This window comes from Sphingobacterium paludis (assembly GCF_004364125.1).
Classification (GTDB): Bacteria; Bacteroidota; Bacteroidia; order Sphingobacteriales; family Sphingobacteriaceae; genus Sphingobacterium; species Sphingobacterium paludis.
This window is the reverse complement of record NZ_SNZV01000004.1, coordinates 403,701-494,188: the sequence shown is the minus strand read 5'-3', so window position 1 is coordinate 494,188 and position 90,488 is coordinate 403,701. Positions and strand designations below refer to the sequence as shown.

General features: G+C 42.7%; 97 protein-coding genes (1 of these 97 only partly in view). 32 read left to right on the top strand and 65 right to left on the bottom strand.

Features of this window, described 5'->3' with window-relative positions; genetic code table 11:
* Positions 1-906: 906 nt before the first annotated feature.
* Complete coding sequence (gene amaB, locus B0I21_RS10285; RefSeq protein WP_133640367.1) at positions 907-2,436, top strand: L-piperidine-6-carboxylate dehydrogenase; 1,530 nt, start codon at positions 907-909, stop codon at positions 2,434-2,436.
* Between the two features lie 42 nt (positions 2,437-2,478).
* Positions 2,479-3,768: an L-lysine 6-transaminase gene (gene lat, locus B0I21_RS10280; RefSeq protein ID WP_243836024.1), complete on the top strand. Its 1,290-nt coding sequence runs from the start codon at positions 2,479-2,481 to the stop codon at positions 3,766-3,768.
* Positions 3,769-3,860: 92 nt separating this feature from the next.
* On the opposite strand, the gene B0I21_RS10275 is transcribed toward lat, so the two are convergent.
* From B0I21_RS10275 to B0I21_RS10260, 4 genes are all read right to left on the bottom strand, one after another.
* Positions 3,861-4,283, bottom strand: a complete 423-nt coding sequence (locus B0I21_RS10275; protein WP_133640365.1) for an energy transducer TonB — start codon at positions 4,281-4,283, stop codon at positions 3,861-3,863.
* A 32-nt stretch (positions 4,284-4,315) separates the two neighbouring features.
* The gene (locus tag B0I21_RS10270; RefSeq protein ID WP_133640364.1) at positions 4,316-5,299 is read right to left on the bottom strand and encodes a hypothetical protein; all 984 of its coding nucleotides are present in this window, start codon (positions 5,297-5,299) and stop codon (positions 4,316-4,318) included.
* Positions 5,300-5,384: 85 nt separating this feature from the next.
* A complete protein-coding gene (locus B0I21_RS10265; RefSeq protein ID WP_133640363.1) occupies positions 5,385-7,496 on the bottom strand; it encodes a type IA DNA topoisomerase in 2,112 nt (703 codons plus the stop codon).
* Positions 7,497-7,555: 59 nt separating this feature from the next.
* On the bottom strand, positions 7,556-8,902 hold the full coding sequence (locus B0I21_RS10260) for a deoxyguanosinetriphosphate triphosphohydrolase (protein WP_133640362.1): 1,347 nt from the start codon (positions 8,900-8,902) through the stop codon (positions 7,556-7,558).
* 247 nt (positions 8,903-9,149) lie between these two features.
* On the opposite strand from B0I21_RS10260, the gene B0I21_RS10255 reads away from it, so the two are divergent.
* Complete coding sequence (locus B0I21_RS10255) at positions 9,150-10,214, top strand: aldose epimerase family protein (protein ID WP_133640361.1); 1,065 nt, start codon at positions 9,150-9,152, stop codon at positions 10,212-10,214.
* A 57-nt stretch (positions 10,215-10,271) separates the two neighbouring features.
* On the opposite strand, the gene argH is transcribed toward B0I21_RS10255, so the two are convergent.
* Entirely contained in the window at positions 10,272-11,603 is a 1,332-nt protein-coding gene (gene argH / locus B0I21_RS10250) for an argininosuccinate lyase (RefSeq protein WP_133640360.1), read from the bottom strand.
* A gap of 566 nt (positions 11,604-12,169) precedes the next feature.
* Here argH and rbfA point away from each other — a divergent pair.
* Genes rbfA through B0I21_RS10230 form a run of 4 tightly spaced genes read left to right on the top strand, consistent with a single transcriptional unit; the run spans position 12,170 to position 14,965 of the window.
* Positions 12,170-12,541 (top strand): 30S ribosome-binding factor RbfA, encoded by a 372-nt coding sequence (gene rbfA / locus B0I21_RS10245; RefSeq protein WP_133640359.1) that lies wholly within the window; start codon positions 12,170-12,172, stop codon positions 12,539-12,541.
* Positions 12,542-12,570: 29 nt separating this feature from the next.
* A complete protein-coding gene (gene aat / locus B0I21_RS10240) occupies positions 12,571-13,227 on the top strand; it encodes a leucyl/phenylalanyl-tRNA--protein transferase (protein WP_133640358.1) in 657 nt (218 codons plus the stop codon).
* Positions 13,217-14,308 (top strand): aminotransferase class V-fold PLP-dependent enzyme, encoded by a 1,092-nt coding sequence (locus B0I21_RS10235; protein ID WP_133640357.1) that lies wholly within the window; start codon positions 13,217-13,219, stop codon positions 14,306-14,308. Before aat ends, B0I21_RS10235 begins: the two co-directional genes overlap by 11 nt.
* A 3-nt stretch (positions 14,309-14,311) precedes the next feature.
* The gene (locus B0I21_RS10230) at positions 14,312-14,965 is read left to right on the top strand and encodes a hypothetical protein (RefSeq protein WP_133640356.1); all 654 of its coding nucleotides are present in this window, start codon (positions 14,312-14,314) and stop codon (positions 14,963-14,965) included.
* A gap of 77 nt (positions 14,966-15,042) precedes the next feature.
* Here B0I21_RS10230 and B0I21_RS10225 read toward each other — a convergent pair whose 3' ends face one another.
* Complete coding sequence (locus B0I21_RS10225; RefSeq protein ID WP_133640355.1) at positions 15,043-15,465, bottom strand: hypothetical protein; 423 nt, start codon at positions 15,463-15,465, stop codon at positions 15,043-15,045.
* A gap of 287 nt (positions 15,466-15,752) precedes the next feature.
* Between B0I21_RS10225 and hemA the strand changes: the two genes are divergently transcribed.
* The 6 genes from hemA to B0I21_RS10195 all read left to right on the top strand — a co-directional run bounded on the left by hemA (position 15,753) and on the right by B0I21_RS10195 (position 23,906).
* Positions 15,753-16,994, top strand: a complete 1,242-nt coding sequence (gene hemA, locus B0I21_RS10220) for a glutamyl-tRNA reductase (protein WP_133640354.1) — start codon at positions 15,753-15,755, stop codon at positions 16,992-16,994.
* Between the two features lie 108 nt (positions 16,995-17,102).
* Positions 17,103-18,692 (top strand): hydroxymethylbilane synthase, encoded by a 1,590-nt coding sequence (gene hemC / locus B0I21_RS10215; RefSeq protein ID WP_133640353.1) that lies wholly within the window; start codon positions 17,103-17,105, stop codon positions 18,690-18,692.
* A 52-nt stretch (positions 18,693-18,744) separates the two neighbouring features.
* Complete coding sequence (gene hemB / locus B0I21_RS10210; RefSeq protein ID WP_133640352.1) at positions 18,745-19,722, top strand: porphobilinogen synthase; 978 nt, start codon at positions 18,745-18,747, stop codon at positions 19,720-19,722.
* A gap of 91 nt (positions 19,723-19,813) precedes the next feature.
* Entirely contained in the window at positions 19,814-21,127 is a 1,314-nt protein-coding gene (gene hemL / locus B0I21_RS10205; RefSeq protein ID WP_133640351.1) for a glutamate-1-semialdehyde 2,1-aminomutase, read from the top strand.
* Positions 21,128-21,199: 72 nt separating this feature from the next.
* Entirely contained in the window at positions 21,200-22,012 is an 813-nt protein-coding gene (locus B0I21_RS10200; RefSeq protein WP_243836022.1) for a hypothetical protein, read from the top strand.
* Positions 22,013-22,376: 364 nt separating this feature from the next.
* The gene (locus B0I21_RS10195; protein WP_133640349.1) at positions 22,377-23,906 is read left to right on the top strand and encodes a glycosyltransferase family 39 protein; all 1,530 of its coding nucleotides are present in this window, start codon (positions 22,377-22,379) and stop codon (positions 23,904-23,906) included.
* Between the two features lie 146 nt (positions 23,907-24,052).
* Here B0I21_RS10195 and argC read toward each other — a convergent pair whose 3' ends face one another.
* The 4 genes from argC to B0I21_RS10175 form a co-directional block, all read right to left on the bottom strand.
* Positions 24,053-25,072: an N-acetyl-gamma-glutamyl-phosphate reductase gene (gene argC, locus B0I21_RS10190; RefSeq protein WP_133640348.1), complete on the bottom strand. Its 1,020-nt coding sequence runs from the start codon at positions 25,070-25,072 to the stop codon at positions 24,053-24,055.
* A gap of 90 nt (positions 25,073-25,162) precedes the next feature.
* Positions 25,163-25,612: a GNAT family N-acetyltransferase gene (locus B0I21_RS10185; protein WP_243836020.1), complete on the bottom strand. Its 450-nt coding sequence runs from the start codon at positions 25,610-25,612 to the stop codon at positions 25,163-25,165.
* 1 nt (position 25,613) lies between these two features.
* On the bottom strand, positions 25,614-26,798 hold the full coding sequence (gene argG / locus B0I21_RS10180; protein ID WP_133640347.1) for an argininosuccinate synthase: 1,185 nt from the start codon (positions 26,796-26,798) through the stop codon (positions 25,614-25,616).
* Between the two features lie 124 nt (positions 26,799-26,922).
* Positions 26,923-27,639 (bottom strand): GNAT family N-acetyltransferase, encoded by a 717-nt coding sequence (locus tag B0I21_RS10175; protein WP_133640346.1) that lies wholly within the window; start codon positions 27,637-27,639, stop codon positions 26,923-26,925.
* Positions 27,640-28,131: 492 nt separating this feature from the next.
* On the opposite strand from B0I21_RS10175, the gene B0I21_RS10170 reads away from it, so the two are divergent.
* Positions 28,132-28,380 (top strand): hypothetical protein, encoded by a 249-nt coding sequence (locus B0I21_RS10170; RefSeq protein WP_133640345.1) that lies wholly within the window; start codon positions 28,132-28,134, stop codon positions 28,378-28,380.
* A 77-nt stretch (positions 28,381-28,457) separates the two neighbouring features.
* On the opposite strand, the gene B0I21_RS10165 is transcribed toward B0I21_RS10170, so the two are convergent.
* A complete protein-coding gene (locus B0I21_RS10165) occupies positions 28,458-30,548 on the bottom strand; it encodes a S9 family peptidase (RefSeq protein ID WP_243836019.1) in 2,091 nt (696 codons plus the stop codon).
* A 172-nt stretch (positions 30,549-30,720) separates the two neighbouring features.
* Here B0I21_RS10165 and B0I21_RS10160 point away from each other — a divergent pair, with 172 nt between their 5' ends.
* The 4 genes from B0I21_RS10160 (at position 30,721) to recA (ending at position 34,438) form a co-directional block, all read left to right on the top strand.
* On the top strand, positions 30,721-32,343 hold the full coding sequence (locus tag B0I21_RS10160) for a S8 family peptidase (RefSeq protein ID WP_133640343.1): 1,623 nt from the start codon (positions 30,721-30,723) through the stop codon (positions 32,341-32,343).
* Positions 32,344-32,415: 72 nt separating this feature from the next.
* On the top strand, positions 32,416-32,604 hold the full coding sequence (locus B0I21_RS10155) for a hypothetical protein (RefSeq protein WP_133640342.1): 189 nt from the start codon (positions 32,416-32,418) through the stop codon (positions 32,602-32,604).
* Between the two features lie 66 nt (positions 32,605-32,670).
* Complete coding sequence (gene nth / locus B0I21_RS10150; RefSeq protein ID WP_133640341.1) at positions 32,671-33,324, top strand: endonuclease III; 654 nt, start codon at positions 32,671-32,673, stop codon at positions 33,322-33,324.
* 91 nt (positions 33,325-33,415) lie between these two features.
* Positions 33,416-34,438, top strand: coding sequence for a recombinase RecA (gene recA / locus B0I21_RS10145; RefSeq protein WP_133640340.1), 1,023 nt, complete (start codon positions 33,416-33,418; stop codon positions 34,436-34,438).
* Positions 34,439-34,504: 66 nt separating this feature from the next.
* Here the strand turns inward: recA and msrA are convergent, their stop codons facing one another.
* The 5 genes from msrA to B0I21_RS10120 all read right to left on the bottom strand — a co-directional run bounded on the left by msrA (position 34,505) and on the right by B0I21_RS10120 (position 37,053).
* Positions 34,505-35,182, bottom strand: coding sequence for a peptide-methionine (S)-S-oxide reductase MsrA (gene msrA / locus B0I21_RS10140; protein ID WP_133640339.1), 678 nt, complete (start codon positions 35,180-35,182; stop codon positions 34,505-34,507).
* Positions 35,183-35,318: 136 nt separating this feature from the next.
* Positions 35,319-35,927 (bottom strand): superoxide dismutase, encoded by a 609-nt coding sequence (locus B0I21_RS10135; RefSeq protein WP_133640338.1) that lies wholly within the window; start codon positions 35,925-35,927, stop codon positions 35,319-35,321.
* A 94-nt stretch (positions 35,928-36,021) separates the two neighbouring features.
* Positions 36,022-36,492, bottom strand: a complete 471-nt coding sequence (locus tag B0I21_RS10130) for a nucleoside deaminase (RefSeq protein WP_133640337.1) — start codon at positions 36,490-36,492, stop codon at positions 36,022-36,024.
* A 1-nt stretch (position 36,493) separates the two neighbouring features.
* On the bottom strand, positions 36,494-36,835 hold the full coding sequence (locus B0I21_RS10125) for a tRNA-binding protein (RefSeq protein WP_133640336.1): 342 nt from the start codon (positions 36,833-36,835) through the stop codon (positions 36,494-36,496).
* A 2-nt stretch (positions 36,836-36,837) separates the two neighbouring features.
* Positions 36,838-37,053, bottom strand: coding sequence for a hypothetical protein (locus B0I21_RS10120; RefSeq protein WP_133640335.1), 216 nt, complete (start codon positions 37,051-37,053; stop codon positions 36,838-36,840).
* Positions 37,054-37,114: 61 nt separating this feature from the next.
* On the opposite strand from B0I21_RS10120, the gene B0I21_RS10115 reads away from it, so the two are divergent.
* The 5 genes from B0I21_RS10115 (at position 37,115) to B0I21_RS10095 (ending at position 45,284) form a co-directional block, all read left to right on the top strand.
* Positions 37,115-37,705: a porin family protein gene (locus B0I21_RS10115; protein ID WP_133640334.1), complete on the top strand. Its 591-nt coding sequence runs from the start codon at positions 37,115-37,117 to the stop codon at positions 37,703-37,705.
* A 161-nt stretch (positions 37,706-37,866) separates the two neighbouring features.
* Entirely contained in the window at positions 37,867-38,640 is a 774-nt protein-coding gene (locus tag B0I21_RS10110; RefSeq protein ID WP_133640333.1) for a succinate dehydrogenase cytochrome b subunit, read from the top strand.
* 47 nt (positions 38,641-38,687) lie between these two features.
* Positions 38,688-40,622 (top strand): fumarate reductase/succinate dehydrogenase flavoprotein subunit, encoded by a 1,935-nt coding sequence (locus B0I21_RS10105; RefSeq protein ID WP_133640332.1) that lies wholly within the window; start codon positions 38,688-38,690, stop codon positions 40,620-40,622.
* Between the two features lie 52 nt (positions 40,623-40,674).
* Complete coding sequence (locus B0I21_RS10100; RefSeq protein ID WP_243836018.1) at positions 40,675-41,454, top strand: succinate dehydrogenase/fumarate reductase iron-sulfur subunit; 780 nt, start codon at positions 40,675-40,677, stop codon at positions 41,452-41,454.
* A gap of 86 nt (positions 41,455-41,540) precedes the next feature.
* On the top strand, positions 41,541-45,284 hold the full coding sequence (locus tag B0I21_RS10095) for a sensor histidine kinase (protein ID WP_133640330.1): 3,744 nt from the start codon (positions 41,541-41,543) through the stop codon (positions 45,282-45,284).
* A gap of 412 nt (positions 45,285-45,696) precedes the next feature.
* Here the strand turns inward: B0I21_RS10095 and B0I21_RS10090 are convergent, their stop codons facing one another.
* The 3 genes from B0I21_RS10090 to B0I21_RS10080 form a co-directional block, all read right to left on the bottom strand.
* Positions 45,697-46,653 carry a hypothetical protein gene (locus B0I21_RS10090; RefSeq protein ID WP_243836016.1) on the bottom strand — a complete coding sequence of 319 codons (957 nt, stop codon included), beginning with the start codon at positions 46,651-46,653 and terminating at the stop codon, positions 45,697-45,699.
* 98 nt (positions 46,654-46,751) lie between these two features.
* Positions 46,752-47,903 (bottom strand): GDP-mannose 4,6-dehydratase, encoded by a 1,152-nt coding sequence (gmd, locus tag B0I21_RS10085; RefSeq protein WP_133640329.1) that lies wholly within the window; start codon positions 47,901-47,903, stop codon positions 46,752-46,754.
* A gap of 112 nt (positions 47,904-48,015) precedes the next feature.
* Positions 48,016-48,579, bottom strand: coding sequence for a hypothetical protein (locus tag B0I21_RS10080; protein WP_133640328.1), 564 nt, complete (start codon positions 48,577-48,579; stop codon positions 48,016-48,018).
* 58 nt (positions 48,580-48,637) lie between these two features.
* Here B0I21_RS10080 and B0I21_RS10075 point away from each other — a divergent pair, with 58 nt between their 5' ends.
* From B0I21_RS10075 to B0I21_RS10065, 3 genes are read left to right on the top strand one after another with little or no spacing between them, the layout of a single operon-like run.
* Positions 48,638-48,955, top strand: a complete 318-nt coding sequence (locus tag B0I21_RS10075) for a hypothetical protein (RefSeq protein WP_133640327.1) — start codon at positions 48,638-48,640, stop codon at positions 48,953-48,955.
* Between the two features lie 50 nt (positions 48,956-49,005).
* A complete protein-coding gene (locus tag B0I21_RS10070; RefSeq protein ID WP_133640326.1) occupies positions 49,006-49,920 on the top strand; it encodes a lysylphosphatidylglycerol synthase transmembrane domain-containing protein in 915 nt (304 codons plus the stop codon).
* A gap of 5 nt (positions 49,921-49,925) precedes the next feature.
* Positions 49,926-50,636, top strand: coding sequence for an SDR family NAD(P)-dependent oxidoreductase (locus tag B0I21_RS10065; protein ID WP_133640325.1), 711 nt, complete (start codon positions 49,926-49,928; stop codon positions 50,634-50,636).
* A gap of 28 nt (positions 50,637-50,664) precedes the next feature.
* Here the strand turns inward: B0I21_RS10065 and B0I21_RS10060 are convergent, their stop codons facing one another.
* Positions 50,665-52,017 (bottom strand): alpha/beta hydrolase family protein, encoded by a 1,353-nt coding sequence (locus tag B0I21_RS10060; RefSeq protein ID WP_133640324.1) that lies wholly within the window; start codon positions 52,015-52,017, stop codon positions 50,665-50,667.
* Positions 52,018-52,271: 254 nt separating this feature from the next.
* On the opposite strand from B0I21_RS10060, the gene B0I21_RS10055 reads away from it, so the two are divergent.
* The gene (locus B0I21_RS10055; RefSeq protein ID WP_133640323.1) at positions 52,272-53,009 is read left to right on the top strand and encodes a lysophospholipid acyltransferase family protein; all 738 of its coding nucleotides are present in this window, start codon (positions 52,272-52,274) and stop codon (positions 53,007-53,009) included.
* Here the strand turns inward: B0I21_RS10055 and B0I21_RS10050 are convergent, their stop codons facing one another.
* Together B0I21_RS10050 and B0I21_RS10045 are read right to left on the bottom strand one after the other, a co-directional pair.
* Positions 53,010-54,155: a glycosyltransferase gene (locus B0I21_RS10050; RefSeq protein WP_133640322.1), complete on the bottom strand. Its 1,146-nt coding sequence runs from the start codon at positions 54,153-54,155 to the stop codon at positions 53,010-53,012.
* Positions 54,133-55,107 carry a hypothetical protein gene (locus tag B0I21_RS10045; RefSeq protein WP_133640321.1) on the bottom strand — a complete coding sequence of 325 codons (975 nt, stop codon included), beginning with the start codon at positions 55,105-55,107 and terminating at the stop codon, positions 54,133-54,135. The genes B0I21_RS10050 and B0I21_RS10045 overlap by 23 nt, the downstream gene beginning before the upstream one ends.
* 148 nt (positions 55,108-55,255) lie before the next feature.
* On the opposite strand from B0I21_RS10045, the gene ruvC reads away from it, so the two are divergent.
* The gene (ruvC, locus tag B0I21_RS10040; protein WP_133640320.1) at positions 55,256-55,819 is read left to right on the top strand and encodes a crossover junction endodeoxyribonuclease RuvC; all 564 of its coding nucleotides are present in this window, start codon (positions 55,256-55,258) and stop codon (positions 55,817-55,819) included.
* On the opposite strand, the gene B0I21_RS10035 is transcribed toward ruvC, so the two are convergent.
* On the bottom strand, positions 55,816-56,859 hold the full coding sequence (locus B0I21_RS10035; RefSeq protein WP_133640319.1) for a hypothetical protein: 1,044 nt from the start codon (positions 56,857-56,859) through the stop codon (positions 55,816-55,818). The two genes, ruvC and B0I21_RS10035, sit on opposite strands and share 4 nt — an antisense overlap.
* A gap of 482 nt (positions 56,860-57,341) precedes the next feature.
* Here B0I21_RS10035 and B0I21_RS10030 point away from each other — a divergent pair, with 482 nt between their 5' ends.
* Positions 57,342-57,812, top strand: coding sequence for an Lrp/AsnC ligand binding domain-containing protein (locus tag B0I21_RS10030; RefSeq protein ID WP_133640318.1), 471 nt, complete (start codon positions 57,342-57,344; stop codon positions 57,810-57,812).
* 163 nt (positions 57,813-57,975) lie between these two features.
* Here B0I21_RS10030 and B0I21_RS10025 read toward each other — a convergent pair whose 3' ends face one another.
* From B0I21_RS10025 to B0I21_RS09820, 42 genes are all read right to left on the bottom strand, one after another.
* On the bottom strand, positions 57,976-59,043 hold the full coding sequence (locus B0I21_RS10025) for a M20 family metallo-hydrolase (RefSeq protein WP_133640317.1): 1,068 nt from the start codon (positions 59,041-59,043) through the stop codon (positions 57,976-57,978).
* The gene (gene proC, locus B0I21_RS10020; protein WP_133640316.1) at positions 59,036-59,836 is read right to left on the bottom strand and encodes a pyrroline-5-carboxylate reductase; all 801 of its coding nucleotides are present in this window, start codon (positions 59,834-59,836) and stop codon (positions 59,036-59,038) included. Before proC ends, B0I21_RS10025 begins: the two co-directional genes overlap by 8 nt.
* Before the next feature lie 4 nt (positions 59,837-59,840).
* Complete coding sequence (gene argB, locus B0I21_RS10015; protein ID WP_133640315.1) at positions 59,841-60,635, bottom strand: acetylglutamate kinase; 795 nt, start codon at positions 60,633-60,635, stop codon at positions 59,841-59,843.
* 21 nt (positions 60,636-60,656) lie between these two features.
* Entirely contained in the window at positions 60,657-61,619 is a 963-nt protein-coding gene (locus B0I21_RS10010) for a Rossmann-fold NAD(P)-binding domain-containing protein (protein WP_133640314.1), read from the bottom strand.
* A 142-nt stretch (positions 61,620-61,761) separates the two neighbouring features.
* Entirely contained in the window at positions 61,762-62,898 is a 1,137-nt protein-coding gene (locus B0I21_RS10005; RefSeq protein WP_133640313.1) for an aspartate aminotransferase family protein, read from the bottom strand.
* A gap of 164 nt (positions 62,899-63,062) precedes the next feature.
* A complete protein-coding gene (rplQ, locus tag B0I21_RS10000; protein WP_133640312.1) occupies positions 63,063-63,605 on the bottom strand; it encodes a 50S ribosomal protein L17 in 543 nt (180 codons plus the stop codon).
* Positions 63,606-63,741: 136 nt separating this feature from the next.
* Positions 63,742-64,734: a DNA-directed RNA polymerase subunit alpha gene (locus B0I21_RS09995; RefSeq protein WP_133640311.1), complete on the bottom strand. Its 993-nt coding sequence runs from the start codon at positions 64,732-64,734 to the stop codon at positions 63,742-63,744.
* A 91-nt stretch (positions 64,735-64,825) separates the two neighbouring features.
* Positions 64,826-65,434, bottom strand: a complete 609-nt coding sequence (gene rpsD, locus B0I21_RS09990) for a 30S ribosomal protein S4 (RefSeq protein WP_037498984.1) — start codon at positions 65,432-65,434, stop codon at positions 64,826-64,828.
* Positions 65,435-65,500: 66 nt separating this feature from the next.
* Positions 65,501-65,890 carry a 30S ribosomal protein S11 gene (rpsK, locus tag B0I21_RS09985; protein WP_037498983.1) on the bottom strand — a complete coding sequence of 130 codons (390 nt, stop codon included), beginning with the start codon at positions 65,888-65,890 and terminating at the stop codon, positions 65,501-65,503.
* Between the two features lie 10 nt (positions 65,891-65,900).
* Positions 65,901-66,278: a 30S ribosomal protein S13 gene (gene rpsM / locus B0I21_RS09980; protein ID WP_133640310.1), complete on the bottom strand. Its 378-nt coding sequence runs from the start codon at positions 66,276-66,278 to the stop codon at positions 65,901-65,903.
* A 31-nt stretch (positions 66,279-66,309) separates the two neighbouring features.
* Positions 66,310-66,426, bottom strand: coding sequence for a type B 50S ribosomal protein L36 (ykgO, locus tag B0I21_RS09975; protein ID WP_013665024.1), 117 nt, complete (start codon positions 66,424-66,426; stop codon positions 66,310-66,312).
* Between the two features lie 46 nt (positions 66,427-66,472).
* On the bottom strand, positions 66,473-66,691 hold the full coding sequence (infA, locus tag B0I21_RS09970) for a translation initiation factor IF-1 (RefSeq protein WP_002997456.1): 219 nt from the start codon (positions 66,689-66,691) through the stop codon (positions 66,473-66,475).
* Positions 66,692-66,764: 73 nt separating this feature from the next.
* Positions 66,765-67,547: a type I methionyl aminopeptidase gene (map, locus tag B0I21_RS09965; RefSeq protein ID WP_133640309.1), complete on the bottom strand. Its 783-nt coding sequence runs from the start codon at positions 67,545-67,547 to the stop codon at positions 66,765-66,767.
* A 3-nt stretch (positions 67,548-67,550) separates the two neighbouring features.
* On the bottom strand, positions 67,551-68,897 hold the full coding sequence (secY, locus tag B0I21_RS09960; RefSeq protein ID WP_037498976.1) for a preprotein translocase subunit SecY: 1,347 nt from the start codon (positions 68,895-68,897) through the stop codon (positions 67,551-67,553).
* A gap of 6 nt (positions 68,898-68,903) precedes the next feature.
* Positions 68,904-69,350, bottom strand: coding sequence for a 50S ribosomal protein L15 (rplO, locus tag B0I21_RS09955; RefSeq protein WP_133640308.1), 447 nt, complete (start codon positions 69,348-69,350; stop codon positions 68,904-68,906).
* 110 nt (positions 69,351-69,460) lie between these two features.
* Entirely contained in the window at positions 69,461-69,640 is a 180-nt protein-coding gene (gene rpmD, locus B0I21_RS09950; RefSeq protein WP_133640307.1) for a 50S ribosomal protein L30, read from the bottom strand.
* Positions 69,641-69,645: 5 nt separating this feature from the next.
* Positions 69,646-70,164 carry a 30S ribosomal protein S5 gene (rpsE, locus tag B0I21_RS09945; RefSeq protein WP_037498970.1) on the bottom strand — a complete coding sequence of 173 codons (519 nt, stop codon included), beginning with the start codon at positions 70,162-70,164 and terminating at the stop codon, positions 69,646-69,648.
* A gap of 12 nt (positions 70,165-70,176) precedes the next feature.
* Complete coding sequence (rplR, locus tag B0I21_RS09940) at positions 70,177-70,530, bottom strand: 50S ribosomal protein L18 (protein WP_133640306.1); 354 nt, start codon at positions 70,528-70,530, stop codon at positions 70,177-70,179.
* Positions 70,531-70,535: 5 nt separating this feature from the next.
* Positions 70,536-71,090, bottom strand: coding sequence for a 50S ribosomal protein L6 (rplF, locus tag B0I21_RS09935; protein WP_133640305.1), 555 nt, complete (start codon positions 71,088-71,090; stop codon positions 70,536-70,538).
* A 23-nt stretch (positions 71,091-71,113) separates the two neighbouring features.
* The gene (gene rpsH / locus B0I21_RS09930) at positions 71,114-71,512 is read right to left on the bottom strand and encodes a 30S ribosomal protein S8 (RefSeq protein WP_133640304.1); all 399 of its coding nucleotides are present in this window, start codon (positions 71,510-71,512) and stop codon (positions 71,114-71,116) included.
* Between the two features lie 142 nt (positions 71,513-71,654).
* Entirely contained in the window at positions 71,655-71,924 is a 270-nt protein-coding gene (gene rpsN, locus B0I21_RS09925; RefSeq protein WP_037498958.1) for a 30S ribosomal protein S14, read from the bottom strand.
* A complete protein-coding gene (gene rplE / locus B0I21_RS09920) occupies positions 71,917-72,486 on the bottom strand; it encodes a 50S ribosomal protein L5 (RefSeq protein WP_133640303.1) in 570 nt (189 codons plus the stop codon). The genes rpsN and rplE overlap by 8 nt, the downstream gene beginning before the upstream one ends.
* Entirely contained in the window at positions 72,486-72,827 is a 342-nt protein-coding gene (gene rplX / locus B0I21_RS09915; RefSeq protein WP_133640302.1) for a 50S ribosomal protein L24, read from the bottom strand. Before rplX ends, rplE begins: the two co-directional genes overlap by 1 nt.
* A gap of 2 nt (positions 72,828-72,829) precedes the next feature.
* A complete protein-coding gene (rplN, locus tag B0I21_RS09910; RefSeq protein ID WP_037498951.1) occupies positions 72,830-73,198 on the bottom strand; it encodes a 50S ribosomal protein L14 in 369 nt (122 codons plus the stop codon).
* Complete coding sequence (gene rpsQ, locus B0I21_RS09905) at positions 73,198-73,452, bottom strand: 30S ribosomal protein S17 (protein WP_037498947.1); 255 nt, start codon at positions 73,450-73,452, stop codon at positions 73,198-73,200. Before rpsQ ends, rplN begins: the two co-directional genes overlap by 1 nt.
* A gap of 14 nt (positions 73,453-73,466) precedes the next feature.
* Complete coding sequence (rpmC, locus tag B0I21_RS09900; RefSeq protein ID WP_133640301.1) at positions 73,467-73,688, bottom strand: 50S ribosomal protein L29; 222 nt, start codon at positions 73,686-73,688, stop codon at positions 73,467-73,469.
* A gap of 95 nt (positions 73,689-73,783) precedes the next feature.
* A complete protein-coding gene (rplP, locus tag B0I21_RS09895) occupies positions 73,784-74,206 on the bottom strand; it encodes a 50S ribosomal protein L16 (RefSeq protein ID WP_037498941.1) in 423 nt (140 codons plus the stop codon).
* 59 nt (positions 74,207-74,265) lie between these two features.
* Positions 74,266-75,066 carry a 30S ribosomal protein S3 gene (gene rpsC, locus B0I21_RS09890; protein ID WP_133640300.1) on the bottom strand — a complete coding sequence of 267 codons (801 nt, stop codon included), beginning with the start codon at positions 75,064-75,066 and terminating at the stop codon, positions 74,266-74,268.
* 12 nt (positions 75,067-75,078) lie between these two features.
* A complete protein-coding gene (gene rplV, locus B0I21_RS09885) occupies positions 75,079-75,510 on the bottom strand; it encodes a 50S ribosomal protein L22 (protein WP_037498935.1) in 432 nt (143 codons plus the stop codon).
* 7 nt (positions 75,511-75,517) lie between these two features.
* Entirely contained in the window at positions 75,518-75,784 is a 267-nt protein-coding gene (gene rpsS, locus B0I21_RS09880; protein ID WP_037498931.1) for a 30S ribosomal protein S19, read from the bottom strand.
* Positions 75,784-76,611: a 50S ribosomal protein L2 gene (gene rplB, locus B0I21_RS09875; RefSeq protein ID WP_133640299.1), complete on the bottom strand. Its 828-nt coding sequence runs from the start codon at positions 76,609-76,611 to the stop codon at positions 75,784-75,786. The genes rpsS and rplB overlap by 1 nt, the downstream gene beginning before the upstream one ends.
* Before the next feature lie 6 nt (positions 76,612-76,617).
* A complete protein-coding gene (rplW, locus tag B0I21_RS09870) occupies positions 76,618-76,908 on the bottom strand; it encodes a 50S ribosomal protein L23 (RefSeq protein WP_133640298.1) in 291 nt (96 codons plus the stop codon).
* Between the two features lies 1 nt (position 76,909).
* Positions 76,910-77,539 (bottom strand): 50S ribosomal protein L4, encoded by a 630-nt coding sequence (gene rplD, locus B0I21_RS09865; protein ID WP_133640297.1) that lies wholly within the window; start codon positions 77,537-77,539, stop codon positions 76,910-76,912.
* 5 nt (positions 77,540-77,544) lie between these two features.
* Positions 77,545-78,162 (bottom strand): 50S ribosomal protein L3, encoded by a 618-nt coding sequence (gene rplC, locus B0I21_RS09860; protein ID WP_037498919.1) that lies wholly within the window; start codon positions 78,160-78,162, stop codon positions 77,545-77,547.
* 369 nt (positions 78,163-78,531) lie between these two features.
* Positions 78,532-78,891, bottom strand: a complete 360-nt coding sequence (locus tag B0I21_RS09855) for a CoA-binding protein (RefSeq protein WP_133640296.1) — start codon at positions 78,889-78,891, stop codon at positions 78,532-78,534.
* Positions 78,892-78,905: 14 nt separating this feature from the next.
* Entirely contained in the window at positions 78,906-80,096 is a 1,191-nt protein-coding gene (locus B0I21_RS09850; RefSeq protein WP_133640295.1) for a serine hydrolase domain-containing protein, read from the bottom strand.
* A 208-nt stretch (positions 80,097-80,304) separates the two neighbouring features.
* Positions 80,305-81,966 (bottom strand): dihydrolipoamide acetyltransferase family protein, encoded by a 1,662-nt coding sequence (locus tag B0I21_RS09845; RefSeq protein WP_133640294.1) that lies wholly within the window; start codon positions 81,964-81,966, stop codon positions 80,305-80,307.
* A 45-nt stretch (positions 81,967-82,011) separates the two neighbouring features.
* On the bottom strand, positions 82,012-83,007 hold the full coding sequence (pdhA, locus tag B0I21_RS09840) for a pyruvate dehydrogenase (acetyl-transferring) E1 component subunit alpha (RefSeq protein ID WP_133640293.1): 996 nt from the start codon (positions 83,005-83,007) through the stop codon (positions 82,012-82,014).
* 154 nt (positions 83,008-83,161) lie between these two features.
* On the bottom strand, positions 83,162-84,544 hold the full coding sequence (gene hisS / locus B0I21_RS09835) for a histidine--tRNA ligase (RefSeq protein WP_133640292.1): 1,383 nt from the start codon (positions 84,542-84,544) through the stop codon (positions 83,162-83,164).
* A 42-nt stretch (positions 84,545-84,586) separates the two neighbouring features.
* The gene (gene rnc, locus B0I21_RS09830; protein WP_208292317.1) at positions 84,587-85,339 is read right to left on the bottom strand and encodes a ribonuclease III; all 753 of its coding nucleotides are present in this window, start codon (positions 85,337-85,339) and stop codon (positions 84,587-84,589) included.
* 81 nt (positions 85,340-85,420) lie between these two features.
* The gene (fabF, locus tag B0I21_RS09825) at positions 85,421-86,674 is read right to left on the bottom strand and encodes a beta-ketoacyl-ACP synthase II (protein WP_133640291.1); all 1,254 of its coding nucleotides are present in this window, start codon (positions 86,672-86,674) and stop codon (positions 85,421-85,423) included.
* Positions 86,675-86,696: 22 nt separating this feature from the next.
* Positions 86,697-86,936, bottom strand: coding sequence for an acyl carrier protein (locus B0I21_RS09820; RefSeq protein WP_037498900.1), 240 nt, complete (start codon positions 86,934-86,936; stop codon positions 86,697-86,699).
* A 261-nt stretch (positions 86,937-87,197) separates the two neighbouring features.
* Here B0I21_RS09820 and B0I21_RS09815 point away from each other — a divergent pair, with 261 nt between their 5' ends.
* The 3 genes from B0I21_RS09815 to B0I21_RS09805 form a co-directional block, all read left to right on the top strand.
* Complete coding sequence (locus tag B0I21_RS09815; protein WP_243836011.1) at positions 87,198-87,704, top strand: IPExxxVDY family protein; 507 nt, start codon at positions 87,198-87,200, stop codon at positions 87,702-87,704.
* 129 nt (positions 87,705-87,833) lie between these two features.
* The gene (pyk, locus tag B0I21_RS09810) at positions 87,834-89,264 is read left to right on the top strand and encodes a pyruvate kinase (RefSeq protein ID WP_133640290.1); all 1,431 of its coding nucleotides are present in this window, start codon (positions 87,834-87,836) and stop codon (positions 89,262-89,264) included.
* Positions 89,265-89,417: 153 nt separating this feature from the next.
* Positions 89,418-90,488: the 5' portion of a TonB-dependent receptor gene (locus B0I21_RS09805; protein ID WP_133640289.1), read on the top strand. It continues 1,608 nt past the right edge of the window; only the first 1,071 of its 2,679 coding nucleotides appear in the window; the start codon lies at positions 89,418-89,420; its stop codon lies beyond the right edge, outside the window.

The following is a 90,488-nucleotide window of genomic DNA, read 5'->3' as shown; positions in this document are numbered from 1 at the left end:
GCTAGCGTTCATCCTGAGCCAGGATCAAACTCTCCATTGTAAAAATGAATTGTTCGACTCCCGACTATTTATCAATAAATAATCAGAATCGTTTTTGTTGTATCTTACGTTCCGAACTGACAGGTTGATTTGTTTGTTAGTGTATAACTTTCATCTTCCGACTACTCGTTACGCTACATGATCATATCTCTTAAAGAACTGTTATCGCCGCCGCGTCGCGCTTTGGCATCCTATATATCGTGGCATCGCTGCCCGAACTATCTTTTTTTGTTTCCCTCCGTTTCGTTGGGACTGCAAAGGTAGAAGATTTTTCCGGATCCGCAAAATAAAGTTGAACTTTTTTTTCGCTGCCCCAAAGGGCAAAAACCGGCGGAACGCCCCTTGTATACAGGCTTTTCCATCTCCTCGTGTTCGCTTTTCAATCGTCCCTCCCTTGCGGAGTGGTGCAAAGATAGAACTTTGGCACAACCCCTGCAAACAATCCCCGCTTATTTCTTGCCAAAACACCGCAAGGCACTGGGGATCTGTGGGATATTTTTATCCGACGCTCCTGTTTACCCGCCATTTGGCGCCACCTGCTCGGAAAAACTGGACATACCTGACACTATTCTACATCGATCCTCATTCGTTATGAGGTCGGCGCGTAGACGGTCTATCTGGAAAAAAGAATGCAGATTAAGCGGTTTGTACAGTATGTCCTGGCAGTGTGGCACCGCGCACCAAGCCTGTTTCTGCATCTGCGAGCATCTAACCTTCCTCTTCCTACCGCATGCCTCCAGGACACGGCCTCTCCTATTCATTAGGCATCAAATAATGCTATGCAACGCATCAAATTCAACACACATACTATAATTTAAAATAAAATTCGATATATTTATAAATAGATAGAACAAAATTAACCACAATATGATAAACGAAGAATTAAAATCATTAGGCATAGAGAACCATCACAAAGGTACGTCCACCGGAACAGCATGGTTCGGCAGCGGAGACCGCATCGAATCCCGCTCGCCCGTGGACGGAAAAAGTATTGGCCATGTGTCGTGCACGGCTATGCCGGATTATGAGCGAGCCATTACCACCGCCTTATCAGCGAAAAGCGCTTGGTCTAATCTACCTGCCCCAAACCGGGGGGAAGTAGTCCGCCAGTTTGGAGAGAAATTGCGCTTGCACAAAAATGAGCTAGGAAGATTGGTGTCGTACGAGATGGGCAAATCCTACCAGGAGGGGCTTGGCGAAGTGCAGGAAATGATTGACATCTGCGATTTTGCTGTCGGACTCTCTAGGCAACTTTACGGATTTACGATGCATTCTGAAAGGCCGGCACATCGTATGTATGAACAATACCATCCGCTAGGCGTGGTTGGCATCATTTCCGCTTTCAACTTTCCCGTTGCTGTATGGGCATGGAACGCTGCACTTGCCCTGGTCTGTGGCAACGTCATTATCTGGAAAGGAAGTGAGAAAACACCACTGTGCAGCATTGCTTGCCAGAAACTTTTGACAGAAGTGCTTACTGCTAACCATTTGCCAGAAGGAATATCTTCAATCTGCACAGGATCCGCCGATGTAGGACGCTGGATGGCAGAAGATGCCCGAATCGATCTTATTTCGGCAACAGGTTCCACGCGCATGGGCAAACAGGTGGCCGCTACGGTTGCGACGCGTTTAGGCAAATCTCTTTTAGAACTGGGAGGAAACAATGCTATTATCGTTACTCCTCATGCCGACTTAAAAATGACGATAATGGCTGCTGTGTTTGGGGCGGTTGGCACTGCCGGACAACGTTGCACAAGTACAAGAAGGCTTATCATTCATGAAGATGTGTATGAACACGTTCGGGATGCATTAACAAGCGCATATCAACAGCTGAAAATCGGAACCCCACTAGACACGGAAAATCACGTTGGGCCGCTGATTGATACCGATGCTGTAAAACACTACTTGTCGGCATTGAGCGAAATAAAAAAAGAAGGCGGCACCCTGTTAGTTGAGGGCCAAGTGCTGCAGGGCGAGGGTTACGAAAGCAATTGCTACGTCAAGCCTGCAATAGCTGAAGTGGAGAATCACTATGCCATCGTTCAAAAAGAAACCTTCGCACCTATTCTCTACTTGATAAAATACCGCGGGGAAGTAAGCGAGGCTATCGCCTTACAAAATGCTGTGGCACAAGGATTGTCCTCATCGATAATGACCAACAATCTTCAAGAAGCCGAGCACTTTCTGAGCCACCGCGGATCCGATTGCGGCATCGCCAATGTGAATATCGGAACGTCTGGAGCAGAAATTGGAGGCGCATTCGGCGGCGAAAAAGAAACAGGTGGTGGTCGCGAATCAGGTTCTGACGCTTGGAAAGCTTACATGCGCAGACAAACGAACACCATAAATTACAGCAACACGCTACCACTCGCGCAAGGGATAAAATTCAACTTTTAAACTTTCTAACACGCATTTCAACTATTCTTAACTATTTCGCTGATGAGAGATCTACATAAACTACTATCCAAACACATCCTTGCTGATGGCCTACCGCTAGTTATGGATTTGGCCAATTCCCAAGGCTCCTACTTAAAAGACATAAACGGCGACGAATACCTTGACATGTTCTCTATGTTCGCTTCCTCAGCTGTCGGCTATAACCATCCATACATCCTGGCTAGACAAAAGGAGCTCGGTGAGTTAGCTATTAATAAGCCTGCAATGTCTGATATATACCCAGAGGCTTATGCCCAAGTGGTAGAAACCTTTTCCAGGGTAGCCATTCCCGAACAACTACCATACTGTTTCTTCATCGATGGCGGCGCACTAGCTGTCGAAAATGCCCTGAAGGCCGCTTTTGATTGGAAAACACGACTCAATATGGCTAATGGCGCGCATACACAAGCATCAAAAGTCATTCATTTTAAACAGGCCTTCCACGGTCGATCTGGCTACACACTATCCTTAACCAACACAAATGACCCGAGGAAGTACATGTATTTCCCGATGTTTGATTGGCCAAGGATATCAAATCCAAAACTAAACTTTCCATTAACGGAATCTTCCATCGCGTCGACCGTCAGGAAAGAGCAGGAAGCCATAGCACAGATTGAAGCGGCTATTGCAAAAGCGCCGAATGAAGTCGCGTGTATCATTATAGAACCGATCCAAGCAGAAGGCGGCGATAATCATTTCCGAAAAGATTTTTTTCAAGCATTGCGGGTGATATGCGATCATCACGACATATTATTGATTATGGACGAGGTACAGACTGGCTTAGGAATGACTGGAAAAATGTGGGCTTACCAACATGCTGACATTATACCGGATCTGATCGCATTTGGCAAAAAAACACAGGTGTGTGGCATATTAGCCAATAAGGAGAAATTTGATCGTGTGGACAAACATGTGTTTCGTGAATCCAGCCGGATCAATTCCACCTTCGGCGGAAATCTCATTGATATGGTTCGCTTTCAATATATACTCGAAATTATTGAAAATGAAAAGCTAGTACAACATGCGGAATCGACAGGAAATTACCTGTTGCAAAAGGTCTATGATCTAGAGAAGAAAAAGCACTATCTAAGCAATGCACGTGGATTGGGCCTTATGGTAGCAGTAGACTTTGCGACGGAAAGTCAGCGGAACGAGTTTATCACACGCTCCATGAGCAACAAATTATTGATCTTAGGCTGCGGGGAGCGCGGCATCCGGTTTAGACCGCATCTCAATGTGACCAAAGGCGTGATCGATGAAGCGATGATACGCTTCGAAAAATCGTTGCCTTGATAGCTTTTTGAATCCAGGAAAAATGATGCATTGCGGCGATAAAAGTATGTCCGCAAGTATGTTCAAAAAAGTGCTGCACCGCGTTGCTGCTTCTAGCGATCCAGCAACGCGGTAATGGATTGCTTGATGCGTGTTCGCACGCCCTTACCTTCCTTTTTGGCAGGTATCCACTTCGGTGACTTACGCATCACGCGCAATGCCTCTTCCGCAAATTCGGGACTGATCTTATTTTTGTTGATAATAGCTACATCACAAACTTCACCATCTTCACACACCGTAAATTCCAAGACGGCCGTTTGGCGTAAGCCGTAATCCACATACGATGTACTATCTATACTGTTTACAAGCTTACGAACATCGAGGTTAGCCTGCACAAATTTATTCCAACTGCCCGCGCCACTTCGAAACTGCGGGTAAGTATCCACAGACGTTACAATAAGGGAATCAACAGCCGATTGCGCCTGCACAGTTTGTACGAACAAGAAAAGAAAAAATAATAGTCTCCAGCTTCTCATAATCACCTCTTTCCGTTAAATTTACGGATTAATTAGGCTTTCGCCAAATCTAGGTCCTTCTTAAAAGATCCGTCTTCAGTCCGTAGAAAGGTCATCGGATGTTCCGGATCTTTGATAATTTCAAATAAGGTAAAGCCCCATGGCTTCCAAAAATTTTCCAATACCTGTCCGTATGTTTTAAACTGCCAATTGTCAAATATAGGCTTCATCGTCCAGTCATTTAGGGGCATCGGCTCCACATAAATTTTATCCGGCGTCTCCATGTATGTGTAATCCGGTAAGCGGTTAAACAAATAGGCAGAATAAAAATACCGGGCACAAACTTCTTCAAATTGAACGGGGTGCAGCCGTTGGCCTGCAATAGCCTGTAAGATGTCTTCATGATAGACGGCATGTGTTCCATTGTCTTGCAATGTCGCTATGATAGCGAAATCGTTCATTCTAAACGAAAAAATCAAGGTATTGATTTCATCGCGGTAATTGAAATGTGCTTCTGGATTGTCCACAGGCAACACGAGAACGGAAAACGGGTTCCGGTTTTCAAACTCCATAGCCACACGGAGGGACTGCAACATGGCGTGCAGGTTGCGAAACTTGTGCACCAAAGCTTGCGAAAAATTCATCGGTTCGCCGCTTAGCATGGCTTGCCGCACGCCAGACTGAATCTCGTTAAACACTACACCATATAAAATCTTGGCGACCCATTGGAAGAGCCTGATTTCCGGAACGTTTATCACCGCATCATAGCCCTGCTCCATGGCCTGTTCGATTTCCAACTCTAACTCCTCAAACAACCCTGCTGTAGCCACTGAACAAGGCAATTTCAGCGACTTATAATTGACGATGTTTTCATCCAACATACGGAAAGGCTTGTCTTCCAGATCGAATTTTCTCATCATCCATAGCGGAAAGACTTGTATTTGCTCGTCGCGTGAGCTCAACACCTCTCCCGATAGAAAACAGGTTTCGTTATTGAATTTGAAGTCTAAAAAGGGATTATAGAGTTTTGAAGCCATAGCGGACAAATATATCGGTTTTTGGAAGTGATTTTGTTTGTTGTGCGTCAATTTTAAAAGCGCACCGGCAGTTTCACACGACTGGCTACGCCACGATAACTTTCAGATCTTGTAATACTAGCGTGCCTTCACCTGCCTGCCCCCCCTTGTTTCGTACGCCTTTCAAAACGGTAGTCTTTCCTTTTTCCAATAAATTCTTCATCTCTTTCTCCTCTAAGAAAACCCCATGCAACGTACGCCATATTTTAAAATCACAACCGCGGGCATAATGATCGCATTGCGCAACCTTTTCGTATAGCTGGATGTTTCCCGCATCACATTTCGGACATTTTATTTTTCCCTTCTGCAGCGGTTTAATTTCTTCTTGCTGTATAGCAACGCGGAGCGTCAGCAATTCTTTCGTAATCTTTACGGTGTAGTCTTTGATATGCTTCATGAATACATCGTATGACACTTTATTTGCTCGCATCTCTTCCAGCTTTTGCTCCCACTTCCCGGTGAGGGTTACCTTCGCTATCGAGCGATCTTTTACGAGTTGATAGACGGCTAAACCTTTCTCCGTAGGGATAAGCTTCTTCCTATCACGTTTGATATAATCGCGTTGAAAAAGCGTTTCAATGGTTGCTGCACGTGTGGCTGGTGTTCCGAGTCCACAATCTTTCATGGCCTGCCGCATCTCCTCATCTTCAATTTCCTTGCCGGATGTTTCCATGGCTTTCAACAAGGAGGCCTCCGTATGGATAGGTCTCGCCTTGGTGTGGCGTTCTGCCAGCTCCAGCGAGAGAATTTCCAGTAATTCCTCGGCCAACAGCTTTGGCAATTGTGCATTTTCGTTATCCTGATCGTCGGCGTTTTTATCTTCATCGGGCGATTCAACCTGGTCGGGTGACAGGCGCCAGCCATATTGGCGAATAACGGTTCCTTTTGCAATAAGTTCGACCCCATGCGCGTCTATGATAACCGTTGTGATATCTTTCAAACAGACCTCGGAGAAACTTTCGACCATCCGCTTCGCAATCATGTTGTAGATATTTTGCTGATCCTTAGGCATTGGGCCCGGCTTTTCATCAGTCACCAATAGGGCATGGTGATCGGTGACTTTCTTATCATCTACGGAGCGCTTATTTAATTTGGCACCTATTAAATTTCTACTGATTGCGGCAATATTTTCATCGGCGGTGTCCGCTAAATGCTGAAAAAGGTCGCCAATGCCTTCGAAAACATCTTCACCGATATAACGCGAGCCGGTACGGGGATAGGTAATTACTTTCTTTTCGTAGAGTGTCTGTGCAATACCTAAGGTTTGGTCAGCGGAATAACCGTATTTCTTATTCGCATCTTGCTGCAACGATGTAAGATCAAACAAAAGCGGGGGTGGTTCTTTTGTTTCCTTGGCCTCTACTTTGACGACCCTAGCCTCAGATCCTACCGTGATCTTGGCGATGGCCTGTTCGGCATCTTCCTTTTTATCGATTTTGTTGGACGTGGCTTTAAACTTAATGTTGTCCTTTTCGAATCCCGCCTGTATCTTATAGAAGGCCTGCGGCTTGAAATCTTTATTTTCTAGATAACGCGAGCAGATCATGGCCAGCGTCGGTGTTTGCACGCGACCTAGGGATAGCAAACCCTTATTACCTGCTGCCAGCGTCAAAGCTTGTGTGGCGTTGATACCGATCAGCCAGTCGGATTCGGATCGAGATCGAGCAGACATATACAAGCTGTCATATTCGGTTCCTTCTTTTAGGTTGGCAAACCCTTCCTTGATGGCCTTATCCGTCTGCGAAGAAATCCACAATCGCTTAAAGGGCACCTTTGATTTTAAAAAGTAGTATATGTTTCGAAAGATCAGTTCGCCTTCGCGCCCAGCATCCGTCGCAACAATAATCTCCTCCGCCTGTGCCAACAGATGCTTTATCGTGTTGAGTTGTTTGACAGCACCTGCATCATCCATTTGCTTTCCATCACGCTTTACTTTTTTTGCTTCTAACTGGAAAGCTGCCGGAACAATAGGCAAATTAGCAACAGACCAGGTCGCATAGCCGTATGCCTGCGGCGTACAAAGTTGTACCAGATGCCCAAATGCATAGGTAAACGCGAAACCATTACCGGCAATATAGCCGTCTTTCACCTCCTTTGCGCCCATGACACGAGCCAAATCTCTTGCTACAGATGGTTTTTCAGCGATTACTACTTTCATTGGAAAAGTAAAAAGTCAAAATTAAAAAGTAAAAAGTTAGAAGTCAAAAGCTACCTTTATCAATCTAATGTAGGTATGGATATGCCTTTAATTTTACGATACAAATCAATAGCATACACGTCGGTCATACCGGATACAAAGTCGAGGACAGCCCGAATCTTCCCATAGGCATCTGCCCTATCGGTATGAAATTGTTCTGGAATCATAGCAACCAGCTTACGGTCGAACATGGTCTTATTGCTTTTCAAATAAGCCGGCACAAATTCTTCCAAGAGCGCATTCATTACCTTGTAACCTGCAATTTCTATTTGAACCACCGTTGGGGCATTGTATATATTTGCTACAGATATTTTTGATATCTTTTTCATCTGCGCCACGATAGGTTCGTCCAGCGCATCCATCAAGGCACTTGCAAAGGTACCTGCCAAAAATTTATCTTGATTTTTTACAAATACTTCTGCGCATGCATTGATCAGTGTGTTGATCGCTTTTGCTCGAAGCAACTCCACCTTACTACCCGTATCTTTCAAGCCTTCCAAGCGAACTTCAAGATTTTCACCTCCGCATAGAGGCAACAATAATTCTTCTACTTCTTTATACGAAAGTATCTTCAGGTGATGGGCGTCTTCGAGGTCGATAATATTATAGCAAATATCATCTGCCGCCTCGACGAGGTAGACTAAGGGGTGGCGCAGATACCCACGCGGATTGGTTGGATCTTTTTCAAGCCCTAACTCCGCAGCAATTTGTGCAAAGCTTTCTGCCTCACACTCGAAAAACCCATACTTTTTCCGGTGATGATTTCCACTCACGTGTCCGTCGACCGCAGCACAAGGATATTTTACAATAGAAGCTAAAGTCGCATACGTTAAGGCATAGCCCTTTTTATCTTTGCCATTGAAAGGATGCGTAAGAATCCGCAGCGCATTAGCGTTACCTTCAAAATGGATCAGATCTGCCCATTCTTTCGACGATACCTGCTCTTTATATTTGATGCCGGCGCCCTCCGTGAAGTAGGAAGATATAGCAGCCTCCCCGGAGTGCCCGAAAGCAGGGTTTCCTAAATCATGCGACAAACAAGCCGAAGAAATGATATTGCCCACTTCCTGCAGGAAGGGATACTCGGTATCGATATCTGGATTTTCCTTCTTCATCAGGTTGTAAAAAAGTCGTCCCAAAGACCGTCCAACGCTTGCAACTTCCAGGCTGTGCGTAAGCCGATTATGCACAAAGACAGCACCCGGAAGGGGAAAAACCTGTGTTTTGTTTTGTAATCTTCTAAACGGCGATGAAAAAATCAACCGATCATAATCGCGCTGAAATTCGGAGCGCGCATCGAGATGATCATTGATTGCACGATCTTCGTAACCCCATCGTTTTGCCGAAAGCAATTGTTTCCAATTCATGTAAAATGTAGTTTTTGCTTTGCGCAAATATAAGATTTCTCCTTTTGCGGTAAGGAAAATAAATACCAACGCTCCTTACAATTACCCCCTGCGAACTTTTACATACATAGAATAGGCTGCGTTAAAGACTTAATAAACAAGCTGCTGAACGCTATTACACAGCGATGAAGAAAAGATTGTTTTCGCTGTTTTGCTTCTTCGTATCAGCAGTATTCCGTATTTTTATAGAAATCTACGCAAAACACACATGGCATATAAACTTCCAGACCTAGCCGCATTCGAATACAAAATTGAGCAAAAAAATACGCACCTCGTTGTCTTGAAAAACCGTTCGGGCATGCAGGTAGCTTTTACAGATTACGGAGCACGTATAGTGAGTATATTGGTTCCGGATAAGTTCGGTGATTTACGAGACGTCGTACTGGGTTTTAATAGCATTCAAGAATATATCAACGCTGATGAGCAATATCATGGCGCCACGATAGGCCGTTATGCCAATCGTATCGCCAACGGCGAATTTTCTATCGGTGGCCAAAACTATATATTGGAGCAGAACAATGGGAGCAATTGCCTACATGGCGGACCGACCGGTTTCCACACTAAAGTATGGGATAGACAAGTGTCGTTCACTAACAAAATAGACTTCTACTATGTATCCGAAGACGGCGAAGAAGGTTTTCCCGGCAATCTGAAAGTTTGTGTCTCCTATGAACTTACCGAGGACAACGAAATCATGATCAGCTACAAAGCAGAAACAGATGAAGAAACGGTGATCAACCTTACCAACCACGCTTATTTTAACCTAGATGGGGAGGGCCATAGCGATATCTTGCAACATTGGGTGACGATACCTTCCGATCACTTTATCCCTATCGATGAAAATCAAATTCCGGAGGGTATCGAAGCTCCTGTGGATGATACGGCCTTTGACTTTCGCACCCCCAAGCAGGTGTTTGCAGATATAGACAGACAGGAAAAACAGCTTGTTCATGGCAGTGGCTATGACCACAGTTTTGTAAACACCCAGCCCTTTTCATTGCCCGCCGCATCGGCCCATGCAAGCTCATCAGGAATCAAACTTGATGTTTTCACGACCGAGCCTGCTGTACAGTTCTATACAGGTAATTTCCTTACCGGGAATGACACAGGGAAATCTGGAGGCACCTATTTCTCGCGTTCGGCGTTTTGTTTTGAAACCCAGCACTACCCCGACAGCCCTAACCAACCATCGTTTCCGAGTACGAGGTTAGCAGCGGGTGAGGTTTTCGAGTCAAAGACCATATATAGGTTTTCTATCCAAAAAGGTAGCTAATCGAAATGCCCCGACAACCTGTAATCATGTTGTCGGGGCATGTGATATAAACTGATATTATTGGAGCAACGAGGCTAGCGCCTGCCGCACCTTCTCGAAATGAAATGAATTTTTAACCTCTTCAAACATCCGTTTGATCTCTTCATTACAGAGGTTACCTATACTGCCCTCATGGCTGTGGTGAACCTCTTTTGATGGCTGAAATGTCCCCTCGTCAATAGCTATACCAATGTTTCGGTAAGCCTCCCGAAAGGGTACACCGCGCAATACTTCGTTGTTTACTACCTCCACGCTAAACAAATAATCGTATTTCGGATCTTCGAGGATATTATTCTTCACCGTGATATGCCCCAACATAAAGCTGGTGATCTTTAAGCAATCACTGAGCGATTGAAATGCCGGGAATAGATTCTCTTTCAGCAACTGCAGATCGCGGTGGTAGCCTGAGGGTAAATTGGTCGTCATGAGCGCAATTTCATTGGGTAGCGCTTGGATCTTGTTGCATCGCGAACGAATCAACTCGAAGACATCCGGATTTTTTTTATGCGGCATAATGCTGGACCCCGTTGTAAGATGCGCTGGAAACGATATAAACCCGAAGTTTTGGTTGATAAATAGGCAAACATCCATGGCAAACTTAGCCAATGTCGCCGCAATAGCGCTCATACCCTGTGCAATAATACGTTCGGTCTTGCCACGTCCCATTTGCGCATACACGACATTATAATTCAGATCGTCAAAGCCAAGTAGCTTCGTCGTCATGGTACGGTCCAATGGAAAGGAGGAGCCATATCCCGCAGCGGAACCTAGCGGATTTTTGTTACACACCTTCCAAGCGGCTTTCAGTAGCTCCAAATCATCAACCAAACTCTCAGCATAGGCGCCAAACCATAAGCCGAAAGAAGATGGCATAGCAATTTGTAAATGTGTGTATCCCGGAATCAAAACCGATTTATGTTTTTCACTTAAACCGATCAAGGTGCTGAATAGCGCATCCACATCCTGAACCAGACTTTCTATTTCAGAACGGAAATAGAGTTTCAAATCGACAAGTACCTGGTCGTTACGTGATCGACCCGAGTGAATTTTTTTTCCTGCCTCGCCAATGCGCTGGGTGAGCAGCATCTCCACTTGTGAATGTACATCCTCTACAGATTCTTCAATGTTAAATTCTTTATTGGCTATTTGTTTGTAGATCGTTTTGAGTTCTTGCTGTACCGCGTTTAGATCGTCCTCCGGTAATAGGCCGATGCTATTAAGCATGCGCGTATGGGCAAGCGACCCTAATACATCCGCTGCGGCCAAGTGCATGTCCATATCACGATCATTGCCTACCGTAAACGTCTCAACAAACGTATCTACATTTATATTTTTTTGCCAAATTTTCATTTGCTTGCTTTTTTAATATTATCGGAAATAGAAGCTTTCGCTATAAACCGTTCATCCACGGCGCTCCAAATTTACTATTCTTTGCGAACAATCGTAAAGCATTTCTGGTATAGTACTCACAAAAGTTTACTGACGCTTACAGCCGTTGGCATGGTCTACAGTAAAGTACAACGCAAACAAAGGAGGTTAATTTACATGCTTCAAAAAACCAAGAAATAGATACAAAAAAGTGATCACTCACTTTATTTTAAAAAAAGTCTTTGCACGAATAGTTTATATACCTATGTTTGTAGAAGTAAAGGGGAAATGGAAGAAATAGAAATAAAGATAGTGAGTTGATACTTACACTTTATTACCAGGAGTAAACGAACTAAATTTGATAGACGAAGGTCTGAAATCTTGAAAAAATACAGCTAACCATTTATAAACTAATTTTGTTCTGAAAGCGTATCTCGACCTGTGATACGCTTTTCTTTTAACACGATAATCAGCTTTAATTGTTACCTTTGTAAGAGGTAGCTGGTCTGCTTACTTACATTTTATGGTAATAGAGAAAATAACATGTTATGGGAACAGAAAGTAAACGACAACAACGATTTGCAGGGGTTATTCAACAAGATCTTGCTGAGCTTTTTCAGCGAGAAGGCAATAGCTGGGCTCCAGGCGCTTTTATAACCGTTACACGGGTTCGCGTTACGCCTGATTTAGCCATTGCGCGTGTGTATTTAAGCTTTTTAAATACGAAAACAGCGAAAGACGATCTATCCAGCATTCAAGCGAAGACTACCGAAATACGCTATAAACTAGGCACACGCATTAAGAACCAAGCCCGGATAGTACCACAATTGGAATTCTTCCTGGACGATACCAATGAGTATGTAGAGCACATGGACAAGCTTTTTGAAGAAATAAGTAAAGAACCTAGACAACCAGATTAGCCATCTGGTTTTTTTTGCTGTACAACCTTATGCCCTACCGGTTAGATAACGAACTGCTATTCCCACATCCTTCACTAGCTGATGAAGATGGGCTGCTGGCTGTGGGAGGCGATTTATCTGTAGAACGCCTTCTTTTAGCCTACCAGCATGGTATCTTTCCTTGGTATTCGGCCGATACGCCCATCTTGTGGTACGCACCACCCGAGCGCTTCGTGCTGCAGCCAAAGGACATAAAAATCAGTAAAAGCATGCGGCAATTTTTACGCAATAGCGATTTAGTTGTGAGGCACAACCGCTCCTTTGCGGAGGTCATCGCGCATTGTGCAGCCACACCGCGGGCAGAACAGGATGGCACCTGGATTACCCATGACATGCAAAAAGCCTATATCAAACTCCACGAGCTTGGCTATGCCCACAGCATGGAAGTTTACACGCCAGCAAACAAATTAGTCGGTGGGCTTTACGGTATTCAAATCGGTAGCGTTTTCTGTGGTGAAAGTATGTTTTCACATGTTTCCAACGCCTCGAAAATGGCACTGATCTACCTCTGCAAACATTTTGATTTTAAGCTTATCGACTGCCAAGTCTATTCGGAACATCTCTCGTCTTTAGGCGCGTCCTTTATGCCGGGAGAGTCCTATTATAGCTTGCTGCAGCAACAACATTTTACAGCACATGCACTTTAAGCAATATTTTGACATACCGCAAGGCATCAACTATTTAAACACGCCTGGAAATGGTTTGGTTCCCACGCAGGTGCACGCGTGGCGTGCACAGCGAGAGCAGGCTTTTTTTGAGCCAGATAGCTTACTGCGCAACCAGCAGGGCGAGCTCATCCAATCGGTTCGGGAAGCTATTGGCCAGGCCTTTGATGTAAATAGCCAACAGGTTTTTTGTACGCCCAATTTTTCTTTCGGCTACAGCACCCTGTTGGACAGGTTGCCGGCGGATACGAAGTTTCTTCTGCTGGATGAGGACTATCCATCGCTTAACTACCCTGTGATCAATAGGCGCTTCCCGCACCAACACGTTGTCGTTGATGCAGACTTGGAAACCCATATCTGGGAAGCTTTCAAACAATTTAAACCTGATGTATTTGCCTTGAGCATAGTGCAATACATCAGCGGCATGAAAATAGATCTGGACTTTATCAAAGAACTGAAGCAGGCCTACCCGAATGTGCTCATCATTGGAGATGGAACGCAATATTTGGGAACGGAGCCTTTTTCGTTTAATACGTCCGGATTTGATGCATTGGGTGGCAGCGGTTACAAATGGCTTATGTCGGGCTTTGGAAACGGATTTCTTTTGCTAAGTGAGCAGTTCATGCGTGCGCTAGAAAAGGGTCTGACACAGGTCCCCCGACCGCAAGAGGCCATGTGGGAGCAGAAATCGATCTTGCAAACGTTCTTTGAGCCCGGACATCAGGATACACTGAGCCATGGAACCTTGGGAGAGTCTTCAAAATTCTTGACACAACTTGGCTTCGAGCAAATCCGGAACCATATCCAGCATCTTTCCCAATTTGCGCATGAAGAACTGGCCGGTCGTCACTTATTGTTGCCCGAAATCGCGGCCCGGGAAAGCCGCTCGAGTTTAATCAATATACAGCTCCCCCAGGTACATTATCAGTCTTTGATGGATGCTGGTATCATGTGTTTCCCACGCGGTAGTGGCATTCGCATAGGTTTACATCTATATAATACAGAAGAGGATGTACAGCATTTACTGGAACATATCGATGGTTTTAAAAATAAGCACAACTAGAAAATGAAGTATAAAATAGGAGATTTAGTTCGTTTCGTAGACGAACCTATAGAAGGGCGTATCACTTCCTTTCAAAACAATGATATCGTCGGTGTTACGGATGAATCTGGATTTGAAATTCCGGTGTTGGTGAGTAAGATCACATTGGTACACGGCAATATGCGCCATGTGGATGATGAGGAGGTGAAAACAACATCCTCGTTAGCCTCAAACTTGCCCATAGTCGAGCGTGGTATCTATTTGGGAATTGAGGGGGAGCAACGTGATGGCCTAGCGAAGTTTTTCATAGTAAACCACGCCTCTTTCGAATTATTGGTTTCCATTAGCGAAACAAGCGGTAATAAGGTGACTGGTCTATTTGCGGAAAAGGTGCCTCGGCAGGATTTTGTACAGTTTTACACGGCAAATTTCAGCACTGTGGGCAAATGGCCTACTTTTCACATTCAAATCATTAGAGCCAGTATGCAAGCTCATACGGCGAAGGCTCCGATCGTGAAAGAGTTTCGCGTGAAACCACTCGACTTGATCCAGTCCAAAGATAATGACGAGATCATGGATACTAAAATTTGGCGCTTTGAATTAGACAAGCCCGAAGAAAACATCGGATTGGATAAATTAAAAGATCACTTTATCAGTCACCGCCCGAATAAACGCTGATACCTGTAGGTCGTTGTGAAGCGAGGTCTTCGGGGCAACATTTGTTTCCACAAAGACCTCGCCTAAGACCTTACTCACTAAGCTTCATTACCCAGTTCGGATACCGAAGTAAGCGTATTCTTTTGTACGCTAAATAAGAGAATGAGGCTTCCAGCAAATAAAACAATCCAGCCCCATTTCAGGTGCAGGCTCTGCGACAGCAAACCGTCTACAAATTTCATCCCGAAGTAGTTGTGGATTTTAAAATAAACGGCAAGGAAACCTACGACGCACCAACCCAAATACAATTTGCTACATAGCCGATAAAAAGTGACATTGCGCAAAAAGAATGCGAGTACGCAGAGTGCCAATAAACCGTAGGTAACAAAAAACAAACTGACGTCCGTTTGGTATAAATTCCAATTTCCTTTGACAGGCACTTTTAAAAAGGGAAGAAAGACAGGCGCAAGCGCCGAGATGAAAATGCCTGTTAACGCTACTGGTTTTCTAAGGATATACATATGCTCTAAATTTGTATACAAAGATTTATAATTATCGGCCGATTTTTACAGGCTTTTGTAGAAAAATGAAAAAAAATACGGTGCATAACGGATGTATTTCGCAAGAGATTGGCACCCAGGCGCACTACTATTGCCGATAACACACACAACAAACTGTTAGATAGATAATTATCAAAAACTCGATACTATTTAAAATCATTCTAAATTCTCCGTATTGACAGATTTTTGACAGAAAACCTTTTGCTTTCATCTACATTTGCAGGGAGAAAAATAGAGCAAGATAAGCTTTGAAGAATTTAAAAGTAATAGCATTTACCCACAAGCACGTCGAATTAAAAGACTTGGGCAATTTGGTAATCTGCAACGAGGAGTTGGAAGAACGCTTGATTAACCTAAAGAATACGCTCGACATTCCAGAGATTTTTTACATTGCAACGTGCAATCGTGTGGAGTTTGTTTTTTCTGGCGCGCATGAACTCAATGATGATTTTATTGCAAATTTCATGCACCGGATGAACTTTTGTGTTCCTAGTGAGCGCTTGCAGTGCTATCTTGGGCAAGTAACACGCTATTCGGGCATGGACGCTTTAACACATTTGTTTCGCATGTCTTGTTCGTTAGAAAGCTTAGTTGTCGGCGAGAAAGAAATTTTGGCCCAGGTGCGGCGCGCTTACGAAAGATGCCGCGAAGCTGGTTTTACGGGAGATTATTTACGCTTGGTCATGGACCGATTGGTAAAGACAGCGAAAGAAGTCTACACCTACACTAACATTTCTCGCAATCCTATCTCCGTGGTTTCACTTGCTTATCGCAAGCTCAAAGAAATCAAGCTCGCTCAAAATCCTCGTATATTGGTTATTGGCTCTGGGGAAACCAACCAAAACCTAGCAAAATATTTAAAGAAACATCAACATTCCAATTTTGTGGTCTTCAATCGTACATTGAAGAATGCGCAAAAGTTAGCGACAGAGCTAAATGCCGAAGCCTATCCCCTATCTGAGTTAGGCAAATATAAAAAGGGGTTTGATGTAATGATTGTTTGTACTGGATCTCCAGAAGCCATTATCGACAGTAATCTATACCATTCATTATTGAATGGCGAAACGGATAAAAAAGTGGTTGTTGACCTCGCCGTGCCTAACGATGTTGATGCAGAAGTTGTCGCATCGTTCCCTATGCATTACATCGAGGTAAGCAGCTTACAAGCTATCGCGGAAAAAAATAAGCAAGACCGTTATAATGAATTGGATAGCGCTGATGCTATCATTCAACAAAATATCCAAGAGTTCCTTCCGCTGGTCAAACAACGTAGAGTCGAAGTGGCTATGCGTGAGGTGCCTGAGAAAATAAAGGAAATTAAATCCTTTGCGCTGAATGAAGTTTTTGCGCAAGATGTACAGAAACTCGATCCACAAGCTCGTGAGGTTTTAGAGAAAGTCATTAACTATATGGAGAAAAAATACATCAAAGTTCCGATGTTAATGGCGAAAGAGATTCTGGTTAAAAACTCCCAATCTGAAATTAATTAACGCGTTTCAGCAGTTTTGAAATGTAGCCTAATTCTGACATTATAAGTCAGGATTGTATGACTATTTGGTTAACTTTGTACGCATTTTCAACATACAAAAGTATCAAGAGTGAATAGGAAACTTATTATTGGAACCCGGGGTAGTCAGCTCGCATTGTGGCAAGCCAATCACGTTAAAGCCCGTCTTTCCGAAATTGGCGTGGAGTCTGAACTAAAGATAATCAAAACACAAGGTGATATTATTCAACATTTGCGGTTAGACAAACTGGAAGGTAAGGGATTTTTCACCAAGGAGTTAGAGGAAGAATTGTTATCTAGCCAAATAGACCTTGCTGTTCACTCGCATAAAGATCTTCCTACAGTAAATCCTCCCGGACTAATCATCGCTTCCGTATCGGAACGTGAGGATCCCGCCGAGTTGATCATCATCCATAAAGATTGTGTTGACCTGAAGAAGAGACTTTCTTTAAAACACAACGCTACGGTAGGCACATCATCTAACCGAAGAAAAGCACAATTTCTGTCTTTACGACCTGATTTGGAATTTACGGACCTTCGCGGAAACTTACAAACTCGTATTCAAAAATTGCGGGATGAGCAGTATGATGCGATTGTTTTGGCCAAAGCTGGCGTGATGCGGATAGATATGGATCTTTCAGATTTTCATATTGAAGAGATTGCTCCTATAGAGGTGGTTCCTGCACCTGCACAAGGTGTTTTGGCCATACAGATCCGCGAATCGGATCAAGAGCTTTTCGAAACGCTGCAGCAAATCAATGACAGCGAAGTGGCGCGTACCATCGCTGTAGAACGCAAGGTACTCAACCTCTTTGACGGGGGATGTCATGCTCCCCTAGGCTGTTTTTGCCGGAAAACCGAAAGTGGAAAGTATGAAGCCTGGACCTCTATCGCGGAAGACAACGAGGATTTCCCGGATCGCCTATATTACCAGTCGGCGTCTACCGAAGGTATGGCGGAACACATTTTCTCGAAGTTTCAAAAAGGCAGAAAAATGCCTTCGAGTGTTTTTATCACGCGAGACCTGGATGAGAATTCTTACCTCGGCCGTTACCTAGCCAAGCATAAAATTCAGATCGATGCGCGGTCACTCATAAAAATATATCCCACTATAAACAAGTTGGATTCATTTATCCTGAAGCGTGCGGACTGGATTTTTTTCAATAGCAAAAATGCTATCGACCATTTTTTCAAACTCGATCCAGTCATCTTGAAACGCACAAAACTCGCGGTCTTGGGACGAGGATCGGAAGATGCGCTGCGGAAGTACGACCGCGTAGCAGATTTTTCTGGAGACAACTTAGGCATCAAGACCGAAGATATCGCTAAAGAATTTGCAAAACGTGTTGACGGTCAAACGGTATTTATTCCCCGTGCAAAAGATTCCCTCATGTCTATACAGCAAGCCTTAACGCCAGACACGAAAATCATCGATATGCCTATTTACGAAACGGTATTGGAAGAAAATGTCGATAAATCCAATGCGGATGTATTGATCTTTACAAGTCCGAGCAATGTAGAGGCTTATTTTCGAGAGAATTTAGTCGACCCAGGGCAGCAAATCATTTGTATTGGCTATTCGACCGCAAAAAGTATCGAGGCCATGGGCCTATCCTATACCCTACCTTTCACGCCTGATGAAATTGGCTTATCGGAAGCCATCTTTGGTTTAAACTATTAATATTATGGAAAAGCTGAACGATCAGCTTTTTTACTTTTAATGCAATCAACATATGTTACAACGCCCTCGAAGAAATAGAAAATCAGCGGTCATCCGCGATATGGTGCAGGAAAATCATATTTCTGCAGCGAATCTGATCTTCCCTTTATTCATCGTAGATGGACAGGGACAGAAAACAGAGGTCTCTTCTATGCCGGGAATATTCCGGTATTCGATTGATAACCTCCTGCGTGAAATAGAAAGTTGTTTGAAGCTGGGCTTAAAATCCTTTGACCTATTTCCTAATATTGAAGATTCGCTAAAAGATAAGCTGGCTACCGTGAGCTACAAGAAAGGTAGCCTTTATCTTCGCGCCATCGAAGAAGTAAAGAAAAATTTTCCGGAAGCTTGTGTCGTCACAGATGTTGCTATGGATCCCTATAGCTCAGACGGCCATGATGGCCTGGTGCATAATGGCGAAATCCTGAACGATGAGACCCTCGAAATTCTTGGAAAAATGGCCTTGGCACATGCGGAAGCCGGTGCCGATATTATCGCACCTTCCGACATGATGGATGGACGTATAGGCTACATCAGGGAGCTGCTTGATACGCACGGTTTCAAACAGGTGTCATTAATGTCTTACACGGCAAAATATGCATCTGCATTTTACGGACCTTTTCGTGATGCGTTAAACTCCGCGCCTAAAGCCGGCGATAAAAAGAGTTACCAGATGAACCCTGCCAACAGCAGAGAAGCGCTCATAGAAGCACAACTGGATATGCAGGAAGGTGCCGACTTTCTCATGGTCAAGCCTGGCCTGCCCTACTTAGACATTGTGAAACTACTGCACGACAATTTTGATCTTCCTATTGCTGTATATAACGTATCTGGAGAATATGCAATGTTGAAGGCTGCTGTACAAAACGGTTGGCTGGATGAACAACGTTCAATCATGGAAACTCTGCTTAGCTTTCGCCGAGCTGGAGCCACCTCTATCCTTACCTACCATGCGAAGGAAGTATTGGAAAAGGGTTGGCTAAAAGCGTAGTTTAGCCTGTAACAACGCCATAGAATACTGACCTAAAGATGAGGGTCTATTGCTATAAATTGGATAACTTAGCCATCAAATTGCATCAACAATGACAGAAGAATATCACGATATATCAAGAGAAAAATCGGCCGAGCTTTTCGAGAAAGCAAAGCACTTTTTTCCGGGGGGCGTAAACTCACCGGTGCGGGCTTTTAAATCGGTTTACGGAACCCCGCTTTTTATTGAACGCGGCGATAAAGCACATTTATGGGATGCTGATGGTAACGAATTTATCGATTATTGCTGCTCATGGGGTCCTCTTATTTTAGGCCACAACAATGCAGAAATTAGGAATGCTGTTGCCGGGCAGCTCGATAAAGGGCTGAGCTTTGGCGCACCCACCCAATTGGAAAATGAATTAGCCGAACTTATTTTAAGCAACAATACCTATATCGAAAAAATTCGCTTCGTGAGTTCCGGTACGGAGGCGGTAATGTCTGCGATACGTCTGGCGAGAGGGTACACGAAGAGAGATAAAATCGTGAAATTCGAGGGCTGCTACCATGGGCACTCGGACTCCCTGCTTGTCAAAGCCGGATCAGGCTTAGTCACATTTGGCGAAACCTCGTCCGCAGGCGTTCCCAAAGCCTTCGCTGATGAAACCATCGTTATCGCGTTGAACGACACGCAGGCATTAGAAGAAGTCTTTGTTACCTTCAAGGATCAAATTGCGGCTGTTATCATTGAGGGTGTTCCAGCAAATAATGGCTTGTTGATTCAAGATCACGCCTACATCGATTTCTTAAGAAAAATCACACAGGAACAGGGTACGCTATTGATTTTTGACGAAGTGATCACGGGGTTTCGCTTGGGGTTCCAAGGTGCTGCGCATTACTACGGCGTGCACCCAGACATCATCACATATGGTAAAATTATAGGCGGCGGTATGCCGGTAGGAGCTTATGGTGCATCGCACGAATTAATGGGACATATTTCTCCTGACGGAGGCGTATACCAAGCCGGAACGCTATCCGGAAATCCCGTAGCCATGGCAGCGGGGATCGCGACGTTGCGCCAACTTGCTTCGCCGGGGTTTTACGAAAAACAGGAACAGACAACCTTACAATTCGTCGACACACTGCGTGCTTACATCACCGAAAAAGACTACCAAGTAAAAATTTTCACGATAGGTTCCATATTTTGGTTTGCGTTTACCACGCAAGAATCGATCAAGCGTGCCGACGAGATTGATCCACAGTCCATGGAAAAGTATAAAATCATGCATCGATCTCTACTGAATCAGGGTATCTATTTTGGTCCATCGGGCTACGAAGTTGGGTTTATCTCGAGTGCACATACGGAAGATGATCTGGAACGAACGGTGTTAGCAATAAAACGTGCCTTGGACATTGTGTTTCAATAAAAAACCTTTTTGCTTTCGGTTTGTTAGATATCAGGTAAACAAATTCAATCATTTAAATCCAACGATATGAAAATGAGTACATTCACAGGTATGATGGCCGTATTGGCAGTTTCTGCATCGGTTGTAGCCTGTAATCCGACAACGAAAAACAGCAATGGTGAAACGCAGGATTCTACTGCGCTAAAAGATTCTGTAGGAGCTATTGCCGTCAATCCGCTGCAGCATTCTAAGGAATTTCCTGGAGCGAGCTTGAAAATAGCTTCTATTACCTCCGAAAAAGTAGGTGCAGATTCGGCAAAAATTACCGTGAAATATGATGTAAGCAACTTCAAGCTGACCGAGCAGACGGAGCATGATCACCATATGGCAAACTCGCACGAAGGGCAACATATCCATTTTATACTAGATAACAAGCCTTATGCGGCACTTTACAAACCGGAACATAGCGCGACTGTAGCTTTGAACTCCGAGCACTACTTGATGTCATTCCTTTCGCGTTCTTACCATGAGGCGATCAAGACCCCAGAGGCACATAAATTGATCAAGTTTAAGATTGATGCGACGGGCAAGTTGACCGAAGAGCCAGCTCCAAAAGATATTGCGCTTTTCTATAGTCGTCCGAAAGGCGAGTATAAAGGTGATGATACAAAAGCTTTATTGCTCGATTTCTTTGTTGCAAACGGCACATTAGGTGCAGACGGACATAAAGTCAAAGCAGATATCAATGGTCAAGAATTTACACTTGATCAGTGGGTACCTTACGAAATCTTAAACCTGCCGATGGGTGAGACAACGGTTAAACTATCTTTGGTCGACAAAGATGGCAATGCTGTCACCGGCGATAATGTGATGATTGAGCGCAAAATTAATCTTTCCGCACAATAACTAGATTAGGTTTATTTTCTAGTAAAACAGCCATTGTGGGACGCACAATGGCTGTTTTTATGATCAAGGCTTTTGTTAAAAACGACGAAAAATAACCGGTATAACTGAAGGTAGTATTTTGGCGCTATTTACCAACAACTACATTAGACAGCTCCACACTAGTGTGTATTATAGCGCAGAAGTCTTCATATCGAAAAAAATTCGTGAAGATTTTTCTTTAAGCATTTTTCATTATTTTAGCAAAATGTTTAGATAATTTCTCAACGCTATGTTAAACCTAATCTTGTATAATTTAACATCCGTAAAGCAAAGGTCTGAGTGTCCTGCCCTGTTCAAAAATCGCCCCATTGTTTAATTATACCAGATGGATAGAAACAGCAAAATAATTATATCTATATTTTGTCTAATAAAACTTACCATTCACTTGATAGCGGATCATAACTCCGGATTTCAAGGTGATGAGTTGATGCACATAGAAACAGGTAACCATCTTAACTTTGGCTATATGGAATTCCCGCCGCTCATAGCGGTTATCGCCTTTGTTCAGAATCTATTAGGTGCTGACTCTACATTTGTCCAACATGTGTTCCCACATATATGTTCAATACTGATTATCATTTTCGTAGCTAAAACAATCCTTCTGTTAGACGGAAAAGAAAAGGCGCTAATCTTGGCATTATTGGCTGTTATTATTGCTCCAGGATTTGAACGTTCGCAACAGTTACTTCAACCTGTGGTATTTAGCCAGCTATTTTGGCTAATTAGCTTTTACTATTTGCTAGCATATTGTAAAAAATTGAACAACAAGTACCTATGGCTTTTAACTTTATTTTCAATTTGTGGTTTCCTGTTCAAGTATGACAGTGTGTTCTTCATCGTAGGGTTAAGTTGTCTTTTATTCTTTAAGAGAACGAAGGATGCATTGATTCATCAAAAGTTTTGGAAAAACATTCTTGTTTTTTTTATAGCTATAACGCCCAACATTATTTGGCAATTCCAAAACAATTTACCTTTTTTTCAAATGATGGAAAGGCTTAAAGAAACACAGTTGGAGAAATTGGAACGCGGAGATATACTAGTTGATCTATTTATATCCATCAATCCATTAAATGCTGTTTTCATAGTATTGCCAGCGATTTTATTTTTGGTTATGACCAAACAAAAGTTTTTAAAAGTTATTGGCCTTGGTATTCTTTTTTCCTTCACGGCATTATTAGTCAACAAGGGCAAAGCTTATTATTTTTACCCGATTATATTAACCCTAATTCCATTCGGCGCTATTTTTTGGCAAAACTATTTTTTCGAAAGATCAAAATGGTCTTTTTATCCCTTATGTGCTGTATTACTCTCGGGTTTTGTGCTAGTTCCTTTTGGAATGGCTGTTTATCCCTTGAACAAATATATTGCACACATTTATCCATACGAAGCATTGGACGTTAAGGGGGGGAGATACGGGATCCGCTTCGAAGAATACTACTCTGACGAAAAATGGGACAAAACACTTTCGGCGATCAAAACCGTATATGACAGTCTTTCAACCGTTGAGAAGGCGCACGCGCTGATTTGGGGAAAGCACTATTCGCAGGCGGGAATTTTAAAATTGAGAGGTAAAAAATATGATCTTCCCGATGCGTTCTCATATCATGGAAGTTTTTATAACTGGGCGCCCGACAGAGGAGAAATCCCCGAAACAATAATTGCCCTCAGGGAAAGTAAAGCAGATGGAAAAGACTTTTTTGAACCTTATTTCAAAACCGTAATTCCTGTCAGGACGGTTTACAATGCCTATGCTAAAAAGGAGGATGAATTGTATCAAACTATCTTTATTTGTAAGGAACCTAAACAAGATTTTCAACAGTTAAAACAAGAATTCAGTAAAAGGATATTCGAGTAAAAACTTAGTACATCAAAATGAACAAAAACGGTGTGATTATCGATCCTAGTTTTGTTATGACAAGTTTTTAATGAGTAACGTTACTACTAACCTAAGTTGTGGAATTATTTAAAAGCTCAGAAAATACACAAAAAGGTTTAAGTATATCAAAACCCTACACTCTTCAAGTTCAAACCCGTGCGTTCATCCAAACCGAACATGAGGTTCATATTCTGAACGGCTTGCCCGGATGCACCTTTCAACAAGTTATCGATCGCGTTAAGAATCAATAATTGATTGCCGTGCTTTTCCAAATGCAAGACGCTTTTGTTTGTATTAACGACTTGCTTCAGATCAATATTTGCCTTGCTTACCCAGGTAAAGGGATGTGCTTCATAATAGCTTGTATACAGATCATATGCCTCTTCCTCTGTCAATGTGCAGTGCACGTAGCTCGCAGAAAATATGCCGCGAGCAAAATCGCCGCGTTGGGGTACAAAATGTATTTTCTCTGCTGCTCTCGCTAGAAGGGGCTTTTCCGAAGACGGTAAAAAACCATTTTGCAGCTGCTCTAATGACTCGGAGATTTCCTGTAAATGTTGGTGCTCGAAAGATTTATAGGCGGATAAATTGTTATTTCTCCAAGAGAAGTGCGTTGTTGCGCCCGGCTTTTGACCGGCACCTGTAGATCCTGTTGTAGCATTGATATGCACCGCATCAGGCAACAGGCCCTTACTTGCCAGCGGCAGCAATGCCAGCTGGATATTCGTCGCGAAACAACCTGGATTAGCAATATATTGCGCATGCTTGATCGCCTCCTTGTTGAGTTCGGGCAAGCCATAAACGAAATCGGCGTCTTGATAAGACGTATTCGCACGCAAGCGGTAATCCTGGGAAAGGTCAATAATCTTAACATGCTTGGCGACCGCATTAGCTTCTAAAAACTTACGCGCATCACCATGCCCAACGCATAGGAACAACACATCGATATCGCTATGAAAATCGGATGAAAAGGCTAGTTCGGTATCGCCAAGCAGGTCATTATGTACATCATACAGCTTATTCCCAGCATTAGACGCTGAATTAGCAAATACGATTTCTGCATTCGGATGGTAGATCAATACCCGAAGCAATTCGCCACCGGTGTAACCTGCTGAACCTACTATCCCTACTCTAATTTTGCTCATCGTTTATTATTATTTTGGTACAAGCCATCCAGAAAAACAAAGAGAGAAATGCCACGACTAGCCTTCTCTCTTTGCCGTCCTAGCGGCCTACTATAGATCATTTTTTTTAAAATCATAAAATGCGGTGTCCGGATCTTGCAACTGGAAACCTATCTTCTTGTACAGACGTTGTGCTGAAAGATTATCGACCTGCGTAGATAGATGGACAGACACGGCTCCATCTTGTTTTGCAAAAGCTATCGCCTCACGGATCAAAGCCTCCCCTACCCCTCGTTTTCTTACCGATTCTTGAACATAAAGATCATTCAATATCCAATTTTTCTCGGTACGAGCAGAAGAGTATTTTGGATAAAGCTGCGTGAAGCCCACAGCGATACCATTTGCATACGCGCAGAAAATCACCGATTCGTTATTGGCCAAACGTGCATGCAAAAATGCGTGTGCACGCGCCATGTCAGACGCCGCTTTGTAAAATACCCGATAGGCATCAAATAAAGGCACAACATCGTCCAACTGGTCTATGGAAAGCCGCGCGATCACGTTATTTTTCGTTTACCTTGTGCCAAATAATCGTTTGGTTACCGAATATCTTCGCAAAGCCTTTCACATCGTCACCGGTATAGCCTTCATTCATCTCGCCATAGCTTCCAAATTTATTGGACATTAAATCGTGGTCTGATTCGACGCCTACAATTACAAAACGATAAGGATGTAGCTCCACGATCACGCGGCCAGTGACGGTTTGTTGTGAAGAGCTTAAAAAAGCTTCGATATCCCGCATTACCGGATCATGCATTTGCCCTTCATGCATATAGTTTCCGTAGAAGCCCGAAATTTGATCCTTCCAAGATAGCTGCCATTTAGTTAGGGTATGTTTTTCCAAGGTATGGTGAGCCTTAATAAGAATCAATGGCCCAGCGGCCTCAAAACCTACACGGCCCTTGATCCCGATGATGGTATCGCCGACATGTATATCGCGTCCAATACCGTAGGGCTGTGCCAAATCTTGTAACTGTTGGATAACCTTCACTGCACCAACTTCTTTCCCGTTAAGTGCAATAGGCTCGCCTTGGACAAAATCGATCGTTATTGTTTGTGGCTCGCTTGACGAAACTTGTGTCGGCCAGGCGGACTCCGGTAGGTATTGGTTGGACGTCAGCGTTTCGGCACCACCTACAGAAGTACCCCAAAGCCCCTTGTTAATGGAGTACTTTGCTTTTTCGGCATTGATCTCAACGCCATGCTTAGCCAAGTATTCAATCTCCGCTTCGCGAGAAAGCTTAAGATCGCGTATCGGCGTTATAATTTCAACGCCTGGTATAAGTGTATTAAAGATCATGTCGAAACGCACCTGGTCATTACCTGCTCCTGTAGAACCATGAGCCACACAAGCTGCACCTATTTTCTTTGCATAATTAGCGATGGCAGTAGCTTGGCATACCCGTTCTGCCGAAACCGATAAGGGATACGTTGCGTTCTTAAGAACGTTCCCGAAAATCAAGTATTTGATGGTATCGCGGTAATAGTCCTCGGTTTCATCGATGGCGCTATGCGACTTAACCCCTAAATCATAGGCACGCTTTTCAATGGCCGCTAATTCTTCCGCAGAAAAACCACCGGTATTAACAACTACCGAATGTACTTCAAGACCAAGATCTTTAGTCAGGTATATACAACAAAATGATGTATCTAGACCACCACTAAACGCTAATACTACTTTTTTCATCTTACTAATTTATTCTTTACGAGCGATTGAGATTCGATTTTTCAATCCGCTGTTTGTTTTACAAATCATAACGGCCTCCATTTTTAAGATGGTATGACCATGCATATCCCTTCAAATGTACTAATTATATTCCTCTGACAACTCCGGTACCGATGGGAAATACCGCAGCGAGCATCTTTCGCGACGATCTCCAAAGTTTGGCCTCAATACGTTTTAAAAGCGACTGCTTCTTGACGATGCGATCGAGACGCTCTTTCGCCTCCGCTCGACGTTGAATTTTTTCTTTCAATTCGCGCTCTTTTTCAACCGGATCCCATAACATCGCGGTACACATGCAGTTTTTACGCTCCTTGCTCACTAAAATATCGTAATTCACACAAGACTGACAGCCTTTCCAAAACTCTTCGTCCTGCGTTAGTTCAGAATAGGTGACAGGCTCATAACCCAAGTCGGAGTTGATCTTCATTACGGCAAGTCCGGTTGTTAATCCAAATATTTTGGCGTGCGGATATTTCTCTCTAGAGAGTTCAAAGATGCGTTTTTTGATAGCCTTTGCCAAGCCTACTTTACGAAATTCTGGATTGACAATCAGCCCAGAGTTCGCGACATAATCGCCGTGACTCCAAGTTTCGATGTAGCAAAACCCAGCCCAACGCCCATCTTTGTGCAGCGCAATTACCGCCTTACCATCCTCCATTTTGCGTCCCACGTACTCCGGCTTACGGCGTGCAATACCAGTGCCCCGTGCTTTGGCGGACTCGAACATCTCGTCACAAATCGCATCTGCATATCCCGTGTGTGCAGCCGTAGCTGGAATGATTGAAAAATCTGAAAGTGTCATCTAAGATGTTGACCCATTAATTTGCACTATAGTGCATCAATAAAATATGATTAATTAACGATTGAGGAACCACCGAGCCGGGTGATTATCATAGTGGAAGTGGCCTGCCTCTGAATCAAGCTCGAGGCAGAATAGGTCGTCGTAGTCTTAATACTGGACAATTGAACGCATGCTTAGCATATAATGATTCCATGACCCGCTTCTTGTAAAGCAGTACAGGACAATCCATATATACATTCACGTTTTTCATGCAATCGTCTTTGCGTGTTTAGACTGGGCAAAAGTAAAAAATTATTTTTTTCTTTTATGTAAGTAAGGTGTAGTTTTTTTATTAAAAAACCATTAACCTATCTCTCTTATCGTCAATATACTAATAGTACGTCTGATTTGCTAAAAGGTTCAAACTAGAATCACTTCCCAATCGGAAGAGGATGTAGTTTCATAAGTCTATCTATTTGTGTAATTTTGCTAAGATTTTTAAGCAAAGCACATATGGTTGGTCCTAGTATTATCTTTTATATTTTTTTCGCAGTGCCTTATATCTTCGTGATGTACTGGTTAGTGAAGCAAGACAAGAAAAAATACGCTTGGGGATTGAGCGTAGTAACTATCATAGCAATAATCGGCATCATCGTTTCCCAAAAAGCCAGTAAAGTTGCTTTGCAGAACTACAAACAACATCAGATCGATTCGCGGGAAATTGAAGCGGAAAACAGATTGGATTCCCTTAAACAGCAATAGTAATGTCAACCTAAGTATGATGGAATCTTTGTTACCAAGCAATCGAACAAAGATTCCATCATAGCGATTTGGAATCCCTATTCCGAGATCCCTTCCAGTTTAAAGAGAAAAGCATAGTTCAAGGCTACGTCCTTCAAATAATCGAACCGCCCAGATGCTCCACCATGGCCATAATCCATATCTGTTTTTAGCAAAACGACTTGCTTGCCCTTTTTCGTGGCACGTAGCTTAGCCACCCACTTAGCCGGCTCAAAATATTGCACTTGGCTATCATGCAGCCCTGTCGTGACCAATAGGTTGGGATACTCTTTCGGTTCAATATTTTCGTAAGGTGAGTACGACTTCATATACGTATAGGCGGCCGCTTCATTCGGATTTCCCCATTCATCGTACTCGTTCGTCGTCAGTGGTATCGTTTCATCTAACATCGTGTTCACCACATCAACAAAAGGCACTTGGGCAATTACGCCATTCCATAATGAAGGAGCCAGGTTAATCACAGCGCCCATCAGTAAGCCGCCCGCGCTGCCTCCTTGCGCATACAGGTGAGCAGAACTGGTAAATTGCTCTTTAACTAAAAACTGTCCACAATCGACGAAATCAGTGAATGTATTTTTCTTTTTCATCATTTTGCCGTCTTCATACCACTGCCGCCCCATTTCTTCGCCACCTCGTATGTGCGCAATGGCATATACGAATCCACGATCCAAAAGGCTCAAACGGGCGGAACTGAATGCGGGATCCATCGATGATCCGTAAGATCCGTAAGCATACAATAATAGAGGTGCTTGTCCGTTTTTCTTAAACCCTTTTTTGTAAACAAGAGAAATTGGAATGCGCGTTCCGTCTGTGGCGGTAGCAAATTGTCTTTCTGTGACATAGTCTTTTGCATCGTAACCTCCGAGAACCTGCTGCTGCTTTCTCAATTGCTTCTCTTTCGTTTTCATATTGTAATCAAAGGTCGACGAGGGAGTTACGAGCGAAGTATATCCGTAACGAACCACCTGTGTATCATATTCTTCGTTCACACTTGGATAGACGGTGTACGCCGCTTCGCCAAAGTCCAGATAGTGTTGCGTATCGTCTTCTAGGGAGCGTATGGCCATTTGCGTAAGTCCATTTTTGCGTTCCGCAACGGCGAGGAAGTCTTTAAACTCATCCAGTCCCGAAACCAGCACATCGGCCCGATGCGGAATAAAGTCTGTCCAATATGCCTTCGCGGTTTTGTCTAAGGGACATTGTGCGACCTTGAAGTTTTTAGCTTGATCATTCGTTAATATCAAAAATCGATCGGCTAATGCCGTTACCGAATAAAGCACATCTTTCCTGCGCGGTTGAAACGACTTGAATGCTGCATTGGGCATGTCGGCATCTAAAATAAACACCTCCGAGGATAAGGTGCCTCCAGAATAGATCATGATGTAGCGCCCATTCTTCGATTTTTCTACACCGATGTAATTGCTGTTGTCTTTTTCGTCGTAAACTACCGCATCGCTTTTCGCCGAAGCGCCCAACGTGTGCCGTTTTATTTTTTCGCTCAATAATGTGACAGGGTTTTTAGCTGTATAGAAAAAGGTCTTGCTATCGTTAGCCCACACAGCCTCTCCCTCGGTACGGTCGATCTTTTCAGGATACAACTCGCCCGTCTCCAAATTTTTGATATAGATTGTGTATTCTCTTCGCGAAATGGTATCCACGCCAAAAGCTAACAATTTATTATCCGGACTTATCGAAAAGCCTCCAGCAGCGTAATAGGAATAGCCCTCTGCCAGCGCATCGATGTCGAGCAACACCTCCTCTGCGGCATCCAGATTACCTTTCTTGCGACAATATTTATAATACTGTTTACCTTCTTCAGTCTTGGTATAGTAGTAATAGCCATTTTTTAGATATGGAACCGATTCATCTTTCTCCTTGATACGTCCTTTCATTTCCAGAAACAGCTTTTCCTGAAGCGATTCTGTATCTTTCATCATGCTGGCGGTATACGTATTCTCCTCTTCCAGATAGTGTATGACATTTGCCGAGTCCGGACCTTTTTTGAAATAATCGTTCATCCAATAATAATCATCCGTCACCGTATCTCCATGGATAATTCGCGTATATGCTTTCTTATCCGCAATGGGAGCATCCGCCTGCGGCCAAATTGCCCTATGTGTGTTTTTCATATCAGAACATGCTATTGCCATAGCTCCAATAATAATCATATAGTTCCATTTTTTGTCCATAAAAAAAGATTTTACAATAAAGTTAGTGTAAAAAAAATATCGATTTAGTTTTTTTTAACAACATGTGCACGGTAGTTGCGTTATATTTGCCATTAACGAGAACTAAACATATATGATTGGAACAAGTAGACTTTGTACCTTAATCGGTATAGCGTTATTGCCCTTTTTTGGAAGTGCGCAGTCAAAAAGCACAAACCCTCCCAATTGGTACAATTTGGATTATCAAACAGACGGTGTCCGCGGCATCAGCACGGAGAAAGCCTATGAATTGCTCAAAGGGCGCAGCTCCACACCGGTAATAGTAGGTGTTTTGGATGGTGGCGTGGACTATAAGCACGAAGACCTGAAAGATGTAATGTGGACTAATAAAAAAGAAACTGCCGGTGACGGAAAGGATAATGACGGAAACGGCTACATCGATGATATCCACGGTTGGAACTTTATTGGGAACGCCGCGGGAGAGAACGTGCAGTATGATAATCTCGAAGTAACTCGATTAATTCGTTTGTACGAACCGAAATATATCTCTGTATTGCCTTCTACCCCATTATCAGAAGAAGAGCGTCGTGAATTTGTGGCATACCAAAAAATGATTAGCGACTATACCAGCAAGCTCGACCAAGCGAACTTCGGAAACACCAATTACGGTCGCCTGAAAGAAGAGCTGGATATCATCATTAAGAAAATAGGGAAGGATCCTAAAGATGTGACCAAAGCTGATTTAGATGGTTACACAGCGACATCTGACCGCCAGAAAATGGCGTTGCGCATGGCTAATAGGGAATTGGCGAATACACCTTTCGATAAATTTTACAAAGATTTAGAGGATGGTGTGAAGTATTTCAGCGGCCAAACAAAATACCATCTAAACAAAGCCTATGATTCGCGTAGCATCGTGGGCGACAATTATGAGGATGCCAGCGAGCGAAACTATGGCAATGCTGATATCAAAGGGCCGGATGCCGACCATGGTACGCACGTTGCTGGAATTATTGGCGCCAAGCGTAATAACGGCATTGGTATAGACGGTGTTGCGGACAACGTTCAAATTATGGGTGTTCGCCTTGTGCCGGATGGCGATGAGCGCGATAAAGATGTGGCAAACGGCATCCGATATGCAGTGGAAAACGGCGCTAAAGTTATTAACATGAGCTTCGGTAAAGGCTATGCCTACAATAAAGAAACGGTGGATGAAGCTGTAAAATACGCCGATGAACATGATGTCTTATTGATCCATGCCGCCGGGAATGACGCGAAGGACAATGACATCGTAAAAAACTATCCGATGAAGTATTACACCGACAGCTTGGGTGCTGTGCTGGGCGAGGCTTCAAACTGGATAACGGTTGGCGCAACGTCTTCAGGTCTTGACGATGATCTATTGGCTAGCTTTTCTAACTACGGTTATAAATCAGTCGATGTATTTGCGCCAGGCGTGAAAATAAACTCGACTATGCCAGAATCTACTTACAAAGAACAAGATGGAACCAGCATGGCAGCTCCCGTCGTGGCCGGACTCGCTGCTTTACTTCGATCATACTATCCTGAACTTTCTGCAAAAGAGGTAAAAAGCATTATTTTAAAGTCGGTTACCAAAATAGACGATAAGGTGAAAGTACAGATCGACGGAACAACGAAGAAGGTTTACCTCGATGAGATCAGCGTAACGGGTGGTATCGTCAACGCAAAAAGAGCCGTAGAGGAAGCTAATAACTATATCCAAACAAAAAAGTAAAAAAATGTTAAATCGGATATAATATATATTTCTATCTTGCGTTTTATATGTACTTAATAAAACAAAAGGCTTATGGTAGAATACTTTACACAAGATGAACATGAGACTGGATTAAGCGAAAAAAACGTAGCGATGGTTGATAACAATACGGATGCAGCATTTGATGAAACGCTCCGACATGGTTTAGCAAAACTAGCAAAGTCGCCAAGCGCAAAAACGATCGAGCATATCTTAAATTACTCGAAAAGCTTGACAAAGTAACATGGCAAAGTCTCTAACAAAATTAGAGACTTTGTTATTTATAAAGACTTTTAAATATCTTTGCTTATGTTAAAAAAAGAAAGATATAAGGAATTTGTTGCTTACTTTTCCACGCATAATCCTGAAGCGCAAACCGAGCTACATTATAGTAATCCTTACGAACTGTTGGTCGCTGTTATTCTTTCTGCACAATGCACTGACAAACGCATCAACATGATTACCCCTGCCCTTTTCGATCGTTTCCCCGACGTTTCCGCGCTAGCAGCCAGCAGTGTAGAGGAAATATTTTCGTATATCCGATCAGTGAGCTACCCCAACAACAAAGCCAAGCACTTGCTTGGCATGGCGCAAAAATTGATAGCCGAATTTCAGGGCGAGGTTCCTGAAAAAGTAGAAGATCTTGTTAAACTGCCTGGCGTCGGCCGTAAGACCGCGAATGTAATTTCATCCGTGGTATATAACAACCCCGCGATGGCTGTGGATACGCACGTTTTTCGTGTAAGCAATCGCCTGGGTCTTACAAGCCGAGCAACAACCCCATTAGCGGTGGAAAAACAACTGGTAAACTACCTCCCAAAAGATACAATTGCCATTGCGCACCATTGGCTTATTTTGCATGGCCGCTATATTTGCCTGGCGCGTAGACCAAAATGCGAGATCTGCCCGATCACCCACTTTTGCAAATATTTCGAGAAAACGTATCAACAACAAGCTGTGTAGCGGCAAACTAAAAAAAAGACTAATATTGTTAGCAATATAATTTTTAGTTATCAAAATTATATTGTATTTTTGACCATCAAATACTAAAAATATGAGTAACGCAGATAAATTAAAAGCTTTACAGCTTACTTTAGATAAACTGGAAAAGTCATATGGTAAAGGTACCATCATGAAATTGGGCGACTCTGCCGTCGAGCCTATCGAAGCCATATCTACTGGATCTTTAGGACTGGATATCGCTTTAGGAATCGGTGGAGTTCCGAAAGGCCGTATCATTGAAATCTACGGCCCGGAATCATCAGGTAAGACAACCTTGGCAACGCATATTGTAGCAGAAGCGCAGAAAAAAGGTGGCATTGCAGCCGTGATTGATGCGGAACATGCGTTTGATAAATATTACGCACAGAAATTAGGTGTGGATGTAGAAAATCTGTTAATATCGCAGCCCGACAACGGTGAGCAGGCCCTTGAAATTGCGGATAATTTGATTCGCTCCGGTGCGATTGACGTTATCGTTATTGACTCGGTGGCCGCTTTGGTACCTAAAGGGGAGATCGAAGGCGAGATGGGTGATTCAAAAATGGGACTTCAGGCGCGTTTAATGTCGCAAGCACTGCGGAAACTAACAGGTACAATCTCGAAAACAAACTGTTGCTGTATCTTCATCAACCAACTTCGGGAAAAAATCGGTGTTATGTTTGGAAACCCAGAGACGACCACCGGTGGTAACGCATTGAAATTCTATGCATCCGTACGTTTAGACATTCGTCGTACATCCCAAATTAAAGATGCGGATGAAGTATCGGGTAACCGTGTTAAAGTAAAAATTGTAAAAAATAAAGTAGCTCCTCCATTCCGTATCGCTGAGTTTGATATTATGTTTGGCGAAGGTATTTCCAAAGTAGGCGAAATTATTGATCTGGGTGTAGAATATGGTATTGTGAAGAAATCCGGATCTTGGTTTAGTTATGGAGATACGAAGCTTGGCCAAGGCCGTGATGCTGTGAAAAATCTTCTTTTAGACAATCCAGATTTGAGCGATGAGCTTGAAGCTAAAATTAGAGCAGAGGTGAGCGGTGTTGACTTGGATCAACATGCCGCTATAGAAGAATAATATAAAGGTTTATATGCTGTGAAAGGGTCGCCGGAAATTTTCGGCGGCCCTTTTTTCAACAACAAATTACTGTTTCTTAAGCTTTTCTTTGAATACTTTGCGGAATTTTTCCATTTTAGGTTTGATAACATAAACGCAATAAGCCTCTTGCCCATTCTTCGCGTAGTATTCCTGATGATAATCTTCCGCCTTATAAAAAGCTTTAAAGGGTTCTACAGCAGTTACAATCTTGCCCTTGTATACGTCCGCTGCATTGAGCTTGTCGATGTAATATAGACTTTTGTTATATTGTTCTTTGGAATGCGCAAATATAATAGAGCGATACTGTGGGCCCACATCGTTGCCTTGTCTATCCAGTTGCGTTGGATCATGCGCCAGGAAAAAGGCTTCGAGCAGCTCATCGTAGGAAATAGTTGCTGTGTCATACAACACTTGAATAACCTCTGCATGCCCACTCCGTCCGGATGAAACTTGACTATAAGTTGGGTTTGCTTTCTTGCCACCCGAATAACCTGAAACGACAGATTTCACGCCATTCAAGGATGCAAATTGTGCTTCCACACACCAAAAGCAGCCTGCTCCAAAAGTGGCTGTATCAATAGCTCCCGCAGTGCGCTCCGGTAGTTCTTGTACCGAAGCGGCCAGCTTCCCACTATCCTTACTCCCCTTAGCCGGTTGCCCGCAAGCGGCAAATACGGTCAGTCCAAAAACCAGCGTTAAAAAATGGTGTAATCTATTTCTCATCGTAAAAAAGTTTATATAAAAAAACGCGTCATTACTATGTATCCGACCGTTCTAAGCATAATAAGTTTAATGCCTGAAAGATAAGAATGCAGTAATGACGCGCAGTTGACAGACCCTATCGTGGGGCTGTATTTACTTACTTAGCTTCTTGGAAACGCTGCGCCACGGCATCCCAATTGATAGCGTTAAACACAGCTTCCAAATATGCTGGACGTTTGTTTTGATATTTCAAATAATAAGCGTGTTCCCACACGTCAATTCCCAAAATAGGTGTACCTTGAACTTCAGCAACATCCATCAACGGATTATCTTGGTTTGGCGTAGAGGTCACGGCCAACTGACCATCTGCTTTAACTACTAACCATGCCCAACCCGAACCAAATCGTGTTGCGCCCGCGTTTTGCAACTGTGTTTTAAGCTCGTCAAAAGATCCAAATGTGCTTTTAACAGCTTCAGCTAGTTCGCCAGTAGGCTCGCCGCCTGCATTTGGTCCCAAAATAGACCAGAATAGCTTGTGGTTAAAGTGCCCACCACCGTTATTACGAACAGCAGCCGGGTATTTAGAAATATGCTTGTTGATATCTTCCAAGGATAAATTCTCAGCATCAGTACCTGCAATTGCTTTGTTCAAATTGTCAACATAAGCTTGGTGATGACGATCATGGTGGATTTCCATGGTATCCTTATCGATGTGTGGTTCCAACGCGTCACTTGCGTACGGTAATGCTTCTAATTCAAATGCCATAATATATATCTTTTATTGTTTAACAATTAATAGCACGAATATAACAATTTCGAGCTACCATCAGTTGTAACAAACCATGATTTTATTTGTTTCCCTACCTTTTATTACGGAAAAATGATCGAACCAATTCGCTACACTCCGTTTCCAGCACACCTCCTTGAACTTCTGTTTTCGGATGGTAAAGGTTTCCATGTTTAGAGGCGCCCCGTTTTTCATCTTTTGCGCCATATACTACTTTGGAAATTTGCGTCCAATAGGATGCGCCGGCACACATTACACAAGGCTCCACCGTAACATAGAGTGTACAATCCTTTAAATACTTTCCCCCCAGAAAATTTGAGGCCGCAGTGAAGGCCTGCATTTCTGCATGTGCGGTCACATCGTTCAGACGTTCGGTCAAATTGTAGCCCTTACCGATAATCTTGCCCTGGCTCACGATGACAGCACCAATGGGCACCTCATCTTCGCGATAAGCACTTTCTGCCAGCTTTAAGGCTTCGCGCATATACAGTTCATCAGCCGGTACTTCCGGTTGCGTGGTATCATCAAAATGAAATATTCGCATGTTATAGTAATTTGGCACCATTAGGCAATGCCCGCTCCACAGCACTTAAGACAATATGGCCTTGCTCATCCGCAAAACCGGTAACTAAACATTCTGACATAAAATCAGCTATTTGCTTCCTTGGAAAATTCACAACAGCAATAACCTGTCTACCGATCAGCTCTTCTTTAGTATAATGATGGGTAATTTGGGCACTGGATTTTAAAATACCTATTTCGTCACCAAAGTCAATACGCAACTGATAGGCCGGTTTGCGTGCTTTCGCAAAGTCAGCCACCTCCATTATCGTTCCTACACGGAGCTCGACTTTTGCAAAATCATGCCAAGAAATGAGATCTTCCATTATTAAAGGCTATTCGATTCGAGGTTCTGCAATTCTTTCGCTAAGGTGAACAGTACGTAATCCCTATTTCGCCGCAGTCTTTTCGCTAATCTTACGAATAACTGTTCCTCTTCGCCTGCATGGTACGCAAGGTCTTCTTCCGTAAGATGATTGTATTTTCTACTCAGTTTCACTTTCAGGACGGCCCAATCTGCGTCAGATATTTTCAATGTGCTCATAACTATTCTTAAAAAAATACGTTATTATTGTATCGTAATAAAATAAACAAATATTTTTCACATGAAAAAATCTCTACTTACTTTAATTTGTTTGATTTTTGCTGTAGGCGCAACGCAAGCGCAGCTGCTCCCTACTTTCAAACTTGGTATCAAAGGTGCTTTGGGCTTTTCTAGCTTGAGCTCTGACGGACGTTTTTTTAATTCCGACACAAAGACTGGGTTTCAATTGGGAGCATGGGGTCGTGTTGGTATAGCTGGATTTCACGTGCAACCCGAGGCTTACTATGCAAGCAAAAGAGTTGGTGTAGAAACTGACTTAAACGGTGGCGAGAGCGGTGAGGCTACTTTCAAAAGCTTTGACGTGCCTCTTTTATTAGGTACTAGAATTGGTTTAGGCCCAGTAGGTGTTCGCGTGCAAGCCGGTCCTGTGTTCTCTTTCGCGCAAGACGGCAAAGTGAATTTCACGACAGCAACACAGTGGGACCGCTACAAAAAAACATCGACAGGACTAATAGGAGGTATTGGTGCTGACATCAGTAAATTCACCGTTGATCTTCGCTATGAGCATGGTCTGACAGATTTGAACGAAAGTCCGGATTACAACCAAAAGATCAGAATGTGGACCATCGGAGTTGGATTTGCATTCTTATAGGAAATCATAGAAAACAGTATTCCTAAAGGGCTGGATCACGACAAATGATCCAGCCCTTTTTTTGATTAGAATTGTTCTAAATTGTCCGATTTTATTGACGTTTGTCAGATTTCTGTTAACAAATAAATAGATTTGCGAATCAATATAAAAAATCGAGGATAATGAGTAATTCAAAGCCAGTTTTAAGCTCTTCACTGGGAAGAAAACTGATCATGAGCTTAACGGGGATCTTCCTATGTACATTCCTTATAGTTCACCTGATTGGTAACTTGCAACTATTTAAAAATGATGAGGGGTACGCCTTCAACAATTATGCGTACTTTATGACGCATTTCACGCCTATTAAGGTAGTTTCCTACCTACTTTATGCATCTATCGTCATCCATGCGGTTTACGCTTTGGTTTTGTCTATTAGGAACAAAGCTGCCCGTCCTGTAAACTACGCGCAGTTTGATGGTAAAGCAAACAGCACATGGAATTCCCGCAACATGGGCATCTTGGGAACCGTTCTTTTGGTTTTCATCGCTACACATATGCAAAACTTTTGGTGGAAATACCATAACGACCAAGTGCCGTACATAGAGTACCAAACAGACTTGGCTACAGGGAATACGACTTCGCGCGTGTTGGAAGCGAGTGAATTCAATGACTATCAAGTTACGGTTGATAATGATGTGGAGACCGTTAAAGCGCGTGATTTGTACAAGCAAGTCGACTTCGCCTTTCAAAACCCTTTGGTAGTAGGTTTCTATGTATTGGCCATGGCAGCTTTAGCTTTTCACTTGATACACGGTTTCAAATCCGCATTCCAAACGATCGGTGTTTCACATAAAAAATATGTGCCTATCATTGAGTTCATTGGGGTATGGGGATTTGGTGTAATCATTCCGATTGGTTTTGCATTAATGCCATTATATTTTTATTTCATTAAATAATATTTAGGATATACTATTCATATCTGTTAAATATAAAGTATTTACATATGTTAGATTCAAAGGTACCTGCAGGCCCATTAGCCGAGAAATGGTCAAAACATAAATTTGAAATGAAGTTGGTAAACCCAGCGAACAAACGTAAGTTCACCATTCTGGTGGTGGGTACGGGTTTGGCTGGAGCTTCTGCTGCCGCTTCATTAGCAGAACTTGGTTACAACGTAAAAACATTTTGTTACCAAGATTCGCCACGACGTGCACACTCGATTGCTGCACAAGGTGGTATCAACGCCGCAAAGAACTATCAGAATGATGGTGACTCGGTTTACCGTTTATTCTACGATACGATTAAAGGCGGTGACTACCGCGCACGTGAAGCAAACGTATACCGTTTGGCGGAAGTATCCGTCAATATCATTGACCAGTGTGTAGCGCAAGGCGTTCCTTTCGCTCGCGAATATGGTGGATTGTTAGATAACCGCTCATTTGGTGGTGCGCAGGTTTCCCGCACGTTTTACGCGCGTGGTCAGACAGGACAACAATTGTTATTGGGTGCATACTCTGCCCTGAACCGCCAAATCAAAAAAGGAAAAGTACAATCGTACACTCGTCATGAGATGTTGGATTTAGTGAAAATAGATGGTCATGCACGTGGAATCATTACGCGTGATATGATTACCGGAAAGATTGAATCACACGAAGGCCACGCCGTACTGCTTTGTACAGGTGGATACGGTAACGTTTTCTTCTTGTCTACCAACGCCATGGGCTGTAACGTAACAGCGGCTTGGAGAGCGCATAAAAGAGGTGCCTATTTTGCAAACCCTTGTTATACGCAGATACACCCGACATGTATTCCAGTGACGGGCGACCACCAATCGAAATTGACGTTGATGTCTGAATCATTACGTAACGATGGTCGTGTTTGGGTGCCAAAAACAAAAGAACTTTCTGAAAAACTACGTTCAGGATCGATAAAACCTGCTGATATTAAAGAGGATGATCGCGATTACTTTTTAGAGCGAAAATACCCTTCATTCGGTAACCTTGTACCGCGCGACGTTGCTTCGCGTAATGCCAAAGAAATGGTAGATGACGGTCGTGGTGTAGGTAAATCTGGCGTTGCGGTATTCTTAGATTTCGCGGATGCTATCAAACGTCTGGGTAAAGACACGGTAGAAGCGAAGTACGGAAACTTGTTTGATATGTACTACCAAATCACCGACGAGAATCCTTATGAACAACCGATGCGTATCTACCCTGCTGTTCACTACACAATGGGTGGTGTTTGGGTTGATTACAACTTGATGACAACAGTACCTGGTCTTTATGCATTGGGAGAATGTAACTTCTCGGATCACGGCGCGAACCGTTTAGGTGCATCGGCTTTGATGCAAGGTTTGTCTGATGGTTATTTCGTTATTCCATTTACCGTAGGTGACTATCTTGCTAACTTGGGAAGCTTTGCTCCAGTTGACAAAAACCACCCTGCATTTGAGCAGACCAGGAAAGAAGTGGAAGACAAAATCAATGTGTTATTGAGTCTGAAAGGATCAAAAACAATTGATGACATCCATAAAGAACTGGGCAAGATCATGTGGGAATACTGTGGAATGGCGCGTACCGCTGAGGGCTTAACGAAAGCTAAAGGCTTGATTCAAAACTTGAAAAAAGAGTTCTGGAGCGATGTAAAGGTATTGGGCGAGAACGAAGAATTGAACATGTCTCTGGAAAAAGCTGGCCGCGTGGCTGATTTTATCGAGCTTGGTGAATTGATGGTCGATGATGCGTTAAACCGTAGTGAATCATGTGGTGGACACTTCCGTTTGGAATCACAAACCGAAGAGGGCGAAGCAAAACGCGACGATGAAAACTACACGTATGTAGCTGCTTGGGAATTTGCTGGCGAAAATCAAGAAGAGGTTCTACACAAAGAGGAATTAATCTTCGAAAACGTTAAATTAACACAAAGAAGTTATAAATAGTATCTAGCTAGTCGAGGCAGCTCGACTAGCAATCGTACTCAACAATATTATCATGGCACAACATATGAATTTAACGCTAAAAGTTTGGCGTCAAAAAAATGATAAAACCAAAGGTCAATTCGTCACCATTCAAGCGAAAGACATTGCTGATGATATGTCTTTCCTCGAAATGCTTGACGTTGTCAATGAAGACCTTACTCGCTTGGGTGAAGACCCAATTTATTTCGATCATGACTGCCGCGAAGGTATTTGTGGTATGTGTTCATTGGTGATCAATGGCCGACCACATGGCCCAAAATACGGCATCACAACATGTCAATTGCATATGCGTTCATTCCACGACGGGCAAACCATCGTGATTGAGCCTTGGCGAGCAGCTGCATTCCCTGTTTTGAAAGATCTTGCTGTAGATCGTACGTCTTTTGACCGTATACAACAAGCTGGTGGATATGTCAATATCAATACAGGTGGCGTACCGGATGCCAATACAATTCCCATCCCTAAGCGGATTGCAGATGAGGCTTTCGAAGCGGCAACATGTATTGGTTGCGGGGCTTGTGTAGCAGCCTGTAAAAATGCGTCGGCCATGTTATTTGTATCAGCAAAGATCTCGCAATTTGCTTTGCTTCCACAGGGGCAAACGGAGCGTTATGAGCGGGCACAGGCTATGGTAGACCAAATGGATGCCGAAGGTTTCGGTAACTGTACCAACACCGGCGCCTGCGAAGCGGAATGTCCGAAAGGCATTAAGCTTTCTAACATCGCGCGTATGAACAGAGAATACTTCACCGCTAAATTTTTCCGCGAAGAAGACGTCCATACCCACAACTAATTTTGGGTATACCTGCATAAAAAGTCCTCGTTAGATATAATAACGAGGACTTTTTTTATATTTACATTTTATGTAAAGCGACATAAATGTTGACAAAGATTCGATTCCTTCTCTTAATTTTAACATTATCTTTACTAGGTACTGCAATCACCATCCATTTTACCATTACCGATGAAGAAATGCTCAAATTGGATGAAGGTAAGCTGACTACACGTATCCATGAGTTTGAAGATAGAATTGATTATTTTTTCTCAGACAGCCTAATTATCAAAACGTTCCAAAACGTTGATAAATACCCTGTGCAGCTGGAACAAATTACCAACGAAATCAGTAAGGAATTAATCTTCTTTTATATCTATCGAGATAACCAGATTGTACATTGGTCTACCAATATTTATGTGCCGGTAACAGATGTTGGCATTCGTCCTAAAACCTCGTATTTACAATCTGAAAATCGGTCTTTTTTAGTGAAGAAAAAAGATTTAAACCATGGTATTTCTGTATTGGCACTGGTGCCAATAAAGCGAAACTTTGAAAATCCGAACAATTTCCTCAGCAACAACTTTCTAAACACCATTGGCGTAAAAAACATTGAAATAGCGCAATACAACGATAATAAGAATATACGGAATATATATAGCAAGGATAACAACTACCTATTTTCTGTCAAGCTCATCGAAGGAAAGAAGGATAATATTTACTTGGATTTGCAATTTATCTGTTGGGTAGCTGCGATAATTTGCTTTATCGTCCTAACAAATAGTATCTGCCTGCAACTTGCTAAAAATGGACGGGCTTGGCTAGCCCTGGTCTTGTTTTTCTCCATCCTTGTTGCTGTTCGGTATATAGATCTTCACTCCAATTGGTTATCCGTGCATTCCAGCCTGGAGCTGTTTGATCCGAAGTATTATGCATACAATGAATTTCTACCGAATGTATGGTCTTACTTAATGATTACAGTAAGCATTTTTTGGTTTATCTGCTTTGTTAAGTATATACAACGGTATTTACCCGTCCCCAAAAAACTCCAAAAGCGAAATATCGCTATCGTGTTCTCTCTTATTGGTATTTTTTCCATCTATCTGCTGGCGCAGCTCATGTTCTACTTTCTAGGGACGTTACTCACCCATTCGCCCTTATATGAAAATGATTTTACGAAGATCCTGAACTTAGGCCTTTACGGCTGGATATGTCTACTTCTGTTTTGCCTTAACCTTACATCATTCACATTATACACCGATGGCATTTTGCAGATGATCCGTTTTTTTCTAAAAAACATCACGCTTATGCTAAACATCGAACTCATCTGTTTGGTGGTATCGCTTATCGCTACGGCGGTCATCGATTTCAACTTGTTTTCTTGCGTGCTGATTGGAACCCTCGTCTTTTTGCGTACCTACCGGACGTACAGCTTTTCCGCACCCTACCATCTTTCTATTTTTATTTCTACAATATTGTTATTGTCCGGGGTCTCTATCTTATCGTACAATCACTACAACCGCATCACAAAACAAGAGATGATGAAACAGTCCATCGCCCATCTTCTAGCCGAAGATGACGTGAATGCGGTATCGCTGTTTGTGGATATAGAAAAGCATATCAACAACGACTATAAACTGGAAAAGTTGCTGAGTCTGCATACTTCTGCAGCCGACATTCGCTATATCACAGAGTATATCAAAACCAGGTACCTTAGTGGCTACCTTTCTAAATTTGAGTTTCAGGCGTTTTATTACAATAATGAGGGTATACCGTTAGAAAAATATCAGGCAGATATCGCTGCCGAATACCGGGAGAAGGTGATAAAAAGCGCAGTTAAAATTCCATTTACCACCAATTTCTATAGGCTAAAAAGCGAACTGGGAACGCATGAGTATTTTACACACCTCACCATACCTTATGAAAACGATCCGGAGAAGTCTTATCATATCTATGTAAATCTCAAAAACCTTTCTTACAGCACGCTACTGCCCTATCCAGAAATTTTATCGGATAGTAAATCCTCTGCGTGGCAGTTTGATGCGTTCGAGAACAATTCTTATGCGCTGTACAAAGACCACAATTTGGTCACACAGTACGGAACGTATAATTATGCTGAAAATGATTTCTATGTACCAAATAAACTACGTGAGTATTTGGAAATCGAAAAAAATGATCATTTCCTCCATTTAGCTTACAAACCAGACCAATACACAACTATTGTACTGAGTAAGCAAAACACGACAGCTTGGCAATATCTGGCACATGCATCTATTATTTTTATTGTTTTGCTGCTATTCTTCGTCCTGTTTAATGCGATCAATTACATCGTTAAAACCGTCAGCGACAAATCCTTTCACTGGAATAGAATCCGCTATCATTTTCGCCTACTATTTAACAATATACAATACAGTACCCGCATACAGACGTTGGTCATTATGTCGGTGCTGCTCGGTATTCTTATTTCAGGAGCAATCGCATTCATCAGTATCAATCGGCAGTTGGAACAAACGACCTCCGCCAACAGACTAAAAGAGATTGCTGAAGTCACCAAAAAGATTGAGAATAGCATTTCCGGCTCGAGGGAAGACGCCGAACAAGGCATTGTGCAGATATTGAAAGACATGGCTCCCTCCAGCATGACGAACTTCAATCTATATGATAAGAGCGGAAAACTATTGTACACCTCACAGCCACGAATATTCGATTTAAAGTTGATTTCAGAATATATCAACCCCGCGGCCTTGAATAGACTTGCCGTCTTGCGCAAATCTGAAGCGTATGAGCAAGAGCAGATCTCGATCTTTAAGTTTGCGGCCGCCTATGCTGCAATAAAAAGCGAGGACTATAAAACCGTGGCATACCTAAACATCCCTTATTACACCACAGAAAAGGACGCTATTTCTAATAGAAATTTACTCCTGAACACCATTCTCAATATTTACACCTTTATCATTATTCTATTTGGTTTTATTGCTGTTGCCGTATCGAGCAAAATCACGAAGCCTCTCGATATTGTTCGCCAAAAGCTCGCGGAAACCCAACTGTCGAATAAAATAAATGAACCGCTCTATTGGGAGCGTAATGATGAAATTGGAATGCTCATTAAAGAGTACAATTATATGTTGATCAAGCTTGAGGAAAGTGCGAAGCAGCTGCGGGATGCTGAACGAGAGAAAGCTTGGCGCGAAATGGCCAAGCAGGTGGCACACGAGATTAAAAATCCATTAACACCAATGAAACTTGGCATACAGCAGCTCATGCGATCCTACAATGAGAATGATCAGAAGTTTGCAGAACGTTTCCTGCGTATCTCAAACTCCGTCATCGAGCAAATAGATAGCCTTTCGAAAATCGCGACGGAGTTCTCGGCATTCGCTAAACTTCCGGAAACCAATTTGGTAAAAATCAACCTCATTGAGAAAATACTGAAGGTCATGAATCTGTTCAACAGTTCGTCCAATACCCTTATTGTACTGAACAACGAAACGACGGATCGCGCGATTTACATATTGGGAGATCGGGATCAGATGCTGCGATCATTCAATAACTTATTTAAAAATGCGATCGAAGCAAGCGTAGGCAGGAAAAAAACGAGGATTAATGTCGATGTGAGCTATCCAGACCGCGACAACGTTAGGATCCTTATTCAGGATAACGGATACGGTATATCGGATGAAATCATTCCTAATATCTTCAAACCAAATTTTACCACCAAAAGTTCGGGAACAGGTTTGGGGCTTGCCTTCGTAAAACAAACTGTGACAGGTATTGGCGGCAAAATAGAGTTTGTAACGAAAACCAACAGCGGCACGACATTTATCATCACCTTACCTATTTTTAGAGGGTAATCGTTACCCTTTACATAAGACTTCCATACCCGCAACTCGTCTCTTTGTTAACAGACGGGTTGCGTGTATTTTCCTTCGTTTCCAGCCATCTTATCGTAGCTAAAGCATGCTACAGCTGCACAGAGGGGAAAATACCGGAATTTCCATTCAATACCCTGTAAGCACGTTGCGTAGCGCGGCATGATCTATGCCTATAGCTAATAACATCGCAGCACAATCGTTAATCCCCGTCGAAGCATGCAACACCGTTGTTTTACGAATGTTTACAGCGTTATACTGAGACAGTGTACACGTTTAGAAGATTTTTTTGAGTTAGAAAAGGGCGATCGCTATGGAGACCACCGTGGTAAGGTTTGGCTAGGGCTTGTTGGTTTACGCGGTGTAGTGGGTATACGATTAAGGAAAAACGTGACTATTTCAATACAACCCCAGCGCGCCCCATAATGGCGTTATCATGATACAGCAGCACCGTATAAGCGCCTTTTTTAAATTTATCCAACGGCCAAAGGAACTGGTATTCTTCGCCGTTATTCGTAAAGTTTATGGTTTCCTTGAACGTGTACTGTAGCTTTTCTCCATGTACATAGAATAGATTATTGGCATCGCCAAAGAGATTTCCCGAGGGGTCAACCACTCGCACAAAAACTTCCTTATTTCCGCCCTTGGCCAGCGAATTATCGGCTAGCGCGAACAAAACCTGCAATTGGTCGACTCGACGCGCCTTGCTCTCAATTTCTACTGCGCCTCTTTTAGAAATAGAAACACCATTAACGTGAATGTTCGACACTTTCAAACCGGCAGCAATAGTAATCTTATCTTTTAGCTGGACATTTTCTTTGGAAATAGCATGGAGCTTTTTATCACTCGAGGAGATTTTGACATTAAGATCTTCGTTCTCACGCTGCAACAATTCATTTTTTACTTTCAGCTCGTTTAGACTGATCCGTAGATCAGACACATTGCCCTTCAACCGTAAAACCTCTTGCTTGGCTAGCGAAATATCTTCTTCCGTTATTGTTTGCTCCTCCAGCTTTTGCCGAAGGCCGCTGATTGCCTGGCGGGCTCGGTCTTCGGAAGCTTCCAACGATTCATCCAACGTTTCTTGGCCTTTTAAGGTCACCAAATTATCCAACTCGGCTTCAATACGATCTATCTCTATCTGAAGATCTTGCTTCTGGATAGCCATCGTATACAGCTTCTCGCCGGATGATTTAAACTTTACATAGAAATAGATATTCGTTGCCAATAACGCCGATATCGCAATCAAAAAGAAATAGATCTTGGAATTATTTCTTTTTGGTATTTGTTCTAGATTTGTCTTATCGGAGCTATACGTTTCTACCTTCTCAATATCCTCTTGCTTTTGCATTATTATTCAGACCTATATGGGGGCAAAGTAGCATTGCTATGCCTAATGGGGTGGAATACACAAAAATTATTCCAATTCGCCTTTAGGACACCAACATGTTACTCAAAGTAATTTAAACTTTTAAAACCACCTTTCCGTAAATATTCTTCTTTACGCATAAGGTGCAGATCATTAGTGATCATATCGTTGACGAGCATAGGCAAGGTATATTTCGGTTCCCAACCTAGTTTACTCTTAGCTTTACTCGGATCTCCGATCAACAAATCGACTTCGGTTGGTCGGAAATATTGTGGATCAACCTTAACGACGGTTTGTCCTATTTTTATATGCTCGACAGGGATTCCAAGTCGATTCAAAATCTCTTCATCGCGGTCAATGATAACACCCCGCTCAGCAGCATCTTTACCGCTAAACTCAACCTCTATTCCGAGTTCGGCAAAAGCCATTCTGACAAAGTCTCTGACGGTGGTTGTAACGCCCGTAGCAATGACGTAATCCTCCGGCTTGGGTTGTTGCAAAATTAACCACATCGCTTCTACATAATCTTTTGCATGGCCCCAATCTCTTTGAGCGGACAAATTACCCAAGAAAAGTCGGTCCTGCAATCCCAACGCGATCTTAGCAACAGCACGGGTAATTTTTCGAGTCACAAACGTTTCGCCACGTACTGGACTTTCGTGATTAAAAAGAATACCGTTGCACGCAAACATTTGATATGCCTCGCGGTAGTTTACGGTAATCCAATATCCATACATTTTGGCCACGGCGTAAGGACTTCTTGGGTAAAATGGCGTAGTTTCACTTTGTGGAACCGCCTGTACTAGCCCATATAATTCTGACGTAGATGCCTGATATACTTTTGTTTTCTGTGTCAAACCCAACAGCCTTACTGCGTCAAGAATACGCAGCGTGCCTATCCCATCTGCATTCGCGGTATATTCTGGTGTATCAAAACTTACCTTTACATGAGACTGCGCCGCCAGATTGTAAATTTCGTCTGGTTGAACTTCTTGAATAATGCGAATGAGATTGGTTGAGTCGGTCAGATCTCCATAATGCAGAATAAAATTCCGCTGACTCGTATGCGGATCTTGGTAAAGGTGGTCGATTCTATCGGTATTAAAGGAAGAGGACCGCCGCTTCAGGCCATGCACAATGTAGCCTTTCTTTAAAAGGAACTCAGCAAGGTACGCGCCGTCTTGACCGGTGATGCCGGTAACAAACGCCACTTTGGGTGTAATTGCATTCATATTCTCCAAAACAATACGCAAAAATATAAATATTTACGTGTTTCCCTAATAGGTGTCGTTCACAAAGGGGAAATAAGAAAGCCACGGCGGGTTGCCGTGGCTACTTTAAAACTTAGTCTTGTATTCTACTAAAGTTGAGGACAAGAAATCCGGTGCCATTATCTAAAGGGATTGGCATACGCATAACAAGGGATTGACCGTCGGAATACGAAAGGTTTAACCGATAGCCCGAGGTAACATTAGATGCTTTCTCTCCGGAATAGATCTTCTTAAACTGAAACTGAGGATACTCCGCATTGTTCTTGCCATCAAATACCGACCAAACAATCGTACGCACAGCGCCATCAGCACACAATGTGCCGGCCGCATTGAACGTTATTGTACCGCGGTAGTTTCCGCCTGGCAAATTCCAAACACTACCGATAAAGCAGTCAACTGGAGCTTCATCAAAAATATTCTTGATGGTATATGCAGCCGGAATATCTTCTCTATCCACTGAATTTAAAACCCACTTCCCTTTCAAACCGCTCCGCCATTGTCCGGCAGATGGACCACTTGCACCGGCAGCGGTTGATGCCCCAGCGCTGGTAGAAGTAGATTTCCGTTGCGCTCCACAAGAGCCCAAAACCAATACAATCGCTAACGTGGCCAATACAGATAGGATATGTTTTCGCATAATGTAAAATTTAGTTTTTTATTTTTGACTATATTCGCAAATATAAAAAATTGCGTCGATGACATCATCCAAAAATCATACCATAAGCAAAATTGTCGCCAAGGCCATTTTGCGGATCACGGTTATCCTTATCGCTCTGCCAATCATTTTGTATTTCACAAGACCGGATGCTATGGCATCACAAATATCCTTTCCCAACCCTTGGTCTATTGCTGCGCCCGTTTTATTGATTCTATCTTTTATTGCTATCCTCATCATGGTGTTACGCAACAAGTATACAAAATTGGAATACAACTGGTTACTCACGCTCTCAGGTGTTTTTGTATGTTTATATCTCATTCTATTTTACACCCGGGTACTGGCTATGTTTCAATAAAAACCATATTTTATTATTCACAGGCTATTAAATAAGAGAAACGGCGAATTATGGGCAAAAAAAAATCTTGGTCAATAGTAAAAAACATGCTGAAGGTTGTTATCACCTTGGGCGCACTGTTCTGGGTATCACAAAAGATCTCCTTTAAAGATCTTGGAAGCGCGCTGGAAGATTGCAACCTTGCATATCTGCTACTGGCTTTAGTATGTTATGTTTGCTCGCAAATTATTGCCTCATCCCGGTTGAACAGTTTTTTAAGGGTTATTGGTCTAAACCTAAGCGAGCGTTACAATTTCCGGCTATACCAACTTGGCTTGCTCTATAATTTCTTCCTCCCTGGGGGCATCGGCGGCGACGGGTACAAAATCTACTTTCTGAAAAAGAATTACGACGTGAAAGGCCGAAAGATCTTGAGTGCTGTCTTCTTTGATCGGTTGAGCGGCTTATGGGCCTTAACGATAATAACGGGATGCTTGGTCATGTTTATGCCCCGGCTAGCTATCCCCAATACGGTCACTATCTGCATATTGGTTATAGGTACCGCAACGTATTTATATTTCTTACACTTATTTTTTAGACCCTTTTTCCAGCAATTTATCATCACCCATGCGAAGGCTCTTGCGGTGCAAGGTCTACAAACGCTTTGTGCCATATCCATTTTATATGCACTGAATTTCGACGGTAAATTCTCCCCCTATTTATTGATCTTCCTGTTGTCATCGTTAGTAGCCATCGTACCATCTATTCTTGGCGGGGTAGGGCTTCGCGAGTCTTTGATGACTTTCGGTGCTGAATATTTCCAGCTGAATGAGCATCTCGCTGTGCTCATTAGCCTCACATTCTATGTGATTTCGCTATTGGTGGCCTCATCAGGAATTTATTATATTGTGCGACCAAAACGTTTAGGGGCGGAGAAACTGCCATCAGCGGATGAAATTGAACAGGAATTAAACAAAGAGGAATAACCACTATGGCGAATATTATTATCACAGGAGCAAGCAGCGGCATCGGCTTTGAAGCGGTATTAGACTTAACCGCAAATAAAGACAACCATGTTATTGCCCTTGCCCGATCAGCAGATAAATTACGTAAACTGCATGAAATAGCATCCTCCCTCAATCCGGATGGCGGAAAATTGTATCCTGCAAAATTTGATATTGTGTATGATGATTACGTAGGATCGTTAGTCCCGTACATCAGCTCAAAATTTGATTCCGTAGACATCTTAATCAATAATGCGGGCGTGTTGCTAAATAAACCATTTTTAGAAACAAGTTTGGAAGAGTTTGGACAAGTTTTACAGACCAACTTGTTGGGCACTGTCAATATGATAAAACATGTGGCACCGTTAATGAAAAGTGGTGGGCATATCGTCAACATCGGGAGTATGGGTGGTTTCCAGGGTTCATCGAAGTTTCCTGGCTTATCCGCATACTCCGCTAGTAAAGGAGCACTTGCAGTATTGACGGAATGTCTAGCCGAAGAGCTTAAGCCGCAGGGGATAAAAGTGAATTGCCTGGCCTTAGGATCTGCACAAACCGAGATGTTTGAAGCTGCATTTCCGGGTGTAGAAGCCGGTACGCTGGCCTTCGAGATGGGACGATACGTGGCTGAATTTGCGGAAAACGGACACAAATATTATAACGGTAAAGTATTACCGGTGGCTAATACAACTCCTTAAGTCCACGAAAGTAGCGCAGACAATAGGCTTATCGGTCTGCAATCCACGCTGCTAAATCCCGGAGAACGGTATCGCTGAATGTTTCTTCCAAATTGCCATATTCCGAGGGCGCCCCTGTTTTGGTATGCTGAAAAAGGTGATTGAGCCCCTCATACGCTTTCAAAAAGTGGCCTTCCCTTTTCGGAAGGTTGTCAGACAGGCTTTCTAAATTGGGGGCAAAAGGCACTTGAAGATCTTTTGTTCCAAATACCGCAAACACGGGAACGGCTATCTTTTTGATGAAGGGCACAGGTTCTATGCGCATGAAATAGCGGTAAGAAGGGAGCAATAACATCTTCAGCTCATTCTCCTGTTGCTGACTCGGGTTAGGAAATACGGGAGACATATTTTTTAAGATTTGCTGATAAGCTTGCTGCTCCTTAGCGGGGCTTTTAACTATCGCAAAATTACGTCGATTTATTTCTTTAGCCCGCCTCAGTTCTCCCTCAGACAATCCTTGCACCTTCCCTATTTCGTAAGCTTGTAACAGCATGAGGGAATCTATGGCTATGGTTGGTGCAGCAAGTAAGGCTACGAAATTGACCTTGGCCGATCGTTGTCCGGCGATAAGTTGCGCAATGAGCCCGCCCTCGCTGTGCCCGATTATGCCGATGCGCTTTGTGTCTACCTGCTTTTGTTTGCTAAGAAATTCCAGCGCAGCTATGGCATCTTTACTAAAATCGCCTATGGTGCTCGTCGTATAATTGCCGCCTGACTTGCCAACCCCACGCTCATCATAGCGTAATACCACGACACCGCGCTTCGTTAAATAGTCTGCAATCACCTTAAATGGCTTATGCCCTTCAATCGTTTCATCCCGATCTTGAGGGCCGCTGCCGGTAACTAGAATAACAGCAGGATGTTTGCCGGCGCCTCTCGGATAAGATAAGGTCCCCGACAAGTTAACCGCGTCAAACGCATTCGCGAAGGTCACATCCAAGGTATCATAACTATACGGAGGAATGGGCTCCTGGGGCCTTTTCTTCACTTGTTCCTTAAAAGGCTGCAGAACCAACGGTGCTTTAAACTGCCTTTGTTCGAAAACGCCCTGCAGCTTTCCGTGAACCAACTTTCCATTAAAGGTAAGGCCGATTTTCTGAACCGCTACTTGGATAGAATCTCCAACGACATCAACTTTACTAAACGGCACGCGCGTTGCCGACTGTGCCGGACTGACCATATCACCGGTCCATTTTCCATCCTTGCCCGCAGTAAGGTGAAATATGATGGGCAGATCCGTACCCTGGATAGCAACTGCACCTTTCCAACTGCCCTCCATTTTCTGACCGAAGCCCATACAAGAACTTAAAAGCAATACAACGAATAGTATAGTATATTTCATCTGCAAGTCATGTGTTTTTTAAAGGCCATTGGAATGTGCTGCTTATCGTCCACGAATTCCCTACGCCCGGATATTTTCTTCCGTATTGGTGTTTAGCGATCGTGCACATCTCCTGTGCTAATCTCCCATCCAAAGCTCAAGACCATCTATCGCCATAGTAGCAAATTGTCGACCAAACTTTGAATAATGGGCAAAACGCAACCGACCATTTTATACATTCGTTCGAATAATAGTATATTTGCAAAATTTTTGACATGAGAAAAGTAATTGGCTTTGTTCTTACCCCCGTCTTCTACCTCAGTTTTTCACTGGCCTTGCTGCTGTTCCATCCTATCCAATGGTTGTGCCTTAAGTTAGGCGGATATGCGGCTCATAAGCGAAGTGTAGATATGCTAAATGGCCTTCTCGTCGCGTGCAACTATACACTTTTTAACCCGACGCGGTTTATTGACAACAAAAACATCCCACTCGGAAAACCGATCATATTTATCGCTAACCATCAGAGTACCTATGATATTCCGCCAATGATCTACTTTCTTCGAAGATTTCACGGGAAATTTATCTCAAAGATAGAGCTGGCTCAGGCAGGCATTCCAAGCATCTCGTTCAACCTTATACACGGTGGCGCAGCGAACATTGATAGAAAAGATCCGAAACAGTCCATATCAGAAATTCTGAAACTCGCGGAGAATATGAAGAATAAGAATTGGTCTGCCTTTATTTTTCCGGAAGGTACGCGCACGCGCACCGGAAAGATGAAATCGTTTTCTATCGGCGGTATAGCGACCTTATTGAAAAAGGTACCCGAGGCATTAGTTGTGCCCATCGCCATTAAAGGTTCCTACCGCATGGTCGCCTATGGCATGTTCCCTTTGCGACCATTTACGCACATGCGTTGGGAGGTATTAGATCCTATCGATATAACAGGTCTAACGGCTGAAGAAGTGGTAAAAAAAGCAGAAGATATTTTACGCAAGGAAGTTGAAGGGTAATTAATTTACCTTTCTACCTTTCCACTGATATTTCCCGATATTACCAGCTACGCCGATATAAACCAAGTACACCGCGTGGATAAAAGATAACAAAGGCAAATTCCATAATAAGCTATTGCGCTTCGCAAAACGGCATAGAGGCGCTATGAAAACGAGTTCCGCCAACAACTTTAGCGCAATGGCGCCTATAAACAACGTATGCACATGGGGCAAATCCACCAAGAAGTGTATGGCCCCGGCCAACAGGGCCAGGTTGAAGAGCCAAATCGCCACACCTAATGCCACAACACGCTTGTCTTTGTACTTTGTGCTCTTAGACGCCCAGCGCCGGCGTTGGCTAATAAAAGATGCCAGATTAGGCTTAGCATCCGTATACACGATGGCCAACGGCGACTTGCAAAACCAAACACGATCGGCATGCTGCTCAGCCACCTTATGCAGCAACAACTCATCATCACCAGATGCCACATTATCGATACCTGTAAAGCCCCCCATGGCATAAAACGCATCCCGCCGATAGGCTAGATTTGCGCCGTTGCATGTAGTAGGATGTCTATTACCGATACCGGCAGCACCCAAGCCGATCAGGTATAGGAACTCCAAGGTTTGCAGCCGTTCGAAATAGCTTTTCTCCTCCGAGTACACAACCGGAGATGACAACATCATGGCATTTTTGTTTTCGAAATAACCGATAACGGTGGATAACCAATTTTTGCCCATACGGCAATCTGCATCCGTCGTTACAATAATATCACCGGTGGCTTCAGCGATCGCTCTACTGATCGCCAGTTTTTTATAGGAGTTTAATTTATCGCCCTCGTTCAGTTGGATAAGTTTTACGCCGCGATCCGCATACGATGCCACAATGGACGCCGTACTATCTGTAGAATGATCATCAACAACTATAACTTCGAACTTCTCTTGCAGGAAATCTTGCCCCATTATGCAATCGAGGGTACGCGCGATATTTGCCTCTTCGTTTCTGGCAGCAATCAACACAGAAACTTTTGAAGCAATCCTAACGGGCGCTTGTTCCGGAGACAGCGAAGCATTACGTGACCAACCTCTTCGCATATACAAAACGAGCAATGTATATATGATGGTGGTTACGATTAGAAAGATATCAAGACTTGTTGCTATTGACATAATTAACATTGAACACGAAGACTGAGCCGACAATTGCCGGTAAGATCAAATTTACAAACCATATGCAAGACACGATGGCCATGACGGCAATCTCTTGGGTAGTGATATAGCTATAGAGGTTACTTGCCACAAAACTTCGCACACTGAAATCAAAGATATCAAGGGAAGGCACGGCAGACTGAATAAAAAACAGGATAAAAATCATAAATACCATCGCTGCGAGAGGCATGCCGGGTAAAAAAACCAGCATCAAAACAATGTACTGCGAGGTAAAGATGAAAAACCGAGCCAAAGAAAGCAAAAGAACATGCCAGAGCTCGCGGCCACTGAAATCTTCCAGAATGGAAAAAAAGGGCTTTATTTTTTTTAGAAACTTAAACCTCCCTACGATTCCATCAATCCAGTGCACATTGAAATACAATACCAGAAAGGTACCGGCGTAAATTATGCCAATTAGCCAAATACCAAATTTCACTGCTGTTGGTGTGGGAAGATAAGTAGAAACAAACCAAGCGATACTTAAAGCGCCAAAAAAGCTTGTCAATACCAATTGCGCGAACAAGCCCACCCCCATTGCTACCGCACCGGTGGCTCTATTCGCCGGTTTCAAAAGCAGCACACGTCCGCCATACTCTCCGATCCTATTCGGTGTAAAAATGGCCCATGTTAGCCCGCAAAAAACAGACCTAATGGCTGTCCACCAGCTGATATACTCGATCTTTCGACTTAAGAATTTCCATTTGACGACTTCAATTGCCCAATTAATAAGCATCATCACGACGACCACCCCCAAGGTCAAGCGCACGGTCCAAGCAGGCGTGCTCGCTAAGAGTAGCTGAAACTCAACAAGGTTTTTTTGATTCGAAACTTTCGTAACGATAAACCAACAGGCAAGTCCTACAATGAGGAGTTTAATGAAAAGATTCAGGTATTTCTTCCGCTGTTTTGTCAAGTACTCAAAATAAAAGCACAATGTTACTAATTTTTAACGACATCTTAACTTAACAATGGCCATTATGACAAATAGGCACCACGGCCACAATACGTCATATTACGGGCAAGAAAGCCTAAATATCCGCTATTAATTGTAATATTGCGGTATGCAGAGAGAAAAGGCTAAAGAACGGATTATATTAGGTATTGACCCCGGGACCGTTGTGCTTGGTTATGGAATTATAAAACAAGTTGGGCAGAAGGTGGAGCTTATCTCTTTGGGTGTTGTAAAGATGGGGCACCTCGATGACCACGGACTCAAACTACAGCGCATTTTCAAAAAGACATCTGCATTGGTCGAAGAATACAAACCCGATTGCGTGGCTCTCGAAGCACCGTTTTATGGAAAAAATGTTCAAGTGATGCTGAAACTCGGGCGAGCGCAGGGCGTAGCCATGGCTGCAGCATTAAACTTCGATATTCCGATATTTGAATATTCTCCTCGAAAAATAAAACAAGCGGTTACTGGAAGTGGAAATGCCAGCAAAGAGCAAGTAGCAGCGATGCTGAAGACGATACTTAAATTTGATGAGACACCGCAGTTTTTGGATGCAACAGATGGTTTAGCTGTCGCTGTTTGCCATGCCTTCCAGCAAAACCTAAGTAGCGGAAGCAAAAGTTACACCGGTTGGGAGGCCTTCGTCAAAGATAATGAAAAGCGAGTTCGCTAAAGTTTCACCTGTCTGATCACATTCTTCACATTCAGTTCTACGATATCGGTCATGCTCCGACACTTGTAATATGCTTCATTGGCATAGAACGAGGCATAGCCTTCCCGTAAAAGCGCAATATTCTCATCCGTTGACAACTGTTGTTGCTTAGATGCATCCCTAAGGTCTTTGATGCGATGGCGTTCGCTACGTACCCGGTGTACGATGGAAGAACGCTCTTCCTGCTGATATTGCAAAACCGTTTTTTCATTGAGATGCTCCATGGCTAATCTAACATACGGTAGATTCTCTTTAAAATACTGGGGCATATACACTCTGGGGTTGCCTTCGTAAAACTGCTGATCAAAATCAATCGCACGGATACGAAATTGGAAATCGTCAAAATCTGGTGTGATCTGCATGACAAAATTATAGGCTCGCATATCGCCAAGCAGCGAAATAATACAGCGTTCATTAAATTTAACAAACTCTTTGGCGATACGGGTTTGGTTGTAATCGGGATTAAAGATGTTTCCTTTCGTAAACACGTCGCCCGGAATGCCTACGATGTGCTCCTCAACCAACGTGTCCCGGTCCACTAAGTAATTCACTTGGTTGGGGGACAAAATTTCCTCCAACTCCAAACCATAAATGCGTGATGCGTCTGCCTGCTTGATGTAAAAGTAATCGTATACATCGTTTAACCTATTAATAATCCGCACACGAAATGGCCTGGTGTTACCGAATGCGCAGTATTCTATACGATCGATAATTTTATGTTCGACAATACGCGTATTTCCGGAGGCTTTTAAGATAGCATAGACCACTTTCAGACCTTCGTAAAGTTGATCTTGCAGATAAGGCGGATAAAGTGGGGTTTCCCAAAAAGTATCCTGGCCATTTTTATCCATCACGGGAACCGTTTCCGTAAAATTCAACAAATCTTTGTAAGCAACAGGCAGTTTAGCATCCCGCTGGTACATCCGCAAATACTTCAAGAGGCCCGCCCCAACAGGATACATCGGCTTTTTGCGTGAGATTTTGACATCATCGATTTCCATAAATTATCCGTTTAGGGTAAAGGTAATAAATCAAGAGCGTTATCGAGCGTTTTGCCATGGCTATTGTTAGCAATATGACACCTTCTGCTAAACGGCAATAAGATACCTTCAAACGGGCAACATCGTTACAGCGATAAATGAAACATTTTCAATAGGATGACCGGTATTTACCAAAAAATAAAATAGAATTAGAAATATACTTGCTATTTTTACAAAAAAAATAAAATTTGTAAGGAAAACAGGTTCTTAATTGGGCATATCATAAAAGGAAGAAGCTCCCCGGGCGAGGAGCTTCTACGCTAACCAATTATAAACCTATGTTATTTTGAGGGAAGTAACATGCTAATGTTAACAAAACTTGTGTTATTTCCTTGTTTTGTTAATACAAATATAAAATACATTACATTTTTCTGCAAATTTTATTTGATTTTTAGTTATTTTACAAAAAAGAGTCAGATATTTTTAAACAAACAACCATTTTTATGGATAAAAAGTATTCAAATTACGATTTAGACAATTTAGACATTCAGATTTTGTCTATTTTAATGGAAAACGCGTCAATTCCGTACACAGAAATCGCAAAAAAACTAATAGTTTCCGGAGGAACCATACATGTTCGCATGAAAAAGATGGAAGAACTAGGCATAATCAAAGGATCCGAACTTATTATTAATCCCCAAAAGGTCGGATTCGACATCACAGCCTTCTTAGGAATCTATCTGGAAAAAGGTTCTCAGTATTCAGATGCTGTTAAACAACTACAAACCATCAACGAGGTAGTTGAGCTACACTACTGCACGGGGCAATACAGTATGTTTGCCAAGATCGTTTGTCGGGACACAGCACATTTACGCAAAGTTTTGAATGAAGATATTCAAGCATTGACCGGGATTCAACGCACAGAGACTATTATTTCTCTGGAAGAGAGCATAAAAAGACAAATTACGCTTTAAAAAACATTAAAAATGTCTAAAACGTATCGATAAAGCCCTCGATACGCCAAGGGATTGGGGTATAACGAAGCAATCTGAATCTTACGAATATTGGATTGCTTCGTTTTATATTTCATAGTGGTACTTAAACCGACGCTGAGCTCTCGGTTCAATTTTCCGACCGTTAGAGCACATTTTCCAACATACGAATGTAAAAAGCAACACCTTCCTCTATTTCTCGGGCATAAATATATTCATCTGCCGCGTGTGATCGGGCGGAATCTCCCGGCCCTACCTTTAATGATGGCACCGGTATCAGTGCTTGATCGCTCATCGTTGGACTTCCGTAAGTTTTTGCACCGAGCAGTATTCCCGATTGTACAATAGGATGATCAAGTGCTATCGTTGATGGATTAAGCCGTGTAGAACGAGGCTCAACCTTTACTTGAACGCTTTGACGTATCGTCTCTAGGACTTGCTCATTATTATAAGCGTCTGTCGTTCGCACGTCAACCACAAATTTGCAGGATGCGGGCACCACATTATGCTGCGAACCTGCGCTAATCATCGTCACCGACATCTTTACCGGCCCCAGATATTCGGATGTTTTCGGAAATTGATAGGACTTGAACCAGTTGATGGCATCTAACGCTTTGTAGATCGCATTTTCTCCTTCCTCTCGCGCCGCATGACCGGCCACACCTTCCGCTTCACAGTCTAATACCATGAGTCCCTTCTCGGCTATCGCCAGATCCAGTAAGGTGGGCTCGCCAACAATTGCGAAAGCGATGGGATGAACATGTTTTAATGCTTCTTCAACTCCGTTTCGCCCGGAAACTTCCTCTTCACCCGATGCCAATACACAAAGGTTGTAACGCAGATCCGTACGATCGTAATAGAATAAGAAAGCAGCAATTAGCGATACCAAACATCCGCCCGCATCATTACTGCCCAGCCCATATATTTTTCCATCCTCTTCGCTTGCCAAAAATGGATCTCGAGTATAACCCGGGTTGGGCTTTACCGTATCATGATGGGAATTGAGGAGTATAGTAGGCTTATCGGGATCAAAAAAAGAATTGTACGCCCAGACGTTGTTTTCTATTCGTTCGTAAACAACAGCGTGGCTATCAAAAAAATGACACAACAAATTTGCTGTGTCATGCTCTTCTCGACTGTAGGAGGGCAATGCGATAAGGCCTTTTAAAAGAGCCTTACTTTCCTCAACCAACGCGTTTATAGATTTATTCATTGTAAAGTCCTCCTGCTTTCTTTGCAGAAAGTTTGATCCCTTTAATAAAAGCCGAACTAAACCCGTTATGTTCCATTTCATTCAGGCCCGCAATGGTACATCCCTTGGGCGACGTCACCTTATCGATTTCTCCCTCTGGATGATTTTGCGTTTGCAACAACAAGTCGGCGGCACCTTTCGCTGTTTGCACAGCCATCTTCAGGGCATCATGGGCATGAAATCCGATCTCAACGCCGCCTTGTGATGCTGCCCGAATAGCTCTTAAAAAGAAGGCTATACCGCAAGCACATAACGCGGTTGCGGAGGTCATAAGATCCTCTTGAATAACCACAACCGACCCTACGGATTCGAACAAAGCTTCTACGCGAGCAACTTGTTCTTCCGTTGCGCTATCCGTTGCGATACAGGTCATCGACTGGCCGATGGCTATAGCCGTATTAGGCATCGCCCGTACTACAGGAATGTCTTCGCCCAAAACGGCTTTGACATCAGCACAACTGACGCCCGATACCACGGAGACTACGATTTGTCCAGCGTGAACAGCGGTCTTGATCTCTTCCATCACCTTTTTTAATTGCTGGGGCAGAATGGCAAGTACCACGATATCGGCAGACGCTACAGCGACAGCATTCTGATCACTTGTATTAAATCCTAAACTTGCTTCTTCCTTTAACGCGGCTACGCTCCGCCTCGTCAAGGTAATGTCGGCTGGCGCATACTGCGCTGATTTAACCAAACCCTTGGCCAAGGAAAAACCGATGTTTCCGCTACCGATTATCGTTATTTTGCTCATGATCTTACTTTGCTAACATACAGGTACCAAACTCTCCTTGCTGGTATAAATGGAGGTTTAAAGCGTTACCAATATATACATTTTTAACACCTTTGCCAATAGCATGAAATGCATTGTCTAACTTAGGAATCATACCCTCATAGATAACGCCAGCGCTTTTTAGGGTTTCAAATTCGTCCGGGGTAATGGATTTGATGACTGATCGCTCGTTGTTAACATCACGCAGCACCCCATCTTTTTCGAAACAATAAATAAGACGGGTATCGTATATTTTTGAAAGGGAGACGGCCAAAGCAGAGGCTATGGTGTCTGCATTCGTATTCAGCAATTGTCCTAGCCCATTGTGTGTAATAGCGGAGAACACCGGCGTGAATCCTGCTTCCAAAAACTTTTTAATGCTCAGGGTATTGACACTATCCACCAAGATATCGCCTACATAGCCGTAATCCACTTCCCTTACTGGTCGTTTCACCGCTTTGATCGCATTGCCATCTGCACCACTCAATCCCAACGCATCGCAATCAAATTTTTGCAACAACGAGACAATCTTTTTATTGGTGAGTCCGGCATACACCATCGTTACAACATCCAGCATGGCTGCATCGGTAACCCGCCTGCCATCGATCATTTTTGCCTCAATTCCAAGGCCAGCGGCCGTACGCGTAGCCACCTTTCCTCCGCCATGGACCAAGATTTTTTTACCCTGCAACGCGGCAAATTTCTCTAAAAAGCTCTCCAATTGACTCTCATCATCAATTACATTGCCTCCTATTTTTATCACATTCAACACACTTCCCATCGATTAGCCTATCTTTTTTATCTAGTTTAATTTTTCCAACATACGTTTCAAAACCACCTGCGCTGCCCAAACCCTGTTGCTCGCTTCTTTTATAACCAAGGAGTTTGGCCCATCCAGTATCTCAGACGAGAGTTCCAGATCGCGCCTTACAGGTAGGCAATGCATCACCTTCGCATCGTTGGTCAATTTTAGTTTTTCATTATCCATCATCCAGTTCTGCGCAACAGGATATACTTCGCCATACTCAGCAAAGGATGACCAATTTTTAACATACACAAAATCCGCACCTTGAAGACTTTCTTCCAAATTGTCAGAAATGTTTGCCCCCTTGGTAAACTCTTCGCTAAGCTCATAGCCCATAGGATGAGCTATCGTGAAATCAACAAGCCCCTGCTCCTGTGCTTTGCACATCCATTCGGAAAAGGAGTTGGGAACAGCCTGCGGAAGAGCTTTTACATGTGGTGCCCACGCTAAAACAACTTTGGGCTTCTTTACCTGTTTGTGTTCGGTTATGGTAATCAAGTCGGTCAAACTTTGCAGCGGGTGTCGGGTTGCGCTTTCTAAAGAAATGACAGGCACAGCACAAAATTTCACAAACTTGTTGAATAGATCTTCGGTATAATCCGCTTCCTTATCTTTCAAGCTCGGAAAAGACCGAAGTCCCAAGATATCGCAATATTCACCCATAACGGCTGCCGCCTCACGGATGTGCTCTACCGTGGTACCGTCCATAACGACACCATCCTGAGTTTCCAAAGCCCAACCGTCCTTGTCCATGTTCATGACCATGACGTTCATGCCCAAATTCATCGCGGCCTTTTGCGTACTCATCCGTGTACGCAAACTTGGGTTTAAAAAGACCAAACCTAACGTCCTATTTTTCCCTAAATCTTTTGAATCATAGGGACTCTTTTTCAAAGCTAGTGCATCATCGACCACTTGGGCGAGATCATCTACATCTGCTACCGAGAAAAATTTCTGCATCTTTAATAAAGTAAAAAATAGAAAGTAGAAAGTTAAAAAACGTGCTACTGACTATCTATGATTCATTATTCTATATTATCAGTTTCTTATGTCTTTATGCTAAAGTATAGCCAGCCTTCGTTCAATACGCTACACGCGCGATTTAGCACGACTTCAACCGTTCATCGAAAGCGGTTAAAAATCGATCCGCGATTTCTTTGGTGATATTTAGGGCAGGAAGAATTCGGATCACATTTGGCTTGGCCTCGCCAGTAAAAATCCTGTTTTTTATCAAAAGATCCTTCTTGACCTGGGCGAGCTCTTCAGGCAGATCGATGCCAATCATCAACCCCCTTCCACGCACCTCTTTTACCTTATCAAATTTATTCAACTCGTGGATCAAATAATCGCCGACGACGCGGGCGTTCTGCAGTAGGCCCTCTTCGTCGATAACATCCAATACGGCAACTGCGGCAGCGCATGCCAAGTGGTTGCCACCAAACGTGGTACCCAATAAACCAAAGGAGGCTTTAAACTGCGGTGCAATCGCAATGCCTCCGATCGGAAATCCATTTCCCATGCCCTTGGCCATCGTATAAATATCCGCTTGAGCGCCGGCATAATCATGCGAAAAGAAATCGCCTGTACGGCCGTAACCGCATTGCACGGAATCTGCTATAAAAACACTATTGTACTGATCGCACAACTGGCGGATCAATGCTAAAAAATCAACGGAGGCCTCACGTATACCCCCCACTCCTTGTATCCCTTCTATGATAACCGATGAAATTTCATCACCTATCGTTGCGAAAGTATTACGCAATGCTTCCTCATCATTGAAAGGAAGAAACACTATATTATCGGTCTCATTGACAGGAGCAACAATAGACGGGTTGTCCGTAGCGGCCACCGCCAACGACGTGCGACCGTGGAACGCTTTGCTAAACGCGATAACCTTTTTTCTGCCATTATGAAAGGAAGCAAGCTTCAATGCATTCTCATTCGCTTCTGCACCTGAATTGCACAGAAACAATGTATAATCGACCTTACCGGATACCTCCCCCAATCGTCGAGCCAACTGCTTTTGAATTGGTATTTCAATCGAATTTGAATAAAAACCAATTTTGCTTAATTGCGCGGTCAACGCTTCGACATAGCGCGGATGCGTATGGCCGATCGATATTACGGCATGCCCACCGTATAGATCAAGGTATTCATTACCATCAGCATCCCATATTGTGGAGCCTTTGGCGCGCACAATATTAATGGGATTAATAGGATAAACGTTAAATAAGTCCATGTATGATAAGATATGAAAGGAGTTAAAAGTCCTGTAGACAAATATAAGTAAGACGTCGGGGAATAAGCCAATAAAAAGCAACAAAATCCAGACGCTAGGCACAAAAAAATCCCCAACTGTACGGTTGGGGATTAGTTATAGTTGAAAAAGATCTTTTTTAAAAATTAGTCTTCTTTCTTCTCTTCCGTTGCTGGAGCTTCTTCCGCTGGAGCAACTTCTTCAGCTTTTACATCTTCCACTACTTCTTCAGCAGGAGCTGCTGCTTCAGGCGTTTCGGTAGCTTTCTTTTTAGCAGATCCACGACGACGTGTAGCTTTTTTCTCGGTCTTCGCGGTTTGTCCGTAAACTTCGTTGTAATCAACTAATTCCACGAAAGCCATCTCTGCATTATCCCCTAAACGATTCTCCATTTTGATGATACGTGTGTATCCGCCTGGACGTGTAGCTACTTTCTCTGAAATTTCGCGGAACAAGATTGTTACCGCTTCTTTATCTTTCAAGTAAGCAAATACGGTACGGCGTGAATGCGTCGTGTCATTTTTTGATTTGGTGATCAATGGCTCAACGTAAGTACGTAACGCTTTTGCCTTAGCTAACGTTGTTGTAATACGTTTGTGTTTGATCAATGAAGTCGCCATATTAGCTAACATCGCCTTACGGTGACTGTCAGTGCGGCCTAAGTGGTTTACTTTTTTTCCGTGTCTCATGTTTTAATTTGTTTTGTGCGTACCGTCTGAAGAAAGTAAAAAGTAAAAAACCGCTACAGTCTTTTGAATTTTTAATTTTGAATTTTTACTTCTCTAGGGAATTACGCAACAGGTCGCTTTATTTATAAATTACTTATTATTCTTCGTCAAGTTTGTACTTAGACAAATTCATTCCGAATGACAAACCTTTTGATTTCACCAATTCTTGGATCTCGCTCAATGATTTTTTACCGAAGTTACGGAACTTCAACATATCAGCCACATCGTATGTTACCAATTCGGCTAACGTACGGATATCAGCAGCTTTCAAGCAGTTCAATGCACGAACAGAAAGATCAAGGTCAACTAACTCAGTTTTCAAGATCTTACGCATATGTAAGATTTCCTCGTCTACTACTTTCGTCTCTTCTTTCGTTTGAGATTCCAACAACATGTTCTCGTCAGAAAACAACATGAAGTGTTGAATCAAAATTTTCGCAGCCTCTTTCAAAGCTTCTTCCGGATGAATAGAACCATCAGTAGAGATGTCTAACAACAATTTCTCGTAGTCAGTCTTCTGTTCTACACGATAGTTTTCTATAGTATATTTTACATTCTTAATAGGCGTATAGATTGAATCTACGGCGATCAAACCTACAGGACCATCAGTAACTTTATTTTCTTCAGCATTTACATAACCACGTCCTTTTGATACGGACAGCTCTACCTCGATAGTTACCGCAGTATCCATGTTGCAGATGACCAACTCAGGATTTAGAACTGTAAAGTTATTGGAAAACTTAGTAATGTCACCGGCTTTAAATTGTTCCTGACCATTGATCACTACAAAAATCTTCTCGCTATCACCTTGCTCACCTGTTTTTTTGAAACGCACTTGTTTCAAATTCAAAATGATCTCGGTAACATCTTCAACAACACCTTTTATCGTAGAGAATTCGTGGGAAACGCCTGAAAACCTTACCGACGTAATTGCATATCCTTCTAAGGAGGACAATAAAATACGGCGCAAAGCATTACCAATAGTTACACCAAAACCTGGCTCTAATGGACGAAATTCGAAAGTACCATCAAAATCCGTTGATTTTTGCATGATAACTTTATCCGGTCTTTGAAATGCTAAAATTGCCATTTATTTCTTTTTAAAAGTTTTTATTAATAACGTAAAACATAACAAAAGTAAGCGCAATTCGATGAAGAATTCCGCTTACTTAAATTACTTATTATTTAGAGTACAACTCTACGATTAAATTCTCTTTAATGTTTTCAGGGATGTCTGCTCTTTCCGGGAAAGTAACAAATGTACCTTGTAACTCGTTCGCATTCCACTCTAACCAATTGAATTTGTTGATCTTTCTGCCTTCTACAGAAGTAGAGATCGCTTCAAGAGATTTTGAACGCTCGCGAACTGCGATTACGTCGCCTGGACGTAAGCTATATGATGGGATGTTAACAACTTCGCCGTTAACAGTAATGTGCTTATGGGATACCAACTGACGTGCTCCTGAACGTGTTGGCGCGATACCTAAACGGTAAACAACGTTATCCAAACGAGCTTCCAATAATCTTAGGAAGTTCTCCCCTGTAATACCTTGTTTAGCAGAAGCTTTTCCGAACAATGTACGGAATTGACGCTCCAACACACCGTATGTGTATTTCGCTTTTTGTTTTTCTAACAACTGAATAGCGTATTCAGATTGTTTACCTCTTCTTTTTGATGGACCGTGTTGTCCGGGAGGATAATTCTTTTTTTCTAGTGCCTTATCAGGTCCAAAAATTGGTTCTCTGAATTTACGAGCTATTTTGGACTTAGGTCCTGTATATCTTGCCATTTTCTTTTCTGTTTGAAGTATCTGTCAGCCTATAGCTGGAGAATCTTATCTTAAACAATAAACTAATTAAACTCTTCTGCGTTTTGGAGGACGACAACCGTTGTGTGGAAGCGGAGTGATATCTTTGATCGTAGTCACGTCGATTCCAACAGTTTGTAATGTACGAATAGCCGACTCACGTCCAGCACCCGGACCTTTTACAAAAACTTCAACTTTGCGTAAACCCAAATCGTGAGCAACTTTACCACAGTCATTTGCGGCTTGACCTGCTGCGTATGGTGTGTTCTTTTTCGAACCTCTGAAGCCCATTTTACCAGCTGAAGACCAAGAAATAGTTTGTCCTTGATTGTTTGTTAACGTGATGATGATGTTGTTAAAGGTAGCGTTGATATGAGCTTGACCAACAGGCTCGATAACGACGATACGCTTTTTAGTAACCTTTTTACTCTTAGCCATTTCTTAATTATTATTTAGTAGCTTTTTTCTTGTTTGCAACTGTTTTACGTTTACCTTTACGAGTACGCGTGTTGTTTTTTGTGCGTTGGCCACGAACTGGTAAATGCTTACGGTGACGTAGACCACGGTAACAACCAATATCCATTAAACGCTTAATGTTCAACTGAACTTCCGAACGCAACGCGCCTTCAACTTTAACTTCATCGTTGATGATGGTACGAATAGCTGCTAATTGATCATCATTCCATTCAGAAACCTTTACGTCTTCACTGATACCTGCTTTTTCTAAGATATAAGCAGCAGTAGAACGACCGATACCGAATATGTAGGTAAGGCCAATAACGCCTCTTTTGTTTTTAGGTAAATCTATACCTGATATCCTTGCCATAGTATACTTTATGCGATTATTTGATTCTTAATTAGCCCTGACGTTGCTTGAACTTAGGGTTCTTTTTGTTGATTACAAAAACTTTACCTTTGCGACGAATGATCTTGCAATCCGCGCTGCGTTTTTTTATAGATGCTCTAACTTTCATTGTATTAATATTTTAAAAGCTGTGAATAGAGAAAAAGACAAGCCGCCTATTTGTAACGGTATGTAATTCGCCCCTTTGTTAAATCGTAGGGAGACATCTCCAACTTCACCTTATCCCCAGGGAGAATCTTGATATAATGCATCCGCATTTTACCAGAAATGTGCGCGATAATTTCGTGCCCATTTTCCAATTCTACCCGAAACATGGCGTTAGAAAGTGCTTCCCTAATTATACCGTCTTGTTCTATTGAGGCTTGTTTAGCCATATGCTCTAACTTAATTTACATTTTAGCCTGCACAAACAGGAGTGCAAAGATAAATAAAAATATTGAAAACCAATTACTTTTTATCCAAAACTTTCTCGACATGCTCGAACGTGAGCAGTACGTCCGGCTGCCCTTTTCGAATAGCTACCATCTGCTCAAAATGCGCTGACAGTTTGCCATCGATTGTACTCACCGTCCATCCATCATCCCAAAATTTAACCCCGGCTTTTCCCGCATTAATCATAGGTTCGATACAGATCACCAACCCTGTTTCCAGTTTTGGCCCTGCGCCACGTTTTCCATAATTAGGAACCTCGGGCTTCTCGTGTAAATGTAAACCTACGCCATGACCAACTAATTCACGGACGATACCATAGTTAAAGGGAGCAACATGTTCCTGTACTGCCGCAGATATATCACCAACACGCTTGCCGGCAACGGCCTGCTCTACGCCTTTGAATAACGACGCTTTAGTAACATCCAACAATTGTTGCGCTTCCGCAGAAACTTCACCTACTCCGAAGGTATACGCCGAATCGCTGATAAAGCCGTTAAGGTTAACACCTCCATCGACTGATACCAAATCACCGTCTTTGATCACATAATCACTTGGAAAGCCATGTACGATTTGGTCATTAACGGAAATACAAAGTGAATAAGGGAAACCGTGGTAGTTTAGGAATGCTGGTGTACCGCCATGATCATGAATATAATCGTAAGCTAGTTTATCTAAAGATAAGGTGGTAATGCCTGGCTTTATTTCCTTTGCTATCTCAGCAAGCAATAACGAGAGTACATTTGCTGACTCTCGTATTTGCTCGATTTGATCTTCTGTTTTATAATAAACTTTAGACATTTATTAAATTGCTGATTGATCGATTCCTTCAACGGGTGCCGCTGTTGAACGGCCCTTTACTCTACCGGTCTTCATCAAGCCGTCGTAATGACGCATCAATAAATGGCTTTCGATTTGTTGAAGTGTATCTAATACCACACCCACCAAAATCAACAATGATGTACCTCCATAGAAATGGGCAAACTGATTGTTCACGCCAAGCTTACCGGCCAGTGCGGGCATAATTGCTATAATAGCAATGAATATAGCACCAGGGAAGGTAATTCTGGAAATTACATTGTCAATAAAAATATTAGTGTCGTAACCTGGCTTAATGCCGGGGATAAATCCACCGTTTTTCTTCATATCCTCAGACATTTGCTGCGGATTAACCATAATGGCGGTATAAAAGAACGTGAATGCAATAATAAGTACCGCAAAGGTCACGTTATATGCTACCGATGTATAGTTACTTAATGAAGCTAAAAAGTCAGACTGTAAATTTGGAAAAAATTGCGATAAAGCCATGGGTAAAAACATGATCGCTTGCGCAAAGATGATCGGCATTACACCTGCAGCATTCACTTTCAAAGGAATGTACTGACGAACACCGCCAACTTGCTTGTTCCCGACAATTTTCTTTGCATACTGCACAGGAACCTTACGGATACCTTGCACAACTAATATAGCAAAAATCACGACGAAGAACAGTGCCACGAATTCCAATAGCAATGGAATAGGTCCACCACCACTAGGACTCATACGCGATCCCCATTCGGCCACAATACCAGCTGGTAATTGTGCAATGATACCCGCCATAATGATCAACGAAATACCATTCCCAATACCTTTATCGGTAATCTTTTCACCGAGCCACATCACAAACAAAGTACCTGCAGTCAAAACAATAGCAGAAAGAACGGTAAACAAAGGCTCAGCAAGCGTTTTCGCTTCCGCTGGAACTTGTGTTTTCACATAAGCGACAGCTTGCACCAACGTGATGGCCAATGTCAGGTAGCGCGTAATCTGGTTCATTTTCTTACGACCAGATTCGCCTTCTTTTTGCATCTTCTGAAACGCAGGAACCGCAATCCCCAATAACTGAACAACGATCGACGCAGAGATATAAGGCATCACGCCCAAAGCAAATATTGCCGAGCGCGAGAACGATCCTCCGGCAAACATATTGATCAAGTCTAATATGCTATTACCATCGTTACCTTTTGCGCCTAATGCATCGGGATTGACACCTGGTAAAACCACGTGACAACCGATACGATAGATTAGAAGAAGTAGTAAAGTCGTAATGATACGATTACGTAAATCTTCGATTTTCCAAATATTGGTTAAGGTTGTGATTAGTTTCTTCATGTAGTATTAAAGTTTTACGATAGAACCACCTGCAGCTTCTATAGCTTGTTGTGCTGACGCAGAAAACGCATGTGCGCTTACTTCGATTTTAGCCGTAAACTCGCCACGACCTAAGATCTTGATCAAGTCATTTTTAGAAGCTAGGCCATGAACACGTAACGCTTCGAAATCAACAACTGTTAGGTTGTGTTTCTCTACCAACGCTTGAAGAACATCTAAGTTAACACCTACATATTCTACACGGTTAATGTTCTTGAAACCAAATTTAGGCACACGACGTTGCAAAGGCATTTGACCACCTTCGAAGCCAATCTTCGTTGATGTACCTGAACGTGAACCAGCTCCTTTGTGACCACGAGTGGATGTACCACCACGACCAGAACCTTGACCTCTACCGATACGTTTTTTGTTTTTTACGGAACCTTTAGCTGGTCTTAAATTACTTAAATTCATTTTGTTTAAGATTGTGTTACGCCTTCGCTCTCACTAAACAGGTCGTAACGATTAAAAATAGAAATATAAAACGGATATGGAAAGCATCCGCAGACGCTTTCCATATCGTATTAGATAGTTTCGATAGCTACTAAGTGGTTCACTTTTCTAACCATACCGATTACGGCTGGAGTAGCTTCAACTTCTACCGAATGATTGATTTTTTTCAAACCCAATGCTTCGATAGTTTTCTTTTGGCGCTCGCTTCTGTCGATAACGCTCTTTATCTGGGTGATTTTAATTTTTGCCATGATAATTAACCGTTAAATACTTTATTTAAATCGACGCCGCGGTTCTGTGCAACCGTATAGGCATCACGAAGGCTTCCCAATGCATCGATTGTTGCTTTCACCACGTTATGCGGATTGGATGAGCCTAATGATTTTGCCAATACGTCTTTGATACCAGCACTTTCCAGTACGGCACGCATCGCGCCACCTGCAAGTACACCTGTACCGTGAACAGCTGGCTGAACCAACACGCGTCCACCAGAATACTTACCATATTGTTCGTGAGGAACAGTACCGTTGATGATAGGAACTTTGATCAAGTTTTTCTTTGCGTCATCGATACCTTTCGTGATCGCTTCTGTAACCTCTTTCGCTTTTCCTAGACCATAGCCTACGATACCATTTTCATCACCAACAACGACAATAGCGGAAAAGCTGAAGGTACGACCACCTTTTGTTACTTTCGCCACGCGTTGAATACTAACTAAGCGATCTTTCAATTCAATCTCGCTTGATTTTACTCTTTTTATATTGCTTAATGCCATGTTTTCTCTTGATTAAAAGTCTAAACCGCCCTCGCGAGCACCTTCAGCCAATGATTTTACACGGCCATGGTATAAGTACCCATTACGGTCAAAAACTACTTTGCTAATTCCTGCTGCTACAGCTTTCTCTGCAACCAATTTACCAACGGCTTTAGACTGCTCGATCTTTGTTCCTGATGCTGCAAAATCTTTAGAAATTGAAGATGCAGAAACTAATGTTTTGCCGTTTGTATCGTCGATAATTTGTGCGTAGATGCCTTTGTTGCTTCTGAAAACAGATAACCGTGGACGTTCAACCGACCCAGCAAGGTTCTTTCTGATTCCTTTTTTGATTCGCTCTCTGCGAGATGTTTTATTTGCTGCCATGGTTATTATTTTTTAGCTGATTTACCTGCTTTTCTTCTCAATACTTCACCCGCAAACTTAACACCTTTACCTTTGTACGGCTCTGGCTTACGGAAGCTACGGATTTTTGCTGCAACCTGTCCGATCAATTGTTTATCCGCAGATTCCAAAATGATGGTTGGGTTTTTACCTTTTTCAGCTGTAGTTGATACTGTAATTTCCTTTGGCAATACGAAAACAATCTGGTGAGAGAAACCTAAGGTTAGCTCTAATGTATTACCTGTGTTTGAAGCACGGTAACCCACACCAACTAATTCTTGTGTAGTTTTGTAACCTTCTGTAACACCTACAACCATGTTATTGATCAAGGCGCGGTACAATCCATGTAATGCTTTGTGTTTCTTTTGTTCAGTAGGACGTGTTACAAGTACATTACCTTCTTCTTGTTGAATGGTAATGTCACGATCTACCTGTTGTGTTAGTTCGCCCTTTGGTCCTTTAACCGTAACCAGATTTTTATCTGATACAGTAATCGTTACTCCCGAGGGAATAGCGATAGGCGCTTTTCCAATTCTTGACATTTCTTTTGTGTTTTTTACCTAGATTAATAAACGTAACATAAAACTTCGCCACCTACATTCTGTACGCGGGCTTCTTTATCTGTCATTACACCTTTAGAGGTTGACAAGATAGCAATACCCAAACCGTTCAAAACGCGAGGCATGTCTCCTACACTTGCATACTTTCTTAAACCAGGTTTACTCACACGTGTCAATGTGCGAATAGCCGGAATTTTGCTAACTGGGTGGTACTTCAAAGCAACTTTGATCGATCCTTGTGGACCGTTTTCTTCGAATTTGTAGTTAGCAATGTAACCTTTGTCAAAAAGAACTTTAGTGATCTCTTTTTTAAGGTTCGATGCAGGAATTTCAACAACCCTGTGGTTGGCCTTAATGGCATTCCTTACTCGTGTAAGGTAATCCGCTATTGGATCTGTATTCATTAGATATTAAAATTATGACAATGGTTTCCTGGACTAACCTAACTCCCGGACCTGTTGTCTGTACATAAATTGTGCAATACGAAAAAAACCCGATAAACCCTTAGCGGGTTTATCCGGGCAAAAGTAAAAGTTTTTTTTCTGATTACCAAGAAGCTTTTTTCACTCCCGGGATCTTGCCGTCTAATGCCATCTCACGGAATGTAACACGTGAAATACCGAATTGACGCATATACCCTCTTGGACGACCAGTTAACTTACAACGGTTGTGTAAACGTACTGGTGAAGCATTCTTTGGTAATTTATCTAAAGCTGCATAATCACCTGCCTCTTTTAAAGCGGCACGTTTCTCAGCAAACTTAGCGACCAATTTCTGACGCTTTACTTCGCGTGCTTTTAATCCTTCTTTAGCCATTGTTGTTTGTGTTTTGATTTTTGAACGGTAAACCGAATTGTTTCAATAACTCCAATGCTTCGATATCGTTACCTGCTGAAGTTACAAAAGTAATATCCATACCCTGAATCTTGTTGATCTTGTCAATGTTGATTTCTGGGAAGATAATTTGCTCCGTAATACCAAGGTTATAGTTACCTCTTCCGTCGAAACCTTTATCGTTGATACCGCGGAAATCACGGATACGAGGCAACGATACAGAGATCAAACGATCTAAGAACTCATACATGTTGTTGTCGCGTAGTGTAACACGTGCACCAACAGGCATACCTTTACGCAATTTGAAGTTCGAGATATCCTTTTTAGATTTGGTTGCAACAGCTTGCTGACCGGTGATCGTTGTAAGCTCCGAAATAGAAGCATCGATCAACTTTTTGTCTGCTGTAGCTGCACCCACACCTTGGGACACTACAATTTTCTCCAGTTTAGGAACTTGCATAACGCTTTTATACTGGAATTTATCTTTAAGCGCTGTACGGATTTCTTCCGCGTATTTCGCTTTTAATCTTGGTACGTAAGTCATTATTTAATTTCCTCCCCTGATTTTTTTGCGTAACGAACAATTTTACCATCCGCATTAACCCGACGACCAACACGAGTAGTTTCTCCTGTTTTAGGGTCGATCAAAGCTAAATTAGAGATCGTGATTGCAGCTTCTTTCTCGATGATACCACCATTAGGGTTAGCTGCGCTAGGTTTAGTGTGTTTTTTTACGATGTTAGCGCCTTCTACGACAGCTCTATTCGAGTCCACCAAAATTTGCAATACTTTTCCTTGCTTACCTTTGGAGTTACCAGCGATAACTTTCACTAAATCACCTTTTTTGATTTTGATTTTGTGAGTTGTTTTTGTTTTCTGTGCCATAATTATAAAACCTCCGGTGCTAGTGATACAATCTTCATGAACTGCTTCTCCCGTAATTCACGAGCTACTGGCCCGAAAATACGCGTTCCACGTGGTTCATCATTATTATTCAACAATACTGCTGCGTTGTCATCGAAACGAATGTAAGAACCATCTTTACGACGGATTTCTTTTTTCGTACGAACAACAACTGCTTTAGAAACGGATCCTTTTTTTACGTTTCCTGAAGGTATAGCGCTTTTCACGGTAACAACGATTTTATCACCGATAGATGCATAACGCTTGCGCGTACCGCCCAATACACGGATTACTAAAACTTCTTTAGCTCCTGAGTTGTCGGCCACATTTAATCTTGATTCCTGTTGTACCATTATTTAGCTCTTTCTAAAATTTCAACTAATCTCCAGTTCTTTGTCTTACTCAGCGGACGAGTTTCCATGATTAATACCGTATCGCCGATACCGCAGGTATTAGTTTCGTCATGAGCTTTAAATTTAGTAGTTTTTTTAACGAACTTACCGTAGATAGGGTGCTTTACTTTACGTTCAACCGTTACCACGATAGATTTGTCCATCTTGTTGCTAACTACTAAGCCGATTCTTGTTTTTCTTAATTTTCTTTCCATTTCGACTTTGCTTTTTACGCCTCAGAGGCTGTTTCTTGTGATTTAGCTTCGTTTTTACGCTTGGAAACCTCTGTCGCGATACGCGCGATATTTCTGCGCGCAGCTTTGATAACATTAGGATTCTCTACAGCAGAAACAGCATGTGCAAATTTCAACTTGTTGAGGGCAGCTTTCTCTTCTTTCAGACGTGCTGTAAGTTCCTCTTGTGATAATTCGATGATTTCTGAATTTTTCATTTTCTTTCAGTGTTATGCTGGGTTATCAATTCTGTTTATAAAGTGCCTTGTGGGTAACGGCCACAAGGCTAAACTATTGACATTACCAACGATTTTTATGCTTCTACGTAATCTCTACGTATAACAAACTTAGTTTGAACCGGCAATTTTTGAGCAGCTAAACGCAATGCTTCTTTGGCAATTTCCAAAGGCACACCTTCTGCTTCAAATAACATGCGGCCCGGGCGCACTACCGCTACCCAGTATTCTGGAGCACCTTTACCTTTACCCATACGTACCTCTGCAGGTTTTTTGGTAACAGGCTTGTCAGGGAAAATACGGATCCACACTTGACCTTCACGTTTCATATAACGTGTTACGGCGATACGTGCTGCCTCAATCTGGCGACTCGTGATCCATGCTGGCTCCATTGACTTGATACCGAAAGAACCGAAAGCTAAATCCGCTCCACGGGAAGCGTTACCTTTCATGCGGCCTTTCTGCATCTTTCTGAACTTTGTTCTTTTTGGCTGTAACATGTTCGTATTTTATTTAATTCACCTCAACGGCGAACATCTGTTGTAATCTATTAAACTTATTATCCTCTGTTTGAACCACCGCGGTTGTTGCCACCACGGTTGTTGTTGCCACCACGGTTGTTACCGCCACGTCCACCTTTGCGGTTATCGCGCTCACGACGTTCGCCAGCACCTTCATTTCCGCCACGGGTTTTCGTGTTTGATGTTTGGCCGATGTTTGGAGATAGATCACGTTTACCGTAAACTTCACCTTTACAGATCCAAACTTTAACACCGATTTTACCGTAAGTAGTCAATGCTTCTGCAAGTGCATAATCGATATCAGCACGCAATGTGTGCAAAGGAGTTCTTCCTTCTTTGTACTGCTCAGTACGTGCCATTTCAGCACCGCCTAAACGACCAGAACACATTACCTTGATACCTTCAGCACCCATGCGCATAGTCGAAGCGATGGTTGTTTTCATCGCACGACGGAATGAAATACGTGCTTCAAGTTGCTTAGCGATACCTTCTGCTACTAGCTTCGCATCAAGCTCTGGGCGTTTGATCTCAAAAATGTTGATTTGAACATCCTTTTTAGTCAGTTTTTTCAACTCTTCTTTGATCTTGTCAACTTCTTGACCGCCTTTACCGATAACGATACCTGGACGTGCAGTATGGATAGTTACCGTGATACGCTTTAACGTTCTTTCGATAACAACTTTTGCTACACCACCTTTTGCGATACGTACAGACAGATATTTTCTGATTTTTTCGTCTTCAACTAACTTATCAGAATAGTTGTTGCCTCCGAACCAGTTAGAATCCCATCCTTTGATGATCCCTAATCTGCTACCTATTGGATTTGCTTTTTGTCCCATTCTTATTCTAAATTAGTTGTTTACGTTGTTTAAACTATCTACGACCAAGGTTACGTGGTTTGAACGTTTACGAATTCTGTATCCACGGCCTTGAGGAGCCGGACGCAATCTTTTCAATTGACGACCACCACCAACAGATATCTCTTTTACAAACAAAGCGCTGTTTTCCAAAGATGCACCTTCGTTGCTAGCTTCCCAGTTTTTGATTGCTGATAATAACAGTTTCTCAACACGAGCAGCTGCTTCTTTACCTGTGTGCTTCAAGATGTAAAGAGCGGTCTCTACTTTTTCGCCACGGATAAGATCTACCACTAAACGCATTTTACGAGGCGAAGTAGGGCAGTTCAATAACTTGGCAGTAGAAGCTCCTCCTACTTGAGCTTTTTCCTGCTCTTTGCGCTGTCTGATAAGGACAGATTTTTTCAGTTTTTTTGTTGCTTCCATTACCTAATTATTTTTTCTTTTCTGCGTGGCCTTTGAATGTACGCGTAGGCGCAAATTCACCAAGCTTGTGACCAACCATATTCTCCGTTACATACACAGGAATAAATTTGTTCCCGTTGTGCACTGCGAAGGTATGGCCAACAAAATCAGGAGAAATCATTGATCTACGTGACCAAGTTTTGATAACTGATTTTTTGTTTGTTTCATTCATAGAAAGAACTTTTCTCTCTAAGTTGTGATCGATATAAGGACCTTTTTTAATTGAACGAGCCATTATTTTTTCCTTCTCTCAATGATGTAACGATTCGATGTTTTCTTCTTGTAGCGTGTCTTGAAGCCTTTAGCTAACACACCTGTGCGTGAGCGAGGGTGACCTCCGGATGTACGGCCTTCACCACCACCCATAGGGTGATCAACCGGGTTCATGGCAACACCACGAACGCGAGGACGACGACCTAAGTGGCGCTTACGACCTGCTTTACCTAGCACTTGGTTTGCTTTCTCAGCATTCGATACCGAACCTATTGTCGCAACACAAGTTAACAAGATCATACGAGTCTCGCCTGAAGGCAATTTGATGATGGCATACTTACCGTCACGAGCAGACAACTGCGCATATGTTCCTGCAGAACGCGCGATAGATCCGCCTTGGCCTGGATTCAACTCGATGTTATGAATGATCGAACCAAGTGGAATGTTTGCTAATGGTAATGTATTACCAACTTCTGGGGCTACTGATTCTCCTGCAATAACCGTTTGGCCAACTGTTAAACCAGCTGGAGCAACGATATAGCGTTTCTCACCATCTGCGTAGTGCAACAAAGCAATACGTGCTGTACGATTTGGATCGTACTCAATGGTAGCAACTTTTGCAGGGACATCTTTTTTATCGCGTTTAAAATCTATCAATCGGTATGATTTTTTGTGTCCCCCACCGATGTAACGCATAGTCATTTTACCGGATTTATTACGTCCGCCTGATCTTTTATTGCTTCCTACTACTAACGACTTTTCAGGAACGTTTGTAGTAACATCAGAGTAGTCTGCACCTACTCTGAATCGCGTACCAGGGGTAACCGGTTTGAATCTTTTAACTGCCATTTCTTATTATAGTGTACTGTAAAAGTCAATAGTTTCGCCATCTTTCACCGTGATGATGGCTTTTTTATACTTAGGGCTTCTTCCAGAAACGAAACCAGCTTTCGTGTAACGGCTCTTTGCTTTACCAGCTACAACCGATGTGTTTACTGCTAATACAGTTACACCGAACATTTCTTCAACAGCTTGTTTGATCTGGATCTTATTAGCTCTGTGATCAACCTTGAAAGAGTAACGGTTTAATTTCTCCGTTAACAACGAAGCTTTCTCAGTCAAAATAGGTTTTTTGATAATTTCCATATTACTTAGCGAATGCTTCCTCCAAAGTTTTAACAGTATCTGCAGTTAACAAAAGTTTTGTAGCGTTCAACACGTCATACGTGTTCAAATCTGATGCTGCGATTACTTTTGTTTTCTTCAAATTTCTGCTTGATAAATAAACATTGTTATCGTATGCTGGCAAAACCAATAATGTTTTCTCGTCAGCTACGTTCAACGCGTTGATCAAAGACACATAATTCTTTGTTTTGATAGATTCGAAGTTTACTTCATCCAATACCAAAATATTGTTTTCTTGTGCTTTGTAGCTCAATGCTGATTTACGGGCTACTTGCTTTAATTTTTTGTTCAATTTAAAGCTGTAGTCACGCGGTTGAGGACCGAATACACGACCACCACCGTTAAACAATGGAGATTTGATAGAACCCGCACGAGCTCCACCTGTACCTTTTTGTTTGTGTAATTTACGCGTAGAACCCGCGATTTCATTACGTTGTTTGGATTTGTGAGTTCCTTGGCGTTGGTTCGCTAGGTATTGTTTCACATCCAAATAGATCGCATGGTCGTTAGGCTTTACACCGAATACTGACTCAGGCAGTTGCACCTTGGCACCTGTTTCTTTACCTGATAAATTTAATACGTTAACTTCCATCTCTACTATTTGTCTACGATTACATATGAACCTTTAGCTCCTGGAATGGAACCACTAACAACAATTAGGTTTTGATCGGCATAAACTTTCAAAATTTGTAAATTTTGAACCTTCACGCGCTCACCACCTGTACGACCCGCCATGCGCATTCCTTTGAATACACGTGAAGGCCAAGAAGAAGCACCCAATGAACCTGGAGCACGTAGTCTGTTGTGCTGACCGTGAGTCGCACCACCTACACCACCAAATCCGTGACGCTTCATTACACCTTGGAAACCTTTACCTTTGGAAGTACCGACTACGTCTACATACTCGCCTTCAGCAAAAATAGTTACATCCACGATGTCACCTAGTTGTTTCTCATCCTCGAAAGTTTTGAACTCAACTAGTTTACGCTTAGGAGTCACGCCCGCTTTCGCGAAGTGTCCTTTTAAAGGCGCTGTCGTGTTCTTTTCCTTAGCATCATCATAGCCAAGTTGAAGAGCCGCATAGCCATCCTTCTCTACCGTACGTATATGCGTTACCACGCACGGCCCAGCCTCAATTACTGTACAAGGGATATTCTTCCCTTCCGCATCGAACAGGCTGGTCATTCCTACTTTTTTACCAATAATTCCTGACATGTTATAAATAAATTAATTAAACGTCCTTCGAAGCAGTAGGGCTTCGCTCAAGACACAATTCCCCCTAAGGGATTGCAAAGGTAAATAAGTTTTTTGTAACTATCAAAGAGTTAGTGGATTATTTTTTAATTTCTTTAGACCGGGCATAGTTGGCATCGTTTACCTTCCACCTCCTTACAACGTTCCTTCTAAAAGTGTCTCGAGCCGTCGCTATCGTCGAAACATCGTTCGTGAATACCTGTACATTTCGTTGCTCGAATCGACAAATACGCCCTTTCCGCATTCCATCGGCGTTGTACCCGCCCCCACATAAAAAAACACCTAACGGTTTTTGGCGTTAGGTGTTTTTAAATGGTAGGGTACAATACGTTAGTACTGACCGGTATTTAACATCACGAGTGTGCACGCTTCAATGCTTTCGATCCCAGCATGGTTTAACTTCGAACGCAGTTCTTCATTTTCCGTACCCGGATTGAAGATAACACGTTTGGGCTTCGTCTGTAAAATATAATCGTAATACGGTGGTTGATTTTGCGGCCCGACGTATAAGGTGATTGTATCAATATCACTATAGGGCTTTTGCATTTCCTCAATTTCTACACCCGCAACTTTCCCAACTTTACGCCCGATATTTACGATCTCATGCCCTTTTCTTACCAACTTATTGGCAACTAAATAGGAATATCGTGCAGGGTTTGTGCTGGCTCCTAATATCAATGTCCTTTTCATAGCTTCTCTATAAATTAATTAACGATAAAATCGCCGTTCGCATTGTAGGCGTTTTGCCTCAAAATAGGCATTTTTAAGATCTTATACAAGTCGTCAAGCTTGACCAAACTTCCATTCGCCATGTTCGAAAGCAATACTATCGTAATGTCATCGGTCAAATCGCGCACGTACAAGTTTCTGAACCCATGCCACCAACCGGTGTGGTATACAATCTGCGCTTCTTTTGGAGAGAACGTACGCCATCCATATCCGTAGCTAAATAAGCTACGTTTCGCATCGCTACGTGGTATATAAGCAGAATCGAGCAAGGCTTTATCTACGACACGGCCGTCTTTCAACGCAATGTCCAGCAGATATAGGTCTTGCACCGTACTGTAAATACCTTTATCACCGACAGGGCCATCTAGAAAATTTTGCACGACCGATCTTCTCCACACTTTATCGTGACCGATCACATTGGTAGGGATTTTCTCATACACCGCTTTGGATAATACCGCCGTGTGTTTCATTCCGGCCGGATCAAACACGGTTTCCTTCATGTACACACCAAAATCTTGCCCCGTAATTTTCTCGATGACCGATGCCAGTACCATAAAGTTGGAATTATTGTATAGAAAACGTCCATCTGGTGCGCCATAACGAGCAGGCTTATGCTGCGTCAAGAGGCTCATTGCATCCATATTACTCATCGCCTTTTTCTTGTCCGGCCACACATCCTCGGCGAAATAAACGTAATTGGGTAAACCGCTGCGATGAGACAGTAACATCTTCATGGTGACACCGGGATAGGGAAAATCCGGAAAAAAATCGTTTACCGTTTGATCTAGATTAAGCTTCCCGTTCTCAACAAGCTTTAAAATCCCTATCGCCGTAAGGGGTTTGGAGAGAGAAGCCAACTCGAATTTTGACTGAATAGTAAGACTATCTTTCAAGAGATAATCTGCCCAGCCAAACGTATTTTGATATAAAATTTTACCCTTTCTAGCAACGAGTACGGCACCGTTAAAGGCCGATTTCTTATGAAGGTTTTGCATAAAGGCGTCGATCTCCCTGTCAGCACTAGCGGGGTCATAAACCAATGAAACACTATCTTTTTCTCCTTGTTTTTGTATAATCTCTTTTTGTTTTGCTTCCGGGGATGAACAGCCTACCACGCCAACTATTGCCGCAAAATATATTGCGTTAAAAATTTTAAATTTCACTATTTACCTTTTGTCTATATCGTTCGTACTATCTACTTATGTATTTTTCCAAAATAGCACTTATTCCCAGAAAAATCAATAAAAAAATAATTTGACGTTATTTAAAACAAGCTTGTTGCAATTAAAGCCGAGACGAGGCTGAAAACCGACATACACCAAACGAAAAAAGCACTTTGGTCGCCCAAAGTGCTTTACAAATATGTATTAAATATTATGCTAATAAGCGAATCGGAGCCTCTAGCAAACCTTTCAATGTTTGAAGGAATGCAGCACCTGTAGCACCATCTACCACACGGTGGTCACAGCCTAGCGTCAACTTCATGATGTTACCCGGAACTATCGCACCGTTTTTAACAACAGGAATTTGTTGGATAGCACCAACCGATAGAATAGCGCCATCTGGAGAGTTGATAATTGATGTAAATTCATCAATACCGAACATACCTAGGTTAGACACGGTGAAAGTTGATCCCTCCCAATCGGCAGGTTGCAATTTCTTGGCTTTTGCTTTTTGCCCATACTCCTTAACTTCCGCAGAGATATGGGACAATGACTTGCCATCTGCAAAACGAACAACCGGCACAAGCAAGCCGTCTTCGACAGCCATAGCCACACCAACGTTTACGTGCTCGTTGAATCGGATTTTATCACCTTTCCAAGACGAGTTTACCGCTGGGTGTTGTTTCAATGCTACGGCTACAGCTTTGATGACGATGTCATTGAAAGATACCTTTACCGGTGCCACTGTATTGATCTGTCCGCGGGCTTCGATAGCATTATCCATATCGATAGAAATCGTTAGGTAAAAATGCGGCGCTGTGAACAACGACTCCCCTAAACGGCGAGCGATTGTTTTACGCATTTGCGAAATGCCTTGCTCTGTATATTTCTCTTCACCAATATATTGTGGTAAAGTGATCGATTTTGTTTCTGTCGTTCCGGCAGACGGAGCAGCTGAAGCCTTTGGAGCTTCGGCTTTTTCAGCAGGTTTGAAGCTTTCGACATCTTTTTTCACGATACGACCGCCATCTGCCGATCCTTTCACATCGTTTAAATTGATACCTTTATCTTTTGCTATCTTACGAGCCAAAGGCGACGCTTTCACGCGCGCATCATCCTCTTCACCGGAAGTCGCTGTAGACTCTGCTTTTGCTTCTTCTTTCGCAGCAGGTTTATCTTCGCTCTTCGTTTCTGTTTTTGCCTTCGATGCTGATCCTGATTTCTGGTTCAACAAAGGTGTCACATCTGTCCCTTCCGGACCAACGATGGCTATGATATCGTTGACTTTGGCTGCCTGTCCGGCTTCAACACCAATATGTAACAATGTTCCATCTGCGTAGGCCGTAACTTCCATGGTCGCTTTATCCGTCTCTACGTCAGCGATCGCATCGTCAGATTTAATGGTATCGCCCACTTTGAAGTTCCACTGTGCAATGACCCCTTCAGTCATGGTATCGCTTAGTAAAGGCATCGTAATAACGGTGCAGTCTAAATCTTCTGCCGATACCGACTCATCGCTAGAACCAGCGTCTGCATCTGCTTTTTCTTCTTTTGCTTCAGGCGCTTTTTCTTCCTTCGCCTCTTCGTTGTCCGCTGGAGCATCTCCCCCGTCCAATAAAGCTTGGTAATCTTCACCCTCTTCACCCAACACGGCGATCACGGCATCAATAGCAACTGCTTCGCCCTCTTTCGGGCCGATGTACAACAAAGTTCCCTCTTGATACGATTCGAAATCCATCGTTGCTTTATCTGTTTCAACTTCAGCAACTAAATCGCCTGAGTTTACCTTATCACCGACTTTTTTGTGCCATTTAGCGATAACACCTTCGGTCATGGTGTCGCTCATTTTCGGCATTCTTACTACTTCAGCCATTTGTTATAGTAGATTATATCTTTAAGTTAAAGTAATTCTGTGAAATTAGTCCATTATAAAAGGGTAATCCTCTTGAACATAGACATCTTTGTAGATTTCAGAAGCATCTGGATATTCTGACTCCTCTGCGAATTTAACAGACTCGTCCACAATTTTCTTGATTTCTGCATCCACTTCTGCAAACCAAGCATCATCTGCATATTTATTTTCTACGATGGCTGCCTTTGTCGACAATAATGGATCTCTTCCTTTGAATTCTTCTAGCTCTTCTTTTGTACGGTATTTCGCAGGATCTGACATCGAGTGTCCTTTGTAACGGTATGTACGAATTTCAAGGAATGTTGGCCCTTCACCTGCACGAGCGCGCTGAACAGCTTCATCCATTGCATTGTGTACAGCGACAACATCCATGCCATCTACCGGCGCACTTGGCATATCAAAGCCATGACCCATTTTGTAGATGTCCATCATGTTCGTCGTACGCGCTACAGACGTGCCCATGGCATATCCGTTGTTTTCACAAACAAAAATAACAGGCAGTTTCCATGTCATAGCCATGTTCAACGTCTCGTTGAACGCACCTTGACGCACGGCACCATCACCCATATAACAAACATTCACATTGGTATTACCTAGATACTTTTCTGCGAAAGCGATACCCGCGCCCAATGGAATCTGGCCACCAACGATACCGTGACCACCCATCATCTTATGCTCTTTAGAGAAAAAGTGCATCGAACCACCTTTACCTTTTGAACAACCTGTAATCTTGCCAAACATCTCTGCCATACATTCGTTCGCAGAAACACCTTTTGCCAATGCATGCGCGTGATCTCTGTAAGCCGTAATAACGGAATCTTCGGCGCCAATAACAGACATGGTGCCCGCCATGACAGCCTCCTGGCCGATATACAAGTGACAAAAGCCACGAATTTTTTGTTGCCCGTAGAGCTGTCCTGTCTTCTCTTCGAACTTACGCATAAGCAGCATAGATTTATACCACTCTAGATATGTTTCTTTTGTTATAGGTGTTGAACTCATTTTAAAGTATTGAATTTCTTTACTAATACGACCACAAATCTAATCATTTATAACGATATTTCAGATAAAATATAGCTATGAAATGGGGCTTTTTTGTCAAAATAATATTTCCCAGATGTGGCTTTTAAGCATCGGATCGAAGCCGCTGCAGCATTCACTTTTTTAGGAACAGCACTAAATCTTCTAAGCGCATCGTTCCCTGCTCACCGGTTTTCATGTTTTTTAACGATAGATTGCCCGAATTCATTTCTTCATCGCCAACGAGTAATACATAGGGGATATTCTTATCATCTGCATAGCTCATTTGCTTCTTCAACTTCACCGCCGCAGGATAGAGCTCAGCGGCAATACCTTGCGCACGCAAATTGGCCAGCAAACGAAGGGAATAGGCTTCTATCGTCTTGTCAAAATTAATGATCAGGACGGTGGTCGATGCATTTGCTGACGATGGAAAAAGGTTCAATTCTTCCAAAACATCGTAGATACGATCTGCCCCAAAAGAGACGCCAACGCCTGTGAGGTCTTTGAGGCCAAACATACCCGTCAAATCATCATAACGGCCGCCGCCCCCGATGCTTCCCATAGCCACCTCATTGGTTTTTACTTCAAAAATACAGCCGGTGTAGTAATTCAGACCGCGCGCAAGCGTAATGTCGACTTCCACGCGTTCGCGCAGCAAATCTGTGGCGCCAAAAGATTCCAAGTAGGCAAACACTTCTTCGATCTCGGCAACACCAGCCAGTCCTTGAGTCGAGGATTGCAAAACAGATTTTAACGCAGCAAGCTTCTGCTCATTATTACCTTCCAATAGAATTATCGGCTTGAGTATATCCAAATCCTCGCTCGTAAAACCACGCTCCAAAAGCTCCTTATTTACACCCTCCAAGCCAATCTTGTCAAGCTTATCGATAGCCACGGTCATATCTACGATCAGTGCCGGCTTACCGATTACTTCAGCAATACCCGACAATATCTTCCGGTTGTTGATTTTCACTGTAAAATCCCGCAAACCCAATGCAGAAAGCGCCTCGTGATAGATCAATATAAATTCAGCTTCGTTAAGTAAAGAGGGCGACCCCACGACATCGACATCACACTGAAAGAATTCTCTATATCGACCACGCTGCGGGCGATCGGCTCGCCATACGGGCTGTATTTGGAAACGTTTAAAAGGGAGTGTCAATTCATGTTGGTGCATCACAACGTAACGCGCGAAGGGAACAGTCAGGTCATAGCGCAAAGCCTTCTCTGATATATGCTTAGTCAGGCTGTTCGCATTTCTGCTATCCAGCAGGTCAGCGGGCGCCTTAGCAAGGTAATCCCCTGAATTCAGGATCTTAAAAATCAGCTTATCTCCTTCTTCCCCGTACTTACCGGTTAGTGTAGAAAGATTTTCGAAGGAAGGCGTTTGGATTTCACTGTATCCAAATTTTTTGAAAACAGCTTTCAGGGTGTTAAAAATATGGTTCCGCTTTTCCATCTCCCGAGGGGAAAAATCGCGGGTTCCTTTAGCTAAGGAAGGTTTGATATTTGCCATACGGCAAAGGTACTATATAGGAACGAAAAGAGAAAGGTTAGTTTAGCGCGAAAACTCTTCGACTTCGAATATTTTAAGCAGCTCACAGGCTTTCTCTGCGGCTAGCTTTTCTGCACTTTTTTTATTGAAATCTTTACCGAAGCCACAGGTTTCCCCATCAATCACGACCTCGACATGAAATAGCTTCGAAGAATCTCCGGGTGGGTTAGCAACCTGTACGAATTGTATTTCCTTGCCGTAATGCTGGCACCACTCGATAAGTCTACTTTTGAAATTCGTTTCCGTCACTTCGAGCATATGGATGTCCACGTGCGGCTTAATGATGCGGGTTAATAAAAATTCGCGGGTAAAAGCATAGCCTTTGTCCATGTAAACGGCGCCAATCACGGCCTCAAAGGCGTCGCCTAGAAGAGAGCTCTGCTTATTGGGGTAGCTAATCATGCGGGCATCATACTCTATAAATTCGTTGAGGCCCAACTTGCGAGACAGCTGATTTAGATTGACACGGCTCACAATTTTGGAACGAAGTTCGGTAAGAAAGCCCTCATCTTTATAGGGGTACAGCTTAAACAACAGTTCGGCCACCACAGATCCCAGCACCGCATCGCCGAGAAATTCGAGACGTTCATTACTATTCTTCACACCATCCTTGATTGTCGTGGCGACAGATTTATGCCGAAACGCCATCCTGTACAACTTTATATTTCCAGGCACAAAGCCAAGAACATTCTTAAGTTTACGGATGTAAGCTCGGTTGGGAGAAAGATATAAATAATAAATCCTTGAAAAAGGCATCCTGTAATTTAAAATAGGAAATAGGTAGTTCCTCATCAAAACTACCTATTTCACTGTATCTACATGATCATCTTAACGAAATTAAGCATGATACTTTTTCACAATGATGGAAGCATTATGCCCACCAAAACCGAAGGTATTACTTAATGCTGCATTCACCACGCGCTGTTGAGCCGTATTGAATGTAAAATTAAGGTTATTGTCGATTTGTGGATCGTCGGTGAAATGGTTAATTGTTGGAGGCACAATATCGTTTTTCACAGAAAGGATCGAAGCGATAGCTTCGATAGCCCCTGCCGCGCCTAGCAAATGCCCTGTCATCGACTTTGTAGAGCTTATGTTCAGTTTATAAGCTTGTTCTCCGAAAAGATCAATGATTGCCTTTGTTTCGCTGATGTCTCCGACTGGGGTTGAGGTACCGTGTACGTTGATATAATCCACATCTGCGAAGGTGAAACTTGCGTCGGTAATCGCCTTACTCATCGCCAGTTTAGCGCCTAGCCCTTCTGGGTGCGAAGCGGTAATATGGTAAGCATCTGCACTCATTCCTCCACCGGCCACTTCCGCATAGATCTTGGCACCCCGTGCTAGAGCGTGTTCCAAACTTTCCAAAATAATGGCGCCAGAACCTTCTCCTGAAACAAAACCATCACGGTCTTTATCAAAAGGGCGTGATGCCGTTTTTGGATCGTCATTTCTCGTCGATAACGCATGCATAGCATTAAAACCACCGATTCCAGCTTCGTTTACAGTAGCCTCTGAGCCGCCGGTAATGATCACGTCTGCCATACCCATCCGAATATAGTTGAACGCATCTATCATCGCGTTGGTGGCCGAAGCACAGGCTGAAACTGCGGAGAAATTGGGACCTCTTAAGCCATGACGCATAGAAATATGCCCGGGAGCAATATCAACAAGCATCTTTGGAATAAAGAACGGATTGAATCGCGGCGTACCGTCTCCCTTCGCGTAGGTTACAACTTCGTCCAGAAATGTTTTTAAACCACCAATTCCCGACCCCCAAATGACACCAATTCGGTTGGTATCTAATTTATCAAATTCTAGTGCAGCATCCTTAACGGCTTCGTCTGTGGAAGCGATAGCATACTGTACAAAAGGATCGACTTTGCGAGCCTCCTTACGATCCATAAAATCATGTGGATCAAATCCCTTCACTTCACAAGCGAATTGGGTCTTAAATTTTGATGCATCGAAATGCGTAATAGGAGCAGCGCCGCTTACACCATTAATCAACCCATCCCAGTATGCTGGGACGGTATTACCTAGTGGTGTAAGAGCGCCTAACCCTGTTACAACTACTCTTTTAAGCTCCATTAAATATGTTTGGCCTAATAAATTAGTTATTAACGTTCTTTTCTAAGTAAGAGATAGCTTGACCTACAGTACTGATGTTTTCAGCTTGGTCGTCAGGAATAGCTACGTTAAATTCTTTTTCGAATTCCATGATCAACTCAACTGTATCAAGTGAGTCTGCACCTAAATCATTCGTGAAGGAAGCTTCTGGTGTCACTTCGTTTTCGTCTACACCTAACTTTTCAACGATAATTGCTTTTACTCTTGATGCGATATCTGACATGATTTTATAGTTTAATTGTTTAATAAATCTGTGCAAAGAAAAATAAATTTCCCCAAATATCAAACCTTTTTGGATTGAAGATTTGAAATAAGAACGTTTTTATTTAGGCTTTGTTTTGAAAACGGCCGCTATTAGCCACATATTCAATATTAATAATTATTTTTTTATCTACCAAGAACTTTGTCCAACATTCGACTTCAGGTATAAAAAACGATTTGTTAGGTATTTTTTTCTTATTTTCGACATTAATTTTTGACAGCTGTGAGCATAACAAAACGACATTTAACGCTAGACCTCGACTTCGATTTGGAGCTCGATTTTGTGTTGGTGGGCATTAGTTCTTCGCTCCGTGACTACAGGCTTTGTCACTTTATTTCAAAAAATACGGGCCTTGCTTTCAAAAGAGGTAAAGAGGATTATCTGGATCATAAAGGCTATGTCAAGGAGAAAGATCGGGATGAGATGGATTACCACATCATCTTTGAAAAAACGAAGCAAAAAGGCACGCTGAAGCATTATTTTACGATTTACCGCTATTGTGATGTAAATTTCGAATTTGAATTCTACTTGCTAAACAATCGAAGCAGCGAAGGTGGACTATTGGTACCCGAACTCCCAAATTTTGATTACTTCCTCATCGTCAAACACTATATCGATCCGGAAGATTTGAAAGCACTTATGGATGAAGTGAAGGCCATCAATGAAGTGATGTTAACGAAAGAATTAGACCCAACTTCATTGAAATCCAAAGAAAATCTTATATTTTAGTGCTTTAGCTATAGCAAAGTGTAAATTTTACACTTTAGTAAACCTAACTTAAAAACAGATTGCTATTTTTGCGGCACAGGTTTTTATAAAAGAGAACACAAACAGACGTACATAAATAAAATATTGTAAATGAACAAGATTCAAAAAAGGACTAAAATTGTAGCCACACTGGGTCCAGCATCCTCGGACAAAACTATATTGACCAATTTGATTGCCAAAGGTGTGGATGTGTGTCGCTTGAACTTCTCTCATGGAAGTCAGGAAGACCACTTAAAAGTGATCAATACCATCAAAGAAATTAATAGTGAGCACCCTTTCAATGTCGGAATATTAGCGGATTTACAAGGGCCTAAAATCCGTATCGGAAAGATGAAGGAAGGCGGCGCTGTATTGATTAACGGTTCCGAAGTGGAAATCACAACAGAAGAACTTATCGGCGATGAAAATCGTATCTACATCACTTACGAGAACTTCCCGAACGATGTTAAAGACGGCGAAATCATTCTTTTGGATGATGGAAAGTTACAATTGCGTGTATTGCACACCAACCACAAAGATACCGTAAAATGTGAAGTGGTGCATGGTGGTGTATTGACATCGCGGAAAGGCGTCAATCTTCCCAATACGAAAGTATCCATTCCTTCGCTAACAGAAGAAGATTTAGACAACCTGAACTTTGCCCTCGATAACGGTGCAGATTGGATCGCTATGTCTTTCGTGCGTTCTGCCGAAGACATCTACCAGTGTAAGGAAATTATTAAAGCTAAAGGAAGCCACGCGTTGGTGATTGCGAAGGTGGAAAAGCCAGAAGCCATTGAAAACATCGACGCTATCATCGAAGCGACAGACGCGGTCATGGTTGCTCGTGGTGACTTGGGCGTAGAAATGCCTATGGAAGAAGTTCCAGGTTTGCAAAAAGTAATCGTTCAGAAATGTCGTGACCTATCAAAACCGGTTATCATCGCCACGCAGATGTTGGAAAGCATGATTACGACGCCTCGCCCTACGCGTGCAGAGGTGAATGATGTGGCAAACTCGGTATTGGATGGCGCGGATGCTGTTATGTTAAGTGGCGAAACTTCAGTAGGTGAATTTCCGGAGATCGTTATCGAGACCATGGCAAAAATCATCACACACGTTGAGCAAACATCGTATCCGTATTACAGCAGTAAACAGAGTGTGCATGAGACGAAAACCAGAATTCCTGATGCGATTTGCGGTTCCTCTATTCACTTAGCGGCACACACAGAAGCATCAGCTATTGCTGTCATGACTTCATCCGGCTATACGGCGTTTGAAATCTCCAGCTATCGCCCTAATGCGGATATTTACGTGTTCACCGGCAACAAAAATTTATTAAATCTATTAAGCCTGGTATGGGGCGTGCGCGTGTTTATCTATGAAAAGTTTGAAAGCACCGATGGCACTATTCAAGACGTAAACAGACTGTTGAAAGAACACAACTTGGTAACTTCTGGCCAAATTGTAATCAATACATCATCGACACCGCTTCACGAAAAAGGAAGAACGAATACCATTCGTGTATCCGAAGTGAAATAACTCCTGTCTATGACATCAAAAAAAAGCGGCGACCTGTATTTCAGGAGCCGCTTTTTTTTGCTCCTAATATGCAATGTATCAAATTAATTACATACACACTTTTAACGTTCATTTACTCTATTTCTTCTTTTCTTTGCTCAGCTAGCATTCATCATGAAAAGAGTTATTCTTTTATTTTCATTTCTTCTTGTACACCAATTATTTGCACAACAGTCTATTAAAGGTGCGGTGGCTGATCAGTCGGATAATGCCGCATTGACCAATGCTTCTATCGTTTTACTCGACACGGATTCTATTATGCGCTACTTTACACGTGCTGATGAAAACGGGGCTTTTCAGTTTGGTAAGGTTGCAAAAGGCAGTTACATCCTGATCGCTACTTATCCGAAATTTGAGATTTATAGCCAAAAACTGGTCGTCGATCAGAAACCCATCGTGCTGGATCGTATACAAATCAATTCACAATCCAACCTGTTGGAAGAAGTCGTGATCAACCAAAAGATACCAATAAAGATCAAAGGCGACACGATAGAGTATGATGCAGGTAGCTTTGAAACGGAAAAAAATGCGAAACTGGAAGATCTGCTACGCCGTTTACCGGGTCTAACGGTATCGGCTTCCGGCGAAATCACAGCTCAAGGAAAAACGGTTTCGAAAGTTTTGATAGACGGCGAAGAATTTTTTGGTTATGATCCAAAGATCGCGATCCGGAATGTCCGTGCAGATGCCATTGACAAGGTACAGGTATATGAACGTAAATCCGAAGAAGCGGAACTAACTGGCATTGACGATGGGGTACGCCTGCAAACGGTCAATGTAGTGCTCAAAGAAGAAGCCCGAAAGGGTGTTTTTGGGAATGCCAATGCCAGCGTAGGTACACAAGGACTTTTTGATGCCAATCTATTTTCTGCAAAATTTGATCAGACAGAGCGTATCGGTGTAACCGGAAGTTGGAACAATATGGGCAGTTCCGGAGACGCTAGCCGAATCCGTATGAACAACCAGATCATAGGCGACCCCCGCTATAAAAGTGCTGGCGTAAACTACGAAAACAATTTCCTACAGCGCAAACTTCACCTCACATCCAACTACAATTTCAATAATAACAGCTTAGCTAACGAGTCAAGCAGTTATAATAAAAGGGTTCTGAACAACGGTATCACCCAAGAAACCACCCAGGAAGAACGCTCGATGTCAGACAATACAAACAATGTGTTACGTGCT

What these genes read in the sequence shown, in the direction of transcription:
- amaB (WP_133640367.1), top strand. Translation starts at nt 907, where the DNA reads ATGATAAACGAAGAATTAAAATCATTAGGCATAGAGAACCATCACAAA.
- lat (WP_243836024.1), top strand. Translation starts at nt 2,479, where the DNA reads ATGAGAGATCTACATAAACTACTATCCAAACACATCCTTGCTGATGGC.
- B0I21_RS10275 (WP_133640365.1), bottom strand. Translation starts at nt 4,283, where the DNA reads ATGAGAAGCTGGAGACTATTATTTTTTCTTTTCTTGTTCGTACAAACT.
- B0I21_RS10270 (WP_133640364.1), bottom strand. Translation starts at nt 5,299, where the DNA reads ATGGCTTCAAAACTCTATAATCCCTTTTTAGACTTCAAATTCAATAAC.
- B0I21_RS10265 (WP_133640363.1), bottom strand. Translation starts at nt 7,496, where the DNA reads ATGAAAGTAGTAATCGCTGAAAAACCATCTGTAGCAAGAGATTTGGCT.
- B0I21_RS10260 (WP_133640362.1), bottom strand. Translation starts at nt 8,902, where the DNA reads ATGAATTGGAAACAATTGCTTTCGGCAAAACGATGGGGTTACGAAGAT.
- B0I21_RS10255 (WP_133640361.1), top strand. Translation starts at nt 9,150, where the DNA reads ATGGCATATAAACTTCCAGACCTAGCCGCATTCGAATACAAAATTGAG.
- argH (WP_133640360.1), bottom strand. Translation starts at nt 11,603, where the DNA reads ATGAAAATTTGGCAAAAAAATATAAATGTAGATACGTTTGTTGAGACG.
- rbfA (WP_133640359.1), top strand. Translation starts at nt 12,170, where the DNA reads ATGGGAACAGAAAGTAAACGACAACAACGATTTGCAGGGGTTATTCAA.
- aat (WP_133640358.1), top strand. Translation starts at nt 12,571, where the DNA reads ATGCCCTACCGGTTAGATAACGAACTGCTATTCCCACATCCTTCACTA.
- B0I21_RS10235 (WP_133640357.1), top strand. Translation starts at nt 13,217, where the DNA reads ATGCACTTTAAGCAATATTTTGACATACCGCAAGGCATCAACTATTTA.
- B0I21_RS10230 (WP_133640356.1), top strand. Translation starts at nt 14,312, where the DNA reads ATGAAGTATAAAATAGGAGATTTAGTTCGTTTCGTAGACGAACCTATA.
- B0I21_RS10225 (WP_133640355.1), bottom strand. Translation starts at nt 15,465, where the DNA reads ATGTATATCCTTAGAAAACCAGTAGCGTTAACAGGCATTTTCATCTCG.
- hemB (WP_133640352.1), top strand. Translation starts at nt 18,745, where the DNA reads ATGTTACAACGCCCTCGAAGAAATAGAAAATCAGCGGTCATCCGCGAT.
- hemL (WP_133640351.1), top strand. Translation starts at nt 19,814, where the DNA reads ATGACAGAAGAATATCACGATATATCAAGAGAAAAATCGGCCGAGCTT.
- B0I21_RS10200 (WP_243836022.1), top strand. Translation starts at nt 21,200, where the DNA reads ATGAGTACATTCACAGGTATGATGGCCGTATTGGCAGTTTCTGCATCG.
- B0I21_RS10195 (WP_133640349.1), top strand. Translation starts at nt 22,377, where the DNA reads ATGGATAGAAACAGCAAAATAATTATATCTATATTTTGTCTAATAAAA.
- argC (WP_133640348.1), bottom strand. Translation starts at nt 25,072, where the DNA reads ATGAGCAAAATTAGAGTAGGGATAGTAGGTTCAGCAGGTTACACCGGT.
- argG (WP_133640347.1), bottom strand. Translation starts at nt 26,798, where the DNA reads ATGAAAAAAGTAGTATTAGCGTTTAGTGGTGGTCTAGATACATCATTT.
- B0I21_RS10175 (WP_133640346.1), bottom strand. Translation starts at nt 27,639, where the DNA reads ATGACACTTTCAGATTTTTCAATCATTCCAGCTACGGCTGCACACACG.
- B0I21_RS10170 (WP_133640345.1), top strand. Translation starts at nt 28,132, where the DNA reads ATGGTTGGTCCTAGTATTATCTTTTATATTTTTTTCGCAGTGCCTTAT.
- B0I21_RS10165 (WP_243836019.1), bottom strand. Translation starts at nt 30,548, where the DNA reads ATGAAAAACACACATAGGGCAATTTGGCCGCAGGCGGATGCTCCCATT.
- B0I21_RS10160 (WP_133640343.1), top strand. Translation starts at nt 30,721, where the DNA reads ATGATTGGAACAAGTAGACTTTGTACCTTAATCGGTATAGCGTTATTG.
- B0I21_RS10155 (WP_133640342.1), top strand. Translation starts at nt 32,416, where the DNA reads ATGGTAGAATACTTTACACAAGATGAACATGAGACTGGATTAAGCGAA.
- nth (WP_133640341.1), top strand. Translation starts at nt 32,671, where the DNA reads ATGTTAAAAAAAGAAAGATATAAGGAATTTGTTGCTTACTTTTCCACG.
- recA (WP_133640340.1), top strand. Translation starts at nt 33,416, where the DNA reads ATGAGTAACGCAGATAAATTAAAAGCTTTACAGCTTACTTTAGATAAA.
- msrA (WP_133640339.1), bottom strand. Translation starts at nt 35,182, where the DNA reads ATGAGAAATAGATTACACCATTTTTTAACGCTGGTTTTTGGACTGACC.
- B0I21_RS10135 (WP_133640338.1), bottom strand. Translation starts at nt 35,927, where the DNA reads ATGGCATTTGAATTAGAAGCATTACCGTACGCAAGTGACGCGTTGGAA.
- B0I21_RS10130 (WP_133640337.1), bottom strand. Translation starts at nt 36,492, where the DNA reads ATGCGAATATTTCATTTTGATGATACCACGCAACCGGAAGTACCGGCT.
- B0I21_RS10125 (WP_133640336.1), bottom strand. Translation starts at nt 36,835, where the DNA reads ATGGAAGATCTCATTTCTTGGCATGATTTTGCAAAAGTCGAGCTCCGT.
- B0I21_RS10120 (WP_133640335.1), bottom strand. Translation starts at nt 37,053, where the DNA reads ATGAGCACATTGAAAATATCTGACGCAGATTGGGCCGTCCTGAAAGTG.
- B0I21_RS10115 (WP_133640334.1), top strand. Translation starts at nt 37,115, where the DNA reads ATGAAAAAATCTCTACTTACTTTAATTTGTTTGATTTTTGCTGTAGGC.
- B0I21_RS10110 (WP_133640333.1), top strand. Translation starts at nt 37,867, where the DNA reads ATGAGTAATTCAAAGCCAGTTTTAAGCTCTTCACTGGGAAGAAAACTG.
- B0I21_RS10105 (WP_133640332.1), top strand. Translation starts at nt 38,688, where the DNA reads ATGTTAGATTCAAAGGTACCTGCAGGCCCATTAGCCGAGAAATGGTCA.
- B0I21_RS10100 (WP_243836018.1), top strand. Translation starts at nt 40,675, where the DNA reads ATGGCACAACATATGAATTTAACGCTAAAAGTTTGGCGTCAAAAAAAT.
- B0I21_RS10095 (WP_133640330.1), top strand. Translation starts at nt 41,541, where the DNA reads ATGTTGACAAAGATTCGATTCCTTCTCTTAATTTTAACATTATCTTTA.
- B0I21_RS10090 (WP_243836016.1), bottom strand. Translation starts at nt 46,653, where the DNA reads ATGCAAAAGCAAGAGGATATTGAGAAGGTAGAAACGTATAGCTCCGAT.
- gmd (WP_133640329.1), bottom strand. Translation starts at nt 47,903, where the DNA reads ATGAATGCAATTACACCCAAAGTGGCGTTTGTTACCGGCATCACCGGT.
- B0I21_RS10080 (WP_133640328.1), bottom strand. Translation starts at nt 48,579, where the DNA reads ATGCGAAAACATATCCTATCTGTATTGGCCACGTTAGCGATTGTATTG.
- B0I21_RS10075 (WP_133640327.1), top strand. Translation starts at nt 48,638, where the DNA reads ATGACATCATCCAAAAATCATACCATAAGCAAAATTGTCGCCAAGGCC.
- B0I21_RS10070 (WP_133640326.1), top strand. Translation starts at nt 49,006, where the DNA reads ATGGGCAAAAAAAAATCTTGGTCAATAGTAAAAAACATGCTGAAGGTT.
- B0I21_RS10065 (WP_133640325.1), top strand. Translation starts at nt 49,926, where the DNA reads ATGGCGAATATTATTATCACAGGAGCAAGCAGCGGCATCGGCTTTGAA.
- B0I21_RS10060 (WP_133640324.1), bottom strand. Translation starts at nt 52,017, where the DNA reads ATGAAATATACTATACTATTCGTTGTATTGCTTTTAAGTTCTTGTATG.
- B0I21_RS10055 (WP_133640323.1), top strand. Translation starts at nt 52,272, where the DNA reads ATGAGAAAAGTAATTGGCTTTGTTCTTACCCCCGTCTTCTACCTCAGT.
- B0I21_RS10050 (WP_133640322.1), bottom strand. Translation starts at nt 54,155, where the DNA reads ATGTCAATAGCAACAAGTCTTGATATCTTTCTAATCGTAACCACCATC.
- ruvC (WP_133640320.1), top strand. Translation starts at nt 55,256, where the DNA reads ATGCAGAGAGAAAAGGCTAAAGAACGGATTATATTAGGTATTGACCCC.
- B0I21_RS10035 (WP_133640319.1), bottom strand. Translation starts at nt 56,859, where the DNA reads ATGGAAATCGATGATGTCAAAATCTCACGCAAAAAGCCGATGTATCCT.
- B0I21_RS10030 (WP_133640318.1), top strand. Translation starts at nt 57,342, where the DNA reads ATGGATAAAAAGTATTCAAATTACGATTTAGACAATTTAGACATTCAG.
- B0I21_RS10025 (WP_133640317.1), bottom strand. Translation starts at nt 59,043, where the DNA reads ATGAATAAATCTATAAACGCGTTGGTTGAGGAAAGTAAGGCTCTTTTA.
- proC (WP_133640316.1), bottom strand. Translation starts at nt 59,836, where the DNA reads ATGAGCAAAATAACGATAATCGGTAGCGGAAACATCGGTTTTTCCTTG.
- argB (WP_133640315.1), bottom strand. Translation starts at nt 60,635, where the DNA reads ATGGGAAGTGTGTTGAATGTGATAAAAATAGGAGGCAATGTAATTGAT.
- B0I21_RS10010 (WP_133640314.1), bottom strand. Translation starts at nt 61,619, where the DNA reads ATGCAGAAATTTTTCTCGGTAGCAGATGTAGATGATCTCGCCCAAGTG.
- B0I21_RS10005 (WP_133640313.1), bottom strand. Translation starts at nt 62,898, where the DNA reads ATGGACTTATTTAACGTTTATCCTATTAATCCCATTAATATTGTGCGC.
- rplQ (WP_133640312.1), bottom strand. Translation starts at nt 63,605, where the DNA reads ATGAGACACGGAAAAAAAGTAAACCACTTAGGCCGCACTGACAGTCAC.
- B0I21_RS09995 (WP_133640311.1), bottom strand. Translation starts at nt 64,734, where the DNA reads ATGGCAATTTTAGCATTTCAAAGACCGGATAAAGTTATCATGCAAAAA.
- rpsD (WP_037498984.1), bottom strand. Translation starts at nt 65,434, where the DNA reads ATGGCAAGATATACAGGACCTAAGTCCAAAATAGCTCGTAAATTCAGA.
- rpsK (WP_037498983.1), bottom strand. Translation starts at nt 65,890, where the DNA reads ATGGCTAAGAGTAAAAAGGTTACTAAAAAGCGTATCGTCGTTATCGAG.
- rpsM (WP_133640310.1), bottom strand. Translation starts at nt 66,278, where the DNA reads ATGGCAAGGATATCAGGTATAGATTTACCTAAAAACAAAAGAGGCGTT.
- ykgO (WP_013665024.1), bottom strand. Translation starts at nt 66,426, where the DNA reads ATGAAAGTTAGAGCATCTATAAAAAAACGCAGCGCGGATTGCAAGATC.
- infA (WP_002997456.1), bottom strand. Translation starts at nt 66,691, where the DNA reads ATGGCTAAACAAGCCTCAATAGAACAAGACGGTATAATTAGGGAAGCA.
- map (WP_133640309.1), bottom strand. Translation starts at nt 67,547, where the DNA reads ATGTCTAAAGTTTATTATAAAACAGAAGATCAAATCGAGCAAATACGA.
- secY (WP_037498976.1), bottom strand. Translation starts at nt 68,897, where the DNA reads ATGAAGAAACTAATCACAACCTTAACCAATATTTGGAAAATCGAAGAT.
- rplO (WP_133640308.1), bottom strand. Translation starts at nt 69,350, where the DNA reads ATGAATTTAAGTAATTTAAGACCAGCTAAAGGTTCCGTAAAAAACAAA.
- rpmD (WP_133640307.1), bottom strand. Translation starts at nt 69,640, where the DNA reads ATGGCAAAAATTAAAATCACCCAGATAAAGAGCGTTATCGACAGAAGC.
- rpsE (WP_037498970.1), bottom strand. Translation starts at nt 70,164, where the DNA reads ATGGCATTAAGCAATATAAAAAGAGTAAAATCAAGCGAGATTGAATTG.
- rplR (WP_133640306.1), bottom strand. Translation starts at nt 70,530, where the DNA reads ATGGCAGCAAATAAAACATCTCGCAGAGAGCGAATCAAAAAAGGAATC.
- rplF (WP_133640305.1), bottom strand. Translation starts at nt 71,090, where the DNA reads ATGTCAAGAATTGGAAAAGCGCCTATCGCTATTCCCTCGGGAGTAACG.
- rpsH (WP_133640304.1), bottom strand. Translation starts at nt 71,512, where the DNA reads ATGAATACAGATCCAATAGCGGATTACCTTACACGAGTAAGGAATGCC.
- rpsN (WP_037498958.1), bottom strand. Translation starts at nt 71,924, where the DNA reads ATGGCTAAAGAAGGATTAAAAGCACGCGAAGTAAAGCGTCAGAAATTG.
- rplE (WP_133640303.1), bottom strand. Translation starts at nt 72,486, where the DNA reads ATGACTTACGTACCAAGATTAAAAGCGAAATACGCGGAAGAAATCCGT.
- rplX (WP_133640302.1), bottom strand. Translation starts at nt 72,827, where the DNA reads ATGGCACAGAAAACAAAAACAACTCACAAAATCAAAATCAAAAAAGGT.
- rplN (WP_037498951.1), bottom strand. Translation starts at nt 73,198, where the DNA reads ATGGTACAACAGGAATCAAGATTAAATGTGGCCGACAACTCAGGAGCT.
- rpsQ (WP_037498947.1), bottom strand. Translation starts at nt 73,452, where the DNA reads ATGGAAAGAAAATTAAGAAAAACAAGAATCGGCTTAGTAGTTAGCAAC.
- rpmC (WP_133640301.1), bottom strand. Translation starts at nt 73,688, where the DNA reads ATGAAAAATTCAGAAATCATCGAATTATCACAAGAGGAACTTACAGCA.
- rplP (WP_037498941.1), bottom strand. Translation starts at nt 74,206, where the DNA reads ATGTTACAGCCAAAAAGAACAAAGTTCAGAAAGATGCAGAAAGGCCGC.
- rpsC (WP_133640300.1), bottom strand. Translation starts at nt 75,066, where the DNA reads ATGGGACAAAAAGCAAATCCAATAGGTAGCAGATTAGGGATCATCAAA.
- rplV (WP_037498935.1), bottom strand. Translation starts at nt 75,510, where the DNA reads ATGGAAGCAACAAAAAAACTGAAAAAATCTGTCCTTATCAGACAGCGC.
- rpsS (WP_037498931.1), bottom strand. Translation starts at nt 75,784, where the DNA reads ATGGCTCGTTCAATTAAAAAAGGTCCTTATATCGATCACAACTTAGAG.
- rplB (WP_133640299.1), bottom strand. Translation starts at nt 76,611, where the DNA reads ATGGCAGTTAAAAGATTCAAACCGGTTACCCCTGGTACGCGATTCAGA.
- rplW (WP_133640298.1), bottom strand. Translation starts at nt 76,908, where the DNA reads ATGGAAATTATCAAAAAACCTATTTTGACTGAGAAAGCTTCGTTGTTA.
- rplD (WP_133640297.1), bottom strand. Translation starts at nt 77,539, where the DNA reads ATGGAAGTTAACGTATTAAATTTATCAGGTAAAGAAACAGGTGCCAAG.
- rplC (WP_037498919.1), bottom strand. Translation starts at nt 78,162, where the DNA reads ATGTCAGGAATTATTGGTAAAAAAGTAGGAATGACCAGCCTGTTCGAT.
- B0I21_RS09855 (WP_133640296.1), bottom strand. Translation starts at nt 78,891, where the DNA reads ATGAAAAGGACATTGATATTAGGAGCCAGCACAAACCCTGCACGATAT.
- B0I21_RS09845 (WP_133640294.1), bottom strand. Translation starts at nt 81,966, where the DNA reads ATGGCTGAAGTAGTAAGAATGCCGAAAATGAGCGACACCATGACCGAA.
- pdhA (WP_133640293.1), bottom strand. Translation starts at nt 83,007, where the DNA reads ATGAGTTCAACACCTATAACAAAAGAAACATATCTAGAGTGGTATAAA.
- hisS (WP_133640292.1), bottom strand. Translation starts at nt 84,544, where the DNA reads ATGGCAAATATCAAACCTTCCTTAGCTAAAGGAACCCGCGATTTTTCC.
- rnc (WP_208292317.1), bottom strand. Translation starts at nt 85,339, where the DNA reads ATGCCTTTTTCAAGGATTTATTATTTATATCTTTCTCCCAACCGAGCT.
- fabF (WP_133640291.1), bottom strand. Translation starts at nt 86,674, where the DNA reads ATGGAGCTTAAAAGAGTAGTTGTAACAGGGTTAGGCGCTCTTACACCA.
- B0I21_RS09820 (WP_037498900.1), bottom strand. Translation starts at nt 86,936, where the DNA reads ATGTCAGATATCGCATCAAGAGTAAAAGCAATTATCGTTGAAAAGTTA.
- pyk (WP_133640290.1), top strand. Translation starts at nt 87,834, where the DNA reads ATGAACAAGATTCAAAAAAGGACTAAAATTGTAGCCACACTGGGTCCA.